The organism is Comamonas sp. CMM03 (genome assembly GCF_019218715.1).
Classification (GTDB): Bacteria; Pseudomonadota; Gammaproteobacteria; order Burkholderiales; family Burkholderiaceae_C; genus Comamonas; species Comamonas terrigena.
This window is the reverse complement of the sequence record NZ_JAHUXB010000002.1, coordinates 504,077-616,243: the sequence shown is the minus strand read 5'-3', so window position 1 is coordinate 616,243 and position 112,167 is coordinate 504,077. Positions and strand designations below refer to the sequence as shown.

Genomic DNA, 112,167 nt, shown 5'->3' with positions numbered 1-112,167 from the left:
CTACGGTTCCATGGAACTGGCGCCGCTGACCGGCATGGCCGATGCCATCGTCGACCTGGTGTCCACCGGCAACACCCTCAAGGCCAATGACCTGGTCGAGGTCGAGCCCATCATGGACATCAGCTCGCGCCTGGTGGTCAACCAGGCGTCGCTCAAGCTCAAGCAGGCCCCGCTGCGCCACATCATCGATGCGTTCGCCCAGGCCGTTGCGGCCAAGAACAACTGATTTTCTCCACTGGTAAATACTATGGAATTCGTAGCTGCTCCCGTCCGTCTATCAACCGCAGATGCCCAGTTTGAGCATGATTTCGCTGCGCGTCTGCATTGGTCGGCGGACACGGACGCCGCCATCGAACAGCGTGTGGCCGACATCCTGGCCGATGTGCAAAAGCGCGGCGATGCCGCCGTGCTGGAGTACACCGCCCGCTTTGACGGCCTGAGCGCCGACTCCATGGCCGCGCTGGAGCTGACCAAGGAAGAACTCAAGGCCGCTTTCGACAGCCTGCCTGCAGACCAGTGCGAAGCACTGGAATCCGCCGCACGCCGTGTGCGCAGCTACCACGAGGCACAGAAGAAGGCCAATGGCGAAAGCTGGAGCTACCGTGACGAAGACGGTACCCTGCTGGGCCAGAAGGTCACGCCGCTGGACCGCGTGGGCATTTACGTACCCGGCGGCAAGGCGGCGTATCCCAGCAGCGTGCTGATGAATGCCATTCCGGCCCAGGTGGCGGGGGTGGAAGACATCATCATGGTGGTGCCCACGCCGCAAGGCGCCAAGAATCCGCTGGTGCTGGCCGCCGCCTATGTGGCCGGTGTGCACCGCGCCTTCACCGTGGGCGGTGCGCAGGCCGTGGCCGCCTTGGCTTACGGTACGGCCACCATCCCCAAGGTGGACAAGATCACCGGCCCCGGCAACGCCTATGTGGCCAGTGCCAAGAAGCGGGTCTTCGGTCTGGTGGGCATCGACATGATTGCCGGCCCCAGCGAAATTCTGGTGCTGGCCGACGGCACGACACCGCCCGCCTGGGTGGCAATGGACCTGTTCAGCCAGGCCGAGCACGATGAGCTGGCCCAGTCCATCCTGCTGTGCCCGGATGCGGCCTATATTGATGCCGTCCAGGCCGAGATCGATCGCCTGCTGCCCGAGATGCCCCGCAAGGCCATCATCGCCAAGAGCCTGAGCGACCGTGGCGCGCTGATCCTGACCAAGGACATGGAAGAGGCCTGTGCCATCAGCAACCGCATTGCGCCGGAGCACCTGGAAGTCTCCAGCCGGGATCCGCACCGCTGGGAGCCGCTGCTCAAGCACGCCGGTGCCATCTTCCTGGGTGCGTACACCTCGGAAAGCCTGGGGGACTACTGCGCGGGCCCCAACCACGTGCTGCCCACCAGCGGTACTGCGCGTTTCAGCTCGCCGCTGGGGGTGTACGACTTCCAGAAGCGCAGCAGCCTGATCGAGGTCAGCGAAGCCGGTGCCCAGATTCTGGGCAAGACCGCCGCCGTGCTGGCCTATGGCGAGGGCCTGCAAGGCCATGCCCGTGCGGCCGAAATGCGTCTGAAATAAAGCGGCACCGGACGCGTGTGCAAGCCGTGGCGGGTCCACGGCTTTTTTCTGCACGCGTTGCTGCGGCGGCTGCCACATACGGGCCGCACCCGGGCCGCACCGGGGTGCGGTGCATCCAGATTCCAACCACCAGGGAGTGTGAACATGAACCCCACCACCACATCCGGGCTGCGGCGCTGCTGGCAGACCCTGTGTGCCCTGCTGCTGGCCGCCGGTCTGGCGGCGTGCGGCGCCCCGCAGTCCAGTCCCGATCCGCTTGCCGCCGTGGCCCAGCGTGGTCCCCAGGTGGAATCCACCTTGGGCACCCAGTGGGGGGAGGGGCGGGAGTCCGTGACCTACGATGTGGAAGCCACGCGTTTGCATCCCGAACATGCACAGGCGCTGTCGCAACTGCGCTATTCCGATGAAGCCAGCATCCGCCGTGCCCTGGGCGGCAGTGCCGACCGGCAGCTGAATGTGCTGCTGGCCGACGGTGCGGTGGAGTGGTCCTTGCTGGATGGGCAAGGCCAGGCGCTGCCGGTGTACAGCCAGCGCGGCAGCAGCAGCTACCAGCTGGCGGGCCGCCATGGCGAGCGCTATATGCTGGTGTTCACCAACCGCAGCAGCCGCAACTACGAGGTGGTGGCCACGGTAGACGGCCTGGACGTGCTGTCCGGCCAGGCGGGCAGCCTGCAGAACGCCGGCTACCTCCTGCGCGCGGGCCAGACCCTGCACATCGAGGGCTTTCGCAAGAACAGCCGCGAGGTGGCGGCCTTCCGCTTTGCCACCAAGGACCGGGCGTATGCGGCCCACACGGCTGACGGGGATGCGCGCAACATCGGCGTGATCGGTGCGGCACTGTTCGAGGTGCAACTGGCCGGCAACCCGGTGGCGCAGCCGCCCCGCAGCGGCGCTGGTGCGCCAGCACCCCAGGCTTTCCCCGGCGACGCTGGCCGCGGTGGCTACGCGCAACCACCGCAGTACCGCTAAGGCAAGCCTCGGGTGCCGGCGCCACCCGGTTGCCGGGGTGGCTTATGCCGGGGTATGGCTGCCCTGGGGCAGCAGCACCCAGCGCACCAGGGCCGGCGCATTGCCTTGCGCACCCAGGTACAGCCGGGCAGGGCCGGGGCAGTACAGGCGCTGGCCGGCTTCGGCAAACTTATCCTTTAGCAGGTCCTGTTGCGTGAGCCACAGGCGGCCCTGCTGGCATTCCAGTACCGCCATCCGGCCTTTCGGGACGAGCACCGCCTGCACCGTGCCGGCTGCGTCCAGGGACAGTGGCTTCCAGGGGGGCGGTGGTGTGCCAAGTTCGGCTCTCAACCGGCCCTCTGCACCGTGTGCGGATGCCATGGTGGAAGCGTGTGGGAGCGTATGGGGGGAGGGGTGGATCGCATACATGGCCTCACTGTCGGGCAATGCGGCGGGCGGCAACAGCGGCAGTCCGGTGTGAACCGAACCGGTACAGCCGCAGGGCCTCGGGCTTCTGTGCTGTATGGCTGGCAGGGTATCTGTACTGAAGGCAATAGGCCGGGGTAGTACAGAATGCCGGCATGGATTCCGTTGCCTCTCTTCCTCTGTATCTGCAGATTGCCGAACCCCTGGCCCAGTGCATACGCCAGGGCACCCTGGCGCGCGGCGACAAGCTGCCTTCGGTGCGGGCGCTGGCCCGCCAGCATGGCGTGGCACAGACCACGGTGGTGCAGGCATTTCACTGGCTGGAAGATGCGCAGCTGATCACGGCCCGCCCGCGCTCGGGCTTCTATGTGGCGGCGCGCCCGGCACAGCTGCCGGAGCCCAGCACGGTCCAGCCCCTGCGCCGGCCTCGCGCGCTGTCCAAGGACTGGCTGGGTCAGCGCGTGCTGGGGCGCAAGCAGCCCGAAGGCATGCTGTCGTTCAGCAGCGGCACACCGGGGCCGGACTTGCTGCATACCGACCGCGTGCGCCGGGCCGTCACGCGTGCCGTGCAGCAGCACCGCCATCTGCTGTCCACCTACCCGGATGCCAGTGGCCATGAAGACGCACGCCGCGCCCTGGCCCGCTATGCGGTGGGCCTGGGGTGCAGCCTGGACCCGGAGCGCATCGTCATCACCGGGGGCTGCATGGACAGCGTGGCTCTGTGCCTGCGTGCGGTGACCCAGCCGGGCGATGTGGTGGCGCTGGAGTCTCCCACGCATTTTTCGTTTCTGGAGGTGCTGCAGGCGCTGCAACTCAAGGCCCTGGAGATTCCCACGCATCCACGCCATGGCCTGTCGGTGGATGCACTGCAACTGGCGCTCGATACCCAGCCGGTCAAGGCCCTGCTGCTGGTGCCCACCCTCAGCAATCCGCTGGGCTGCTGCATGCCGCAGGCCGAGCGCAAACGCCTGGTGCAACTGGCGGCGCAGCATGGGCTGCCCGTGATCGAAGACGCCATCTATGCCGACCTGGCCGAGGGCGATGCCATGCGCCGCACGCTCAAATCCTATGACAGCAGCGGCCAGGTGATGCTGTGCCATTCCTTTTCCAAGACGCTGGCGCCGGGTCTGCGTCTGGGCTGGCTGGAGGCCGGCCGCTGGACGGCGCAGGTGCGCCACATCAAGGAAATGCAGGCCGGAGGACAGTCTGCCGTGCTGGAGCTGGCGCTGGCCGATCTGATCACCCAGACCGGCCACCATGCCGCCATGCGCCAGTTGCGCGCAGCCATTGCGGTGCGGGTGGACCAGGCGCGGCAGGTGATTGCCGGGCATTTTCCTGCGGGGACCCGCGTCAGCGATCCGCCCGGCGGGCTGCTGCTGTGGCTGGAGCTGCCGCAGGGCGTGGGGGCCGTGCAGCTGCACGAAGCCTGTCTGGCCGAGCAGATCCTGATCCCGCCCGGACGGTTGTTCGGTGCGGCTGGGCGCTTTCCGCAGGGGGTGCGCATCGGCCTGGGAGGGGACTGGACCGCACAGCATCTGGATGCCTTGCGGCGGGTGGGCGAGATGGCCCAGCAGCTGCTGCGCAGAGCGGCTACTGTGTGACACGGATCTGGTGTGGCACGAATTTCGTGTGGCACGAATTTCGTGTACGATAGACGGCATGAAGAACCTCACCATCACCGTTGACGACAGCGTGCTCGAATGGGCGCGGGTGGAAGCGGCCCGGCGCGGCACCAGCGTCTCGCGCATGGTGGGAGACTTCATGGCCGAGATGATGCAGCGCGAGGACGCGTACGAACGGGCCTACCTGGCCTGGCGCACGGACGAGCGCAGCTGGCAGGCCGGTCCGGCAGCGGTGGCTGCAGCCAGCGCCCAGGTGCGCCGCGCCAGTGCCCGGCGCGCCGGTGATCCCCAAGACCTGAATTCCGGAGCGGCGGCATGAACCCGGTGTTTGTCGATACCTCGGTGCTGATTGCCGCCGAAGACGTGGCCGGCGGCCCGTTGTACGCGGCCACGCTGGCCTGGCTGGACGTGCTGTGGCGCACGCGCAGCGGTCGTACCGGCAACCAGGCCCTGGTCGAGTTCTACGACCAGGTCACCACCGCCGCCGTGCCGCTGCCCCAGGGCGATGCGCGTGCCGCCATCCGCCGCTACCAGACCTGGACGCCATGGAAGACCGATGCGGCCACGCTGGAAACGGCCTGGGCCGTGCAGGCCCGCCACCAGCTGGATTTCGGCGATTGCCTGGCCGTGGCCTGTGCCCAGCACAGCGGCTGCAGCCAGATGCTGAGCCTGCACCTGCCCCATGGTGCCGAATTTGGCGGCGTGACCGTGGTGCACCCGCTGCGGCAACCCGCTCCCGGATTGGAAGGAGCCTGAGCGCCCACACCATTGCAGCCGTGCAATGCAGGCCAACGCAGGCATCCCGTGGAAAGACGACCATGACCCCACCAGACAACCAAACCCGCGCCCTGCAGCGCATCCGTGCCGATGTGCGTGCCATGTCGGCCTACCATGTCCAGCCCGCCCAAGGCCTGCTGAAGATGGACACCATGGAGAACCCCTACCGTCTGCCAGCCGCGCTGCAGCAGCAACTGGGGGCGCACCTGGGCAGCCTGGAAATCAACCGCTATCCCGGCGAGCGCCTGGAGGTGCTCAAGCAGATGCTGGCCGACTACGCCGGTGCCCCGGCCGGAACGGCGGTGCTGCTGGGCAATGGCTCGGATGAAATCATCACCTTGCTGGCGCTGGCCACGGCCCAGCCGAGCGAAGGTGGTCGCGCCACCATGCTGGCGCCCATGCCCGGCTTTGTGATGTACCCCCTGAGTGCCAAGCTGCAAGGGCTGGACTTTGTCGGCGTGGACCTGACGGCAGACTTTGACCTGGATGTGCCCGCCATGCTGCAGGCCATTGCCGCCCACCGGCCCGCCATCACCTATATCGCCTACCCCAACAACCCGACGGCCACACTGTGGGCCGAGGACAAGGTCCAGGCCGTCATCGACGCGGTGGCCGCTGTGGGCGGTCTGGTGGTGATGGACGAGGCCTACCAGCCTTTTGCCAGCCGCAGCTGGATCACGCGCATGCAGGCCGATCCGGCCCGCAATGCCCATGTGCTGCTGATGCGCACGCTCAGCAAGTTCGGTCTGGCCGGCGCGCGCCTGGGCTATCTGATCGGCCCGTCCGCCCTGGTGAACGAGATCGACAAGGTGCGCCCGCCTTACAACATCAGCGTACTCAACTGCGAAACGGCGATTTTTGCGTTGCAGCATGAATCGCTGTATGCCGAACAGGCGGCGGCCATCCGCGCCGAACGCCAGCCGCTGATCGATGCCCTGGCGGCGTTGCCCGGCGTAGCCACGGTCTGGCCGTCCGAAGCGAATATGGTGCTGCTGCGGGTGCGCGATGCCGCCCACGCCCAGGCCCAGATGAAGGCGCGGGGCGTGCTGGTGAAGAATGTCTCGGCCATGCACCCGCTGCTGGCCAACTGCCTGCGCCTGACCGTAGGCACCGCCCAAGAAAATGCCCAGATGCTGGCTGCCCTGAAGGAATCACTATGAGCAACGCACTCGTCCCTTCCACCGTGTCCGACGATGGCACCGCCCGCATTGCGGAAGTGCAACGCAATACCGCCGAAACCCGCGTGCATGTGCGCGTCGATCTGGACGGCACGGGCAAGGCCAGCCTGCATTCCGGCATCGGCTTTCTGGACCACATGCTAGACCAGATTGCGCGCCACGCGCTGGTCGATCTGCACATCGAATGCGAAGGCGATCTGCACATCGACGGCCACCACACGGTGGAAGACATCGGCATCACCCTGGGCCAGGCCTTTGCCAAGGCCATTGGCGACAAGAAAGGCATCCGCCGCTACGGCCACGCCTATGTGCCGCTGGATGAAGCCTTGAGCCGCGTGGTGATCGACTTCTCCGGCCGTCCCGGCCTGCACATGGACTGCAAGTTCACCGCCGGCAGCATCGGCCAGCTCGATACCCAGCTGGTGTTCGAGTTTTTCCAGGGCTTTGTGAACCACGCCGGTGTCACACTGCACATCGACAATCTCAAGGGCTTCAATGCCCACCACCAGTGCGAGACCATCTTCAAGGCCTTCGCCCGGGCGCTGCGCTTTGCGCTGGAACGCGATCCGCGCATGGCCGGGGTGATTCCCTCCACCAAGGGATCGCTGTAAAAATGGGCGCTGCCCGTGCGCACCGTGTGCGCCATGGGAAGAAAGAGTATTTTGAAAACTGAGCTGCAAGCGCACAAGCTGCTATGAATGCTTTGAACAACACCGTGGCCGTGGTCGATTACGGCATGGGCAATCTGCGTTCCGTCTCGCAGGCGGTCATGGCCGCTGCGGCGGATTCCGCCGTGCGCGTGGTGGTCACCCAGGATCCGGCCGAAGTGCGCGCGGCCAGCCGCGTCGTGCTACCCGGCCAGGGCGCCATGCGCGATTGCATGGCAGCGCTGCGCGATTCGGGCATGGAGCAGGCCGTGCGCGAAGCCGCCGCCAGCAAACCGCTGTTCGGTGTGTGCGTGGGCATGCAGATGCTGCTGGACCACAGCGAAGAGGGGGACACCCCGGGTCTGGGCCTGATTGCCGGCACCGTGCAGCGCTTTGCGCTGGAAGGCCGCACCCAGGCCGACGGCAGCCGCTTCAAGGTGCCGCAGATGGGCTGGAACCAGGTCCAGCCCCAGGCCCCCGGAGGCCAGCGCCACCCCGTCTGGGGCGATACGCCCGACGGCGCCTACTTCTATTTTGTGCACAGTTTCTATGCCCGGCCGGCACAGGCGGCGCATTGCGCATCGTTGACCGACTACGGTGGGCTTTTCGCATCGGCCGTGGCCCGCGATAATATTTTCGCCACCCAGTTCCATCCGGAAAAGAGCGCCGACCAGGGCCTGGCCCTGTACCGCAACTTCCTGGCCTGGAAGCCCTGAGGCATTTTTCGTTCCACCCCTGTCGGACCGCTTTTTGAGGCGGACCATTTTTTTCACCGCACACCATCATGCTGCTCATTCCTGCCATCGACCTCAAGGACGGCCACTGCGTACGCCTCATCCAGGGTGATATGGACCAATCCACCACGTTCGGGGAAGACCCCGCCGCCATGGCCGCCAAATGGCTGGAAGCGGGCGCGCGCCGTCTGCACCTGGTGGATTTGAACGGCGCGTTCGCGGGCCAGCCCAAGAACCTGGGGGCCATCAAGAGCATCCTGAAAGAGGTGAACGGTGAGATCCCGGTGCAGCTGGGCGGCGGTATCCGCGATCTGGACACCATCGAGCGCTACATCGATCTGGGCATCGAGTACCTGATCATCGGCACGGCGGCCGTGAAGAACCCCGGCTTCCTGCAGGACGCCTGCACCGCCTTTGCGGGCCACATCATCGTGGGCCTGGACGCCAAGGACGGCAAGGTCGCCATCGACGGCTGGAGCAAGCTGACCGGCCAGGATGTAATCTCGACGGCCAAGCGCTTCGAAGACTGGGGTGTGGAGTCCATCATCTACACCGACATCGGCCGGGACGGCATGCTGACCGGCATCAATGTGGATGCCACCGTCAAGCTGGCCCAGGCATTGAAGATTCCCGTCATCGCCTCCGGCGGTCTGGCCGGCATGGCCGACATCGAAGCCCTGTGCGCGGTCCAGAAGGAAGGTGTCGAAGGCGTGATCTGCGGCCGTGCCATTTATACCGGGGACCTGGACTTTGCCGCCGGGCAGGACCGTGCCGACGAACTGACCGACGCCCAGGACGCCTGAGCGCCATGAGCGAGTTCCCGCGTGCCGAGCGCATGGTGTGGCGCGGGCTGGCCTGCACGCGCCTGGGCTTGCCCAACGGTGACAGTGCCGTGGTCTCGGACTTCGGCGCCCAGGTGCTGTCCTGGGAGGCGCAAGGGCAGGAGCGCCTGTTCCTCAGCCCGCGTGCCGTGCTGGACGGCAGTGCCCCCATCCGCGGCGGTATTCCGGTGTGTTTTCCCCAGTTCAACCAGCGTGGCCCCTTGCCCAAGCATGGCCTGGTGCGGCGGACCCCCTGGCACTACCTGGGCGCCGAAGTGCAAGAGGGATCTATCTCTGCCAGCTGGTGCTGGGACGCGGAGCCATCGCTGCACGCAGATTTTCCGCACGGCCTGCGTGCCGTGCTGCAGGTACAGCTGACGCCCGCCGGTCTGCGGGTGCAGCTGCAGGCTACCAATACCGGCTCCACGGCGTTGGCTTTCACCGGTGCATTGCACAGCTATCTGGCCGTGCACGACGCCGAGACGGCGCGGCTGCAAGGGCTGGAGGGCCAGGCGTTCTGGGATGCCGCACGCGGCTTTGTACCTGCGGTGCAGGCCGGCAGCGTGGTGCTGGGTGAAGAGGTGGACCGGGTCTATGCGCGCAGCCGCGCGGCATTGCAGCTGCATGGCCGGCACGGGGTGCTGGACATTGCCCAGGATGGTGCCTGGCCCGAAACCGTGGTCTGGAATCCCGGTCCGGCGCTGTGTGCCCAGCTCGGGGACATGGCGGCAGACAGCTGGCGCCAGATGCTGTGTGTCGAAGCGGCCTTGGTCAACCAGCCGCAGGCGCTGGCACCGGGTGCCAGCTGGCAGGCCAGCCAGCATTTCCAGGTGAGATAGGGCGCGGCGGCGGTATGTCCGCTGTCCGCCGGGGCGCGGTGGCGGCGGCGGCGGCGTCGCACGGTCCCGGCCGAGCGCATTGGCAGGCTTTGCCGGGGCAGGCTAGGCTTGCGCGCCAAGCGCCAGAACACGCTGCCTGATGGAGGCGCACAGGCCCCTGTCTGGTGGGTTATTGCTTCTGCATGCCCTGCAGACGGTTCTTCGATGCCACCCACCGGGCAGAACTGTCCTTCGAGTCGGCTGCGTCGATCTCGGCGTCCATGCAGGCGATCAGCTCCGCTTGCACACGCTCCCACTGTGCGGCATCCACCAGCTGAAAGGCGCTGTCCACGAAATTGGCCTGCAGCCGTCTGGCCAGAGACAGCTTGCGGACGATGTTGATCGTGAAGGGCGGACACAGCAGGCATTCCAGGAACAGCGACCAGGCATTTTTCGTGCTGACGCCAAGGGGCTTCTGGTGTCGGTACAGCAGCATGCCGGCCCCAATGGGGATCAGGTAGATCAGGGCCAGGCAGGCCAGCAATGCGGGATCGCTGCGAAAGAAACAGTAGGTGATGGGAGTGATGACGAACAGGGCCAGTGCCATGCCGTAGGCTGGCAGGCCAAACCATCCATACAGTGATTTTTCTTTCTGCCACTCCACCGAGGCGGCTTGCGACAGGCTTTCCGGCTGCCAGTGCAGCCTGAAAACAGGGCGGTGGGGGAGAAGCAAATTGGGGATGAAAAGCCTTTTGCGCAGCAAAACCAATCCTTTGAGATTGGTTTGGGCGCTCCAGTTTTTCCAGGAGGGTGTGATCACGCCCTCGTTGGAAAATAGCAAGACACTGGAATCATAGATATAAAAAAGCACAGCCAGGATGAGCAACTGTGCCTCCAGGGGAACCAGGTTCATTGCTTCTTCTTGAAGATGCTCGCAATGCCTGCCAAGGCCGCAATGACCGCCGCGACAATCACTTTCCAGAAAGCGGCGGCAGCGCCTGCAATCGCTGCCCAGAAACCTTTCTTGGTGGCCACGGCGGCGGCGCCACCCAGAATCAAACCTGTGAGTCCATATCCGGCCACCTTGTCACCTGGCAAGAACTCGGCATAGGTTTTGCCCGGGTTGTAGGAAAAACCAGCCAGTGCCTGCTTGAAGCTGGTGATGTTCTGGTCCAGCATATCGTGGTCCGCGACCAGAATGGCATTCATGAAGCCTTCCCGACCCAGAATCCGGCTGGTGTAATTGACATTCTTCTGTCCGGAATCTGAATGCAGCTGTATGCCCCATTCCAGCTGTTTGGTCTTTTCATCGTAATGCGGCGGGATGACCCAGCCATCGGTATAGATGGCTTCCATCTTGAGACTTTTTCGTGCCTCGTTACTGGAAACATCTCCTTCTTTAATGGCCTTCATCAGAGCGTCGGAGTCAATCTTGTCATCGTCCGTGATGTATCCCGTTTCCGCAAATTCGAGAATGGCAAACCAGTCCAGGTTGTCGGGGGCAAGGGTGTAATTGTTGTCGTGCGGGGGATTGCCGTTGAGTTCCAGGAATTTACGGGTGTTGGCTGCATCCAGGAATGCATGATTTTTCGGGATCTCAATCGACGCATTGCTGCCGATGCTTGCCTTGGACGGCCCATGTTGCCATTGCAAATTGACAATTTCCTGGTATCTTTTCTCGGCCTCGGTGGGTTGCGGGGCTGGACCTTGGGCGAATACCAGAGTTGGAAGCAGCCAGAGAAGCAGCAAAAAACTTTTCATGATACGGAAAGCCTTGTTGTGTTTGGAGTGAATGTGCGGCTTGAAAAAGCCTTTGCAGTTTCCTGCAAAGGCATGAGGTTTTGCAACTGTTGATTCACCAGCCTGTCGGCTCAAAAAGCACACTTGGGGAGAGCGGCTTGCTGGAAAAGCGTTTTGCGGCTTATTGCAGCATGAAGGTCTTATATTCCAGCCGCCCGATTTCGCGGGACAGCAGGTGCAAGCCGGTACACAGCGTGATCAGCATGGCGCCCGCAAAGCCGTAGCCGTAGAAGGCTGCCCCCAACTCCAGCGACAGCGCCGTGAGCAGAATGTTCAGCACCAGCAGCTCCACGCAGAGCCAGACCACGATGCGGCGTTCATCCAGGTAGAAAAACACGTTCAGCACGGCCATCAGCCCCACCTGCAGCGCAGCCCCCACCACCTGCACATGCAGCAGGGGCAGGTAGAGCTCGGAAATGCCCAGCAGGCGCAAGACTACCGGTCCGGCGACAAAGGTCACCAGCACGGCCAGGGTCTGGATCTTGGCGATTTCGCCCAGGCCGCTCTGGATGGCATAGGCCATTTCGTCGCGCATGGTGTCGATTTCTTCCAGGGAGCCACCCTGGCGCACGGCCGTGAAGAATTTGTCGTAGTACTCCACAAAGTCGGTCTCGATACGGACCAGGAACACGGCCATGCCGGGGATGATGGAGAGGTAGGACAGGAACACCGGAATGTCGTAGATCAGTGACGCGCGCAGCCCGCCAATGATCACCTGGGAGGTGTCGGGATAGGCCCAGAACATCAGCTTGTCAGCCCAGATGCCCAGGTTGTAGAGAAAGCCGGTCAGCACCAGGGTGCCGTACAGCGATTTCGGCTGCAGAAAATCAAAGGCAATCAGGCGGCGGTGGGGATTGAACTCCCTGAGTACCAGCACCCACATGCCGCAAAACAGCAGCAGATGCCCGATCACAAAGCTGCCCAGCAGACCTTCCAGGCCGTAATAGCGCAGCACCAGGGAGATCAGCACAATCAGCGTGTAGCTCACCGCAAACAGCACGGTGATGGCCTTGTAGCGTTTCATGCCTGACAGCAGCACCGTCAGAATCCAGATGCCGCACAGCAAGGCGAATCCCGACAGCATCAGCATGCGGTAGAGCATGCTTTGCCCGGACAGCAGCGTGAAGCAGGCCACTATCCCGATGAAGCTTGCACTGCCCAGCACCAGCAGCAGCAGGCCATGGAGATTGGGCAGCACCATTTCCGCGCGCTTCTCGAACAGGCGGTCGGAGATGAAGCGGGTGAAGGCCAGCTGGGCCAGCCCGGTCCAGATCAGACTGAACGCCACCAGGTAGGTGACGGACGTCTGGAACTGGGTCACCAGAAATGGCGGAGCGACCAGGCCCACGCTGAGCAGACCCATCAGCAGGATGCCGACGATGGAGAACACCCAGGGGCCGGAGCCGATCACGCTGGCATAGGCGTAGGTCTGCACCAGACTGAGCAGGGTGTTCTTGCGCAGCAGGCGGCGCAGTTCAAAACCGATACCGGCCATCAGCGTGCCTCCTTCCGGGATGCCAGGGCATCCTCATAGATCTTGCGGTAGCTGTCGAACATGCGGGTGTCGGTGTAGAACCGTTCCACGCGGGCGACAGCGCTTCGACTGGCCGCTTGCCAGGCGGCGGTGTCGGTGAGCAGTTCCAGCATGGCATCGGCCAGGCTCCGCGGGGAGGCGATGCCGACGACACGCCCGCTGGGGCCCAGGGCCTTGTCTTCGCCATCCAGCCCTTCCACCAGTTGGCGGCAGGACCCCACATCGGTGGTGACCACCGGAATGCCGGCGGCATAGGCCTCCAGTACCACCAGTGGCAATGCTTCGCTGATGGAGGAAAGCACCAGGATGCCGGCCTGGGGCAGGATGTCTGCGGTCTTCTGGAAGCCCAGGAACTTCACCTGTTGCTGCAGGCCCAGGCTTTCGGCCAGATCGCGGCATTCCTGGGCATAGAGTTCGTCCTCGTCTGCAGGTCCGACGATCCAGGCCTGGGCCTCCGGGTACTGGTTGACGACGCGGCGCATGGCACGGATCAGGGTCTTGATGTCCTTGATGGGCACGACCCGTCCCAGCAGGCAGATCACAGGCGGGACGGGGGCGCCTTCCGGCCGCCGGCCGGCGGAAAACTGGGCAATGCGAATGCCGTTGGGAATGTTGAGCGTGCGTTCCTCGGGGGCGCCATCGTGGATCTGGCGCTGCCGGTTGGTCTCGTACAGCGCGACGATGGGGTTGGCCGCTGCGTAGCAATAGCGCCCCATCCACTCAAACAGGCTGATCCACATCTTGCGGAAGTGGGAGACTTCGCTGGCGTTGCGCTGGAAGATGTTGCGGTTGTCGCGGATCCAGTCGCTCTTGAGCAGGTCGATCTGCCGTTCCTTGGTGTAGATGCCGTGCTCGGACAGCACGAAAGGAATGCCGCGGGTGTCATGGACCAGGGCGCCCAGAAAACCGGCATAGCCTGTGGAGGCACTGTGCACCATGCGAACCGGCAGCATGGACCGGGCCACCCGCGCCATGATCCACAGGGGCTGGAACATGATGCGCACGGTCCAGAAATAGTCCACGAACGAGGGGTCGGTGCAATAGTCTTCGTAGCTCTTGCGGATCAGCTCCCATGCGCCTTCGCTGTAGAGAAAATCATCCAGCGGGATCTGTCCGCCAGGCATGATTTCCTTGGTGACCGTGCGGATGGCGTCGACGACCTCTTCCGTGGAGGCCATGCCGGTGGCGTGGCGGCCGAGTGCATCGATCAGCACCTGGGCCTTGGCAAAGGCCTGGGAGTGGCCCGGGCGAGCGGATGGAATGAAATCTGCCTGGAGGTGCTCGTAGAGATAGTGCTCTTCGATGTGCACCACGTTCGAAGGCAGCTGGTAGCGCAGGCCCGCATAGTCATCGGCGCGGCTGCCGATGAAGATCAGCGCAAAACGGTATTGCGGATAGGCCTGGATCATCTGGTGAATCCAGCCGGACACGCCGCCGCTGATATAGGGGTAGGTGCCCTCGAGCAGGAGCGCAATGTCGGCCTCTGTGGCTTTGGGCAACGTCATCGGTTCAGCTCCAGTAATCAATCACGGGCCGCAGCTTGGGCAGGGCGTTGTGCTGCGCGATGCCCTGCATCATGGAGCGCACCTGCACGAAATCACGCTGTGCGTAGCGGATCTGCGCCTGGTAGGGAATGACCTGGGTCGCCGGCATGCCCAGCTCCAGAGCCCTGGCATAGCACTGCTCGGCTTCCTGCTGGCGATCCATGGCGTGCAGCAGACGGCCGCGGCGCAGCACCAGCGGCGGTTCGTCGGGCTGCTGGCGCAGCACCATGTCGCAGTAGCGCAGCGACTCCTGTACGGCGAAGTCGTGCATATCGTCCGAGGCCAGCTCCTGGTAAAGCAGTTCCCAGTACAGATCGGAAAGGCGGTGCGCCGCCACCAGTCCCCGGTGGGAAAGCGCGGCAGGCCCAGAGGCTTCTTCCTTGAGGACCTGCAGCTCTTCGTGGATGGCCCGGGAGAGCTTTTGCTCCATGCGGTCCAGCATGCCGTAGGCCAGCAGGCGCAGGTCGTCGCTGGGGTCGTCCAGTACATCGCGCAGCAAGGGGGAGGCAATCCGCCCCTTGACATGGCTGAGCGTGACCAAGGCCTTGAAGCGCAGCTTGGTGGGGGCCTCGCGGTTGGACAGCAGCGACCGGATGCCCGAGGTCTGTGCGGTGCCTGGCAGATGCTGGTGCTGGTCGAAATCGGGCAGCACCACGGACGAGAAGTCCTCCGTCGGATCACGCGAGGGGTAGACACGGACGGTCATCACCGCCAGGAAGGCCAGCACAAAGCCCAGGACAGGAATGACAAAGCAGAAGCACGCGATCAGGCCGACGACGGCCCAGCGGGGCTGGGTATGCTTGCCCAGCAGCAGCGGCAGCATGCTGAAAGCCAGCACGGCGGAGGCCAGGGCATGCAGTGCGAGGTAGCCCCAGAGTGCCGAATCCGAGCTTTGGGTCAGAAAGCCGGAGACCGTCCAGCTGGAGATCTCCAGCAGCAGTGCGACGAAAGCCAGTTTGAAGTTAGCCATGGCGCAGGCCTTCAATGCGTTGCAGCAGCTCCTGCGGGGTGTGCTGCTCCAGCAGGAGCACATGCGGAAAGATGCCTGCTTCCATCAAGGAAATGTGCTGCTTGCTGCTGAGCGCCCATTGTTCCAGTCGCTGCAGAAAACCTTCGGCAGTGGCCGTGGTGCCCAAGGGCATCAGGATGGCGACCACCTGTTTGCCCGCCTGCGGCTTCGTCAGCCAGACTTCGTCCAGCATGCGCTTCATGCGCACCACCTGCTGGGGCACGTTGCGTGCGATGGCTTCCTGGGAGAACTCCAGGGCCAGCACCACGCTGCTGATGCCGGAGGATTGCTGCATGTGGGACAGGCGCTGCAGTTCCATGGCAAAGCTGTCGGGGCAGTCCGGGAACTGCGTGAGCACGGGCTTGGTCAGTTCGTGGGCGGACAGACCATCGGTGTAGTAGCTCAGCAGCAGGTTGATCACCTGCAGGTTCTCGGTCTGCAGCGCGAAGAACGGCATCTCCCTGACCACTAGCAGGGCGTAGAGATCGCCCTGCAGATCCAGCAGCGGCGCGGCCACCAGGTAGCGGCTGGTCTGGCCTTCGGCGGTGGATTCCACCACATGGCAGAGCCTGCGCATTTCCAGCGCCTGGCGCACCAGGGCATCCTGCGTGTCCACGCTGTCCGGGCTTCCGATGTGCGCAATGGCATGGGGTTGCAGCTGCTCGTCGGTCACCGCATGCAGGCTGGCATCGGTGATCTGGCAGTACTGGGACAGCAGTTGCAGCAGCCTCTGGGTGGCATCGGCGGAGTCCGCGCTGGCATGCAGTTTCAGCAAGGCGTCGCGCATGGACATGGGGCGCCCGATCAGCTCCTGCTCCAGCCGGTCATGCGAGAGGCGCAGCAGGTAATACTGCCGCACCAGATGCTCCAGGCGCTGGTCCAGGTAGTGCTGTACCGATTCCGCGCGGCGGGTCTTGGCGCGCCATTGGCTGGCCACTTCACCCACCACCATGATGGTGATCAGCCCTCCCAGGAAGTACAGCTGGGGAAAGTCTTGCCACTGGCCTCGGTGAAAGTAGAACCAGGCGGCCAGCAGGATGGTGGAGGAGCCCAGCCCGGCCAGGGCACCATAGCGCAGGGCGATGATGATGGGGGCCAGCCAGGACCACGGGAACTCGGTGTTGACCCACAGCGGGTTGTCGGGGGAGAACCACAGGCCCAGCAGCAGAAACAGCAGGGGGAGGATCACCACTTCACCGATCAGCACGCTGGTGCGCGTGCTGGGCAAAGCCAACTTGCCCAGGGGCGAGTTGGGGACCAAAGACGCCTGCAAAGGCCCTGGCTCCATTGACTGTCGGCGCGGCTCCATACTGGTGCTCCCTGGTTGCATGCGGGTTGTGCGGTGAGGAGGGTTAACGTACGTTGCCCAGACCGGAATCCAGCAGGCCGCGGATGAGCTTCTGGCCTACCGCAGACAGCGCTTCGCGGCTCCAGCCACTTTTCCCGCCGGCGCCGGTCCACAAGGTGGCGCCGGTTTTGACATCGATGATGCGCAGGGTCACGCCCGCGGCAGGCTCGCCATCGACCCCGACCTTGTAGCGCCACTCGTCGACGGCACCGGTCAGCGCATAGGCCACGCCCTGATCCCGTGCCCAGCCCAGGCCGCTGTCGGCGCTGGCACCGCCGGGCACGCCAAACAGCGGGTCCTGCTGGGCGGGGCCGGCATAGCGTTTGACCTCTCCCACGCCCCGGGCATGCAGCAGGGCGGCCGCAATGGCTTCTGCACGCTGTCCTGCCATGGGCGTCTCGGTGTGGTTCTCAAATGGCAGCACGGCCCAGCTTGCCTGGCGTTGCAGCGCCGGCGTGGAGCCTCGGTCGGTGGTGGAGCAGCCGGCCAGGGCACTGGCCAGTGCAATACCTGCCAGGGTGGTGGCTGCAAGTGAGCGATGTGGGCGTGCGGTCATGGAAGTTCCCCTCGTGTGATGGCGTGGTGTCAGAAATGCCGGCGGTAGCTGACCTGCAGCTCACGCGTATGGCCGGTTGTCAAAGGACTGGACTTGGAAAAATTGAAGCCGACGCTGAGATGGTCCTGGCCCAGTACGCTGCCGGCCAGACCCACACTCAGGCCATAACCGGAGCCTTCGCGGCTGTGGCGTGTCAATGCCAGGCTGGCGAAGGGCCGGACGGCCCGGGTGTACTCTTCCATGAAGCGTTGATTGGTCGAGATCACCACGCCGTAGTACTGGAAGCTTTGCGGCAGCAGGTAGTTGGCTGGAATGGATGCAGGGGAGTCCGGCAGATAGCGCAGGATGTTCAGCTGGCGGCCTGACAGGCTCTGCAGATTGCGTTCGCTGAAATTGAAGTTGGACCAGAAGGCTCCGACATCCACACTGGGCGTTCCCCCGCGCAATGCATGCATGTACTGCAGTGTGGTGGTGTGGCCGCGGCCGATGTCGGCGCCCGTTTGCAGGTGGTAGCGGTCGCGGAAATGCTCCAGGCTGACGGTGTCCAGGCGTGTGGGCTGGTAGGTCAGCCCCACACCCAGGCGGTCTTTCATGCCGCCCAGTCGCATGGCCGTGGTTTCTTCGGTCGGCAGCTGGCGGCCCGCCTCCAGGCGCAGGCGCAGGCGGTTGTCGATGCGCTGCTCCCACTGCAGCTGCAGTGGGTTGTAGGTGTCCAGACTCTCTCTGCGGCCGGCACGGAAGCTGGCCGAGCTGTTGCCGTTCTTCCAGCGCAGGTAGGCATCGATGCCGCGTTCGTCGTCCACAGCAGCCAGCTGGGAGCGGTCCCGGATGCTGCGCTGTGTGCGGCTGGCATCCAGTTCCACGGACCAGCGTGGGTTGAGGGCCCAGTGCAGGCGCGCCGTGGTCTGCTCTTCGGACAGTTCGTTGAGGCGCCGGCTGGCGTGCTGGATGCCGGCGTGGTCGCTGAAGGACAGCAAGGTATCCACCAGTTGCTGGTTCAGCTGGTCGTCATCGGGCTGGAAGGTCTGGGCTTCGAAGGCATCGCTCTGGGCGCGGCGCGTATCGCCCACCAGCACGGCGGCATTGATACGGTCATAGCGTGGGAGTGCGTCTTCATGCCGCTCCAGCAACTGGCCTGCCAGGGCCCGGTCGTCATTGGCCAGCGCCGTGGTGATCTCGGCCCACAATGGCAGATTGGCCGAGCGCTGCCGGCTGTAGCGTTCCCACAGGTGGGCACGCACCGCCTGGTACTCACCGGCTTCCTGGTACCAGCTGATGAGGGTTTCCGTCGCCGCCTCGGACAACTGGGTTTTTCCTTGGGGGTCCAGGCGCAGGATTTCGCGCATGGCTGCCGTTCCGGTATCCCCGGGGCGCTGGGTCATGATGAGCCGATTGCGCGCCATGCGCCGCACGGCATCGTCCCCCGTGGCCTGCAGCCATTGCACCAGCTCGGCACGCTGGGACGTGCCAGGACGTGGGCGGGATGCCCATTCTTTTTCCAGAAGCTGGCGGCGCAGGCGCCAGGCCTGGTCCGCCTGCTGGTTCTGCTCCAGGGCATCGGCATAGCCCATCAGCCACAGGAAGTCATTGGCACGTTCCTGGACATGGGGCTGGAGGTACTGCGTAATGGCCACCTGCGGCAGCGACAGGGCCTGGTAGGCCGACGCCAGGGCATCGTGCATCGACGGATCGTGCTTCCATTGCGCTTCATGCGTGGCTAGCAGCTGTTTCAGCGTATCCGTGTCGTTGCTGTCGATCGCCAGCCACAGCAGCGACTGGCGCAGGTCGACCGAATCGGGGAAGGCTTTCAGACCGGCCTGGTAGATGGCGCGCGCTTGCTCAGGCCGTTGCATGCCCTGGTAGTAGTGGCCCAACAGGCTGAAATACAGCGGGTCGCTGCGCAGCTGCTGCACCGTGGCCGGCTCCAGACCGGAGGACAGCGAGTTCACCAGGGGCGTGGCGGCCGCCCAATCCTGCTGCTGTCCGTACAGCATCAGGGCCTGCACGAAGTGGCGCGGCGCATGGTGCTTGTCCCAGGCCGTGCGCGACAGCGCCGCAGCTTCACGCATCTGGCCTTGCTGGCGCAGCAGGTCAATGAGGGCGTCGTAGTCTTCGGGGGTAGACGTCGGGTTGCGCAGCAGGCTCTGGTAGGCCGTTGTCGCCTCGCCGGTGGCGTTCTGGCGGCTGGCCAGTTCGGCGTACAGGCGCAGAAAGTCTGCCGCAGCCTCGGGGTCTGATGGCAACGGGCCCGATGCACCGCGCAACCACGCTAGCCCCTTGGCGCCTTGGCCCAGCCGCAAGGCCAGCACCGCGGCTTTCATGGCCCGCGCATGCGTGATGGTCTGGGGTTGCTGAAACAGGCTTTCCCACTGGCGCAGGGATTTTTCATCTTCGCCGGTGTGCTCGTACATGCTGGCCAGCGCTTCGCTTTGCTCGGGCGTGCGCTGTGGCAGGCGCTGGAGCAGGGCGATGGCTTGCTCCGGCTGGCCAATGCGCTCGTAGTTGCTGACCATTTCCGCAATCAGGCGCTTGTCGCCCGGTGCGCGGCGCAGCTGGTACTGCAGTCCATCGGCCAGGGCCTGGTACTCCAGCAGGCCGGGCGCCAGGCGCAGCACCTGCTGCCAGGCGGCATCCTCGTTGGTTTGCTTGGCGATGATGTGCCACTGCGTCAGGGCTTCCTGCGGGCGGTTGCTCCACTCCGCGACCTGCGCCAGGCGGCGGCGCCATGTGATGTTGCTGGGCGCCTGCTGCACCGCGGCTTTGGCCACGAGCAAGGCATCTTCCAGGTTGCGATTTTCCAGGAAGACGGTGTAGCCCAGCTCATAGGTCTTGTCATCGAACGCCAGTTTCGGCGCAGGCCGGTCTGCTGTGGCCCGAAACGCCGGGTGGCGCGCCGGCCCTTCGTCATCCCAGAAAACCTGCTGCGGCAGCAGCTGTGCCGGCGTGTGCGGTGCCCACTGTGCAGACCGTTCTGCCGGGTAGAGCTGTTCCAGCAGGGTGAGCTGCAGCAGCATCTTGGCGTAGCGCTGGGCCACCTCCGGGCGGCCTGCGGCACGCGCAATATCGATCAGCTGGCGCAGCACGGCGGGATCTGCGGTGTACGCCGCCAGCTCTTTCTCTGCCAGCGCCAATGCCTGTGCCGTGTGGTTGCCCGATTGCAGGACGGCCACAGCACCTTGCAGATAGATCTTTTTCTGCGCCTCGGTATTGGTGCCGGCCTGGCTGGCCTCCAGATACCAGCGGGATGCCACGTCATACAGGCCGTTGCCGAGTGCGGCCTTGGCGGCAATTTCCAGCACCTGTGGGGCATCGTTGGCGGATGCGCGCTGGAGCAGGATGTCAAAGCTGCGCCGGGCCAGATCGGCGTCCTGCATGGCCAAGGCAGCCTGCCCGGTGTAAAGCAGCTGGGCTTCGTCCAGCGCACCGAGCGGCAGCAGCTGTTGTTTGCGCACGGCATCCAGGCGTTGCGCTTCGCGTTGCGGTGTCTTGGCCGCTGTCTGCTGGAACTGGAGGTAGCTGGCTTCCCAGTCTTTCCACGCATCCTGTTGCGCCTGCTGCAGCGCTGTGGGTGGCGTGGTTTGGACTGCCAGTTGCTGTTGGCTTTTCTCTTTTTCGATGCGCTGCAGCAAGGCTTGCAGTTGCGCATTGTCCGGTTCGCTGCGCAGGAGATTGCGCAGATAGGACTCCGTCAGTTCAACGTTTCCGTGGGTGGCCTGCAGCCGCTGCTCCAGGTCATCGCGGGGATAGAGGACCCACAAGGCGCTGCCCACCAACCCTGCCAGCAGCAGGATCAGCCAGATGGGCGCGACTTTGGGTCGCTCAACGGCGGGCGCATTGCGCTTGGATGAGTGCTGCTGCATGTGACAGTCGGAAGCGTTGAACGGAAGTGCCGGCCATGGGGGTGACGGACGACGGAGTGGCTACGCGGTCATTGATGCGCACCTGGCATGTACGCGGCAGCACCAGGCTGAAATCCAGCGGTGCATGGCCCTCGAGGCGGAACTGCACCTGATCGCGTTGTGCATTCCACTCGGTGAGGCGGGCATTGGCTTCCGAGAGGGCGATGGGTGCGGACGGCGCATCCGCAGCGGTGCGCAGCAGGGCGGAGCTGCCGGTCAGGTGCACATAGGTGTTGGCGTCGGCGGCCTTGCTGCCGGCAATGCCTTCGCTGTGCGCCAGATCCAGGGCGCCCCAGGATTGGGGGATGCGCACGGTGCGCAGATCGCCGCGGCCGCGGATGCGCCAGCCCTCCCCATCACGCGCCAGTGCCATGGCATAGAAATCGTGCACCTTGCGGATGTACTCCGAAGCGAACACCGGGTGCAAGGGCTGCTTCAAGGCCCAGCCATACACCTGATGCAGCGCGGTCAGACTGGCTGGCTTGCTGGCGGAATAGGTGTGGTAGTAAATGTCCACCGCCTTGAGCCGGCGCGGTGTTTCCGTCATGGAGAAGGTTTCGATGACACGCTCGAAGCCGTAGAACGGACCCCGCCAGAGGTTGGTGTAGAGGTTCTCGTTGGTGATGGGGGCGTAGACCTGCAGATTGCCTTTCTTGAAGATGCCGTGGCTGCGGACGGCCGTCAGCGATGCGCGGCTGCGGGTGATGAAGGTGTCCCCGCCGTTCATGTTCAGCAGACCGTTCTTGGCAACGATCTCCAGCGCATCGGCGCCAGGGGAGGTATCGCCTGACCACAGCAGGATGTTGACGGGCTTGCCTCCGGCCAGACGGTCGCGGATGTACTGCACCGAGCCCACGATTTCGCGTTGTAGGTTGATCTCGTAGCCGGGAATCCCCAGATTGATCGCGGCTTCGTGGTTGTGCTCGAACAAGCCATGGCGCACCGAGGGGTCCCAGAGATAGGGGTGCGAGTAGGTGTGGCTGGCAATTTCCACGTGGGGCAGCGCGAAGATGCGTTTGGCGATGCCCTCCAGCTGCGCGCTGAACTGGGGGTAGATACCCTGTGGCGACACTTCCGCCTCGATGACGGAGACGGTGTGCGGGATGCGGTACTTCTGCAGGATGTCGGTCAGCAGCCAGTCGGCCGCAAAACGGTTGCCCGGCATTTCCGCCTTGGAGGGAAATGCGTCGCCATCGATGTGGGCGAAAAGCAGGCGGCGTCCGTTTTCGGTGGTGACATCGGGCACCGGCAAGGGTGTCAGGCGCAGTGCCTGTTGCAGAAAGGCAAAGGGATCCAGGGCCCAGCGTGAGTCCTCCGTGCCGGGCACATCCTGTATGACGTAGGGGGTGTGCATGAACCCGCCCCATGCCGTGATGGCTCCGGCCGTGTAGCTTTGCCCCTTGCTGTCCTTGAGTGTCAGCAGCGCGCGCGCATTGGCGGCGGAGGGGGCGAGCAGCACGTCCTGGGGGGTGCGGTCGGCCGGGAAGTCGCGGATTTCAAAGCCGACCATGGCATCTTGCTGCGAGATCTGCAGCAATCCTGTGGACGCTTCCTTGGTCTGCAGGCCCAGCAGCCGGCTCCAGGTGGGCGTGAGGTCGAAACCGAACTGTCCCAAGGCGGCCCAGGGTAGTTGCTGCTGAACGACCTGGTACAGCCAGCGCTGCAGGGCGGGCTGGGACGCGCTGGCCACATCACCGCCCAGCCAGGTCACCACGCCGGCGTAGCGGTCTCCATACAGATTGGGCGGCAGCGGCTGGCGGACATCGAAGTATTCCGAGATGTAGCCCAGATAGTTGGTGGGCATGTCCAGGAAGCGGTGCACATCGGAATAGTTGGGTGCGGGGTACTCGTCGCTGCTATAGAGGACGGCAATGCGGCGTGGCACAAACTCCACACTCCCGATACCAATGGTGTTCAGTTGCTGGTCCGTGACCCAGGGGGTGAATCCCAGGGCCTTGATCTGGCGGGCGGTTTCACGCGTCTTGGCGCGGTCCTGGGGGGGCACGTAGTCAATCACCAGCACGGGGATACCCAGCTGATCCCGCGTGTTCTGCAATTGCTGCAGCAGCCATTCGCGGTCTTTGGCACTGACCGGGGCGTACTGCTTGCTTTGGGCATTCCAGCCCTGGAACAGAGATTCCGCCGCCACCATCTGCACCTTGTCGCTGACACGGGGCAGCACGTCAAAGCCGCGGTTCAGGATCAGCTGGATGCCAGGAAAGCGGCGGTGGAGTTCTTCCAGCACGGCGACCACGCCGTCTTGCTGCTGCTGTTCATCGAAGCGGGCCGCCAGACGGTAGGAGTCCAGGGTGTCCAGAAAGAAGCCCCGAAAGCCCCGTTCCCACAACGGGGCGATCACCTGTTCGGCAAAGAAACGGGGCCATTCCGGCTGGCTCTGGTCCACCAGCACCGAATCCCAGTCGGCGTTGCGGCCCAGGCGCCACTGCGCCGGGATGCGCTGGAAGTAGCTGCGGGTGGGGTGGACTTCGGTCAGGGCCGCATAGGCGTAGAGCTGGCTGTCCGGGCTGCGGTAGGTGGAGGGGTTGTAGCCATGGTCGGCATCCACCACCACGATGTCGAATACCTTCAGGTCCTCCAGCGGGGCCTGTGCACCGTAGTGCAGTGCCACGGATGGCGCGGCCTTGGGAGGGGCGGAAGGAGCGGGAAAAGCGGCTGCTGCCAGGCTCATGCTCAGTGCCATCACGCAGGATCGAACCAAGTTCAACACGTAAGCCACCTCCCCAGGTTTATAGATTTTCGCTATTAATTTCTCACTCTGATTGCCTGTCGATCGCTGTGCGTCGGACAAGGCTGTTACATGCGCGCAATCGGCCTTGTCTTCCGTTATGGTTGATTGAAGCTGTGCAACTTGAAAAGTGCAATCGTTGGGCGACGTACGTACATCTGAGTAGGGGGGATAGCTGTGATTCTCATTACTGGTGGCGCTGGATTCATTGGCTCACACACCTGCGTAGCGCTCGCAGCCTGCAGTGAGCCATTTCTGATCCTGGATCATTTCGGCAACAGCCGACGGTCGGTACTGGAACGCATGGGGCGCATCACCGGAATGGTTCCGCCATGCATCGAAGGCGATATCCGCGATGCCGGATTGCTGCGGCGGATCTTTGCGCAGTACCCGATCACCGAGGTGATCCACTTCGCGGCGCTCAAGTCGGTCGGAGAGTCGGTGCGCGAGGCCCTGCGCTATTACGACAACAATATCGCTGGCACCGTGACCCTGCTGCAGGCCATGCGCGCGGCGAATGTCCGCAGCATGGTGTTCTCCTCGTCGGCCACGGTGTATGGTGACCCCGCCTCGCTGCCCATCCGCGAGGACTTTCCGCTGTCCGCCACCAACCCCTATGGCCAGACCAAGCTGATGATGGAACAGGTGCTGGCCGATACGTCCGCCTCCGAACCCGGGCAGTGGCGCATTGCGCGGTTGCGCTACTTCAACCCCGTCGGGGCGCATGAAAGCGGCCTGATTGGCGAAGACCCGCAGGATGTACCCAACAACCTGATGCCTTATGTGGCCCAGGTGGCGGCCGGTCAGCGCCCTTGCCTGAGCGTGTTCGGCAACGACTACCCCACGCCCGATGGCACGGGGACGCGCGACTACATCCATGTGATGGACCTGGCGGCAGGCCATGTGGCGGCCTTGCGCTATCTGCGCCAGAACATGGGACTGCTGACCGTGAACCTGGGCACCGGCCGTCCGGTGTCGGTACTGGAGATGGTGCGCAGCTTTGAAAAAGCCAGCGGCCGCCCCGTGCCCTATGCCGTGGTGGCGCGCCGCCCGGGCGATGTGGCGCAGTGCTGGGCCGACCCCGGCCTGGCCGAGCGGCTGCTGGGCTGGAAGGCCGAGCTGGATGTCGATCGCATGTGTGCCGATGCCTGGCGTTGGCAGAACGGCATGGCACGCAGCTTGCTGGAAGAAAGTGCCCTGGCGGCGCACTGAGCGCCGGCTGCGGCAGAGGGGTGGCGGATCGCGTGGGTTGCAGCGCCCTGCCTGGGCGCGGGAAAGCATGACCAGCCCGATGGGCGGCGGTACGCGTGGTATCTTGTGGCCCTTTTCCAACTCGCCATACGCTTTTCAGTTCCTATGCTCGCCAAACGCATCATCCCCTGCCTGGACGTGACCGGTGGTCGTGTCGTCAAAGGCGTCAATTTTCAGGAGTTGCGGGATGCCGGCGATCCGGTGGAAATCGCGGCGCGCTACAACGCCCAGGGCGCGGACGAGCTGACGTTTCTGGACATCACCGCCACCAGCGACGGGCGTGATCTGATCCTGCCCATCATCGAGGCCGTGGCTTCCCAGGTGTTCATTCCCTTGACGGTGGGGGGCGGTGTGCGCACGGTGGACGATGTGCGTCGCCTGCTCAACGCCGGCGCGGACAAGACCAGCTTCAATTCCGCCGCCATTGCGAACCCCGCCACCATCAATGCCTGCAGCGACAAATATGGCGCGCAGTGCATTGTCGTGGCGATCGATGCCAAGCGCCGTACGCCCGAGGACGAGCAGCGCATCGGCCCCGGCGGCACGGCCATGGGCCCCGGCTGGGATGTGTACAGCCATGGTGGCCGCAAGAACGTGGGCCTGGATGTGGTGCGCTGGGCGGCGGAAATGGCGCAGCGCGGCGCCGGCGAGATTTTGCTGACCAGCATGGACAAGGACGGCACCAAGAGCGGTTTCGATCTGCAGCTGACCCGTGCCGTGGCCGACGCTGTGGGCGTGCCGGTCATCGCCTCGGGCGGGGTGGGCAATTTGGACCACTTGGCCGACGGCGTGCAGCAGGGCGGCGCCGATGCGGTGCTGGCCGCCAGCATCTTCCACTACGGTGAGTACACGGTGCAGCAGGCCAAGGAGCGCATGCGCGAACGCGGCATTCCGGTGCGTCTGTAAAAGATTTTCAACATGCGGGGCTGCGGGTGCTTGTGCCGCGCAGCCCTCGGGTTTTGTATCCAAAATGGCAGCCAGGGCGCACCGGCTGCCATGCCATCAGGGAACTGCCAATGAACTGGCTTGATGAAGTGAAGTGGGACGACCAAGGCCTGGTGCCTGTGATCGCCCAGGAAAAAGGCTCGGGCGATGTACTCATGTTCGCCTGGATGAACCGCGAAGCACTGCAAAAGACGGCCGAACTGGGCCGTGCGGTCTACTTCAGCCGCTCGCGCGGCAAGCTGTGGTTCAAGGGCGAAGAGTCCGGCCATGTGCAGACCGTGCACGAGATGCGCATCGACTGCGACAACGATGTGGTGCTGCTGCAGGTCACCCAGCTGGGGCATGAACCCGGCATCGCGTGCCACACCGGCCGCCACAGCTGTTTTTTCAGCATTTACAAGGACGGGGTCTGGGTTGCCAGCGATCCGGTCTTGAAAGACCCCGAATCCATCTACAAGTGAAGTGCACCATGTCTGAATCCTCTCCCAGCGCATCGGTGGAAGGCGGCCTGGCCCGTCTGGCCGCCGTGATCGAAAGCCGCAAGGTCGCCAACGGCGGCGACCCCGAGAAAAGTTATGTCGCCCGCCTGCTGCACAAGGGCCCGGATGCTTTTCTGAAGAAGATTGGCGAAGAGGCCACCGAAGTGGTGATGGCCGCCAAGGATGTGGACCATGGCGGCGACAAAGGCAAAATCCTCTACGAGGTTGCGGATTTGTGGTTCCACTCCATGATTGCGCTGTCGCACTATGGGTTGACCCCTGCCGACGTGGTGGCCGAGCTGGAACGCCGTGAAGGCACCAGTGGTCTGGAAGAAAAAGCATTGCGCAAAGCCAAGGAAAGGGCCGCGCAGGAAGGAGCTGCCGAGTGAACAACGACATCGTCGACGTCCACGCCGTGGACCAGGCCACCCTGGATGGGCTGAAGGCCTGGGGCTGGGTCAGTTACGTGCTGCACCTGATCGTGGCGGTCACCGCCGTGCTGCCGGGCACACAGGCCTCGGTGGCGCTGCTGATCGTGGCGCTGGTCATCGACCTGGTCAAACGCTCGGCCGCCAAAGGCACCTGGCACGAATCGCACTTTGAATGGCGCATCCGCAGCGTGATCTGGAGCGGGGTGCTGTATGTGCTCACCGCCCCGCTGTGGCTGTTGTTCCTGATCCCTGGCTGGATTGCCTGGGCGCTGATCTCGCTGTGGTTTCTCTACCGCATCGTGCGCGGCATGCTGGCCATGAGCCGGCAAGAACCCTTGCCTGCCTGATTCTTTCTTTTTCAGCACTGCTATACCGCCCATGGCCGCACGCCAAGCCAGCGCTCCCACCTGTCTGAACCTGGCCTTGCAGGGTGGTGGCTCCCATGGGGCTTTCACCTGGGGGGTGCTGGATGCCCTGCTGGAGGACGGCGGTTTTGGCTTTCCCGGTGTCAGCGGCACCAGCGCCGGTGCCATGAATGCGGCGGCCCTGGTCAACGGGTTTGCCAGTGCGGCACTGGAATTCCCGGACGACGCCGAACGCCGCCATACCGAGGGCTGCGCCCGTGCCCGCGAGAGCCTGAAGGCCTTGTGGGACGGGGTTGGCACCATGGGCAGCCTGATGTGGGGCGTGCCGGCGGCCCACCAGGCGCTGATGGGCATGATGACCCAGTGGCTGTCGCCCTACCAGACCAACCCGCTGGACTTCAACCCGCTGCGCAGCCAGCTGGAGCGGGTGGTGGATTTCGCGGCGCTGCAGAGCGCCGCCGGCCTGAAAGGCGTGCCCCAGGCCTTTGTCTGTGCCACCAATGTGCGCACCGGCCGGGGCAAGATCTTCAAAGGCGCGGAAATCACTGCCGATGCGGTGATGGCATCGGCCTGCCTGCCGCAGATGTTCCGTGCGGTGGAAATCGACGGCGAGCATTACTGGGACGGCGGCTATTCCGGCAACCCGGCGCTGTACCCGCTGATCTACGACACGCAATGCAGCGACATGCTGCTGGTGCAGATCAATCCCATCGAGCATGCCGAGCTGCCCAATACCGCCGCCGAAATCATGGAACGCATGAACGAAGTCACGTTCAACGCCGGCCTGCTGGGGGAGCTGCGCGCGATTGATTTCGTGCGCCGCCTGCTGGCCGAAGGCCGGCTGGACGCCAGCCGCTACAAGAGCGTGCTGCTGCACCGCATCGATGGCGGCGCGGCGCTGGCGGAATTCGGTGCGGCCAGCAAGATGCGCGCCGACAGCAGCTTTTTGCGCAAGCTGTTTGCGCTGGGCCGTGCCGAGGGTGAACGCTGGATCACCGCCCACCGCGACGATGTGGGTGTGCGCCAGACGCTGCAGATCGTCGACAATCCCTGAGTTTGTGAACCCTTGCCCGAGCCAACCGGCCGGGCGCCTTGCCTGAGCCATGACCGCTACCCACCACGACCACGATCCGAATTGCATCTTCTGCAAGATCATTGCGGGGCAGATTCCCTCGCGCAAGGTGTACGAGGATGACGATATCTTCGCTTTCCACGACATCCAGCCCTGGGCCCCGGTGCACTTCCTGCTCGTGCCCAAGAAACACATTGTCTCCATGGCCCATCTGACCGCCGAAGACGCACCGCTGATGGGCAAGCTCATGGCCCTGGTGCCCCGGCTGGCCCAGGAACAGGGCTGTAACCCCTATCCGGAAGGCGGCTTCCGCGTGGTGATCAACACGGGTGCCGAAGGGGGGCAGGAAGTGCACCACCTGCATGTGCATGTGATCGGCGGCCCCCGCCCCTGGAAAAAGGGCTGAGGCCTCGTTTGATCTGACCCCTATTACTGGCCGCAGCCATACCCCTTATGCCGCGATAGCCCTAAGGCTTGGTCGAGCAATGAGGCATGGCGGGCCGTCTACAATGAAACGCATTCGTTAGGAGAATATTCATGGGCTCGTTATCCCTTTGGCACTGGCTGATCGTGCTGCTCATCGTGGTTTTGGTGTTCGGCACCAAGAAGCTCAAGAACATTGGCAACGACCTGGGCGGTGCCGTCAAGGGCTTCAAGGATGGCATGAAGGAGGGCGGTGTCGGCCCGGCGGCGGACGCCGGCAAGACCGAGGCCCCTGCAGGCCAGGTCACAGCCACCACCACGGCCGACAAGGCCACCATCGACGTCGAAGCCAAGCAAAAGAGCTGAGCGGCGTGAAGGTGTGCGCACATGATTGATATCGGCCTGTCGAAAATGGCGTTGATCGGCGCGGTGGCCCTGGTGGTCATCGGCCCCGAGAAACTGCCGCGCGTGGCCCGCACCGTGGGCACGCTGCTGGGCAAGGCACAGCGTTATGTGTCGGACGTCAAGGCCGAGGTCAACCGCTCCATGGAGCTCGATGAGCTGCGCAAGATGAAGGAGACGGTGGAAACCGCCGCACGCGACGTGGAAAAGTCGGTGCACGAAACCTCCTCCAGCCTGGAAAAGGACTGGCGCGAGGCCACCGACTTCGATGGTGACAGCGGCAGCGACAGCCCGGGCACCGCCTATGACAGCTACAGCACCGTCACCCCGGTGTACAAGCACCCGGGCAAGAACTTCCGCCTCAAGCGGGGGGCCGTGCCCCAGTGGTACAAGGCCCGCTCCGGCGTGCGCACCAAGGTGCAGTCGGGGGCGGCGCGTGTGGCGCGGTTCCGGCCGAAGCGCTTTCACTGACACAGCGCAGGCATTGCCTGCAGGGCCGGCAACCCCCTAGGTGGTGACCGGCCCGTTTTCGTTTCAGGGCATCCGGCCTGCATGGCAGGCGATGTCCGGTACATTTCCCCCACCATGTCCGAAAAACCTTCCCGCGAAGACGAAATGGCCGGCACCGAGCAGCCCTTTGTGCAGCACCTGATGGAGCTGCGCGACCGGCTGCTGTACTGCATCTACGGCATTGCCCTGGCGGTCGCGGTCCTGGCCATCTGGCCCGGCCCCAACGGGCTGATCGATTTCATCGCACACCCCATCAAGATGCACATGCCGCCCGACGCGAAGCTGATCGCGGTGGGCGTGTTCTCGCCGTTCTTTGTGCCGCTGAAGGTGCTGATGATGGTGGCCGTGCTGGCCGTGCTGCCCTGGATCATGTACCAGCTGTGGGCCTTCGTCGCCCCAGGCCTGTACAGCCATGAAAAGAAGTTTGCCCTGCCGCTGATCATCTTCGGCAGCTTCCTGGCTTATGTGGGCATCGCCTTTGTGCAGTTCTTCGTGCTGGACAAGATGTTCGCCTTCATCCAGGGTTTCACGCCCGAGAGCGTGGCTGCGACACCGGACATTGCCTCCTACGTCGAAGCCATTCTGTCGCTGTACCTGGCGTTCGGTCTGGCTTTCCAGGTGCCCATCGTGGTGATGCTGCTGGTGCGCTTTGGCGTGGTGGACATCGACAAGCTCAAGAGCTTCCGCGGCTACTTCATCGTGCTGTCCTTCGTGATTGCCGCCGTTGTCACGCCGCCGGACGTGATTTCGCAACTGGCGCTGGCCATCCCGATGTGCGTCCTGTACGAGGTGGGCATCATCGGCGCGCGCTGGTTCAAGAAGACTGCGCCCCTTTCCGAGTCCGAGGAAGAAGGCAAGACCTCGGTGGACAGCCACAGCTGATCCCCGGTGCGGCAGGCCGCGCCCGCTGCCATGTTCCTCAAGCCCGGTGCAGACCGATCTGCCCGGGCTTTTTTGTGCCCGGTGACCGTGTGCAAAAGGCCGGGCCGCACTGCAGCCGTCCTCATGCGGGCCCGTTGAGTGGGGGCACGGGGTGGAGGAGACCGGAGTGGACGCTGCTGCTTGCAGACCGGGGTTGGCGCCATGGACGGTGCGCGCACTGACTGTGTGCTGCAGCAGAGGGGCTGTGGGGGGGCTCCGGTGCGGCACCGGCACAAAAAAGCCCGGCCAAGGCCGGGCGGATGGGGTGCGATGGGGCTGCTGGCGTACTGCCAGCGGGCACCTCAACGCCGGTTCACCTGTTGCGGCGGGCTGGGGCGCACGCCCGGAGTGATCTGCAAGGTGGTGCTGCCGTCGGCGCGCTGCACGATGAAAGGCGCCGCCGTGCCGGGCGGCAGCGCGGCGACATTGGTCATCAGCTCGGCCACATTGCGCACCGGCTTGCCGGCCACTTCGGTGATCACATCGCCGGGGCGCATGCCGCCCTGGGCAGCCGGGCCGTTGTGCAGCACGCCGGTGATGATGATGCCCTGCCCGGCCTTCACCCCGAAGGTCTCGGCAAGTTCCGGCGACAGCTCGTTGGGCTCCACGCCAATCCAGCCGCGCGTGACCTTGCCTTCCTTGACGATGCCGTCCAGCACCAGCTTGGCGGTCGAGACGGGGATGGCAAAGCCGATGCCCAGGCTGCCGCCGGAGCGCGAATAGATGGCCGTGTTGATGCCCAGCAGATTGCCGTTGATGTCCACCAGGGCCCCGCCGGAGTTACCGGGGTTGATGGCAGCATCGGTCTGGATGAAGTTCTCGAAGGTGTTGATGCCCAGCTGGTTGCGGCCCAGCGCACTGACGATACCGCTGGTCACGGTCTGGCCCACGCCGAAGGGGTTGCCGATCGCCAGCACGGTGTCACCCACAGCAGCCTGGTCGGAGTTGCCCAGCACGATGACGGGCAGCTTGTCCAGCTCCACTTTCAGCACGGCCAAATCGGTATCGGGGTCGGTGCCGATGATGCGGGCCTTGGCGCGGCGGCTGTCGGAGAGCGTGACTTCGATCTCGTCCGCACCGGACACCACGTGGTTGTTGGTCAGGATGTAGCCATCGGGGCTGATGATCACGCCGCTGCCCAGGCCCGCCTGCTCCTGCGTGCCGGCCTGGTCACCGAAGAAGAACTGGAACCAGGGGTCGTTGGCGCGCGGGTTGGGGATGGACTTGCTGGTGTTGATGCTGACCACCGCCGGCATGGCCTGCTTGGCTGCGGCGCTCAGGCTGCCGGGGACGGGTTCGGGGCGCGGCTCGGACGGGGCTTCGAGCAGGGAGATGCCGGCGCGGCTGACGGTGGCGCCGCTGCGCAGCCAGCTGGGTTGCAGCGTGGCCACAATGAAATAGGCCGCCAGCAGCACGGTGACCGCTTGCGAGAACAAAAGCCAGTAACGCTTCATACAGAGGTGTTCAGAGGATGGAGGGGGGCGCCGATGCCGCCCAGAAACCTGAGCGTACGTCGATTTGCGCCAGGCCGCAGCGATTGTGCGTCATCGCGGCTCGGAATGGCTGACTTCGCCGTCCGTGGAGGTGCGGGGTTAATGTCGGCAGGGCGTCAGTTACATAGTGTTAACCCTAGAATATTTCCTCGACTGCGCCACGCCGCGTTCACTTTCCGCCCCGCACACCCGCGAGGCGGGGAGATGGTTCAAGCCTCCCCATCCAGAAGTCTTGCAGAACGGTCCGCCACCGCATGTTCACCCCTGCCGTGGCACCCACCGCGCTGTCTGGCCGAATAGATTTCTGGAAAGACGCTCCTATGAGTAAGACTGCCAATGCACGCGCCCACCAAGTGGCGGGCGGTGCGCACCACCGTCCTCTGAACCGAGAGGACTACAAGACACTGAGCCTGTCCGCCCTGGGCGGCACGCTGGAGTTCTACGACTTTGTCGTGTTTGTGTTCTTCGCGAACGTCATCGGCACGCTGTTCTTCCCGGCCGAGTTGCCGGACTGGATGCGCCAGCTGCAGACGCTGGGCATTTTTGCGGCCGGTTACCTGGCCCGTCCCCTGGGCGGCATCATCATTGCCCACTATGGCGACAAGATCGGCCGCAAGAAGATGTTCACGCTGTCCATCTTCCTGATGGCCGTGCCCACCCTGGTCATCGGTCTGCTGCCGACCTACGCCTCCATCGGCATTGCCGCGCCACTGCTGCTGCTGCTGATGCGCGTGCTGCAAGGCGCTGCCATCGGCGGTGAAATGCCCGGCGCCTGGGTGTTCGTGGCCGAGCATTCGCCCGCCAAGAACTACGGCCTGGCCATTGGCACGCTGACCTCCGGCATCACCGGCGGCATTTTCCTGGGCTCCATCTTTGCGGTGTGGCTCAACAGCACCTACAGCCAGGAAGAGATCCACGACTGGGCCTGGCGTCTGCCGTTCATCCTGGGCGGTGTGTTTGGTCTGGTGTCGGTCTATCTGCGCAAGTTCCTGCAGGAAACCCCGCTGTTCCAGGACATGCAAAAGCGCAAGGCAGCCGATGCCGAGCTGCCCATCAAGACCATCCTGCGTGACCACCGTGAAGCCTGCTGGCTGGTGGCCCTGATGACCTGGGTGCTGTCCACGGCCATCGTGGTGGTGATTCTGTTCACCCCCGCCTATCTGCAGAAGGTGTTCCACATCCTGCCGGCCGATGCCATGAAGGCCAACGCGGTGGCCACGGTCACGCTGACCATCGGCTGCGTGTTCTGGGGCTGGCTGAGCGACAAGATCGGTACCCGCTGGACCATGGTGCTGGGCTGGGGCGGCATGACCGTGACGACCTACCTGTTCTACCTGAACCTGCCCGGCCAGGACACGCTGGTGCTGCGCTATGCGCTGGTGGGCTTCTTCGTGGGCTCCATTTCGCTGCTGCCGGTGGTGGGCGTGCGAGCCTTCCCGGTCGCGGTGCGCTTCACCGGCCTGTCCTTTGCCTACAACATGGCATACGCCGTGTTTGGCGGCCTGACCCCGATGCTGGTGTCCGTCTGGCAGCAGGTCGACATCATGGCCCCCGCCCACTACGTGGCCGCCATGGGCGTGCTGGGTGCGGCCCTCGGCTTCTGGAAGCTGGCCTGCTATGGCTGGCAGCCCAAGGTGGCCAAGGCCTGAGTCCGTTTTTCCTCTCCAAGGTCAGGGCAGCTGCGGCTGCCCTTTTTTGTGCCTGCGATGTGCCTGTGAAGTGCTTGTGAATTGAGGGGCCGGGTGCCGGCAGGCACGGCGGCATGGGCACAATCGGGCCCATGATCCTGCGACACGACCTTCTGGCCCAGTTTGACGGCCTGCTGCAACCCGAACGCTTCAAGGACTACGGGCCCAACGGCCTGCAGGTGGAGGGCAAGGCCGAGATCCGCCGCATCGTCAGCGGCGTGACGGCCAGCCGCGCGCTGATTGAAGCCGCCATTGCCGACGGCGCCGATGCCATCTTCGTGCACCACGGTCTGTTCTGGCGCGGCATGGATGGGCGCATCACCGGCTGGATGAAGGAGCGGATTCGCCTGCTGCTGGCCCACGACATCAATCTGCTGGCCTACCACCTGCCCTTGGACGCGCACCCCACGCTGGGCAACAACGCCCAGCTGGGCCTGCGACTGGGTCTGCAGCACGACGCCACCTTTGGGGACCAGAATCTGGGCATGGTGGGTGGTGGCAGCTTTGCCAACGCGGCAGCGCTGGCCGCCCAGGTACAGCAGACGCTGGGCCGCACGGTGACCTGCGTCAGCGGGGCGGAGGCGGCTCCCATCCGCCGCGTGGCCTGGTGCACGGGCGGAGCGCAGGGCTTTTTCGAGGGGGCGATCGCCGCAGGAGCGGATGCCTTCATCACCGGCGAAATCTCCGAACCCCAGGCGCACCTGGCACGCGAGACCGGCACCACCTTCATTGCGGCGGGCCACCACGCCACCGAGCGCTATGGCGCTCCGGCGGTGGCCGCCCATGTGGCGCAGCAGCTGGGGCTTGAGCACCGTTTTATCGACATCGACAACCCGGCGTGACCTGGCATCGGCTGGCGCGGTCCCCTCAGCTTCGCCTGCACGGCACGCTGCCCGCGCCATGCCCCGACGGGCTGGGTAGCCCGCAGCGCCCGTGTCGGCCGCAGCCATGGCCGGGCCGGTTGATGTAAAACCAGGAGCTGGACATGCTGATCCGGTCTGCATGTTCGGCCTATTTGGATCCATACACCATGTCAGCATCCCGCATGCCACTGCCCGTGGCCATCACCCAGGGCGATTCGGCCGGTATCGGCCCGGAAATCATTGCCAAAGCCTTCCGCGACCATGGCCCGCTGTTGCGCGGCTGCTTTGTGGCCGGGGATGTGGACACCGTCCGTCGCGGTGCCCAGGCGGTGCGGCGTGGGGGTGAAACCTACTTGCCGGTTGCCGCCATTGGCGCTCCAGCCCAGGCGTGGGATGTGCCGCCGCGCTGTATTCCAGTGCTGCAACTGCCCGATATGCCTGCCGCCGCGCCCTGGGGGCAGGTCAGCCGGGCGGCCGGCGAAGCCGCCGCACGCAGTGTGCAGTGGGCAGCGCGGGCGGCCCTGGCGGGTGAGGTGGCGGCACTGGTGACCGCGCCTTTGCACAAGGAAGCGCTGGCGCTGGCCGGCGTGGACTTTCCTGGCCACACCGAGCTACTGCAGGCCGAAGCGGCGCGCCATGCGGGCGTGCCCATCGCCCAGATGCCGGTGCGCATGATGCTGGCCAACGACCAGCTGCGCACCGTGCTGGTGAGCATCCATGTGTCCTTGCGCGAGGCACTGGATGCGGTGACCCAGCCCCATATCCTGCAGACCCTGCGCATCACCCATGCCGCGCTGAGCCGCAGCCTGGGGCGTGCACCGCGCATCGCCGTGGCCGGACTGAATCCGCATGCGGGGGAGGGCGGTCTGTTCGGGCGCGAGGAAATCGAGGTGATTGCACCCGCCGTGGCCCAGGCGCAGACCGAGGGAATGCAGGTCTGGGGACCGATTTCCCCCGATACCGTCTTCATGCGGGCCCGTAACACCCCGCAGCGTGCTGGGGAATTCGACGTGGTGTTGGCGATGTACCACGACCAGGGTTTGATCCCTGTCAAATATCTTGGTGTAGAGGAAGGGGTCAACGTGACCCTGGGACTGCCCCTGGTGCGCACCAGTCCGGACCATGGAACGGCGTTCGATATTGCCGGTCGGGGCATCGCCGATGCCTCCAGCATGGTGGAGGCGGTGCGGGTCGCCAAGCGCCTCGCCGGCCTGCCGGTGGACTGAGGTCGAGGAGCCTCTCTTCATGCGTTTGCACCAACTTGGTGCTGCGCAGAATCCGGCGGAAGCCGGCAGCAAAAAGCCCCGCCAAGCGGGGCTTTTTGCTGGGTGCGCAGGCGCTTCAACGCTGCGGATTGCGCAGGCTGTCGCGGATTTCGCGCAGCAGCACCACGTCTTCCGGCGTGGGGGCCGGCGCCGCGGGTGCGGTCGGTGCTTCGCGCTTCAAGCGGTTGATTTGCTTGACCATGATGAAGATGATGAAGGCCAGAATCAGGAAGTTCACGGCCACCGTGATGAAGTTGCCATAGGCAAAAACGGGCACCCCGGCCTTGCGCAAAGCGTCCAGCGTGCGGGGGATGCCATCGGGCACGGTCCCCAGGATGACGAACAGGTTGGAGAAGTCCAGTTTGCCGAAAATCAGGCCCACGACGGGCATGATCAGGTCGTTCACGACGGAGTCCACGATCTTGCCGAAGGCCCCGCCGATGATCACGCCGACGGCCAGATCCATCACGTTGCCCTTGATCGCGAACTCGCGAAATTCTTGCATCATTGCCATGGCTGACAGCTCCATAAAACGGGTTGAAATTGGGGGCAAGTATGGGGGTGAACACTGGTTTTCCATGTCGGACAGGCACTGGAATAACCCTAATCGCTCCGCTACAATTTTTCGATTGACCCCAATCTAGCGATGTTCATCGAGGATTCCCATGAGTGAAACTCCAGTCGACTCCAGCAAACGGACGTGGATCATCACGTCCGCTTGTGCCGGTGCGGTGGGCGGCGTGGCCGCTGCCGTGCCTTTCGTGAGTACGTTCCAGCCTTCCGAGAAGGCGAAGGCGGCCGGTGCTGCCGTGGAGGTGGACATTTCCACCCTGAATCCTGGTGAAAAGATCACCGTGGAATGGCGCGGCAAGCCGGTGTGGATCATCAAGCGCACTCCCGAGCAGCTCAAGGAGCTGCCCGAGCAGGATCCGCTGCTGGCCGATCCCCAGTCGCTGCGCCACCCCGACCAGTTCACCCCGGTCTATGCCCGCAACGAAGGCCGCTCCATCAAGCCCGAAGTGCTGGTGGTCGTCGGCATCTGTACCCACCTGGGCTGCTCGCCCACGGACAAGTTCGTGGCCGGTCCCCAGCCTTCGCTGCCTCCCGACTGGAAGGGCGGCTTCCTGTGTCCCTGCCACGGTTCGACCTTCGACATGGCGGGCCGCGTGTTCAAGAACAAGCCCGCTCCAGACAACCTGGAAGTGCCGCCCCACATGTACCTGTCGGAGACCAAGCTCCTGATCGGTGAAGACAAGAAGGCTTGAGGGAGTCGACATGGCCCACGAATTCAAAGAAATCGATCCCAATGCGTCCACGGGCGCCAAGGTGACCAACTGGTTCGAGAACCGTTTTCCCACGGCGTTCTCGGCCTACAAGGTGCACATGTCGGAGTACTACGCTCCGAAGAATTTCAACTTCTGGTACATCTTCGGCTCGCTGGCGCTGCTGGTGCTGGTGATCCAGATCGTCACCGGCATCTTCCTGGTGATGCACTACAAGCCGGATGCCGAAAAGGCATTCGCTTCGGTGGAATACATCATGCGTGATGTGCCCTGGGGCTGGCTGATCCGCTACATGCACTCGACGGGGGCGTCGGCCTTCTTTGTGGTGGTGTATCTGCACATGTTCCGTGGTCTTCTGTACGGTTCTTACCGCAAGCCGCGCGAACTGGTCTGGATCTTCGGTTGCGCCATTTTCCTGGCGCTGATGGCCGAAGCCTTCATGGGCTACCTGCTGCCCTGGGGCCAGATGTCCTACTGGGGCGCCCAGGTGATCGTGAACCTGTTTGCCGCGATTCCCTTTGTCGGTCCCGATCTGGCCATCCTGATCCGCGGCGACTATGTGGTGGGTGATGCCACGCTGAACCGCTTCTTCAGCTTCCACGTGATCGCCGTGCCCCTGGTGCTGCTGGGTCTGGTGGTGGCGCACTTGCTGGCGCTGCACGATGTGGGCTCCAACAACCCCGACGGTGTGGAAATCAAGGCCCCCAGCGCCCCCAAGGACGCACAGGGCCACCCGCTGGACGGCATTCCCTTCCACCCCTACTACACGGTGCACGACATCTTCGGCGTGGCAGTGTTCCTGTTCCTGTTCTCGGCCGTGGTGTTCTTCGCCCCCGAGTTCGGCGGCTACTTCCTGGAATACAACAACTTCATTCCGGCTGACCCGCTGAAGACGCCCAACCACATTGCCCCGGTCTGGTACTTCACGCCCTTCTACTCGATGCTGCGTGCGATCACTTCCGAGATGATGTATGTGCTGGTCGCCTGCGTGGTGCTGGCTGCGCTGTTCACCTTCGTGAAGACCAAGCTGCCCGGCATTGCCAAGGCCATCGTGGGTGGTGCTGCCGTGGTGGCCGTGGCCCTGATGCTCTCCATCGACGCCAAGTTCTGGGGTGTGGTGGTGATGGGCGGCGCCGTGATCATCCTGTTCGCACTGCCCTGGCTTGACTGCAGCCCGGTCAAGTCGATCCGCTACCGTCCGAGCTGGCACAAGTACCTGTACGCCGTGTTTGTCGTGGTGTTCGTGGTGCTGGCCTACCTGGGCGTGCAACCTCCGTCGCCGATCGGCGAACGGGTGTCGCAAGTCGGAACCCTGTTTTACTTCGGTTTCTTCTTCCTGATGCCCTGGTGGAGCCAGATCGGCACGCCCAAGCCCGTGCCCGATCGCGTGACTTTCAAGCCCCACTGAGCCTAGGAGAGAACAACAATGAAAAAACTGATCCTCACGCTGGTAGCCGCTCTGGGCATCGCCACCGGTGCCCAGGCATCGGGTGACCTGCTGGTTCCGCTGGACAAGGCCCCGGTCGACACGACCAACCAGGCCTCGCTGCAAAACGGCGCCAAGCTGTTCGTGAACTACTGCCTGAGCTGCCACTCGGCCGCCTTCATGCGCTACAACCGTCTGCAGGACATCGGTCTGACCGAGCAGCAGATCAAGGACAACCTGCTGTTCACCACCGACAAGGTGGGTGAGACGATGATTTCGGCCATCGATCCCAAGCAGGCCAAGGACTGGTTCGGCGGCAATCCTCCCGACCTGACCGTGATTGCGCGCTCGCGCGCCAGCGGCAACGGCACCGGTGCGGACTACCTCTACACCTTCCTGCGCACCTTCTACAAGGACGAAACCAAGCCCACCGGCTGGAACAATCTGGCCTTCCCCAGCGTGGGCATGCCGCACGTGCTGTGGCAGCTGCAAGGTGAGCGCCGCGCCCTGTTCGAAGAGCAGGAAGTGCATGGTCAAAAGACCCATGTGTTCAAGGGCTGGGAGGAGTTGACTCCGGGCACCATGACGCAGGTACAGTACGATCAGGCAGTTGGCGACTTGGTGAACTACCTGCAATGGATGGGCGAACCAGCGCAAAATACCCGCATCCGCCTGGGTGTGGGCGTGCTGATCTTCCTGGGGCTGTTCATCTTCATTGCCTGGAGACTGAATGCCGCGTTCTGGAAAGATGTCAAGTAAGTAGTCGGTCTGCAGCCGCTTTCAGCCCCGGTTGAAAGCGGTTCGGTCTTTGTGGAGTGGGCGCTGTAGAGCGTCCCACTCTTTTTGATTTTTAGGAGCTTCCACCATGATGGTGCTTTATTCGGGAACTACGTGCCCTTATTCCCACCGTTGCCGCTTTGTGCTGTTCGAGAAGGGCATGGACTTCGAGATCCGCGACGTGGATCTGTACAACAAGCCCGAAGAGATCAGCGTGATGAACCCGTACGGCCAGGTGCCCATCCTGGTGGAACGTGACCTGATCCTGTACGAATCGAACATCATCAACGAATACATTGATGAGCGCTTCCCCCATCCCCAGCTGATGCCTGGCGACCCGGTGGACCGCGCCCGCGTGCGCCTGTTCCTGCTGAACTTCGAAAAAGAGCTGTTCGTGCACGTGAACACGCTGGAAGAGCGCAATGCCAAGGGCAACGAAAAGGCCATCGAGAAGGCCCGTGCCCACATCCGCGACCGCCTGACGCAGCTGGCCCCCGTGTTCCTGAAGAACAAGTACATGCTGGGTGAAGGCTTCTCCATGCTGGACGTGGCCATTGCACCGCTGCTGTGGCGTCTGGACTACTATGGCATCGAGCTGAGCAAGAATGCTGCGCCGCTGCTGAAGTATGCCGAGCGCATCTTCTCGCGCCCTGCCTACATCGAAGCGCTGACGCCTTCCGAAAAGGTCATGCGCAAGTAAGACCTGCCGGCCCTGTTCCCCTGAAATCTGATCCACCGCTTGCTGCCATGAATGCCCAGGACTCCACGTCGACCCGCCCCTATCTGATCCGGGCCATTTACGAGTGGTGCACCGACAACGGCTTCACGCCGTATCTGGCCGTGCGTGTGGACAAGACGGTACAGGTGCCGCGCGAGTACGTGAACGACGGCGAGATCGTGCTCAACGTCAGCTACGACGCCACCAGCGGTCTGCAGATGGGCAATGAATTCATTGAATTCAAGGCCCGTTTCGGCGGCAAGCCGCGCGAGATCATGGTGCCGGTGGAGCGCGTGCTGGCGATCTACGCCCGCGAAAGCGGCCAGGGCATGTCCTTCCCCGTGGTGGACGGGGCCGTGCTCGACGCCCAAGGCGACGCGGAGTCCGTGGTGGATGCCGTGGACGACAGCGTCGAGGCCAATGCGTCCGACCGGGTGGTGCAACTGGTGCCTACGGACACCGCTGCGGCGCCCTTGGCCGCCGTGCCGCGCGCGGAGGATGATGACGGCGACAAGCCGCGCCCGCCTTCGGGTGGGGGCCGTCCTTCGCTGAAATTGGTGAAGTGACAGAAAACATGCAGGACTGCCCCTGGGGCCGATCATTCCTGCATTAGAATTAGCGGTTTGCCGGTTTAGCTCAGTTGGTAGAGCACCCGCCTTGTAAGCGGTAGGTCGTCAGTTCGAATCCGACAACCGGCACCATCTCTTTTTGCTGCATGCGCTGGCATGCGGCCCGTGTCCTGAATTTTGTCCTGCACACCGCTTGCAGTGGCAGATCGCCGGTTTAGCTCAGTTGGTAGAGCACCCGCCTTGTAAGCGGTAGGTCGTCAGTTCGAATCCGACAACCGGCACCATCTCCTCCCCCTCCTTTTTTGTGCCGCCCGCGCGTTTCAGCGCGCTTCCCATTCCTGGGTGCTGCGCACCTTCAGGCGGATGTGCTGCACATCCCAGCCTTTGACACGCAGGTGCGCCTCCATGCCCGGCAGCAGGTAGCGCAGCTTGCTGGCGGCTGCGTTGTTGCGCACCAGCAGGCACCAGGTGCTGCCTTCGATGGGGCCTGCTTCCAGGCAATTGCGCAGGGTGGGAGGCACCAGCGGCAGGATGGAGCGCAGGCGCTCCTTGGAGTCCTGGGTCAATGCCACCAGCTGGGCCAGGGTGGGGGATTCGCGCGCGGCCTGCTCCACGGAGACGGCATGGTGGCGGCGGGTGATGGGGCTGTGGGACATGAAAAATACCGGGCTGGCTAGCACAGGATTATGCGGGGCACTGCTGCTGCGACAAGGGCTGTGGTGCGGCGGCATTTCCCCCAGGGTGGCAGACAGTTAGAATCAATTTTTGGCTTGCACTGCTTCCCGGCTCTTGCAGGAAGCAGCGCCAGTCCCCATCTGCAGTTTCATCTTAGGGATTCTGACCCGCCGCAGGGCCTGTAGGGCTGTGCTGGTTGGGTCTGTTCGCATGGCCACCAACTTCCTCACCAAACTATTCGGCAGCCGCAACGACCGGCTTCTCAAGCAATACCGCAAGACGGTGGCTCGCATCAATGCGATGGAGCCTGAGTTCGAAAAGCTCGGCGACGAAGCTTTGCGTGCCAAGACCGATGAGTTCCGTGGCCGTCTGGCGCAGGGTGAAACGCTGGACCAGATCCTGCCCGAAGCCTTTGCGGTGGTGCGTGAAGCCTCCAAGCGCGTCATGAAGATGCGCCACTTCGATGTGCAGATGATCGGCGGCATGGCGCTGCATGACGGCAAGATCGCCGAAATGCGCACCGGTGAAGGCAAGACACTGACTTCCACCCTGCCTGTGTACCTGAACGCACTGTCCGGCAACGGTGTGCACGTGGTGACCGTCAACGACTACCTGGCCAGCCGCGATGCGGCCACCATGGGCCGGCTGTACCACTTCCTGGGCATGGCCGTGGGCGTGAACCTGCCCAATGCGCCGCGCGACGAAAAACAGCAGGCCTATCTGGCCGATGTGACCTACGGCACCAACAACGAATTCGGTTTCGACTACCTGCGCGACAACATGGTGTACGACGCGGCCGATCGCGTGCAGCGCAGCCTGAGCTACGCCATCGTCGACGAGGTGGACTCCATCCTGATCGACGAAGCGCGCACGCCGCTGATCATCTCGGGCCAGGCAGACGACAACACGGCCATGTACCTGGCCATCAACCAGCTGGTGCCCCAGCTGGTGCGCCAGGAAGGCGAAGAAGATCCCCGCACCGGCGAAGGCGTGACCAAGCCCGGCGATTTCACCCTGGACGAGAAGAGCCACCAGGTCTTCCTGACCGAGCAGGGCCATGAAGTGGCCGAGCGCATTCTGGCCAATGCCGGCCTGTTCCCGGAAGGCGCTTCGCTGTATGACCCTTCGCACATTGCGCTGGTGCACCACCTGTACGCCGCGCTGCGTGCCCACCACATCTACCACCGTGACCAGCACTATGTGGTGCAGAACGGTGAAGTGGTCATCGTCGACGAGTTCACCGGGCGTCTGATGTCCGGCCGCCGCTGGAGCGACGGCCTGCACCAGGCGGTCGAAGCCAAGGAAGGCGTGTCCATCCAGGCCGAGAACCAGACCATGGCCTCGATCACCTTCCAGAACTATTTCCGCCTCTACGGCAAGCTGTCCGGCATGACCGGTACGGCCGACACCGAGGCCTACGAGTTCCAGTCCATCTATGGTCTGGAAACCGTGGTGATCCCGCCCAACAAGCCCAGCAAGCGCGAAGACCAGCTGGACCGCGTCTACAAGACCACCAAGGAAAAGTACGACGCCGCGATTGCCGACATCCGTGAATGCCATGAGCGCGGTCAGCCGGTGCTGGTGGGCACCACCTCGATCGAGAATTCCGAAATCATCGACCAGCTGCTGCAGCAGGCCGGCCTGCCGCACCAGGTGCTGAACGCCAAGCAGCACGCCAAGGAAGCCGACATCATTGCCCAGGCCGGTCGTGAAGGCATGATCACCATTGCCACCAACATGGCCGGTCGCGGTACCGACATCGTGCTGGGCGGCAACATTGAAAAGGAAGTCCAGGCCATCGAAACCGATGACAGCCTGGATGCCGGCACCAAGCAATCCCGGATTGCGGCGCTGCGTGCGCAGTGGAACGCCGACCACGAGAAGGTGCTGGCCCTGGGCGGCCTGCGCATCATCGCCACCGAGCGCCATGAATCCCGCCGTATCGACAACCAGCTGCGTGGCCGTTCGGGCCGCCAGGGCGACCCCGGTTCCTCGCGTTTCTACCTGAGCCTGGACGATTCGCTGATGCGCATCTTTGCGGGTGACCGCGTGCGCGCCATCATGGACCGCCTGAAGATGCCCGAGGGCGAAGCCATCGAAGCCGGCATCGTCACCCGTTCCATCGAATCGGCCCAGCGCAAGGTGGAAGCCCGCAACTTCGACATGCGCAAGCAACTGCTCGAATACGACGATGTCGCCAACGATCAGCGCAAGGTCATCTACCAGCAGCGCAACGAGATCCTGGACGCCACCGAGCTGGAATCCATGATCACCGCCATGCGCGAGGACTGCATCAGCGATGTGGTGCGCCAGTACGTGCCGGCCGAGTCGATGGAAGAGCAGTGGGATGTGCCCGGGCTCGAAAAGGCCCTGGCCCAGGACTGGCAGGTCGAGGTGGATCTGGTCGAATGGCTCAAGACCAACGACCACGCCACCGACGAAGAGATCCTGGAACGCGCCGTGGCCGCTGCCAATGCGGTCTACCAGGCCAAGGTGGATCTGGTGGGTTCCGAGCAGTTCATGAACTTCCAGCGCGCCGTGCTGCTGCAAAGCTTCGACACCAACTGGCGCGACCATCTGGCAGCGCTGGATTACCTGCGCCAGGGCATCCACCTGCGCGGCTATGCCCAGAAGCAGCCCAAGCAGGAATACAAGCGCGAAGCGTTCGAGCTGTTCCGCCAGCTGATCGACCAGGTCAAGAACGAAGTCACCCGCGTGCTGCTGACCGTGCGTATCCAGCAGCCCGAAGCGCTGCAGGAAGCGGCGGCCGGTATCGAACACCGCGCCGAGCATGTGCAAGGCCTGCAATACGCCAGCGCCGATGGCGACAAGAGCGATGCGCCCGAGGCCTTCCAGCTGCCCGAAGGTGCGCGCGTGGGACGCAACGATCCCTGCCCCTGCGGCAGCGGTGAAAAGTTCAAGAACTGCCACGGCAAGCTGTCCTGATGGACGCACCGGCATGAACCTCTGACAACACGGGCTGCGGCCCGTGTTGTGCTTTGTACGTAGGCCTGCGTAACGTGGAGGCCCTGTGATCGGCCGATAATCGGCCCCTGTTTTTAATTTCTGTAGGAAGCCCTGCAATGCCCGTGAATCTCCCCGCTCCCGTTGCCGCAGACCTGCACCCGGTCGCAGGCGTGCGCATTGGCGTCACCGAAGCCGGTGTGCGCAAAGCCAACCGCAAAGACCTGACCGTGTTCCTGCTGGACGAAGGCACCACGGTGGCCGGCGTGTTCACGCAAAACCGCTTCTGCGCCGCACCCGTGCAAGTGGGCCGCGAGCACCTGCAGGCCGGCAAGGGCATCCGCGCCATGGTGATCAACACCGGCAATGCCAACGCCGGCACCGGCGCGGCCGGCCTGGCCAATGCCCGCGCCACCTGCGCGGCTCTGGGCAAGGAACTGGGTCTGGCCCCCGAGCAGATCCTGCCGTTCTCGACCGGCGTGATCATGGAAGAGCTGCCGGTGGACCGCATCGTGGCCGGTCTGCCCCAGGCGATTGCTGCGGCCCGGGCCGACAACTGGGCCACGGCAGCCGAAGGCATCATGACCACCGACACCCAGCCCAAGGCCTACAGCCGCCAGCTGCAGGTCGGCGGCAAGACCGTCACCGTGACCGGCATCAGCAAGGGCGCGGGCATGATCCGTCCCAATATGGCCACCATGCTGGGCTTTGTCGCCACCGATGCGGCCATTGACCCGGCGCTGCTGCAGGGCCTGGTCAAGGAGCTGGCCGATGGTTCGTTCAACCGCGTGACGATCGACGGTGACACCTCCACCAATGACAGCTTTGTGTTGATGGCCACCCACCAGGCCGGCCATGCGCCCATCGCCAGCTGGGATGGGGTCGAGGCCCAGGCCCTGAAGGCCGCGCTGTTGGATGTGGCCCGCCTGCTGGCCCAGGCCATCGTGCGCGACGGCGAAGGTGCCACCAAGTTCATCACCGTGCAGATCGATGGTGGCAAGACCGAAGAAGAATGCCGTCTGGCCGCCTACGCCATCGCCCATTCGCCCCTGGTCAAGACCGCGTTCTTTGCCTCCGACCCCAACCTGGGCCGCATTCTGGCGGCTGTGGGCTACGCCGGCATCACCGACCTGGACCAGACCGCGATCGATCTGTTCCTGGACGATGTGCATGTGGTGGTCAACGGTGGTCGCAACCCGTCCTACCAGGAAGCCGACGGCCAGCGCGTGATGAAGCAGCAGGAAATCACCGTGCGCGTGGTGCTGGGCCGTGGCAATGCCAGCCAGACCGTGTGGACCTGTGACTTCAGCCACGAGTACGTGACCATCAACGCCGACTACCGTTCCTGAGCCCGCGGGGCTGGCGGTTCGCGCCAGGCAGGCGCCGAAGCTGCGCGAACCGCTGCTGCCAGCATCCGCCTTGGCAGGCCGTGCGGCATGTGCTGGAGCCCCCTCAACACTACCATTCCCGGAGACCGACCCTGCCATGACCGATTCCACCCTGTCTGCCTTGAGTCCGCTGGAGCGCCTGGTGGCCCGTGCCGAGCAACTGATGCAGCGCATCGAAACCGTGCTGCCCCAGCCGCTGCAGGCGCCGGTCAGCTGGGACGATGCCATTGCCTGGCGTTACCGCAAGCGCGCCAACGGCTGCGGCGTGCTGGAGCCGGTGCGCCATGTGGGGGCCATGCAGCTGTCCGATCTGCAGAATGTGGACGTGCAAAAAGACAAGATTGCCCGCAACACCGAGCAATTTGTGCAGGGCCGTACGGCCAACAACGTGCTGCTGACCGGCGCACGCGGGACGGGCAAGTCGTCGCTCATCCGCGCCTGCCTGCACGCGTACGCGCCCCAGGGCCTGCGCCTGATCGAAGTGGACAAGGCCGATCTGACCGACCTGCCCGACATCGTGGACGTGGTCGCCGGCCGGCCCGAGAAGTTTGTCATCTACTGTGACGACCTGAGCTTCGAGGAAGGCGAGCCCGGCTACAAGGCCATGAAGTCCATCCTGGATGGTTCGGTCAGTGCCGCCACCCCGAATGTGCTGGTCTATGCCACCAGCAACCGCCGCCATCTGCTGCCCGAGTACATGACCGACAACCTGGCCCAGTCCAAGGGCGAGAACGGCGAGATCCACCCCGGCGAAGTGGTGGAAGAGAAGATTTCGCTGTCCGAGCGCTTTGGCCTGTGGGTCAGCTTCTACCCCTTCAGCCAGGATGAATACCTGCGCGTGGTGGCGCAGTGGCTGTCGGCCCTGGGTGTGTCGGCCGAGGAGATCGAGGCCTCCCGGCCCGAAGCCCTGGTCTGGGCGCTGGAGCGCGGCTCGCGCAGCGGCCGCGTGGCCCACCAGTTCGCACGGGACTGGGCCGGGCGTGCGCAGCGCGCCGTGGAAGGCCGCCAGCGCATTGCCGATGTGGACGGCCTGAGCGAAGAAGCCGAAACCGATTGAAGCCCGGCGGCCTGGGGCCGCCGTGAGAGGAAATACTGTTGTGACCGATACCCCTGCCGTTCGTACCCACACCGAAGTCGCCGTGGGCGTGCTGATCCGCGAAAGCGATGGTGCGTTGCTGATCACCAGCCGCCCCGTCGGCAAGCCGCGGGCGGGCTGGTGGGAGTTTCCGGGCGGCAAGCTCGAAGCCGGTGAGACGGTGGAGCAGGCCCTGCGCCGCGAACTGCAGGAGGAGCTGGGCATCACTATTACCAACTGCATCCCCTGGAAGGTGACGGAGCACGACTATTCCCACGCCCTGGTGCGCCTGCACTGGTGCAAGGTCACGCAGTGGGACGGTGTGTTCGAGATGCGCGAAGGCCAGCAGATGGCCTGGCAGCAGCTGCCGTTGACGGTGCGTCCGGTGCTGGAGGGTTCCTACCCGGTGCTGGAGTGGCTGAGCGCCGAGCGCGGTCTGCCGTTTGATGGGGCGCTGTATGCCCAGGATGCCGCTGCCGCAGAAAAATAAATGCCAGCCTGTGCGCCGCTGCACGGGCGCTAGAGACGCTGCCCGCGTGGCATGCCATGCTCCACCTTGGGCACTGAAAAAATCTTTGCAGGCGGCCTCTGCGGCGCCGGTCTGTGGACAAGTCCGCAGCAGCTGCCGCAGTCCGCAGGCGGTCGTGCGCAAGCTGCGTCGTGCGGGAACTCAAGCAGGGGAACCCGGGCATTGCAGGCCGCTGCCTGTGTGCAGCGGGGCGTTCACCCGGCGGATTCAGTCTTCGAAGCGCGGGTCGCCGTACTGTGCGTCCTGTGGCGGGGTCTGGACGGGAACGCGGAATTCCTCGTTGCCCCAGGCGCCCAGGTCGATCATCTTGCAGCGTTCGCTGCAGAAGGGGCGAAAGCGGTTGCTGCGCGCGAACAGCGTAGCGTGGCCGCAGGTGGGGCAGTTGACCACCGGTGCGTCCGGGTTGGAAGAGGGTGGGGAAGAAGGGTCGGCAGGTGTCGTCATAGGGCGGCTAGCCTAGCGCAAAGCCTGCTCAGGCACAGAGCGTGAGCTCAAAAGCCGCCTCTTCCGTGGTGGACTGCAGCTTGCCGTCCTCGTCGGGCCGCATCAGCCGCACCGACACCATCAGGCGGTTGCCGCTGATTTCGGGCACCAGATTCAGTGCCGGGTCGATGCGCAGGCGCAGCAGATGGTAGCTGCGGCCGGCGGGCAGGTACTGCTGGAAATGGCCGTTGGTGGCCGCCACTTTCTGCGGTGTGCCGGTATCGCGCAGCAGGCCCAGCACCAGAAACAGCGCATCCGACAGCGGCTGGAAGCAGGCCGACCAGCGCTGCAGATCGGCGCGGCGGCGTTCGCTGGGCTGGTGTTTCCAGGTGTGGTAGGCCGGCAGGTCGAAGCCGCAGGTACCGCCGGGAATGCCCATGCGGCTGCGCACGGCCATCAGCCAGTCGTTTTCGGTCAGTGTCTGGCCGGTTCTGCCGGCCTGGCTGTTGAGGGCGGTGAAGGCGGCATCCAGCCGGCCGATGATGTGGTCCAGCATCTCTTCGGCAATCGATGGATTACCGCGGTAGCTGTCCAGCTGGCCCTTGTGGCGCTCCAGATCCTTGAGCACATCGGCCTTCAGATCGGCCCGGGCGGCCACATCCATCAGCTCGAACAGGGTGGCCAGCGCGTAGTGGTGGTCCAGCGCGGTGTCTCGTTCCAGCAGTTCACCGAGACGGCGAAACAACTGCTCCAGGCGCAGATAGGTTCTCAGCCGTTCGTTGAAGGGATATTCGTAAAGGATCACGCTGGCGGCTTCCGGGGAGGCTTATCCAATCTGGGGACACATTGCGGAAATCGTGCAAAGGCAGAACGCGCTTCGATCTGATCTTCAGACTTTATAGCATCATAGCTGGAAGAAGTCAGCAATTTGATGCGCATGATCCCGCAATTGATCCAGCGTAATGCCGTCGTTGTAGATCACCCAGTCGGCTGCGGCGCGGCGTTGGGACCGTGTGGCCTGGGTGGCGATGATGGCCTCCACGGCGCTGCGCTCCAGCCCGCTGCGCTGCATCACGCGCGCAATCTGGGTCTCGGTGGCGCAATCCACCACCACGATCTGGTCCAGGCGGGCGGGCCAGCGGGATGATTCCACCAGCAGCGGAATATCGAACACCAGCAGCGGGGCTCCGGCCGCGATGGCAGCCTGGGCATGCGCCTCGGTGGTGCTGCCCACCAGGGGGTGGATGATGGCTTCCAGCTGGTGGCGGGCATCGGCATGCTGGAACACCAGGGCGCGCATGGCCGCCCGGTTCAGACTGCCGTCGGCTTCGATCACCTCGCTGCCAAAGCGTTCGCGGATCAGCGGCATGGCCGCGCCGCCAGCGGCGGTCAGACTGCGGGAGATGGCATCGGCATCCAGCAGGGCCGCGCCCCGTGCCGCCAACATCTGGCCCACGGTGCTTTTGCCGCTGCCGATACCGCCTGTCAGACCCAGGCGCAAAGGGTGTCGGTGCATCACATTCCTGCCAAAGCAAACAGGCTGCGCAGCACCGTGTCGGAACCGAACACCATGGCGGCGAAGCCGGCCCCTGCCAAAAAGGGACCAAAGGGAATGTAACCGCCTTCCCGCAGCCGCTGGAACAGCAGCATGGGGAGGGCCACCAGCACGCTGCTCAGCGAGGCGATCAGCAGTAGCGGCACCAGTGCCTGCCAGCCCAACCAGGCGCCCAGCGCCGCAAACAGCTTGAAGTCGCCGTAGCCCATGCCCTCCTTGCCGGTGAGCAGCTTGCAGCCCCAGTACACCAGCCACAGCGACAGATAGCCGGCCGCGGCACCAAACACCGCATCCGGCAGTGCCACGCTGGTCCATGCCAGGGCACTGGCCAGCACGCCGGCCCACACCAGGGGCAGGGTGATGCTGTCGGGCAGCAGCTCGGTGTCCCAGTCGATCATTGCCAGGGTCAGCAGCGCGGCGCTGAAGCCGCACCAGGCCAGCCCCGTGGGGCTGAACCCCCAGCGTGCGGTGCAAAAGGCAAACCCTGCGGCCGTGGCCAGCTCCACCAGCGGATAGCGCAGGCTGATCCGGGTATGGCAGCTGCGGCAGCGTCCCCGCAAGACCAGGTAGCTGAGCACGGGAATGCGGTCGTGCCAGGCGATGGACTGGCTGCAGTGCGGGCAGTGGGAGCGCGGGCGGGTCAGGGTGAGCGGCGCTGTGGCGGCTGCGTCAGCCCCCATGGCGCCGCAATGGCAGTGGGTCTGGTGGTGCGCGGCGCATTCCGCGGCGAAGTCCTGGTCCATCATGCGCGGCAGCCGGTGGATGACGGTGGTCAGAAAGCTGCCGACCAGCAGGCCGAGCAGGGCGGCCCCACAGGCTTCGAGCCCCCAGACCAGTTCCATCACGCGCCCTGTCCCAGTGGAAATGTCGGTCGAGACAGGGGGGCGGGAAGGCTGTCCATGAGCAAAGGCAGGTTGGTCAATGTCCTGGGCTGCAGGCGATGGAGCATGCATGGGCTGCGTCGCCTTGCAGGTGCAGTGCCGAAGGTGCGGGGCTGTGGGTCAGCGAGCGGTCGATGGGGTGGAGTCACCCTGCTGCGCAAACCAGCTGCCATCTGCACGCATGCCCGCCCGGAAGGTCCGGGCGATTCCATGGGAGGGGTGTGCAGCAGCGGGTCAGGCATGTAACGGTGTGGCGGATGGACGGTGGAGGACTTCCATCATCCGTGATCCCACACAGGCTGCATAGACACAAAAGCCCGCTTTCGCAGGCTTGTGGTGGCAGAAAATGGATGGTCGGGGTGAGAGGATTCGAACCTCCGGCCTCTACGTCCCGAACGTAGCGCTCTACCAGGCTAAGCTACACCCCGACTTTTTCCGGCCTGCGTTGCAAGCGGAAGCTGAAATTCTAAACCCAAATCAGGTGCGGCGCAGCAAAAGCTGCGAGGCCAGCTGGCGCATGGCATCGGTGTGCGTGTTGGCGGGCAGGCTGTCCAGTGCCTGCATGGCGCGCAGGGCTTCGTTGTGGGCGGCCTGGCGGGTGGCGTCCAGCGCGCCGGTGCTGCGCACAATGGCCAGGATTTCAGGCAGCTTGTCGGTGGAGCCCTGTTCGATGGCTTCACGGATCACGGCGGCCTGTTCGGCCGTGCCGCGCTGCATGGCAATGATGAGCGGCAGCGTGCATTTGCCTTCGCGCAGGTCATCGCCCAGGTTCTTGCCCATTTCGGCGGCATCGCCGTCATAGTCCAGCACATCGTCAATGATCTGGAAGGCGGTGCCCAGGGCCTGGCCGTAGGTGACGCTGGCGGCTTCCTGCTCGGGGCTGGCGCCGGCGAGGATGGCGGCAATCTGGGTGCTGGCTTCGAACAGCTTGGCGGTCTTGGAGCGGATCACATGCAGATAGCCGGCTTCGCTCAGCGACGCGTCGTGGGTGTTGATCAGCTGCTGCACTTCGCCTTCGGCAATGATGTTGGTCGCATCCGACAGCACCTGCAGGATGCGCATATTGCCGGCTGCCACCATCATCTGGAAGGAGCGGGTGTGCAGAAAGTCGCCCACCAGCACGCTGGCGGGGTTGCCGAAGTTCTCGTTGGCCGTGGGGCGGCCGCGGCGCAGGGTGGACTCGTCCACCACGTCGTCGTGCAGCAGGGTGGCGGTGTGGATCAGTTCCACCACGGCCGCCAGCTCGAAGCGGCGGGCATCTTCGCAACCCAGGGAACGGGCCACCATCAGCAGCAACGCAGGGCGCAGGCGTTTGCCACCTGCAGCAATGATGTACTGGGAGATCTGGCCGATCAGCGGAACACTGGTGGTCAGGCACCGCGCAATGACGCCGTCAACTTCGCGCATGTCATCGGCGATGAGGGCCAGCGGGTTGGTGTTGGAATGAACTGTAGTCAAGATATGCCGCCTTCGAGAGGCTGGATTATAGGAAAGCTGCAGCGGCCCTAGGGTGCTCACTCGGACGCGTTGTTCAGGCCTTGCACACAAATCTGGAAGGGGTGGTACAATCGCCGGCTCCATGGAAATTAGTCCATGGGTGATTCCCCTTTGAAAGAGGTTTACATGTACGCGGTCATAAAAACCGGTGGCAAGCAATATCGCGTTGCTGCTGGCGAAAAAATCAAAGTAGAACAGATTGCTGCGGACGTAGGCCAGGAAATCGTGATCGACCAGGTTCTGGCAGTCGGCAACGGCGCTGAACTGAAGGTTGGCACGCCCCTGGTGTCCGGCGCAACTGTGAAGGCAACTGTGGTTGCTCACGGCAAGCACGACAAGGTGCGCATCTTCAAGCTGCGTCGTCGTAAGCACTACGCCAAGTCCCAAGGCCATCGCCAGCAGTTCACCGAACTGCAAATCGTGGCGGTTGCTGCTTAATTCTGAAGGAGCTCAGTCATGGCACAGAAAAAAGGCGGCGGCTCTACGCGCAACGGACGTGATTCCAAGCCAAAAATGCTGGGTGTGAAGGCCTTTGGTGGTCAGCTGATCAGCGCTGGTTCCATCATCGTGCGTCAACGTGGCACCAAGTTCCACCCCGGCACCAATGTCGGCGTGGGCAAGGACCACACCCTGTTTGCTCTGGTCGAAGGCAATGTGGTTTTTGAAACCAAGGGCGCCTTGTCCAAGCACACGGTCAGCGTGACTCCCGTCTAAGCAGACGGTCTTCACCAGACCCTGGCAAAGCCCCGCACAGTCGGGGCTTTGCTGTTTATTCCGGGCGAAAGCCCTGCCATACCCGGCGCGGTGCGTCAGACGGTATGCTTGCCCGGTGCCGGATGCGCCGGTTATTTCAGTGGAACGGGATCCCCCATGAAGTTCGTCGATGAAGCTTTTATTGACATTGCCGCAGGCGATGGCGGCAATGGCTGCGTGTCGTTCCGGCACGAAAAGTACAAGGAATTCGGCGGTCCGGACGGGGGCGACGGCGGCCGTGGCGGCCATGTGTTCGCCGTGGCCGATCCGGCCCTGAACACCCTGGTGGACTATCGCTATTCGCGCCGCCATGAAGCCAAGCGCGGTCAGCACGGCATGGGCTCCGACATGTTCGGCGCGGCCGGCGATGACATCACCCTGAACATGCCGGTGGGCACCATCATCACCGACGCCGAGACCGGCGAAGTGCTATTCGAGCTGCTCGAAGCCGGCCAGAAGATCACCATTGCCAAGGGCGGCGATGGCGGCTTCGGCAATCTGCGCTTCAAGAGCGCCATCAACCGCGCCCCGCGCCAGAAGACGCCGGGCTGGCCCGGCGAGCGCCGCAACCTGAAGCTGGAGCTGAAGGTGCTGGCCGACGTGGGCCTGCTGGGCATGCCCAATGCGGGCAAGTCGACGTTCATTGCGGCCGTCTCCAACGCCCGCCCCAAGATTGCCGATTACCCCTTCACCACCTTGCACCCCAACCTGGGTGTGGTGCGCGTGGGCCCGGAGCAGAGCTTTGTGATCGCCGATATTCCCGGCCTGATCGAAGGTGCGTCCGAGGGCGCCGGCCTGGGGCATCTGTTCCTGCGCCACCTGCAGCGCACCCGCCTGCTGCTGCACGTGGTGGACATGGCTCCGTTCGACGAGGGCGTGGACCCTGTCGCCCAGGCCAAGGCCATTGTGGAAGAGCTGCGCAAGTACGATGAAGGCCTGCACAGCAAGCCACGCTGGCTGGTGCTGAACAAGCTGGACATGGTGCCGGTCGAAGAGCGTGCGGCCCTGGTCAAGGACTTTGTCAAGCGCTTCAAGTGGAAGGGCCCGGTGTTCGAAATCTCGGCGCTGACCCGCGAAGGCTGCGAGCCGCTGATCAAGACCATCTACCAGCATGTGCGTGCGCAGCAGCTGGCCGAGCTGGCACCGGATCCCAAGGACATCGATCCCCGCTTCGCCGATGCCGATGACAGCGGACTCGATCTGAGCAACGACCCCCGTTTCGCCCCCCGCGATGCGGACTGAGCTGCACGGCTAGAACCAACAGCGCTCATGGGCGCTGTTTTGCTTTCCATTCAATCGCTGTTGGCGCGCCTACAGAGTGCGCCAGGGGCCACAAACGCTGATATTTCATGGCTTCCAATGTGCTGCGCGATGCCCACCGCATCGTGGTCAAGGTCGGTTCGAGTCTGGTCACCAACGAGGGCCGCGGCCTCGACGAGGCGGCCATCGAAGAGTGGTCGCGCCAGCTGGCCAGCCTGGTGCATGGCGAGGACGGCAGCAAGCGCGAAGTCATCATGGTCTCCAGCGGCGCCGTGGCCGAAGGCATGAAGCGCCTGGGCTGGGCCACCCGTCCCAAGGAACTCCATGAGCTGCAGGCCGCTGCAGCGGTGGGCCAGATGGGCCTGGTGCAGATGTACGAGACCAAGCTGCGTGAGCAGAATGTGGGCAGTGCCCAGGTGCTGCTGACCCATGCGGACCTGGCCGACCGCGAGCGCTACCTGAACGCCCGCGTCACGCTGCTGACCTTGCTGCAGCTGGGCGTGGTGCCGGTGATCAACGAAAACGACACCGTCGTCAACGACGAAATCAAGTTCGGCGACAACGATACCCTGGGCGCCCTGGTGGCGAACCTGGTGGAAGCCGATGCGCTGGTGATCCTGACCGACCAGAAGGGCCTGTACACCGCCGATCCGCGCAGCAACCCCGATGCCCAGTTTGTGCACGAGGCCCAGGCCGGGGACCTGGCGCTGGAGGCCATGGCCGGCGGCGCGGGCTCCAGCATCGGCAAGGGCGGCATGCTGACCAAGATTCTGGCGGCCAAGCGGGCCGCTGGCTCGGGCGCGTCCACCGTGATTGCCTGGGGGCGCGAGCAGGATGTGCTGCTGCGCCTGACGCGCGGCGAAGCCATCGGCACGCTGCTGGTGGCGCCCACGCACAAGAACCAGGCGCGCAAGCAGTGGATGATGGACCATCTGCAGCTGCGTGGTGCCGTGACGGTGGACGAAGGTGCGGCCCGTGTGCTGCGCGCCGAAGGCAAGAGCCTGCTGCCCATCGGCATGACGGCGGTGGAAGGGGATTTCTCGCGTGGTGAAGTGATTGCCGTGCGCGACCCGCAGGGCCAGGAGTTGGCCCGTGGCCTGGCCAACTACGCCAGCTCCGAAGCGCGGCTGCTGTGCCGCCATGCTTCCAGCGAGATCGAGCGCCTGCTGGGCTATACGGCCGAGCCGGAAATGGTGCACCGCGACAACATGGTGCTGACGGCGCACTGAAGCGCACCGGGGCGCGCTACAGGCCGTGCGGCGGCCATGCAAAAAGGAGTGGCATGCCACTCCTTTTTTGATGGGGATCAGACCGGCTGCGGATGCCGCTCAGGACTTGGGGGTCTGGGGATCCGGATCGAAACTGGCGCCGGGGGGCAGTTCCAGCCCCGGGTTCAGCAGCAGGCCGGTGCGCTGCGGAGGAATCAGGGGATCGGGCTCACCGGCCAGCGGAGCGCCATCGCGTCCCCGCATGCCGCTGCGCAGATAGCGGTTGCGCTGTTCATGGCGGGGCAGAAAGCGGGCCAGTTCCGTCAGGGCCAGTTCGTACACCCCGCGTTTGAACTCCACCACCACATCCAGCGGCACCCAGTAATCGTTCCAGCGCCAGGCATCAAACTCGGGGTGGTCGGTGGCACGCAGGTTCAAATCCCAGTCGTGTCCGGTCAGCTGCAGCAAATACCAGATCTGCTTTTGCCCCTTGTAATGGCCCCGCGCGTCACGGCGTATGTAACGGTCTGGCACCTCGTAGCGCAACCAATCCCGGGTGCGGGCCACCACGCGAACGTGGTTGGGCTTCAGCCCCACTTCTTCATGCAGTTCCCGGAACATGGCCTGTTCGGGCGTTTCGCCCCGATCAATGCCGCCTTGTGGGAATTGCCAGCTGTGGGTGCGGATGCGTTTTCCCCAGAACACCTGGTTCTTGTGGTTGAGCAGGATGATGCCGACGTTCGGGCGAAATCCGTCCCGGTCAAGCATAATCGAACCCCAATTTTGTCTATTGCGGCCATTATGCACGGTGCTCTGCACCCGGCAAGGTCGCCGACCCGATATTCCGTTTTCCTGCCCATGAAAGCTTCCCAATTTCTCATCTCCACCCTGAAAGAAGCTCCGGCCGACGCCGAAGTGGTCAGCCACAAGCTCATGACGCGGGCTGGCATGATCAAAAAGCTGGGTGCAGGCGTCTACAACTACATGCCCATGGGCCTGCGCGTGATCCGCAAGGTCGAAGCCATCGTGCGCGAGGAAATGAACCGCGCCGGCGCTATCGAGGTGACCATGCCCGTGGTCCAGCCTGCCGAGCTGTGGCAGGAGACCGGCCGTTTCGAGAAGATGGGCCCCGAGCTGCTGCGCATCAAGGACCGCCATGAGCGCGACTTCGTGATCCAGCCCACGTCCGAGGAAGTGGTGACCGACATCGCCCGTCAGGAGTTCAAGAGCTACAAGCAGCTGCCCAAGAACCTCTACCAGATCCAGACCAAGTTCCGCGACGAGCGCCGTCCGCGTTTTGGCCTGATGCGTGGCCGCGAGTTCATCATGAAGGACGCCTATTCCTTCGACAAGGACCGCGACACCGCCCAGATCAGCTACCAGACCATGCGCGAAGCCTACAAGCGCATCTTCGACCGCTTTGGCCTGCAGTACCGCGCGGTGCGGGCAGACTCGGGCGCCATCGGTGGCGATCTGAGCGAAGAATTCCAGGTAATTGCCTCCACGGGTGAAGACGCCATCGTCTACTGCCCACAGAGCGACTACGCCGCCAATATTGAAAAGGCCGAAAGTCTGGCCCCCACCCAGGCCCGCCCTGCGGCTGGCCAGGCCATGGCCAAGGTGGCCACGCCCGGCAACAGCACCTGCGAATCCGTGGCCGCCCAGCTGGGCCTGCCGCTGGCGCAGACCGTCAAGTCGCTGGTGCTGGCCACCGACGAACTGGACGACAAGGGCCTGATCGCCAAGACCCAGGTCTGGCTGCTGCTGCTGCGCGGCGACCATGAGATGAACGAGATCAAGGTCGGCAAGGTGGACGGTCTGGCCGGTTTCCGCTTTGCCTCGGTGCCCGAGATCGAAGACCACTTCGGCTGCAAGCCCGGCTACCTGGGCCCCATCAACCTGAAGAAGCCCGTGAACCTGGTGGTGGACCGCGATGTGGCCGTGATGGCTGACTGGGTCTGCGGTGCCAATGAGGAAGACTTCCACATCACCGGCGTGAACTTCGGCCGTGATCTGCCCGAGCCCGCCCTGGTGGCGGACCTGCGCAATGTGGTAGCGGGCGATCCATCGCCTGATGGCGCCGGGGCACTGGCGATCGAGCGCGGCATCGAGATCGGCCACGTGTTCTACCTGGGCACCAAGTACTCCCAGGCAATGAATGCGACCTTCCTGGGCGACAACGGCAAGCCCCAGCACTTTGAAATGGGCTGCTACGGCATTGGCGTGACCCGTCTGCCGGCCGCGGCCATCGAGCAGAACCACGACGAGCGCGGCATTATCTGGCCCGACGCGATTGCACCCTTCACCGTGGTGGTCTGCCCCATCGGCATGGGCCGCAGCGAAGCCGTGAAAACCGCCGCCGAGCAGCTCTACAGCGAACTGCTGGCGCTGGGCGTGGACGTGATCCTGGACGACCGTGACGAGCGCCCCGGCGCCATGCTGGCCGACTGGGAACTGATCGGCGTGCCCCACCGCGTGGTGCTGGGTGACCGCGGCCTGAAGGACGGCGTGGTCGAGTACCAGCACCGCCGCGATACCGGAGCCACCAAGATCGCTGCAGGCGACATCCTGTCGGACCTGAAGGCCCGTCTGGGCCTGAACTGAGCTCTCACGCCAGCGCGATGACCAAGAAGGCAGCCACGAGGCTGCCTTTTTTCATTGTGGGGCAGGCAGCGGCTGTCCGAAGCGGGAGCTTGTCCTCTGTGCTCAGGGGCTGCAAGCGCCATAAAAAAGACTGCCGGGGCAGTCTTTTTTTGCGGGGCACGCAGGCCAGGGGCTCAGGGCACGCTGGGGGTCGGGTTTTCGCGCCCGGCCGCCGGCTGCTGTGGCGACTGGAGGGGGGGATGCGCCACGCCGGTGTGCAGCGGCGGGGGCAGCTCGGGCGCTGGCGGGGCGGGGGGCAACGGGGTCTTGCCGTCGTCCGACAGGCGCGAGACCAGCACCTGGTCGATGCGGTAGCTGTCCACATCGATCACCTCGAACTTGTAGCCCCCCCAGTTCACGCTGTCGGTGCGGCGCGGTACGCGGCGCAGCATCACCATCAGAAAGCCGGCCAGGGTCTCGTACTCTTCTTCGTGGGGCATCTCTTCCAGGTTCAGCGCCCGCAGCACGTCGTCGATGGGTGTGACCCCGTCGATCAGCCAGGAGTGTGCGTCGCGGCGCACGATCTGCTGTTCGTCGTCATCGGGGGTTACCAGGTCGCCCATGACCGTGCTCATCACGTCGTTCAGCGTGACCACACCCACCACCAGGCTGTACTCGTTCAGGATGATGGCAAAGTCTTCGTGCACCTGCTGGAACTGGTCCAGCACCTCGGCCAGTGTCAGCCGGTCCGGCACGATCAGTGCCTTGTGCACCAGGGGACTGCCGTCCTTGAGCGAGATGGGCTGGTTGTTCAGCGCGCGCTGGAACAGGTCCTTGGCATCCACATATCCCACCACATGGTCGATATCGCCATCGCATACCGGGTAGGTGGAGTAGGGCTCCTCGGCAATGCGGGCGCGGATCACCGGGTCTGGGTCGTCGCGCAGAAAGTAGGCGATGCGGTCGCGCTGCGTCATGGCCGACGACACGGTGCGCGAATCCAGCTCGAACACATTGGCGATGACCTGCTGCTCGCGCCGGGCCAGTACGCCGGCTCGGGCACCGGCTTCGGTCATGGCCAGAATGTCGTCCGAGGTGATTTTTTCGTCGCGCTTGTCCGGCAGGCCAAACAGCCGGAACAACGCATCGGTGATGCGGCTGTAGAACCAGACGATGGGCTTGAACAGGGTGATGCACAGCTGCATGGGGCGCAGCACGCGCACCAGCAGGTATTCCGGCTCGGTCATGCTCAGGCGCCGTGGCAGCAGGTCGGCGAACAGAATGAACAGCGAGGTGATGACGAAGAAGGACAGCACCGAGCCCGCGCTGTGCGCCGAACCCGCCGGCAGCCACCAGGCCAGCAGCTCGGCAAAGCCGGCGCTGAACGTGCCTTCCCCCACGATACCGCCCAGGATGGCGATGGCGTTCTGACCCACCTGCACCACGGTGAAGTAGTCACCGGGCTGCTCCTGCATCTTCATCGCCTTTTCTGCGCGGGGGTCGCCTTCGTCGGCCATCTGGCGCAGGCGCAGACGGCGGGAAGCGGCCAGGGAAATTTCGGCCACCGCCACGAAGGCACTGGCGGCAATCAGCAGGGCAATGATGAGCAGGCTTTGGGTCAAGGTCATAGGTCAGTGGGGTGGCTGGTGACTGCCTAGCGTCACCATTGTGCATGCCTCCTTCGCATGCAGGCAAAGGGGATTCCGTGCCGCTGCCCTGCGGCCGGAAACGAAAAACCGCCCAGGAGGGCGGTTTCGGACAAAGCAGGGGCCATGCCAGCCAGACTGGTCATCGGGGTCGGCATTGGTCCCAGCAGGTGCATGGTGTGCGCGGCTTCAGGCCTGGCCGTCCAGCAGTTGCTTGAGCTCACCGGACTCGTACATCTCCATCATGATGTCCGAACCGCCGATGAATTCACCCTTCACATACAGCTGGGGGATGGTGGGCCAGTTGCTGTAGTCCTTGATGCCCTGGCGGATTTCCTGGTCTTCCAGCACGTTCACGGTGGAAATCGCCTTGGGCTCCACGCCGCAGGCCTTCAGGATCTGAATGGCACGGCCGGAGAAGCCGCACATGGGGAAGCTCGCGCTGCCCTTCATGAACAGCAGGATGTCGTTGTTCTTGACCAGTTGGTCGATGCGTTGTTGAACGTCGCTCATGGGGTGCTCCTTGTAGGGGATCTGCAGGCGCATTGCTCTGCAGCATTGCCGCTGATTATTTCACTGTCTGGCCATCGCCGGGTGCGCACGGTATTTGCCCGCCCGTGCAACGGGCAATCCCGGCCAGATCCTGGCGGCTGTGCACCAGGGTGAATCCGGCGGTTTTCAGCAGTTGCTGCACAGCCTCCGACTGGTCCCAGCCGTGCTCGATCAGCAGCCAGCCGCCGGGCACCAGGTGGGCCGGGGCCTGGGCGCAGATGGCGCGGATGTCATCCAGCCCGTCGGCACCACTGGTCAGGGCTTGGCGTGGCTCGTGCTGCAGCGCGGGCATGTGGGGGTCGTCCTCGCGGATATAGGGCGGGTTGGTGACGATGGCATCAAACCGGCCTTCCACCTGCTCCAGCCATGACGAATGCAGCACACGCACCGGCAGCTTCAGCTGAGCGGCATTGGCGCGTGCCACGGCCAGGGCATCTTGGCTGTAGTCCACCGCGGTGACCTGGGCGTCGGGGCGCTGGTGCTGGATGGCCAGCGCGATGGCGCCGCTGCCTGTACCCAGGTCCGCCACTTGCGGGGCGGACAGCGGTTGCAGCACTTCCAGGGCCCATTCCACCAGGGTTTCGGTGTCGGGGCGGGGGTCCAGCACGCGGGCATCCACCTGCAGCGGCAGGCCGAAAAATTCCTTGCGGCCGGTCAGATAGGCCACGGGCTCGCCGTTCAGGCGGCGTGCCAGCAACTGTTCCCACAGGGCAGCCTGCGCGGGGGACAGGATGTCGCTGTCGTGCGCCAGCAACCAGGCGCGGCCGGCATCCGGCCGGCCCACACAGTGCAGCAAAATCAATTGCGCATCGATGCGGGCCAGACCGCGCTGGGCCGCGTGTTGCAGGGCCTGGGCCAGGGTGGGGGCGTTCATGGTGGTGACAGTCTGTCCGGTTGCGTGGCCCGGTGGCGGGCGGAAACGTTGGGGGACGTGGCGGAGCGCACGCACCGCGTGTGCCTGCAGAGGTCCAGGCGTCAGCCGTTGACTTCCAGCTCGGCCAGCAGCTCCGCCTCGCGGGCATGCTGCAGCGCGTCCAGCACGTCGCCCAGATCGCCTTCCATCACCGCCAGCAGCTTGTACAGCGTCAGGTTGATGCGGTGGTCCGTCAGGCGGCCCTGGGGAAAGTTGTAGGTCCGGATACGGTCCGAGCGGTCGCCCGAGCCGATCAGGCCCTTGCGCAGCGCGGCCTCCTTGGCGGCACGCTCGCTGCGCTCCTTTTCCTGGATGCGCGCCTGCAGCACCTGCAGGGCCTTGGCCTTGTTGCTGTGCTGGCTGCGGCCGTCCTGGCATTCGGCCACGATGCCGGTGGGCAAGTGCACCACGCGCACGGCCGAATCGGTCTTGTTGATGTGCTGGCCGCCGGCGCCGCTGGCGCGGAAGGTGTCGATGCGCAGATCGGCCGGGTTCAGGGTGATGGCCTGGTGCTCGTCCGGCTCCGGCATCACGGCCACGGTGCAGGCGCTGGTGTGGATGCGGCCCTGGGTTTCGGTGGCGGGCACGCGCTGCACGCGGTGGCCGCCGGATTCAAAGCGCAGACGGCCGTAGACGTTGTCGCCGTCCACGCGCAGCACCACTTCCTTGTAGCCGCCGATTTCGTTCTCGTTGGCGCTCATCACTTCTACCTTCCAGCCCACATTGGTGGCATGGCGGGTGTACATGCGGGCCAGGTCGCCGGCAAACAGCGCGGATTCGTCGCCGCCGGTGCCGGCGCGGATTTCCACAAACGCAGGGCGGGCGTCGTCCGGGTCCTTGGGCAGCAGCAGGCGTTGCAGTTCGTCCTCCAGCTGCACCAGCGCGGCTTCGCCGGCGCTGATTTCGTCCTGTGCCATCTCGGCCATGTCGGGGTCTGCCAGCATCTCGCGTGCGGCGGCGATGTCGGCCTCGGTCTGCAGGTAGCGCTGGTAGCGGCCGGCCACGGCTGTCACGTCGGCGTGTTCGCGCGAGATGCTGCGGTACTTCTGCATGTCGCCCATGATGTCTTCACGGGAAAGCAGAAAGTCCAGTTCTTCCAGGCGCTGGGCAAAGCGCTCCAGCTGGTTGCGCAAAAAAGGCTTCATGGCGGGGCAGGGGGCGGATGGGTGCTATCCGAAGGATAGCTGCTCACGCAGATGGATATGGCGTGAGAGGGCGATCTGGCTGCAGCACGCCGAGCGCGGCCGCAGCCTGGCAGGGGGTCTGCGCTAACGGTCGCTGCGGCGGTCGCGCAGGAACAGGCGGGAGACGGTGGCGGCGGTCTGGGCGCGCTCTTCCGCATCGCCCTGGTGCAGGGCTGCCATGGTGCCGTGCATCATCTTCTGGGTCAGGCCGCGGGACAGGGCTTCGAGCACGGTGTCCATGTCTTCCCCCTTGGCCAGGAGCTTTCTGGCACGGGCGATTTCCAGGGCGCGCCATTCGTCGGCCTGGGCGTTGATCTGCTGGATCAACGGCACCACACCGCCCAGGGAACGCTGGTCCATCCACTGCACGAAATTCAGCACGCCGGCATCGATGATGGCTTCGGCCTGGGCCACGGTGGCCTGGCGGCTGGCCTGGGCGGTCTTCACCACGCTGGCCAGGTCGTCGACGGTGTACAGGTACACGTCGCGCAGGTCCTTGATTTCGGGCTCGATGTCGCGTGGCACGGCCAGGTCGACCATGAAGATCGGGCGGTGCTTGCGTTTCTTCAGCGCACGTTCCACGGCGCCCAGGCCGATGATCGGCAGGCTGGAGGCGGTGCAGCTGATGATGGCGTCATATTCGTGCAGGTGGTCCGGAATGTCGGCCAGGCGCATCACGCTGGCGCCCAGGCGGCACGCCAGCTTTTCGCCGCGCTCCAGGGTGCGGTTGGCGATGGTGATCTGCTGCGGGTTGCGCGCCGCAAAGTGGGTGCTGGCCAGCTCGATCATCTCGCCCGCGCCCACGAACAGGATGCGGATCTTGGAGAGGTCTTCAAACAGCTGGCCGGCCAGGCGCACGGCGGCGGCGGCCATCGAAATGCTGTGCTCGCCGATTTCGGTGGAGCTGCGCACTTCCTTGGCCACGGCAAAGCTGCGCTGGAACAGCTGGTTCAGGGTGGTGCCCAGGGCGCCCGCATCTTCGGCGGCGCGCACGGCGTTCTTCATCTGGCCCAGGATCTGGGTTTCACCCAGCACCATGGAATCCAGACCCGAGGCCACACGGAAGGCATGGCGTGCGACCGAGCCGCTTTCCAGCAGATAGGAATGCTGGCGCAGCACGTCGGGGGTGACACCGCCGGACTGGGCCAGCCAGCCCAGCGTGTGGTCCAGCGCGGGGGCGTCGGCGGCGCAGTAGATCTCGGTGCGGTTGCAGGTGGAGATGATGGCCGTTTCCACCTCGGGGTGGCGGGTGGCACTGGTCAGCGACTGGCGCAGACCGGTCAATGTCGGTGCAATCTGGTCGAGTGCGAACGCAAACCGGCCCCGTAGATCCAACGGTGCCGTGTGATGGTTGATGCCGAGAGCCCAGACTGCCATAGACCATGATTATAAAATTCAGCGGCCTTTTGCGTTGACCCACAACGCAAAGACTTGATCTGTGTCATTTTCATGCCTGCCCTGACCTTCCTCAACCACCTGCTCAATTTTCTGGCACCGGCCGTTTTTCTGGCGGTGCTGCTGGGCGTGGGAGGGCGGATCTTCTGGCGTTCGGCCACGCCCCTGGTGAACCTGTGGGAGCAGATGTTGCTCAACGCCGTCCTCGGCGCAGCGGTGCTGGGCCTGTGTTTGGCGCTATCGGGCCGTGACGGCAAGCTGGCCACCTACGCACTGCTGGTGCTGGCCATGGGCAGCTGCCAGTGGCTGCTGCTGCGCGGCTGGAAAGCCTAGCGTGGGCGGCGAAGGCGGTGGACAACCGCTCTGGAGCGGGCCGGCTGCCCGCCCCATATATCTGCTGACCTCAGGGGTATAGCACCGCGCGGGCGGGGATCTGGGGTGTTGGGGTTGCTACATAAAAAGCGCTTTTAGGGCAACTCGGCGGCGGTCCCGAGTGGCTGCGCCGCACGGTCCAGGGCCGCCTGCTCCAGCACCCAGTGGCGGAAATCCTGCAGTTCGGCGCTGGCGGGGCGCTGGGCCGGACGGCAGAGAAAGTAGCCGCGCTCGATGCGGAAGGCCCGTTGCACCGGCACCACAATGCGCCCGCTCGCCAGGTCCTCCTCGATCAGGCAGCGCTGCACCACGGCCACGCCCATGCCGGCAATCACGGCCTGCACCAGCAGCGTCACCTGTTCGAAGTCGGCCACCGGCGCGGGACACAGGTCCTCGCAGCCCATCTTGCTGAACCAGCGGGCCCAGTTGTCGGGGTAGTTGGTATGGGCCAGCAGCGGGCGGGCCATCAGGTCTTCGGGCCTGCGGATGGCCTGTGCGCCTTCCACGTCCTGGGGGCGGCAGATGGGCACCAGGTCCTGGCCCACCAGGTAGTCGGCGGCCAACTGGTCCGGCCACGGGTCGGCGCCGATGCGCACCCAGGCATCGGTCTGCGGATCGGTCAGCGGGTCGTCGCGGCGGTAGGGGGCAAAGCTCAGCACCGTGCCGGGATGGCGGGCGGTGAAGTCCGGCAGGCGCGGAATCAGCCAGTGGCTGAACAAGGTGGGCGGCACCGACAGGCGCAGCTGGCGCCCGCTGCGGCGGCGGCGCATGGCCGCGGTGGCGGATTCGATGGTGAAGATGGCCGGGCCGATGGCGTCCAGATACTGCCGGCCGGCAGTGCTCAGCACGCTGCGGCGTCCCTGGCGTTCGAACAGGGCAAAGCCCAGATGCTCTTCCAGCCGGGCGATGGCGCGGCTGATGGCGCCCTGGGTGACGCTCAGCTGCTCGGCCGCCAGCGTGTAGCTGCCCAGGCGCGCTGCCTGGGCAAAGGCATGGAGTTCGGACAGGGAAGGGGACTGGATGCGCATGGGGCAGGAAGGCGGAAGGATGTGGAGGGACGCCGTCCCTGCAAGCAGCTTTTGCGCCAATTATGAGCATTGGTCATGCATGCGTGCCTTTTTGTCCCTTTTCGCCGAGCACGACGCAGCCAAGAATGGCCGCATTCACAACAATCCCCCGATCCTTGAGGAGAAGCACCCCCATGCAACTGCGCCGTACCTTGCTGGCTTCCGTGGCCGCTGCCGCCGCCCTGAGCGCCCTGGCGCCTGCCGTCTTCGCGGCCGACGCCGTCTACCCCAGCCGCCCGATCAAGCTGATCGTGCCGTTTGGCGCTGGCGGTTCCACCGACATGGTGGCCCGGCTGCTGGCCGAGAAGATGGGCCCCATCCTGGGCCAGGCCGTGGTGATCGAGAACAAGGGCGGCGCCGGCGGCTCGATTGGTGCGTCGGAAATCGCCAAGTCCGCACCGGACGGCTACACCATCGGCATGGCGACGGTGTCCACCCATGGTGCCAATCCGGCCATCATGACCAAGCTGCCGTATGACGCGAAGAAGGACTTTGCCCCCATCACCAATGTGATGAGCGTGCCCAGCGTGTTCGTGGTCCACCCCAGCGTGCCGGCCAAGACCATGAAGGAGTTCATTGCCCTGGCCAAGGCCCATCCCGGCAAGTACACCTTCGCCTCGCCCGGCACCGGCTCGCTGGGCCACGCCAACATCGAGAACTTCATGAATCTGGCGGGCATCGAGCTGCTGCACATTCCCTACAAGGGCGCGGGCCAGGCCCTGACCGATGCGCTGGGCGGCCAGGTCAACGCCATGACGGACAACCTGCCGTCTTCGCTGTCCAACATCCAGGCCGGCAAGCTGCGTCCGCTGGCCGTGCTGGCCTTCAAGCGTGCCGAGGTGCTGCCGGATGTGCCGACCTACACCGAGCTGGGCTATGCACAGATGGGCGACGGCGGCTGGTTCGGTCTGGTGGCCCCGGCCGGCACGCCCAAGGCCGTGATCGCCAAGCTCAATGCGGCAGCGCACAAGGCGATGCAGGACCCCGCCTACCTGGCCAAGCAAAAGGAAATCTCCGGTGAAGGCATGGCCAACACGCCGGAACAATTTGCCAAGCAGATCGACACCGCCATTGCCCGCTACACCGCCGTGGCCCAGCGCGCCAACATCAAAATCAACTGATGACTGCGACTGCTGCCTTGCCTGATTTCCTGCAACCCCTGCCATTGCAGCCGGTGGTGGTGCGCCCGCCCCAGGGCGCGGTGCTGCCGCTGGTGTGCGATTCGCCGCACAGCGGCACCGCCTACCCGGCCGACTTCGGCGTGGCGGTGCCCCTGGCGCTGCTGCGCCGCGGGGAAGACACCCATGTGCACCGCCTGTGGGAGGCCCTGCCCGACTACGGCGCCACGCTGATCGAAGCCACGTTTCCGCGCACCTACATCGACCCCAACCGCGCGGAAGGGGACATCAACCCCGCCATGCTGGACGGGGAGTGGCCCGTGGCGCTGCAGCCCGGTCCCAAGACGCTGCAGGGCCTGGGCCTGGTGTGGGAGCGCATCAGCCAGGCCGGCCAGTCCACCCCGGTGTACGACCGCAAGCTGAGCGTGGCCGAGGTGCAGCAGCGCATCGAGCGCTACTGGCGCCCCTACCATGCGGCGGTGAGCCAGGCCATCCGCTGGAGCGTGGACCGCTTTGGCGGTGTGTGGCACATCAATCTGCACTCCATGCCCAGCGATGTCTACCAGCGCCTGGGTACGCCGGACAAGCAATTGGCGGATTTTGTGCTGGGCGACCGGGACGGCACCACCTGCGCGCCGGAGTTCATCCACCTGATTGGTGACACGCTGCAGGCCCAGGGTTACAGCGTGGCCTACAACGAACCCTACAAGGGCGTGGCGCTGCTGGCCGACATCGGCCAGCCCCATCTGCAGCGCCACAGCATGCAGATCGAGATCAACCGCCCGCTCTACATGGACGAGGCCACGCGCGAACCCAACGCCGGCTTCGAGCCGCTGCGCCAGAACCTGCAAAAAGTGATGGCCGTAGTGAGCGACTACGTGCGCCAGCAGTTGCCCTTACGTGGCTGATGGCCCTGCCTGGGGCCACGGCGGTGGGGATGCCGCTGTCGCCCAGGCAGCTTGCACAGGCTGACAGCTGGGGTTGCCCCCGTCTGTCTGCACGGCCCCCGTTTCTACAATCGCGCCAACGGCCCCGGCAGGGGCCGGATTTGCGTGGGCTGTTCGCACCGGCCTGCGCAGTCCTTGCATTGCCAAAAAAACGGGAGACAACACCATGCAAAAAATCGTGCGCACCGGCCTTGCCCTGGCGGCCGGCGCTTTGCTGTCCGTGGCCCAGACCCAAGTTCTGGCCCAGACTTTCCCCAGCAAGCCCATCCGTGTGGTGGTGGGCTTTCCCGCCGGCGGCCCGCTGGACCAGCATGCCCGCCTGCTGAGCGACAAGCTGCAGGCCGTGCTGGGCCAGCCCATCGTGATGGACTACAAGCCCGGTGCCGGCGGTACCGTGGGCGCGCAGGACGTGATGAAGGCCCCGGCCGACGGTCACACCCTGATGGTGGCCAACACCGGCGTGATGGCCATCAACCCAGCGCTCTACCCCAAGCTGCCCTATGGCACGCTGAAGGATTTCACCCCCATTGCCCGCACCGCCATGCAGCCGCTGGCGCTGCTGGTCAACAACCAGGTGCCGAGCAAGACGCTGCCGGAATTCATTGCCTACGCCAAGTCCCATCCGGGCAAGGTCAACTACGGCTCGGCCGGCAACGGTGGCATCAGCCACCTGGTGCCCGAGATGTTCAAGATCGCCACCGGCACGCACATGGTGCATATCCCCTACCGCGGCAGCGCCCCGGCGTTTGCCGACCTGATGGGCGGCCAAGTGCAGTTCATGGCCGAAAGCATCCCCCAGGCCGCCAACTACCACAAGCAGGGCAAGGTGCGCGCCCTGGCGGTGACCAGCAAGACCCGCAACCCCGCACTGCCCGATACGCCCACGGCCATCGAAAGCGGCCTGAAGGGCTTCGAGGTGGTGGGGTTCTACGGTTTCCTGGCCCCGGCCGGCACGCCCAAGGAGGTGGTGGCCAAGCTGAGCGACGCCTTCCAGCAGGTGATGAACAACACCGATGTGCGCGAGCGCATGGTGACCCAGGGGGCCGACCCTGCCTTCCTGGGCGCGGACGATTTCGCCAAGTTCCTGGGCGGCGAGCTGCCACGCTGGGCAGCGGCGGTGAAGGCCTCCGGCACCAAGATGGATTGACCGCCAGGGTCCTTGCCTCTTCGCCGCTTCGCCTGTGCTCCGGTGTGGCGTGGGCGCGGGGAGGGCGGCGTCCATGCCAAGGCCTGCGCACAGGAGGCACCGCCATCTAGAAAAAAAGCCCGGGACTGCCGGGCTTTGTGGCCACGGTGCTTTGCTTACAGCTGGCTGTGGGTCTGCGCCGGGCTGAACAGGTCCACGCGGTCGGTGATGATGCCGTCCGTGCCCAGGTCGATCAGGCGCTGGGCGGCCCATTCGTCGTTCACCGTGTAGCTGCTGCAGCGCAGGCCGGCGCCGTGCACCTTGGCCACCAGCTCGGGGGTCCACAGGGCGTGGTTGAGCACCATGGCGCTGCAGTCCAGATCCAGGGCGGTCTGCAGCTCGGCATCGCCGCTGCCATCGGCCAGTTGGTCCACCAGCAGGCCGCGCGGAATGTGGGGGGAGATTTCCCGGGCGCCGCGCAGCGAGTCCGGCTTGAACGAGGTGAACAGCGGCGGCACTTCCGCCTGGGGCCAGATGCGGTTCATCAGCACACCGCAGGCGCGGCCCGTTTCCAGCTCCTGGCCGGGCGTGGGCTTGATTTCCACATTCAGGTGCAGGTGGTTGGCCAGGCACCAGCGGGCCAGGGCCTCCAGAGTGGGCAGCGCTTCGCCCGCATAGGCGCGCGAATGCCAGCTGCCGGCATCCAGCTCGGCGATCTGGCCCATGGTCAGTTCGCCACCGATGCCGTGGCCGTTGGTGGTGCGCTCCAGCGTGGCGTCGTGCATCAGGAACAGCACGCCGTCGCTGCTGAGCTTGGCATCGCATTCGAAGAAGCGGTAGCCGTGCAGCGCGCCCAGGCGGAAGGCGCTCAGGGTGTTTTCCGGAGCCAGCTTGCCGGCGCCGCGGTGGGCCACCCAACGGGGGTAGGGCCAGGGTTTCAATGCAGTAGTCATAGTCTTGCCAGTGCGAACGTGACAAGAGCACCACAAGCTGGGCCTGGGGTGCTCTTCTTTCAGGATTCAGTGAACCGGGGGGCGGGCTTTATGCGCGCTTTCCCGTTTCGGCGTTGAACCAGTGCAGCCGGTCTTCGCGGGCCGAGATGCGGGCCGTTTCGCCGGGCTTGGGGAAGGGCTTGCCTTCTTCGATGCGGACGGTGACGTCCTCATCGCCCACTTTGCCGTACAGCAGGCGCTCGGCACCCAGCAGTTCCACGGTGTGCACCTTGAATTCCACGCCGCCGGTTTCGACCAGGTCGATGTGTTCGGGGCGGATGCCCAGGATCAGGCCGGGCTTGCCATTGGGCGAGTGCTTCAGCAGGTTCATGGGGGGCGAACCGATGAAGCCGGCCACGAAGGTGGAGGCCGGGGTGTGGTAGACCTCTTCGGGCGTGCCGAACTGCTCCACATGGCCGCCGTTCATCACCACCATGCGCTGGGCCAGGGTCATGGCCTCGACCTGGTCGTGGGTCACGAACAGGCTGGTGATGCCCAGCTCGGCGTGCAGCTTCTGGATTTCCAGGCGGGTCTGGCCGCGCAGCTTGGCGTCCAGATTGGACAGGGGTTCGTCAAACAGGAACACCTGGGGCTGGCGCACGATGGCACGGCCCATGGCCACACGCTGGCGCTGGCCGCCGGACAGCTGGCGGGGCTTGCGGTCCAGCAGGTGGCTCAGTTCCAGAATCTTGGCGGCCTTGTCCACGCGGCGCTTGATCTCGTCTTCCGGCACCTTGGCGAGCTTCAGGCCGTAGGCCATGTTCTCGTAGTTGCTCATGTGCGGGTACAGCGCGTAGTTCTGGAACACCATGGCGATGTTGCGCTTGGCGGGTTCCAGGTCATTGACCTTCTTGTCGCCGATGACCAGATCGCCATCGGTGATTTCTTCCAGGCCGGCAATCATGCGCAGCAGCGTGGACTTGCCGCAGCCCGAAGGGCCGACCAGCACGACGAATTCGCCGTCCTTGATCTCGACGTTGATGCCGTGGATGACGGGCACGGCAGTCTTGCCGATGCCGTAGCGCTTGACGATGTTCTTGAGGGAAATGGAAGCCATAACAGTCGTATTTCGTTCAATGGGTCACAAGGTGGTGGGTACAGCCAACAGGGTCAGGATTGGTCGAGATTTACTTCTCGGTATCCACCAGGCCTTTGACAAACCACTTTTGCATCAGGATCACCACGGCCGTGGGCGGCAGCATGGCCAGGATGGCGGTGGCCATCACGATATTCCAGTCCACGGCGGCTTCGCCACCGGCCAGCATGCGCTTGATACCGATCACCACGGGGTACATGTCTTCCGAGGTGGTCATCAGCAGCGGCCACAGGTACTGGTTCCAGCCATAGATGAACTGGATCACGAACAGTGCGGCAATCGAGGTCTTGGACAAGGGCACCAGGATGTCCTTGAAAAAGCGCATGGCGCCGGCGCCGTCGATGCGGGCGGCTTCCACCAGCTCGTCCGGCACCGTCAGGAAGAACTGGCGGAACAGGAAGGTGGCGGTGGCCGAGGCGATCAGCGGCAGGGTCAGACCGGCATAGCTGTTGAGCAGGCCCAGCTCGGCCACGACCTTGTAGGTCGGCAGGATACGCACTTCCACCGGCAGCATCAGCGTCAGGAAGATGGCCCAGAAGCAGACCATCTTGAAGGGGAAGCGGAAGTAGACGATGGCGAAGGCCGACAGCAGCGAGATGGCGATCTTGCCCACGGTGATGATGATGGCCACCCAGAAGGAGACCCACATCATGTGCACGACGTTGGTGTTGGAGCCCAGCTTGCCGGAGCCCAGCAGGGCTTCGCGGTAGTTTTCCCACATGTGGGCGCCGGGCAGCAGCGGCATGGGCGACTGGACGATGGCTTCCGCGGTGTGGGTGGAGGCAATCAGGGCCAGGTACAGCGGGAAGGCCACGATGGCCACGCCGAGGATCAGCACGGCATGGGACAGGATATTCAGCCAGGGGTTGCGATCAACCATGATCAGTACTGCACTTTCTTCTCAACATAGCGGAACTGAACCACAGTCAGCACGACAACGATCAGCATCAGGATCACGGACTGGGCTGCCGAGCCGCCCAGGTCCAGTGCCTTGAAGCCGTCCTGGTAGACCTTGTAGACCAGGATGGAGGTGGACTGGCCGGGGCCGCCCTGGGTGGCTGCGTCGATGATGCCGAAGGTGTCAAAGAACGCGTAGACGATGTTGATCACCAGCAGGAAGAAGGTGGTGGGCGACAGCAGCGGCAGCTGGATGTTCCAGAAGCGGCGCCAGGGGCCGGCACCATCGATGGAAGCGGCTTCGATCAGCGCCTTGGGAATGGACTGCAGGCCTGCCAGGAAAAACAGGAAGTTGTAGGAGATCTGTTTCCACACCGAGGCGATGACGATCAGGGTCATGGCCTGGCTGTCGTTCATCATGTGGTTCCAGTTCACGCCCAGCTTGCCCAGGTAGTAGGTCACCACGCCGATGGACGGCGAGAACAGGAACACCCACAGCACGCCGGCGATCACCGGGGCCACGGCGTAGGGCACGATCAGCAGGGTCTTGTAGACCATGGCGAAGCGCACGATGCGGTCGGCAAAGATGGCCAGGGCCAGCGACACTGCGATGCCCACGCCAGCCACGAGCACCGAGAACAGGGCCGTGCGGTTGAAGGAATTCAGGTAGGTCGGGTCGGCGAGCAGGTTGCGGAAGTTATCCAGCCCCACCCATTCGGTGCTCATGCCAAAGGCGTCTTCCATCTGGAATGACTGGAGCACTGCCTGGCCCGCAGGCCAGAAAAAGAAGATGCCAATGATGAGCAGCTGGGGTGCGATCAGCAACCAGGGCAACCATTTGGACCGGAAAAGTACGCGTTTTTCCATGGGATTCACAAACTCAAAAGCCGCCGTTGCCCATGAAAGGAACTGCGGGGGGCTGGGGTCGCTGCCTCCACCGCAGCAGGTGGGGAAGCGAGTCGAAACGAAACGAAACGCTTTTTAGCGAATTTGCGCGTATTGTGCCCAGTGAAAAGCCGCTGCGCCAGAGGCTGCAGCGGCTCTACCCCCAAATCGAGGGGAATTACTTATTACTTGTAAGAGCGCTCGAAGCGTGCCAGCAGTTCGTTACCGCGCGACACGATAGCGTCCAGGGCTTGCTGGCCGGTCTTCTTGCCTGCCCACACCTGTTCGAGTTCTTCGTCCTCGATGGTGCGGATCTGCACGTAGTTGCCCAGACGGATGCCGCGCGACTTGTCGGTCACCTTGCGGATCATCTGCGTCACGGCGGTGTCCGTGCCAGGGTTCTTCTGGTAGAAGCCAGACTTGTTGGTCAGGTCATACGCGGCCATGGTCACAGGCAGGTAGCCGGTGCGCTGGTGCGAAGCGGCCTGGACCTTGGTCTGCGACAGGAATTCGAAGAACTTGGCCACGCCCTTGTACTCTTCGGACTTCTTGCCTGCCATCACCCACAGCGATGCGCCACCAATCACGGTGTTCTGGGGCGCGCCCTTCACATCGGGGTAGTAGGGCAGGGGAGCCAGTGCGTAGGCGAACTTGGCGTTCTTGGCCACGTCGCCGTAGAAACCGGACGAGGTCTGGATCATGGCGCATTCACCGGCGGTGAACGAAGCCTGGGCGGTGGAGGCGCGGCCCTTGTACACAAACTCGCCGGCCTTGGCTGCGGCAGCCAGGTTGTCGATGTGCTTGACGTGCAGGGGCGAGTTGATCTTCAGGCGGGCCTTGTGGCCGTTGGCGCTCAGGCCGTTCTGCTCGGTCGCGAATTCGACGTTGTGCCAGGTGGAGAAGGATTCCAGCTGGGTCCAGCCCTGCCATGCCAGGGTCATGGGGCAGCTGTGGCCGCTGGCCTTGAGCTTCTTGGCGGCTTCGAACACTTCAGGCCAGGTGGTGGGGGCCTTGTCGGGGTTCAGGCCGGCCTTCTTGAAGGCGTCCTTGTTGTAATAGAAGATGGTGGTGGAGCTGTTGAACGGGAAGCTCAGCATCTGGCCGTTGGGGGCTGTGTAGTAACCGGCCACAGCGGGGATGTAGGCCTTGGGGTCGAAGGACACGCCGGCATCGGACATCACCTTGCCCACGGGCACGGTGGCGCCCTTGGAAGCCATCATGGTGGCGGTGCCCACTTCGAACACTTGCAGGATGTGGGGGGCATTGCCCGAACGGAACGCGGCAATGGCGGCCGTCATGGACTCGTCATACACGCCCTTGAAGGTCGGGACGATCTTGTATTCCTTCTGGCTTTCGTTGAATTCCTTGGCCAGATCGTTGACCCATTCGTTGTTCACGGCGGTCATCGAGTGCCACCACTGGATCTCGGTGGCGGCGTGGGCGGTGCCGATGGCGGCTGCGGTCATTGCGGCGGACAAAGCCAGGCGCTTGAATTGCATGCAGGAACTCCTTGGATTGCTATGCGGGGAGAGATATGCCAGCCATATTAAAGGGCGAGCATGGCGTTTGTGTGACGGGCACGTGACGGGGTTTCCCCCTGGCGCGGATGCCACATGGCTCCGATTTCATGCAGTTGTCACTAAACGTTGTGGCGCATTCTATGTTCGCTTCTATTCGATGTCGTTCCTGATTTTTCCTATCTGGGGTCTTGAAGCCGTGCGCTGGATCAGAGAATGCAGTGGCGGCGCGGTGGCTTAGGGTGAACCCCGGCAGAAACCGAGGCCCTGGCATAAAATCACGCTCCCCATGGCTAAGGAGCGCCCTTCAGGGTGCCCACCCCCGGTCCACCACATGAATGCACCGATTGCGCAGGCCGCCTTGTTGGGCAAGACGGCTGAACCTGCCCGACTCCGCGAGATTCCCTATAACTACACCTCGTTTTCTGACCGGGAAATCGTGATCCGCCTGCTTGGCGCGCCCGCCTGGAGCGTGCTGGAGCTGTTGCGCAGCGAACGCCAGACCGGCCGTTCTGCCCGCATGCTCTACGAAGTGCTGGGCGACATCTGGGTGGTGCAACGCAACCCTTATCTGCAGGACGACCTGTTCCACAACCCCGACCGCCGCAAGCAGCTGGTGGAGGCGCTGGAACACCGCATGGCCGAGGTGCAAAAGCGCCGCGTCCCCGAGGCCGATGCCCAGCGCGACGCCCTGGTGGGCGAGCTGATCGAGGCGGCCAACAATGCCGTGCGCGAGTTCGACCGGACCTTTGACGAAGCCGAGAAGTTGCGCCAGCGCGTGCGCAAGACGCTGGGCAAGCTGACGCACAAGGACAACATCAAGTTCGATGGCCTGTCGCGCGTCAGCCATGTGACCGATGCCACCGACTGGCGGGTGGAATACCCCTTTGTGGTGCTGACCCCGGATTCCGAAGTGGAGATGGCCGGCCTCGTCAAAGGCTGTATCGACATCGGCCTGACCATCATCCCGCGTGGAGGCGGCACCGGCTACACCGGCGGCGCGATTCCGCTGACCTGGCGCTCGGTGGTGATCAACACCGAAAAGCTTGATGCCATCACCGAAGTCGAGATGGTGCAGCTGCCCGGCGTGAGCCACCCCGTGCCCACGGTGTGGACCGAGGCCGGCGTGGTGACCCAGCGCGTGGCCGATGCGGCCGAGCGTGGCGGCTTTGTGTTCGCCGTGGACCCGACATCGATTGAAGCCTCCTGCATCGGCGGCAACATCGCCATGAATGCCGGCGGCAAGAAAGCCGTGCTGTGGGGCACGGCCCTGGACAACCTGGCCAGCTGGCGCATGGTGACACCCGATGCGCAGTGGCTGGAAGTGACCCGCGTGGACCACAACCTGGGCAAGATCCACGACGCCGAGATGGCCAGCTTCGAGCTGAAGTACTTCGAGGCGGACGGCAAGACCCCGGTGCGCAGCGAACGCCTGGACATCCCCGGCCACAAGTTCCGCAAGGAAGGCCTGGGCAAGGATGTGACGGACAAGTTCCTCTCCGGCCTGCCCGGGGTGCAGAAGGAAGGCACGGACGGCCTGATCACCAGCGCCCGCTGGGTGGTGCATCGCATGCCGGCCCATACGCGCACGGTGTGCATGGAGTTCTTCGGCAACGCCAAGGATGCCGTGCCCTCGATCGTCGAGATCAAGGACTACATGTTCGCCGAGCAAAAGCGCAGTGGCGTGCTGCTGGCCGGCCTGGAGCATCTGGACGACCGCTACCTGCGTGCCGTGGGCTATGCCACCAAGAGCAAGAAGGGTGATGGCCATCTGCCCAAGATGGTGCTGATCGGCGACATCGTGGGCGACGACGCCGACGAAGTGGCGCGCGTGACCAGCGAAGTGGTGCGCATTGCCAATTCGCGCAACGGCGAAGGCTTCATCGCCATCAGTGCCGAGGCGCGCAAGAAGTTCTGGCTGGACCGCAAGCGCACCGCGGCCATCAGCCGCCACACCAACGCCTTCAAGATCAATGAGGACGTGGTGATCCCGCTGCCGCGCATGGCCGAGTACACCGACGGCATCGAGCGCATCAATATCGAACTCTCGCTGCGCAACAAGATCAAGCTGTGCGATGCGCTGCTGGCCTTCCTGCAGCAGGGCAATCTGCCGCTGGGCAAGCAGGACGACGCCGGCGACATTCCCACGGCCGAGCTGCTGGAAGACCGCGTGCTCCAGGCCGTGGAGCTGGTGCAGGAAGTGCGTGCCCTGTGGGCCGGCTGGCTGCGCGACGTGGCCGCCCTGTTCCCGCAGTTGCAGGACCACACGCTGCGCTCCAGCTGGAAGACGCAGATCAAGGCCCCGCTGGCGCAGATCTTCAACGGCGAAGCCTTCAAGCCCTTGCTGGACGAGGCAGCGCAGGTCCACCAGCGCGTGCTCAAGGGCCGGGTGTGGGTGGCGCTGCACATGCACGCCGGTGACGGCAATGTGCACACCAACATCCCGGTCAACTCCGACGACTACGAGATGCTGCAGACCGCCCACGAAGCCGTGGCGCGCATCATGCAGCTGGCCCGCAGCCTGGATGGCGTGATTTCGGGTGAACACGGCATCGGCATCACCAAGCTGGAATTCCTGAGCGACGAGGAGCTGCAGCCTTTTGCCGACTACAAGCAGCGCGTGGACCCGGAAGGCCGTTTCAACCGCGGCAAGCTGATCCGCGAGAAGAGCGGCCTGGTGCCCGCCCGCTCGCCGCGCGAAGCGCTGATGTATGCCGACCTGACCAATGCCTACACGCCATCGTTTGGCCTGATGGGGCACGAGTCGCTGATCATGCAGCAAAGCGACATCGGCGCCATTGCCGACTCGGTCAAGGACTGCCTGCGTTGCGGCAAGTGCAAGCCGGTGTGCAACACGCACGTGCCGGGCGCCAATCTGCTGTATTCGCCGCGCAACAAGATTCTGGCCACCTCGCTGTTGGTGGAAGCCTTCCTGTACGAGGAACAGACGCGCCGCGGCGTGTCCATCAAGCACTGGCAGGAGTTCGAGGATGTGGCCGACCACTGCACCGTCTGCCACAAGTGCTTCACGCCCTGCCCGGTCAAGATCGACTTCGGCGACGTGACCATGAACATGCGCAATCTGCTGCGCAAGATGGGTAAGAAGAGCTTCAATCCGGGCAACAAGATGGCCATGGCCATGCTCAATGCCACGAATCCCGACACCATCAAGCTGCTGCGCAAGGGCATGGTGGGCGTGGGCTTCAAGGCGCAGCGCATTGCGTCCGACCTGCTGCATGCGGTGGCCAAGCCGCAGCTCAAGCACCCGCCGGCTTCGGTGGGCAAGCCTGCGCTCAAGGAGCAGGTGATCCACTTCGTGAACAAGAAGCTGCCCGGCGGTCTGCCCAACAAGACGGCCCGCGCGCTGCTGGACATCGAAGACAAGGAGTACGTGCCCATCATCCGCAATCCGCAGACCACCAGTGCGGACACGGAAGCGGTGTTCTACTTCCCCGGCTGCGGCTCGGAGCGCCTGTTCAGCCAGGTGGGCCTGGCCACGCAGGCCATGCTGTGGCACTCCGGCGTGCAGACCGTGATGCCTCCCGGCTATCTGTGCTGTGGCTACCCGCAGCGCGGCAGCGGCCAGTACGACGTGGCAGACAAGATGATCACCGACAACCGGGTGCAGTTCCACCGTGTGGCCAACACGCTGAACTACCTGGATATCAAGACGGTGGTGGTGTCCTGCGGGACCTGCTATGACCAGCTGCAGGGCTACCATTTCGACAAGATCTTCCCGGGCTGCCGCATCATCGACATCCACGAGTTCCTGCTGGAAAAGGGCATCACCTTGCCACAAGGCCAGGGCGGCTACCTCTACCACGACCCCTGCCACAGCCCCATGAAGCTGCAGGACCCGATGAAGACCGTGAAGGCCCTGGTGGGTGACGGCGTGATCAAGAGCGACCGCTGCTGCGGCGAATCCGGCACGCTGGCGGTGTCGCGTCCCGATATCTCCACCCAGATCCGTTTCCGCAAGGAACAGGAAATCCTGAAGGGCGAGGCCGAGTTGCGCGCCAACGGCGCGGTGGGCGAGAAGGAGAACGTGAAGATCCTGACCAGCTGCCCCGCCTGCCTGCAAGGGCTGAGCCGTTACGGCAATGACCTGAAGGATGGCCTGCTGGAAGCCGACTACATCGTGATCGAGATGGCCAAGCAGATCCTGGGCGAGAACTGGCTGCCCGAGTACGTGGCCCGCGCCAACAACGGCGGCATCGAACGGGTGCTGCTGTGAGCACCGCCGTGGCCTCCACCGCACCAGCCGGCTGCCCCTTGTGCGACGGCCTGGGTGGCGCGCTGGTCTGGCAAGGGCGCAACGCCCGCGTGATCCGTGCGCAGGAAGAGGGCTTTCCCGCCTTCTACCGCGTGGTGTGGACGGCGCATGCGGCCGAGTTCACCGACCTGAGCGCCGCCGAGCGCGCCGAGTGCATGGAACTGGTGGCCGCGGTGGAGCGCGTGCTGCGCGACCGGCTGTCGCCCGACAAGGTCAATCTGGCCGCCTTGGGCAATATGGTGGCCCATCTGCACTGGCACGTGATTGCGCGCTGGCGCTGGGACAGCCACTTTCCTGGTTCCGTCTGGGCCGCGGTGCAGCGCCCGCGCGATCCGGCACGCGAGGCCGAGGTGCAGGCCCAGCTCGACGCCACGGACCGCGCGATCGCCGCGGCACTGGATGCGCGGACGTGAACACAACAGCAGCTGCATGTGCACCAGCAGCGCAGGTTTTAGATAGGTAATTGCCATGGCTGACATGCCTCTTCCCCAGTCCATCACCCTGCACGGCGCCTCGCGCGTGCTGGAGCTGGGCTATGCCGACGGCGCCGTGCACCGTCTGCCGTTTGAACTGCTGCGCGTGTATTCGCCTTCGGCCGAAGTGCAGGGCCACGGCCCGGGCCAGGAAGTGCTGCAGACCGGCAAGCGCGATGTGACCATCGTCAACCTGGAGCCCGTGGGCAATTACGCGCTCAAGCCCTTCTTCAGCGACGGCCACGAAAGCGGCCTGTACACCTGGACCTATCTGTACGAGATGGGCATCAAGCAGGAGGCGCTGTGGGCCGACTATCTGGCGCGCCTGGCGGCGGCTGGTGTGGACCGTGACACGCCCATGCCCGGCAAGGCCAGCGGCGGCAGCTGCGGCACGGGCGGCGGTTGCGGCAGCAGCAGTAGCGCCGAGGCCCCGGCCGCCAGCGGTGGCGGCTGCGGCAGCGGTTCCTGCGGCTGCGGCGCCTGATCCCGCGCAACCCCCTTCGTGGCGACGGCAGGAGCTTGGACCCCGTACAGCAGTCCAATTCTCTGCGGTGCTATAGTTAAAGTAGCTTGCGCTGCATGTGGCGCAAGCGTTTATCGCCCCTTTGGCTTGAAGTGATGCCCTGTTGCACTACGGGGTTGTCGCTGTACGAGCCGCCCGGGGCTGCTTACATTCCTGTCCTATGAGCAGCACACATTTTGGTTTCGAGACCGTTGACGAGAAAGACAAGGCCAGCCGCGTGCGCGGCGTGTTTGACTCGGTCGCGTCCAAGTACGACATCATGAATGACTTGATGTCCGGCGGTCTGCACCGTGCCTGGAAGGCCTACACCGTGATGGTGGCCAACCTCAAGGAAGGGGACCAGGTGCTGGACATCGCCGGGGGGACCGGCGATCTGTCGATGGCGTTTTCCAAGAAGGTCGGCAACAGCGGCCGCGTGGTGCACACCGACATCAACGAAGCCATGCTGCGCACGGGCCGCAACCGTCTGGTGGACAAGGGCATCATCCTGCCCACCTTGGTGTGCGATGCCGAAAAGCTGCCGTTCCCCGACGCGCACTTCGATCTGGTGAGCGTGGCCTTCGGCCTGCGCAACATGACGCACAAGGACGCTGCGCTCAAGGAAATGAACCGCGTGCTCAAGCCTGGCGGCAAGCTGCTGGTGCTGGAGTTCTCCAAGGTGGCCAAGCCGCTGGAGAAGTCCTATGACTTGTACTCATTCAAGGTGCTGCCCTTCCTGGGTAAGCTGGTGGCGGGCGATGACTCCAGCTACCGCTATCTGGCGGAGTCCATCCGCATGCACCCGGGGCAGGAAGCGCTCAAGACCCTGATGCAGGACGCGGGTTTCGGGCATGTGGACTATCACAACATGACGGGCGGCATCGTGGCCCTGCATGTGGGTATCAAGTGCTGACGCTGAAAGGACAGGTACCTATGCAGTACGGATTTTCAAAAGGTTTTGGTTAGTTCGGAATTTTTTCCCATTATTAGGAGAGCAAAGCAATGATGAAGGTGTGGGCAGTGGTTTTGGTCGCAGCGTTGGCTGTGGTGCATCCCTCCGTGGAAGCCAAACGCATGGGCGGTGGCGGTTCCATGGGCAAGCAGTCGAGCAATGTGACGCAGCGTGAAGCTGCGCCCCGTGCACCCCAGCAAGCACCGGCCCAGCAACAGGCCGCAACCCCCAAGCCCGCTACCCCGGCCGCCACGCCGGCAGCGCCTGCCAAGAAGCCCTGGGGCGCCATGCTGGGCGGCCTGGCCGCAGGTCTGGGCCTGGCCTGGCTGGCCCATTCGCTGGGTTTTGGTGAAGCCTTCGCCAACATGCTGATGTTCGGTCTGCTGGCACTGGCCGTGATGGTGGTGATCGGCATGGTCATGCGTGCCCGCAGCAAGCCCAAGGCCGCCGCCAGCGCTGCAGCATCGCCTTTCGCCTTCCAGGGCGCGGGGGCCCCGGTCCCGGAGGCCGTGGTGCAGCCGCGTGACTACAACCCGAAGAATGTGGGCAATGACGCATCGGCCCGCCCCTGGGAGCAGGACCATGTGCCGGCCACCGGCGGCAGCATGATCGGCTCCGGCCTGGCAGCGTCGGCACCGAACTGGAGCGTGCCGGCCGACTTTGATGCCGCAGGCTTCCTGGAAGCCGCCAAGCGCAACTTCGTGACCCTGCAGGCCGCCTGGGACCGTGGCGATGTCGCCACGCTGCGTTCCATGATGACCGACGAGATGCTGTCCGAGATCAAGAGCCAGCTGCAAGAGCGTGAAGCCCAGAGCGGCGGCGTGCTCAACCAGACCGATGTGGTGATGATCGAAGCCCAGTTGCTGGGCATTGAAGACCTGGGCCATGCCTACATGGCCAGTGTGGAGTTCTCGGGCATGATCCGTGAAGATGCCTCCGCAGGCCCCAGCCCCTTCCGCGAAGTCTGGAATATGACCAAGCCGAAGAGCAATTCCAGCGGCTGGCTGGTGGCGGGATTGCAGGCACTGCAATAAAAATCTTTCCACTTCAGGAATAATCGGGGGACTATGGCAACACAGTCCCCTTTTTCTTTTCTCAACGGCCTGGTCGAACGCGTGGTGGAAACCGTGCAGCCGCCCCAGTGGCTGGTGCACGAAACCCAGCAGCGCGTCGTGCTCTTCCTCAACCATGTGCTGATGCAGGAGAAAGCGGCCATGGAGCGCCTGGTGCGCCAGAAAGGGCGTGTGGCCCGGGTGCAGTGGCGCAATTTCAATATGGCGCTGCTGATCACGCCGGCCGGCCTGTTCAATCTGGCCCCCGAAGGCGCCACTCCCGACCTGCTGCTGGAAATTGCCGACAGCAACCCGCTGGTGCTGGCCAAGACGGCCCTGCGCGGCGACAAGCCCGCCATCCGCATCGAGGGTGATGTGCAGCTGGCGGCCGACATCCACTGGCTGGTCGACAACGTCGAGTGGGATGTGGAAGAAGATCTGGCACGCATCATCGGTGACACGCCGGCCCACATGATCGGCAGCGCGGCCCGCAAGCTGGCTCAGGGGCTGCGCCAGTTCGTCGGTGCTCGCATGGCCAAGGCCGATGAGGCCACCACACCTGCCCCCGGCGCACAGAACAACCTGCCGGTGGCCGACGCCGAGCCGCGCCAGCCGCAATGAGCAAGTTCCTGCGGGGCGCCACCATCCTCTGGGTGGCCTTGCGCTATGGGCTGGATGAGCTGGTGCTCTCTGGCTTCGAGCATCCCTGGCTGCGCGGCCTGCGCCGCGTGCTGACACTGGGCCGCAAGCTGGACGCGCCGCGCGGCGTGCGCCTGCGCGAGGCGCTGGAATCGCTGGGCCCGATTTTTGTGAAGTTCGGCCAGGTGCTGTCCACACGCAGCGACCTGATGCCGCCCGATGTGGCAGAAGAGCTGGCCAAGCTGCAGGACCGCGTGCCGCCGTTCGATCCCCAGATTGCGGTGGACACCATCGAGAAATCGTTTCGCAAGCCCCTGGACCAGGTGTTCCTGAGCTTCGAGCGCGTGCCCGTGGCCAGTGCCTCGATCGCCCAGGTGCACTTCGCCACCGTGGTGGACCGGGATGGCAAGGAGCGCGAAGTGGCTGTCAAGGTGCTGCGCCCCGGCATGAAGCGCGTGATCGACAAGGATCTGGCGCTGATGCACATGATGGCCAGCTGGGTGGAGCGGCTTTCTGCCGATGGCAAGCGCCTCAAGCCCCGCCAGGTGGTGGCCGAGTTCGACAACTACCTGCACGACGAGCTGGACCTGATCCGCGAAGCCTCCAATGCAGCGCAGCTGCGCCGCAACATGGACGGCCTGGATCTGGTGCTGATTCCCGAGGTGTACTGGGATTTCTGCCGCCCCGACGTGATGGTGATGGAGCGCATGAAGGGCGTTCCCATCAACCAGATCGAGCGTCTGCGTGAAGCCGGGGTGGACATCCCCAAGCTGGCGCGCGACGGAGTCACCATTTTCTTCACCCAGGTGTTCCGCGACGGCTTTTTCCACGCCGACATGCACCCTGGCAACATCATGGTCAGCCTGGAGTCCGAGACCTTCGGGCGCTATATCTCGCTGGACTTCGGCATCGTCGGCACGCTGACCGAGTACGACAAGGAGTATCTGGCGCAGAACTTCACGGCCTTCTTCCGGCGTGACTACAAGCGCGTGGCCGAGCTGCACATCGAAAGCGGCTGGGTGCCGCCCACTACCCGGGTGGACGAGCTTGAAGCCGCCATCCGCGCCGTGTGCGAACCGTACTTCGACCGTCCGCTGGCCGAGATTTCGCTGGGCATGGTGCTGATGCGTCTGTTCCAGACCTCGCGCCGCTTCCAGGTGGAAATCCAGCCGCAGCTGGTGCTGCTGCAAAAGACCCTGCTCAACATCGAGGGCCTGGGCCGCCAGCTGGACCCGAATCTGGACCTGTGGAGCACGGCCAAGCCCTTCCTGGAAAAGTGGATGCTGGACCAGATGGGGCCGCAACGTCTGTGGCGCGAACTGAAGGCCGAGGCCCCCCGCTATGCCAAGCTGCTGCCCGAGCTGCCCCGTCTGGTACAGCAGTTCCTGCAGCAGGACCGCCACGGCAGCCAGCAGGCCATGCGGGAGCTGCTGGCCGAACAGAAGCGCACCAACCGATTGCTGCAGATGATTCTGTACGGGGGCGTGGGCTTTGTGCTGGGCCTGGTGGTGGTGCGCATCTTGCTAGTGACGCACTTCATTTTCTGAATCTACAAAAACAACTTTCAACGGGAGAACCAGCGTGCTGCTCTTCATGGTGATTGCTTACCTGTTCGTCACCATCGGCATCGGCCTGTGGGCGGCCAGGCGGGTGAAAAACACGGCCGACTTCGCGATTGCCGGCCGGCATTTGCCGATGTACATGATCATCACCACCACGTTTGCCACGTGGTTCGGTTCGGAGATCGTGCTGGGCGTGCCGGCCAAGTTCATCGAAGGCGGCCTCCATGCCGTGGTGGAAGACCCGTTTGGCGCGGGCATGTGCCTGATCCTGGTGGGCCTGTTCTTTGCCGGCAAGCTCTACCGCATGACGCTGCTGACCATCAGCGACTACTACCGGGGCCGTTTCGGTCGCGGCATCGAAGTGGTCTGCTCGCTGATCATCATGCTCAGCTACCTGGGCTGGGTCTCGGCCCAGGTCACAGCGCTGGGCCTGGTGTTCAATCTGCTGTCCGGTGACCTGATCAGCGTGCCCTGGGGCATGGCGATCGGCGTGCTCTCCATTCTGGTCTACACCCTCTGGGGTGGCATGTGGTCGGTGGCCGTGACGGACTTCATCCAGATGATCATTCTGGTGCTGGGTCTGGTGGTGCTGGCCTTTTTTGCGGCCGACATGGCCGGCGGTGCGGACAAGGTGATCGATCTGGCCACCAGCCGCGATCTGTTCAAGTTCTGGCCCGAGCCCAGCTGGCACGAAATCCTGTTCTTCTTCGGCGCGGCCATTACCATGATGCTGGGCTCCATTCCGCAGCAGGACGTGTTCCAGCGCGTGATGTCGGCCAACAGCGAAAAGGCGGCCGTGCGTGGCACCGTGATCGGTGGCACCGCCTACATCTTCTTCGCCTTTGTGCCCATGTTTCTGGTGGCCAGTGCGCTGCTGATCATGCCGGAAGAGGCCACGGCCCTGCTGGGAGACGATCCGCAGAAGGTGCTGCCCACGCTGGTGATGGACAAGATGCCCGTGGTCATGCAGGTGCTGTTCTTCGGTGCGCTGCTGTCGGCCATCAAGTCCTGCGCATCGGCCACCTTGCTGGCCCCCAGCGTGACCTTCACCGAAAACATCTGGCGCCAGTTCCGCCCGATGACCAGCGACCGCGAAAACTTGCTCACCATGCGCATCAGCGTGCTGGTGTTCGCCGCCTGCGTGCTGACCTATTCCATCCTGATGGAAGGCACGCCCATCTACGAACTGGTGTCCAGCGCCTACCAGGTGCCGCTGGTGGGGGCTTTTGTGCCGCTGGTGTTTGGTCTGTACTGGAAGCGGGCCAGCACCCAGGGCGCCATTGCCGCGGTGACGCTGGGCATTGGCGTGTGGCTGTTGTTCATGGTGGTGCCGGGCTGGGCGGACGTATTCCCGCAGCAGCTGGCAGGCCTGCTGGCGGCCATGACCGGCATGGTGACGGGTTCGCTGCTGCCGCAGTGGATCACCAACCGCCGTGATGAAGTGGTGCACTACACCTCGGACACGCCGGTTGTCGGGGTCTGAGTTCCTGTCTTGTTGCGGGCCCCGCCGCCGGGTTTGGCAACGGGCGCCCGATGGGGATTGAGCCTTGCCGGGCTTCGCCAAGTCTGGCTGCCTATAATGAAGGGTTTTGCGAAATCCTTTTTTCCTCCCTCTGCGCTATGCCGATCTATGCATATAAGTGTGGCTCCTGTGGCCACGCCAAAGACGTTCTGCAGAAAATGTCGGATGCGCCGCTGACGGCCTGTCCGGCCTGCGGTGCCGAGGCCTTTTCCAAGCAGCTGACGGCCCCGGGCTTCCAGCTCAAGGGCTCGGGCTGGTATGCCACCGACTTCAAGGGCGGCTCGACCTCCCAGGCGGCGGCTGCGCCTGCCTGCGACAGCGGTGGCAGTGCCTGCGCGGCCGCGGGCTGCCCATCTGCTTCGGCCGAGGTGTAAGCCGCCCTATGTCAGCACTGCGCAAATGGCTCTTCACCGGTCTGCTGGTCATCGTGCCCGGCGTCATCACCGCCTGGGTGTTGAACTGGATCATCAGCACGCTGGACCAGACCCTGCAGATCCTGCCGGAGCACTGGCAACCCGACAAGCTGCTGGGCATGCACATCCCGGGTTTCGGGGTGCTGCTGACCTTGCTGATCCTGCTGCTGGTGGGCGGTGTGGCCAGCAATTTCGTAGGCCGCAAGTTGGTGAGCTGGGGCGATGCCATCATTTCCCGCATCCCGGTGGTACGCTCCATCTACTCCAGCGTCAAGCAGGTGTCGGATACGGTGTTCTCCGACAGCGGCAACGCGTTTCGCACCGCCGTGCTGGTGCAATGGCCGCGCGAAGGCGTGTGGACGGTGGCTTTCATCACCGGCCAGCCATCGGGCGAAGTGGCCAGCTACCTGCGCGATGAATATGTGAGCGTGTTCGTTCCGACCACGCCCAATCCCACGGGCGGCTACTTTGTGCTGATGCGCAAGAGCGATTGCGTGGAGCTGGAGATGAGCGTGGACACCGCGCTCAAGTACATCGTTTCGATGGGTGTCGTGGCTCCACCGCCGCTGCCGGTGCCCGACGAGCCCAACTGATAAACAACCCAAACAGCGCGCCCCACGAGGGCGCAGGAAGATAAACCGATGGCCATGCGCTCTGAATATTGCGGTCTTGTGACCGAGGCCCTGATGGGCCAAACCGTGACCCTGTGCGGCTGGGTGAATCGCCGCCGTGACCACGGTGGTGTGATCTTCATCGACCTGCGCGACCGCGAAGGTTATGTGCAGGTAGTGTGCGACCCGGACCGCGCTGAGATGTTCAAGACCGCCGAAGGCGTGCGCAACGAATTCTGCGTGCAGGTCAAGGGCCTGGTGCGTGCACGTCCTGCAGGCACGACCAATGACAAGCTCAAGAGCGGCCAGATCGAAGTGCTGTGCCACGAACTGAACGTGCTGAACGCTTCGGTGACGCCTCCCTTCCAGCTGGACGACGACAACCTGTCCGAAACCGTGCGCCTGACCAACCGCGTGCTGGACCTGCGCCGCCCGGTGATGCAGCGCAACATGATGCTGCGCTACAAGACCGCCATCCAGGTGCGCAACTTCCTGGACAAGCAAGGCTTCATCGACATCGAAACCCCGATGCTGGGCAAGTCCACCCCCGAAGGCGCCCGTGACTATCTGGTGCCTTCGCGCGTGCACGACGGCGAATTCTTCGCGCTGCCCCAGTCGCCCCAGCTGTACAAGCAGATGCTGATGGTGGCCGGCTACGACCGCTACTACCAGATCACCAAGTGCTTCCGCGACGAAGACCTGCGCGCGGACCGCCAGCCTGAATTCACGCAGATCGACTGCGAAACTTCGTTCCTGAACGAAGAAGAAATCCGTGCCATCTTCCAGACGATGATCAAGGAAGTCTTCCAGACCCAACTGAACGTGGATCTGGGCGAATTCCCCATCATGACTTACCAGGATGCGGCCTTCCGCTTCGGTTCGGACAAGCCCGACCTGCGCGTCAAGCTCGAATTCACCGAGCTGACCGACTGCATGGGCGATGTGGACTTCAAGGTCTTCTCCACCCCTGCGACCACCAAGGGTGGCCGTGTGGTGGCCCTGCGCGTGCCCGGCGGCGCTGCGATCTCGCGTGGCGAAATCGACGGCTACACCGAGTTCGTCAAGATCTATGGCGCCAAGGGCCTGGCCTGGATCAAGGTCAACGAAGTGGCCAAGGGCCGTGACGGCCTGCAGTCGCCCATCGTCAAGAACCTGCACGATGCAGCGATCGCCGAAATCCTGAAGCGCACTGGCGCACAGGATGGTGACCTGCTGTTCTTCGGTGCAGACAAGGAAAAGATCGTCAACGACTCCATCGGTGCGCTGCGCCTGAAGGTCGGTCACAGCGAATTCGGCAAGAAGAACGGCCTGTTCGAAGACAAGTGGGCACCGCTGTGGGTGGTGGACTTCCCCATGTTCGAATACGACGAAGAGAACGACCGCTGGGCCGCCGTGCACCACCCGTTCACTTCGCCCAAGGACGGTCATGAAGACCTGATGGACACCGATCCCGGCAAGTGCATCGCCAAGGCCTACGACATGGTGCTGAACGGCTGGGAACTGGGCGGTGGCTCGGTGCGTATCCACCGCGCCGACGTGCAGGCCAAGGTGTTTGCGGCACTGAACATCACGCCGGAAGACCAGCGTGCCAAGTTCGGCTACCTGCTGGATGCGCTGCAATACGGCGCACCTCCCCACGGTGGCTTGGCCTTCGGTCTGGACCGCCTGATCACGCTGATGACCGGCTCGGATTCCATCCGTGACGTGATCGCCTTCCCCAAGACCCAGCGTGCACAGGACCTGCTGACCCAGGCGCCTTCGCCGGTGGACGAGAAGCAGCTGCGCGAGCTGCACATCAAGCTGCGCAACGTGGCGGTGACCACCACCACGGCCGAGTAAGCCATGGCCTGATCCAGCGGTGGTGCTGCGGCGCTAGCCGCTGGCGAGCGACCCCTGCTAACGCCACCCAGCCTCCCGGCCGGGTGGCGTTTTTCATGGCCGTCGCTCCAAGGCATGAGAGCAGGGCGGGCATCCGTTATGGCTGAAAAATGCTGTGCTGCAGCATGGTCGTGGGGCGGCTCCAGCGGCTTTTCCGCGCAGGACACAGGTTTTGACCTTTTTCGGCCCGGCTGCGGCGCTACCATGGGGTGATGGCATCCATGGTTTCCTGCGCACCGGCGTCCGCCGCTGTCCCTGTGGCAACGGTCCCGGCCCCGGATAGCGCTTTCAAAATTCCGGAATCGGTGCTGGTCATCATCTACCGTGCAGATGGCCAGGTGCTGCTGCTGCGCCGCACCCAGGCGGCGCCCGAGGGGCAGCCCTTCTGGCAAGGGGTGACCGGCAGCAAGGACTTCGAAGGGGAAGACTGGCAGGCCACCGCAGTGCGCGAGGTGGCCGAGGAAACCGGCATCGATGCCCGGGCCCCCGGCTGCGTGCTGCAGGACTGGGCCTTGCAGAACACCTACACCATTTACCCGCACTGGCTGCACCGCTACGCCCCGGGTGTATGGTTGAACACGGAGCGGGTGTTCGGCCTGCGCGTGCCGATGGGCACCCGCGTGGTCTTGAATCCGCGCGAGCACACCGCATTTGCATGGCATGACTGGCGCGAAGCGGCCGACCGCTGCTATTCGCCCTCTAATGCCGAGGCCATTCTCCATTTGCCTGCCTATCTCACCGCATGACTGTTGAGTCCACCCCTTCCCCAGAGAAGATCACCGCGTCCGGCATCGTGCTGCCGCCCGAGACCGGTTTGCTGCGCGTGGCCACCTACAACATCCACAAGGGTGTGCAGGGCCTGGGGCCGACGCGGCGCCTGGAGATCCACAACCTGGGCCATGCGGTGGAACAGTTGGATGCCGACATCGTCTGCCTGCAGGAAGTGCGCAGGATGAACCGCAAGGAGGCGGCCTATTTCGACCGCTGGCCGGAAGTGGGCCAGGCCGAGTTTCTGGCCCCCGAAGGCTATGAGTCCGTCTACCGCACCAATGCCTATACCAAGGACGGCGAGCACGGCAACGCGCTGCTGACGCGCTGGCCGGTCAAGGGCCACAACCACCTCGATATCTCGGACCACCGCTTCGAGCAGCGCGGCCTGCTGCATGTGGAGGTGGAAGTGCGTGGCCGCTCGGTGCACGCCATCGTGGTGCACCTGGGCCTGATCCCCGGCAGCCGCGTGCGCCAGATCCATGCGCTGCAGCAGTTTATCGAGCACGAAGTGCCGCCCGGCGCGCCGCTGGTGGTGGCGGGCGACTTCAACGACTGGGGCAACCACATCAAGCGCATGCTGGCCAGCTTCGGTCTGTACGAATTTGAGGGTGAAGACCTGAGGGCGCTGACCTATCCCTCGCGCCTGCCGCTGGCCCAGCTGGACCATGTGTATGTGCGCGGCCTCACGCCCACCGGGCTGATGGTGCCCCAGGGCCGTATCTGGTGGCGCATGTCCGACCACCTGCCGCTGATCGCCGAATTCCGGCTGTAATGGGGCTGTGCGGGCGGACACGCTGCGCATCGCCATGGGCGACGGCTGTCGCATCGGTATTGGAGTGCTATCTAAAACGTAGCTATCTGTGCGCTCGCAGACTGCGTGATATGCCCATTTCCTTGTTGTGACTGTGCCCGGGAATCGCTGGTAACATGCTTGGCATGTTTAGTGATCTGGCTGCCAACCCCATGAATCCTGCGAACCCGGACGAGGGTACACCCGTCTCCGTGAAGATCCGTGAACGGATCACGGCAGCCCGCAAGCGCTTCAACGCCAATGACAACATTGCCGAATTCATCGAGCCCGGTGAGCTGGAAAAGCTGCTGGACGAGGTGGAAACAAAGATGCAGGGTGTGCTCGACAGCATGGTGATCGACACCGCCAACGACCACAACACCCGCACCACCGCGCGCCGTGTGGCCAAGATGTACCTGAACGAGGTCTTCAAGGGCCGCTATGTGCAGGCCCCGGCCATCACTGAATTCCCCAATGCCGAGCACCTGAACGAGCTGATGATCGTCGGCCCCATCACCGTGCGCAGCGCCTGTAGCCACCACCTGTGCCCGGTGATCGGCAAGATCTGGATCGGGGTACTGCCCAATGAACACACGAATGTGATCGGCCTGTCCAAATACGCCCGTCTGGTGGACTGGGTGATGGGCCGCCCGCAGATCCAGGAAGAGGCCGTGGTACAGCTGGCCGACCTGATCATGGAAAAAACCCAGCCCGATGGCCTGGCCATCGTGATGGAGGCATCGCATTTCTGCATGTCCTGGCGCGGTGTGCGCGAGATGGACAGCAAGATGCTGAACTCGGTGATGCGCGGCGCCTTCCTGAAGGACGCCAACCTGCGCCGCGAATTCCTGTCGCTGATTCCAGGGAGGAACTGATCCATGTTGGTGCGCCTGCTCTATGCCAGCCGCGCGGTCGATACCTCGCCCGCGGCCATCGAAGCCATTCTTTCCCAGTCGCGCGAGCACAACCCCTGCAATGGCCTGACCGGCGTGCTGTGCTACGGAGGCGGTGTGTTTCTGCAGGCCATCGAGGGCGGACGCAGCGCCGTCAGCCACCTGTTCGGTACGCTGATGCACGACGCACGCCACAAGGATGTGGAGCTGCTGCAGTTCCAGGAAATCGACGAACGCCGCTTTGGCGGCTGGACCATGGGCGTGGTCAACCTGAACAAGCTCAACCATTCCATCTTGCTCAAGTACTCCGAGAAGGCCGAGCTTGACCCCTATGCTGTCTCCGGCCAGGTGTCGTTTGCGCTGCTGGAGGAACTGATGGCCACCGCATCCATCATCGGCCGGGCATGAAGCCGCATCGCTGACTTCACATCGCTCCAGCCCTTGCGGCTGGAACCAGGGGCCTTTCGGCCCCTTTGCTTTTCTGCTTTCGCTTTCGTTTTTTCTTGGCTTTTCTCGGGTCCAGTCGTTGTTATGAGTTTGCAGGCATTTGCGCTGATCATTGTGGCTGGTCTGATCCACGCGGGGTGGAACGTGGCGGCCAAGAAGGCGGGGGGCGACTCCCGCTTTGCCTTTTTCACCTCCATCATCATGATGGTCATCTGGGCACCGTTGGGCTGGTGGGTGGGGCGTGATGTGGTGCCCGGCTGGGGCAGGGCCGAATGGGCGGTGGTGGTCATCAGCGGCCTGCTGCACGTGGCCTACTACGTGACGCTGCTGCGCGGCTACCGGCATGCGGACCTGACCGTGGTCTACCCGCTGGCACGCGGCAGCGGGCCGCTGTTGAGCTCCATGGTGGCGATTGCCTTTCTGGGCGAGCACATCTCGACGCTGGGCGCGGCCGGTATTGCCGGCGTGGTGCTGGGGGTGTTCTTCATCGCCGGCGGTCCGGCGCTGCTGCGCCCGCGCAGCGACCCCGAAGCCCGGTTGCGCCTGCGCCGCGGCCTGCTGTATGGCGTGCTGACCGGCGTGTTTATTGCCAGCTACACCGTGGTGGACGGCTATGGCGTGCGCCTGCTGCTGATGTCGCCCATCCTGATCGACTACATGGGCAACTTTGTGCGTGTCTTCCTGCTGGCGCCGGTGGTGCTGCGCGATCTGCCGGAAGCGCGTCGCCTGTGGGCACAGCAATGGCGCTGGGCCGCCTTGGTGGCCCTGGTCAGCCCCGTGGCCTATGTGCTGGTGCTGTATGCCATGCAGACCGCGCCCATGTCCCACGTGGCGCCGGCGCGCGAAGTGTCCATGCTGTTTGCGGCGCTGATCGGCGGCCATCTGCTGGGCGAAGGCGACCGGGCCGTGCGTATCTTCGGGGCGGTGCTGATCGCCCTGGGCGTGACGGCCCTGGGACTGGGGTGAGGAACTTTGCAGCCCGGAAAGCTTCCGATGAAGAAGAAACCACCCGTCGCCATGTTCTCGTGAGTAAGACCATGCCGTATCCAACCCCCTCTGTTGCGCGCAGCCCGGTGCGCCACCGCCGCTGGCAGGCATGGTTGGCGCTGCCCGTGCTGGGTGCACTGCTGTGGGCGGCCGCCACCCAGGCCGCACCGGCGCCCTGGTACTGGTGGGTCAGCAAGCTGGACGGCCAGCGCGTCTGTGCGCAGCACATGCCGGCCAGTGGCTGGGAGCGGGCCGAAGGCCCGTTCACCCAGGCAGGCTGCCAGACGCAGCAGCCGCGTGCCTTGCTGGGTGGGCCAGGGCGCTGACGCCAGGGGCCCAGCGTCGCGTCACCCGCGCGCAAGCCGCCAACGGGGCGCCCGGCGTACCATGCGGGATGGACCGGCCGCAGGAGGCCGGAATTCCGCGTTGCCCACAGTTGCCCATGCCTTCCCTGGAATCCCTGACCGCGTTTTTTGGCGTTGCCGTGCTGCTGGCCCTGAGTCCTGGCCCGGACAATGTGTTTGTGCTGCTGCAGTCGGCCCAGAAGGGCTGGCGTGCCGGCCTGGCCGTGGTGCTGGGGCTGTGCGGGGGAATTCTGGTGCACACCACGGCCGTGGCCCTGGGCCTGGCGGCGGTGTTTGCCGCATCGGCCGCGGCGTTCACGGCGCTCAAATGGTGCGGTGCCGCTTACCTGGCCTATCTGGCCTGGGGTGCGTTGCGGGCGCCCTCCAGCGTCAGCGACGGTCCGGTGCTGCAGGCCCGCGACCAGCGCCTGCCAGTGCGCGAGGCCGTGCGCATGGTGGGCCGGGGCCTGGTGATGAACCTGACCAACCCCAAGGTGCTGATCTTCTTCCTGGCATTTCTGCCCCAGTTTGCCGACCCGGGCCGTGGCCCTGTGGCTCCGCAGATTGCCGCGTTTGGCGCGGTGTTCATGGCCGCCACTTTGATGGTGTTCGGTGCCATCGCCTGCTTCAGCGGCGTGTTCGGCACGGTGCTGCAGCGCTCGGTACGTGCCCAGTGGTGGCTGAACCGCCTGGCAGGCGTGGTCTTTTTGGGCATGGCCGTGCGCCTGGCCACGGTGCAGCGCTGAACCTGGCCTGGGCGGCGCGTGGTCAGTGCGGCAGGCCACGGCCGCTGAATGCCGTGCTTACACCGCTGCTGGCACAGGGATGGGATCTGCTGCGATCGCAGTGGTCTGCGGCGCAGCCTGGGCCATATCGCGCTGCAGTGCGGCCGGTGCCGAAGGATAGGGCGGCAGCGGGGCGCGCAGCTGCTCGAACGCGCGGGCCATCTGCAGCACGCCCAGGTCGTCAAAGCGCGGGCCGGTAATTTGCAGCCCGATGGGCAGGCCCTGGGCCGACTGCGCGCAAGGCACGGAAATGGACGGCTGCTCCGACATATTGAAAGGCACGGTGAAGGCAATGTGCTCCAGCGGGCGCAGCGGGTCGTTGGTGGGCGAGGCCAGCTGCGCATCGAATGCGGTGATGGGGGCCACTGGCGAAAGCACATAGTCGAACGCCGCACAGGCCTGCACCGTGGCCTGGCGTGTGCGGAAGAACTGGTGCTGGGCGGCAAACAGCGCTGCAGCGGTCAGCCCGTCGGCGCTGTCGGCCCACTGGCGGATGAAGGGCAGCACCTTGCCTTGCTGCGCCGCGGGCAGGGCCTGTAGATCCATGTGGGAGCGCATGCGCCAGAAATGGTCCATGCCGTCCAGCATGTCGCGGGTCAGAAACGGTGCCATGGGCTCGACGATGGCTCCGGCCTTTTCCAGCAGCGTGGCCGCGTGTTCGATGGCCTGGCGCACTTCGGGCGCCACCGGCAGGCCGCAGCCCGCATCCAGCAGCAGGCCAAAACGCAGGCCGCGCAGGCGTTCCAGCCCGGTATCCACCTGTTCCCAGGCGATGAACTGTGGCGGCAGCGCCATGCAGTCGCGTGCATCTGGCTGGGCCAGCACCATCATCATCAGGGCGGCGTCTTCCACGCTGCGTGTCATGGGGCCGGCACAGCGGCCGGTGTAGGGTGGGTCGATGGGAATGCGGCCCAGGCTGGGCTTGAAGCCCACGATGCCGCACCAGCTGGCCGGCAGGCGGATGGAGCCGCCGATGTCGGTGCCCACATGCAGCGGGCCGTAGCCAGCGGCCGCCGCGGCGCCGGCGCCGGCGCTGCTGCCGCCGGGGCCTTTGGACAGGTCCCAGGGATTGCGCGCCGTGGCGTGGAAGCTCGACAGCCCGGAAGACAGCATGCCAAAGTCCGGCATGGTGGTTTTGCTCCACAGCAGCGCACCGGCTTCGCGCAGGCGGGCCGCGGGTGGGGCATCGGTTGCGGCAGGCACCAGGGCGGTGGCGGCCGTGCCCAGCGGCGTGGGGTCGCCGGCAGTGGCAATGTTGTCCTTGATGGTGGCCGGCACGCCGTCCAGCCAGCCCTGCGGCGCACGCTGCTGCCAGCGGGCTTCGCTGGCGCGGGCCTGTTCCAGCGCGGCTTCGGGGCGCAGCAGGTAGGTGGCGTGCAGCTGGGGCTCCCAGCGTGCGGCCTGGTCCAGCACCGCCTGCATGACTTCGACCGGGGACAGCTGGCGTGCCATATAGGCCCGCAGCAGCTGGGTGGCGCCCAGGGTGTGCAATTCGCTCATATCCCTCCTTTGCGGCCCCGCAGGGCGTTCAGAAATCAGATACCAGGAAAACGCGGCCGGCACAGGGTGCTGGCTGGGGCGGCGGCCGGTGCCGCCCTTCAGGAAATCAGGCCCAGGACAGTGCGGCCAGATCGTTCACAAAGATCGGCATGTCCTTCCACAGCCCGCGCAGCCCCTTGCTGGCCACGGTGACCCACTGCGGCTGGTAGAGGAAGGCGTGCACGCTGTCCTCGGCCAGCAGGCGCTGCGCCTCGCCCAGCAGGCGGGCACGGTCGGCCGGGCGCGGGGTGTTCTTGATCTTGTCGTAGAGCTGGTTGAACTGCTCGGACTTGTAGCCCCAGTAGTAGTCAGGCTTGGCGAAGTTGCCCAGATCGAATGGCTCGACATGGGAGATCAAGGTCAGGTCGTAGTTCTTGTTGGTGTAGGTGCCCGACAGCCACTGCGCCCATTCCACGTTCTGCAGCTTGAGCTTGATGCCCACCTTGGCCAGTTCGGCGGCAATGATCTCGCCGCCCTGGCGCGCATAGGGCGCGGGTGGCAAGGTCATGGTCAGCTCCAGCGGCAGCTTGACACCGGCTTCCGCCAGCAGCTTCTTGGCCTTGTCCACGTCATGCGGATTGATGCCGGTGGTGTCCACATATCCAAAGGCGCCGGGCACATAGTGGCTGCCGATGGGCACGCCATAGCCTTCGGCAGCGCCTTCGATCACGGTCTTGCGGTCGATGGCAGCAGCAATCGCGCGGCGCACACGGGCATCGTCCAGCGGCTTGCGCGCGTTGTTGATGGCCACAATGGTCTTGGCCCGCGAGCCGCTGACCAGCACCTGGAAGCGGGCGTTGTTCTTGAACTGCGGCACGCTGCGGGGCGTAGCGCGGGGGAAGGCGTCCACATCCCCGGCCATCAGTGCGGCCACCTGGGCGGCGGCGTCGGGAATGAAGCGGAAGGTGGCGCGGTGGATGCGGATCTTGGCGGCATCGCGGTACTGCGGCCAGGCCACCAGGGTGACCGAGGCGCCCTTGTTCCACATGCCCAGTTTGTAGGGGCCGGTGCCCACCGGCTTGGTGGTGTTGGTGGCGGCGCTTTTGGGCTCGACGATGATGGCCGTGGCCTGGCCCAGCACGAACAGGAAGTCGGGATCGATCTCCTGGGTGAGGATGACCAGCTGGTGCTCATCGACCACGTTGACCTTCATGCTGGCGAAGGTGCGCTTGTCCTTGTTGGTGCTCTTGTCCGAAGCGGCGCGCTCGAACGAGAACTTCACCGCCTGGGCGTTGAAGGGCTCGCCGTTCTGGAATTTCACGCCCTTGCGCAGGCGGAAGGTGTAGGTCTTGAGGTCGGGCGAGACTTCCCAGCTTTCGGCCAGCATGGGGGACACGCTGCCGTCGCTGTTGATCTTGGTGAGCGTCTCGAAGATGTTGTAGTGCACGATCTCCGCCACCGACGAGGCGGCGCTGGCCGTGGGGTCCAGCATGGGCGGCTCCAGCGTCAGTGCCAGGGTGACGCTGTCCTTCTTGCCCTGTGCCAGCCCGGTCAGCGGGTGCAGCAGGGGCACGGAAGCGAGTGCACCCGTGGTCAGAAGGTGGCGGCGGTTGATCATGGGGAAGGTCTCCGGTCGGATCTTGTTGTGGTGGTTGAATCAGGCTGCACAGCGTGCGCAGCGCACTCCGCTTTGTACACCACCCGGGGGTGCTGCCGTGTCGCCCTATGCGGCACTGGAGTTGGCGGCGCGGGCTTGGCGGCGCGCGCGCGCGCGGCCGGGGGCAATCGTGGGCGAGGCCTGCACCAGCTGGCGCGTATAGGGGTGCTGTGGGGCGGTGAACAGCTGCTCGGGCTTGCCGCGTTCCACGATGCGGCCCTGGTGCAGGACCACCACGTCCTGGCACAGCTGCTGCACCACGGCCAGGTCGTGGCTGATCAGCAGAAAGGTGACGCCATGGTGCTGCTGCAGGTCCTGCATCAGGTTCAGCACCTGGGCCTGCACGGACACATCCAGCGCGCTGACCGGCTCATCGGCCACGATCAGCTGCGGCCGGGTGATCAGCGCCCGGGCTATGGCAATGCGCTGGCGCTGGCCGCCGGAAAACTCGTGCGGGTATTTGTCCAGATCGCTGTCGCGCAGGCCCACCTGGGCCAGGACCTCGGCCACACGCAGGCGGCGCTGTGCAGCGGTGCTCGGCTCCAGCGCTTCCAGGGGCTCGGCGACGATGCGGGCGATGGTCTGGCGCGGGTCCAGCGATCCATAGGGGTCCTGGAACACGATCTGGAAGTGGCGCCGCAGGGCCCGCAGCTCGGACGCGGTCAGCGCGTTCAGGTCCTGCCCCAGCATGCGGATGGTGCCGGCGCTGGGCCGGTCCAGCGCCATGACCAGGCGGGCCAGCGTGGACTTGCCCGATCCCGATTCGCCCACCACGCCCAGACTGCGGCCGGCGTGGATCTGCAGGCTGATGTCCTGCAGCGCGGCCACGGTTTCGGGCGCGCGCCACAGCTGGCGGCGCGGCAGCTGGTAGCTGCGCTGCAGATGCTCCACCTGCAGCAGCGGGGCGATGGCCGTGCTGGTGTCCGTGGTGGCCGTGGTCGCGGTATTCATGCGGCACTCCCTGCGACCATGCCGGAAGGGGGCAGCGCTGCCATGGCCTCGGGCCGCAGGCAGCGTGCCCAGTGCCGGTCGCTGCCGTCCTGGGGCACGGGCACGGGGCGCTGGCTGCGGCACTGCGGCTGGGTATAGCTGCAGCGGCCGCTGAAGGCACAGCCGGGCGGCAGATCGGCCAGCTCCGGCACGGTGCCGGCAATGGTCTGCAAGGGGGGCATGCGGCCATCGGGCAGGCGGGCGGCTCCCAGCTGCGGGCGTGCGGCCAACAGGCCCCGGGTATAGGGGTGGGCCATGTGCCGGAACAGGGTCTCGGTGGGGCCGCTTTCCACCACGGAGCCGCCGTACATGACCAGCATCTGGTCCACGTTCTGGGAGATCACGCCCAGGTCGTGGGAGATCAGGATCAGGCCCATGCCGCGCTCGTCCACCAGATCGGCAATCAGATCCAGGATCTGCTGCTGCACGGTCACGTCCAGCGCGGTGGTGGGTTCGTCGGCAATCAGCACATCGGGCTGGCAGGCCAGGGCCATGGCAATCATGATGCGCTGGCGCTGGCCGCCGGAAAACTGGTGGGGGTAATCGCCCAGGCGCCGTGCGGCCTGCGGAATGCCCACGCGTTCCAGCAGGGACAGGGCCTCGGCCTGGGCGCTGCGTGCACCCAGGCCCTGGTGGCGGCGCAGCGGCTCGGCCACCTGGCGACCAATCGGGTGTACCGGGTTCAGGGCCGTCATCGGCTCCTGGAAAATCATGGCCATGCGGTTGCCGCGCAACTGGCTCCAGCCGGCCTCGTTCAGGTCCAGCAGGGACTGGCCGTGCAGGCGCACGCTGCCGTCGGTGCTGGCGTTGTCGGGCAGCAGTCCCATCAGTGCCAGTGCGGTGAGCGACTTGCCGCAGCCCGATTCGCCGATCAGGCCCAGCGTGCCGCCTCGCTCCAGCGCGAACGAGAGATCGCGCACGGCGCTCACCTGCCCGCGGTGGGTGTGCAGAGTGACGCAGAGGTGATCGACTTCCAGCAGCGGCATGGTGTTCCTTCAGCGGCGGCGCAGGCGCGGGTCTAGCAGGTCACGCAGACCGTCGCCCAGCAGATTCAGGCCCAGCACCGACAGCGCAATCGCCACGCCGGGGAACACGGCCAGCATCGGGGCCTGGAACATCAGGGTCTGCGCTTCGCTGAGCATGCGGCCCCAGGACGGCATGGGCGGCTGCGTGCCCAGCCCCAGATAGGACAGGGCGGCTTCGGCCAGGATGGCAATGGCGAACTGGATGGTGGCCTGCACCACCAGCACCGACAGGATGTTGGGCAGCACATGCTGGCGGGTGATCTGCCAGCGGTTCTTGCCGCAGGCACGGGCAGCCAGCACATATTCACGGGCCCACACGGCATTGGCCGAAGCGCGGGTGATGCGCGCGAACGTGGGAATGTTGAAGATGCCGATGGCGATGATGGAGTTGACAATGCCCGCGCCGAACACGGCCGTCAGCATGATGGCCGACAGGATGGCGGGAAAGGCAAAGGTGAAGTCCGACAGCCGCATGATGGCTTCTTCCGTCCAGCCGCGGCGGGCCGAGGCCAGCAGGCCCAGCAGCGTGCCGATGGTCAGGCCGATGCCCACGGCGATCACGCCTACCCAGATGGAATTGCGCGCACCCACCAGCAGCAGCGAAGCCACGTCGCGGCCGTAGGCATCCGTGCCCAGCCAGTGCCGGGCGTCGGGCGCCTGCAGCTTGGTGTCCAGGTCCATGGCATACGGATCCCAGGGCGTCCAGACAAAGGACAACAGGGCGCAGGCGATCAGCAGGGCGGTCAGCGTCGCTCCTGCCACAAAGCTGGGGTGGCGGGGCGCGCGCTGCCAGAAGCCGGGGGAGGCCGTGGCGGCCGATACGGTGGCCGATACGGTGGCCGGGGCGGTGGTTTGGGCAGGGTGGGGTGCCACGGGGGGCACTGCCGTGGGCTCAGACATCGCTCGCCTCCACACGGGGGTCGATCACGGCGTACAGCAGGTCCACCACAAAATTCACTACGATCACCATGGCGGCCAGCAGCATCACGCAGTTGCGCACCACGATCAGGTCACGGTTGGCAATGGACTGGAAGATCAGCCGGCCCAGGCCGGGCAGGTAGAACACGTTTTCCACCACGATGGTGCCGGCCAGCAGATTGGCGAATTGCAGGCCCATCACGGTGATGACGGGAATCATGGCATTGCGCAGCACATGGCCCCAGAGCACGGCACGCTGGCTCAAGCCCTTGGCGCGGGCGGTGCGCACAAAGTCTTCACGCAGCACTTCCAGCACGGCCGAGCGGGTGATGCGCGCCAGGATGGCGGCCTGCACCACGGCCAGGGCCACGGCAGGCAGGATCAGCGCCTGCAGGGCGGGCCACCAGCCGCCGCCGACCTCCTCGGTCCAGCCGGGAAAGCCGCCGGCGGAAAACCACTGCAGCTTCACCGAAAACAGCAGGATCAGCAGGATGGCGAACCAGAAGTTGGGGATGGCGATGCCGATCTGCGCCAGGCCCATGGTGCCCACATCGCCCAGCTTGTTGTGGTGCGATGCGGCATAGACGCCGGCCAGCAGGGCCAGCACGGTGGTCAGCAGCATGGCCATCACCGCCAGGGGGATGGTGACGGACAGGCGCTCCAGCACCAGCTCCAGCACGGGCGTGCCGTAGGTGTAGCTGTCGCCCATCTGGCCCTGGAACAGGCCGGTGATCCAGTCGGTGTAGCGCTGCCAGGCGGGCTGGTTCAGGCCCAGCTGCTCGGCCATGGCCTGCACGGCTTCAGGGTCGGCGTCCGGGCCCAGCAGCACCTGGGCCACGTTGCCGGGCAGGATTTCCAGCACACCGAACACCACCACGGACGCACCCAGCAGGGTGGCGACCAGGGTCAGCAGTCGTTTGGCAAGGAAAATGCTCATAAAGCAATAGCGTGTGGTGCGCGCCGGGTGTGCGTGAGGGGCCAAGCTTAACGGGAAATCTTCGTTCCCGGTGGCAACTCGGCTGCAGGGGCTTGCCCGCACACCGGTCAGGTGCTTGGCGGACACCGATAATAGGCGCCATGTGCCCTATTTGTGTGTTGTTCCCGGGAGTGAAGCTATGGCGCTGATGATCACGGACGAGTGCATCAACTGCGATGTGTGCGAACCCGAGTGCCCCAACGATGCCATTTACATGGGCGAGCACATCTATGAGATCCACCCGCACAAGTGCACCGAGTGCGTGGGGCACTTTGACGAGCCCCAGTGCATGCAGGTCTGCCCGGTGTCGTGCATTCCGGTGAACCCGGAGCATGTGGAAAGCCGGGAGACGCTGATGCAGAAATACCTGCGGCTGCAAGCGGAGGCCGGGTCGGCCGCGCATTGACCACGGCAGGGGCCCTGGCGGGGCGGGAGCTGCTGGCAAGGGGTTGAGTACCCCGCAAACCCACGAACGAACGGCCCATGCCCACGCCAACACCGCGCGTGGGATGTTTTTCTCAGGACTCGGCGGTGGCTGCCGGCGGAGCCTTGCGTTCCGGCTTGGGGCGCGGCGCCTTGATGGTGTGGATCTGCAGCGTGGCCTTGTCCATGTCGCCGGCCACCAGCTGGGGCCAGGATTTCAGGCTGTGGTCAATGCTGTCGTGGATCAGGTGCCACTGGTCCTGTGGCGGCTTCTTGAGCACCCAGCTGGAGACTTCCCCCTTGTGGCCCGGGTGGCCGATGCCCACGCGCAGGCGCCAGTACTGGTCGCTGCCCAGCTGGGCATGGATGTCGCGCAGGCCGTTGTGGCCGCCGTGGCTGCCGCCCTTTTTGAGTTTGACGATGCCGGGCGTGAAGTCCAGCTCATCGTGCACGACCAGGATTTCCTCGGGCTGGATCTTGAAAAAGCGTGCCAGCGCGCCCACTGACTTGCCCGACAGGTTCATGAAGGTCTGGGGTTGCAGCAGCCATACGGTCTGCCCCTGGACATTGGCACGGGCCATCAGGCCCCAGTAGCTGCGCTCGGGGTTGAGCTGCACTTTCAGCTCGCGTGCCAGCCCGTCGATCCACCAGAAGCCGGCGTTGTGGCGGGTGTCTTCGTATTCCGGGCCTGGATTGCCCAGGCCCACAAACAGTTTGATCATGGCGGTGATTATCCCGGTGGGGCTGCGGCCCTGCAGGGCGGCCCCCAAAAACAAATGGCCCACGCAGGGTGGGCCATGTGAGGGCATGGCCCTGGCGGGCCATGCAGTGCCAGGCACAAGAATTACTTCTTGCCCTTCTTGGCAGGAGCAGCAGGAGCGGCGGCAGCGGCGGCACCGGCTTCAGGAGCGACTTCAGGCAGCTTGATGGAGATCAGGGCTGGGTTCTTGTTGGAACCGCGCACCACAGCCTTCACGCCGTTAGGCAGCTTGACGGATTGCAGACCCACCACCGACTTGGAAGTCAGGGCGCTCAGGTCCACGTTGATGAACTCGGGCAGAGCGGAAGGCATGCACACCACGTCCAGTTCATGGATCAGCTGGGTCACGGTGCAGCTTTCGCCCTTGACGGCGGGAGACTCTTCCAGGCCGGTCAGGTGCACGGGCACCTTCAGGTGCACCTTGGTGGTTGCGTCCACGCGTTGGAAGTCCACGTGGAGCACCAGGGGCTTGTAGGGGTGGAATTGCACGTCGCGCAGAACGACCTTGGTTTCCTTGCCGTCCACATCCAGGTCCAGGATCGAAGAATGGAACACTTCCTTCTTCAGAGCGTGGAACAGGTTGTTGTGGTTCAGCTCGATCAGTTGGGCTTCAGCAGCGCCACCGTAGATGATGCCGGGGGTGTTGCCCGAATTACGCAGGCGGCGGCTCGCACCCGTACCTTGCAAAGCGCGCGAAGTTGCGGCGAATTTCATAATGAACTCCAGAGGGGGCGGACCGCGACCAGTCTCGCCCTGTTAATAAAAAGATGGGGCAGCACCTGCTGTCCCTGTCTTTGCGGTGCCCCGGAACACACCGCAGCCTCCGCGAGGGAGGCTGTGGGGTTTCGGACTTGAAAGGGGCTTAGTCCTGGAACAGGCTGCTCACCGAGTCACCCGAGGAGATGCGCTGAATGGTTTCAGCGAACAGGGGGGCGACGGAGAGTTGACGGATCTTGGTGCAGGCCTGGGCGTTGGCGTTCAACGGGATGGTGTTGGTCACCACCACTTCGTCCAGTGCTTCGCCTTCGGAGATGCGCTGGATGGCCGGGCCCGAGAAAATGGGGTGCGTGCAATAGGCATACACCTTCTTGGCGCCACGCTGCTTGAGCACTTCGGCCGCCTTCACCAACGTACCGGCGGTGTCGATCATGTCATCCATGATCACGCAGTTGCGGCCTTCGATGTCACCGATGACGTGCATCACTTCGGACACATTGGCCTTGGGACGGCGCTTGTCGATGATGGCCAGGTCGCAACCCAGTTGCTTGGCCAGCGCACGGGCACGCACCACACCGCCCACGTCGGGCGAGACCACGATCAGATCATCGTAGTTCTTCTGGCGCAGATCGCCCAGCAGCACCGGCGAGGCGTAGATGTTGTCCACGGGGATGTCGAAGAAGCCCTGGATTTGGTCAGCGTGCAGGTCCATGGTCAGCACGCGCGACACGCCAGCAGCCTGCAGCATATTGGCAACCACCTTGGCGGTGATGGCCACACGGGTGGAGCGCACGCGGCGGTCCTGGCGGGCATAACCGAAATAGGGGATGACAGCGCAGATGCTCTCGGCGGAAGCACGCTTGAGTGCGTCCACCATCACCAGCAACTCCATCAGGTTGTCATTGGTGGGGGCGCAGGTCGGCTGCACGACGAAAACGTCACGGGTGCGAACGTTTTCCTTGATTTCGACAGTGACTTCACCGTCGGAGAAACGACCAACGTCGGCAGCGCCCAGAGTCGTGCCGAGATGCTGAGCGATCTCCGTTGCCATGGCAATGTTGGCATTGCCGGTGAAGACCTTGAATTGAGAGTGATTGGAGTGCATGTGCGTCCCAGTTATTGGGGTTACCTGTACGCAAAGAAATCTGGCAGGGGAAGAAGGATTCGAACCTTCGCATGCCGGAATCAAAATCCGGTGCCTTAACCAACTTGGCGACTCCCCTACACTGGTCTGCTGCTGTTGCAGCAAACCGGTAGTTCTTTAATCTGCTACCCACTCTTTCAGTGGATGGCGCGGCAGATTCTCGCAAATTCGGATTGTCCAGCTGCATTGCTCTGCAATTGGAAAATCCGCTTGCTTTATTTGCGCAAACACTGCACTTCCTGAGCCCGTCATTCTAGCCTGTAAACCGAGCGATTCGAGCCAATTTCTGACTTTTTTCACATCGGGGCACAAAGCCTCTGCGACAGGCTGCAAGTCGTTGTGACCAAAGTCAAAGTGATTTGCAGCAAAGTCTTCGATTGTAGCATTGTTTGTATCGCGCTGCAGCAGAGGCGAGGTGAAAATCCCCTTGGTGTCCAAACCGGCGGCCGGCTTGACCACGACAAAGCGGGCGGCAGGCAGAGGATGGGCGGGCGCCAGCGGGGTGATGTGCTCACCGATGCCTTGCACCCAGGCATTGTCTCCGCCAATGAAGAACGGGACATCGGCGCCCAGTTGCAGGCCGATGCGCGCCAGGGCGGCGCGGTTCAGCCCCAGATTCCACAGGCGGTTGAGCGCGATCAGGGTGCTGGCGGCGTCGGACGAGCCGCCGCCCATGCCGGCCTGTGACGGGATGTGCTTGTCCAGCGCGATGCGGGCGCCTTGTGTGCAGCCCGTGGCCGCTTGCAACGCCCGTGCGGCACGCACGATCAGGTCGTCCGCTGGCAGCGCCGGGGCATCGGCGTTCAGATCCTGGCGCGTGACGGCGCCGTCACTGGTTTTTTCAAAATGCAGCCGGTCCTGCCAGTCGATGAGCATGAAGACCGATTGCAGCAGGTGGTAGCCGTCGGCCCTGCGTCCGATGATGTGCAGAAACAGGTTGAGCTTGGCCGGTGCGGGCACGTCGTAGAGCGAGTGCATGGGAATCCGAGAGTAGGAAAAAGGATGGGTGAGGCCGTGCGGTCTCAGCGGTCCAGGATTAGGCGCAGGCTGGCGGCCGGTGTGGGGCTGTGGCGTGTGGCAGCAATGCGGCCATCGGCATAGCGCTCCAGGTCCACGCTCCAGCCGTCGGCTGCCTGGTTCTGGCCCTGCAGCCAGGCAAACAGGGCGGGCACGGGAATGTGGGTGCCCAGGGTGTCGCGCACCAGTTCATCCAGCGATGCGGAGGTGCGCTGTGTCTGGCCCTGCTGCAGCAAGGCGCTGCCGGGTTGCCAGCTGATCAGGGCCACGCTGGAGCCCAGCGGGGTGAACAGCTGCAGGCTGCCGGCCTGGGGCGAGCCGCGCAGCTCGAACGAGGCGCTGAAGGACTGCGGGCCGTTGCTGTTCAGCACCGAGTCGTCCTGCAGCTGCAAGGCCATGCGGCCACTCCAGAACTGGCTGCCGGCATCCGCCGTGCTGCGCGGCGGCGTGCTGCAACCCACCAGCCAGGCGGTGGCGCCGAGGCCCGCCGCCAACAGCAGCCTGCGGGAAACCGCTTGCGTCACGGACGCACTCCCAGGCGCTTGAGGGTGGCCCGCAGCGTGTCATTCTGCGGATCGCGTGCCAGCGCCTGCTGCCAGATGGTGCGGGCACGGGTCTTGTCACCCAGTTGCCACAGCACTTCGCCCAGGTGGGCGGCGATGTCCACATCGTTGCGCAAGCCATAGGCTTTTTCCAGGATCGCCAGCGCTTCGGTCTTGCGGCCTTGCTGGAATTCCACCCACCCCAGGCTGTCCAGGATGAAGGGGTCATTCGGCGCCAGGTCTAGCGCCTTCTGGATCAGGGTCTTGGCTTCATCCAGGCGGATGCCGCGTTCCGCGAGGGAGTAGCCCAGCGCGTTGTAGGCATGGTGGTGGGTGGGCTGGCGTTCGATGACGCCGCGCAGCAGCGCTTCGGCGGTGTCGTACTTGCCGGCCTTGTCGGCCAGGATAGCCGTGTCATAGGCGATGTCGTTGTCTTCCGGCGACTGGTCCAGCAGGGTGCGCTGCAGCAGGTAGGCCTCTTGCGGCGCACCGGCATCGCGCAGCAGCTGGATTTCGGCGCGGCGCTTGAGCTTTTCCTGGGCGGGCGAGCGCGTGGGCACGGCGCGGATCAGCGCACGTGCCTGGGGCAGCTGGCCCTGGCGCGCCAGGATGGTGGCGCGCAGGCTTTGCACATTCAGGATGGCATGGCCGTCCTCGATCTTGTCCAGCCACTGGCTGGCGGCCTTGTCATTGCGCTGCTGCAGCGCGATGCTGGCGTGCATCAGATAGGCCTGGGTCAGCACGGCCTGGCGGGTGCTGTCGTCGGGCACTTTCTCGGCCAGCGGGATGAACTGGTCCAGCGAACGCTGGGCCGCTTCCGGTTCGCCGTTCTGGAATTGCAGGCCGGCCAGGGCCAGCCAGGCATCGGCAAACTCGGGATTTTCGTTGGTAATGATCTCCAGCTGCTCCCGTGCCTGGGCATTGCGTTCATAGCCCATCAGCACCCGGGCGTAGGCCATGCGGATGGTGGCGGAAGGCGAATGCTTCAGATAGCCCTGCACCAGCGGCTCGGCTTCGGGCATGTCGGCTTCCATCAGCTCCAGGGCCAGCAGGGCGGCGGCGCCGTTGTCCGGGGCCATGGCGTGCGACTTGCGCGCGGCGTCCAGTGCCAGTTCCTTTTGCCCGGCGACGATGCGCAGGTGGCCGACCGTGGCCCAGGCGGCCGGTCCGGTGTCGGGCTTGCGCAGTTCCTTGGCCAGTGCCTGCTCCACCACGGCTGCGGCCAGGGACTTGTCCGAAACCCGGCTGTACAGCTGGGCAATGGCCAGAAAGGAGGCCGGTTTGGAGGCTGCCGGGGTGAAGGCGATTTCCTGCTGCAGCGGCTGCAGGCTTTCGGAGACACGGTTCAGCGCCAGCAGCAGTTGCAGCACATAGCGGTTGGCGTCGCGTGACTGGGGGAAGGCGTGTTTCCATTCCTGCGCGGCCGACAGTGCACGGTCACCGGAGCGCGACTGCAGGCCCAGCTCGGTGGCGCGGCGGTACAGCTGTTCGCTGCCTGACTGGCGCGCCGCTTCCAGCATCAGGGCCATGGCATTGACCATGTCGCCCTGGCCTGCGGCCATTTCGCCCACCAGAATTTCGTAGAACAGCTCGGCCGACAGCTCTTCGGCACTGGTTTCGGGCTGGGCTGCGGAGGGGGCGGCGGCTGCCTTGGGCGTCGCTGGCCGGCCCTGGGCAAGCACGGCGTGCGACCCCAGAAGCAAGGCAAGGGCGAGGGGCAAGTGCAGAGGGCGGAAGTGAAGCTGCATCGACCCATAATAATCCAAGCCAACACCCCTTTGTCTCTATCTGCCCATGCCTGAATTGCCCGAGGTTGAAGTCACACGCCGCAGCTTTCGCGATGCCATCGTCGGGGCGCGGGTTCAGAGCGTGCGCATGGGCAAGCCTTTGCGCTGGCCTTTGGGCGTGGAACCCCAGGCATTGGCGGGGCGCGTGGTGCAGGAGGTGCGCCGCCGCGGCAAGTATCTGTTGGTGGATCTGGACGCCGGCATGCTGCTGCTGCACCTGGGCATGTCGGGCAGCCTGCGTTTTGCGCCAGAGCAGGGGGCTGCCGGCGTGCACGACCACTTTGACATGCAGACCGACCACGGCATGCTGCGGCTGCACGACCCACGCCGCTTTGGCGCCGTGGTGCATGTGACCGGCGAGGAAGACCCGCTGGCGCACAAGCTGCTGGATGGCCTGGGCATGGAGCCGCTGGACCCGGCGTCCTTCCGCCTCGAGCGCTTTGCCGCCGGGCTGCAGTCCAGCCGCACGCCGATCAAGCAGTTGCTGCTTGGGGGCAAACTGGTGGTGGGGGTGGGCAATATCTATGCTTCAGAAGTGCTGTTTCTGGCGCGCATTGACCCCCAGTTGCCGGCCAGGGACGTTGGTCCGCGCAAGGTGCGGCGCCTGTTTGACGGCATCCGCGAGGTGCTGGCACTGGCCGTGGCCCAGGGGGGAACGACCTTGCGGGACTTTTCCAGTGCCGACGGCATGCCGGGCCACTTTCAGCTGCAGGCCAAGGTCTATGGGCGCGACGGCCAGCCTTGCGTGGGCTGCGGCCGGCCGATCCGCATGCTGCGCCAGGGCCAGCGCAGCACCTACTTCTGCGCACACTGCCAGAAGTAGCCAACAGCAGGCAGCCGGTAGCAAAGCGGCCCGAATGGGCCAATTGCAGCAGCCGTGCAGCGCTTGCCGCACAATGGCTGCCGCTGCCAGCGCAGTGCCGGAAGTCTGGAGTCTGCCGGGGCAGGGTATTCCGCTCCACAGCAGATTGGAAACGCGGTGCTGCGCAGCTGGAGCCATGAATAACGGCAATGCAGCAGGGCACGGTTCTGGTGCCGGAACGCTGCTTGCCCACACACCTACATTCCCACGCGTGACCACTTCTTCTTTGTCCCTTGCCTCCGCCGTGGTGCAGTGGCAGGCCAGCCATGGCCGCAACCACCTTCCCTGGCAGCAGACCCGCGATCCCTACCGCGTGTGGCTGTCCGAAATCATGCTGCAGCAGACCCAGGTCACCACGGTGCTGGGCTACTACGAGCGGTTCTTGCAGCAGTTTCCCGATGTGGCCAGCCTGGCTGCGGCGCATGAGGATGCGGTGCTGGCGCTGTGGAGCGGCCTGGGTTACTACAGCCGGGCGCGCAATCTGCACAAATGTGCCCAGGCCGTGGTGCGTGACTTCGGTGGCCAGTTTCCGCGCACTGCGGTGCAGCTGGCCACGCTGCCGGGCATAGGCCGGTCGACGGCCGCTGCCATTTCCGGTTTTTGCTTTGGGGAACGGGCCGCCATTCTGGATGCCAACGTCAAGCGCGTGCTGACCCGGGTACTGGCGTTTGGCGACGATCTGTCGGTGGCCCGGAACGAGAAAACCCTGTGGGCCCTGGCCGAAGACCTGCTGCCCACCGGCGACCTGCAGGTTCAGATGCCGCGCTATACCCAGGGCCTGATGGACCTGGGTGCCACCGTCTGCCTGCCGCGCAGCCCCAACTGCCTGATCTGCCCTGTGCAGACGCTGTGCAAGGCCGCTGCCCAGGGCAATCCGCAGGACTATCCGGTCAAGACGCGCAAGACCAAGCGCAGCACGCAGGCCTGGTGGTTGCTGGTGTTGCGGGACGCCGCAGGCCACACCTGGCTGCAGCGCCGCCCGTCCAGCGGCATCTGGGCCGGCCTGTATGCCCAGCCCGCATGGGAAGCTGCCGTGGATGGGGTGGATGCGGCCATCGCCGGGCTGGGGGCTGTGCAGTCCCGCCAGGATCTGCCGGCCGTGCTGCATGTGCTGACCCACCGCGATCTGTTCCTGCATCCGGTGGTGGTACAGCTGGCAGGGGATCGCCCTGCGGTGGCTGGTGACTGGGCTGCGGGCGGCGCGTGGTTCAGCCCGGAGGCATGGCCCGGTCTGGGGTTGCCGGCGCCGGTGCGGCGCTTGCTGGAAAGCCTGGAATAAGCCGGAGCGGTGTACGGTGGGTGGCGTGCACGCCGCTGCACGCGACCTGCTGTACCCATTCTCAGTGGCGGCGCTGGTCCATTTCGCGGTGGCGGCGCAGGGTGGTCCACTGGCCCAGGTAATGGTTGGCCAGTTGCTCCACCAGATAGACCGAGCGGTGCTGGCCGCCGGTGCAGCCAATGGCCACCGTCACATAGCTGCGGTGGTTCTGGTTCAGCATATCCAGCCAGTGGTCCAGAAACTGGATGATGTGGGCCTGCATGCGCTGCACATCGGGTGACTGGCGCAGGTAGTCCATCACGGGCTGGTCCATGCCGGTCAGGGGGCGCAGCTCCTGCTCATAGTAGGGGTTGGGCAGCATGCGGACGTCAAACACATAGTCGGCATCCACCGGCAGGCCGTGCTTGAAGCCAAAGGACTGGAACACCAGCGTCATCTGCCCCGGCGGGACCGAAATCAGGCTCTTCACATAGCTTTGCAGCTGGGCGGAGCGCAGATTGCTGGTGTCGATCACGTGCGCGCTCTCGCGCAGCGGGCCCAGCAGTTCGCGTTCGTCCTCGATGGTTTGCACCAGGGCCAGGCGTGCGCCGTCCGTGTCCTGGCGCGAGAGCGGGTGGCGGCGGCGGGTTTCGGAAAAGCGGCGCACCAGCGTGCCGGTGGAGGCGTCCAGAAAGATGGAATGCACCACGGCACCACGCGCCTTGAGGGCGGTCAGTTGCTCGGGCAGCAGCGGCAGGCCCTTGGGACTGCGCGCGTCCATGGCCACGGCCACCTTGTGCCCATAGCGGCTGGGCTCCAGCTGGGTCAGCGGGCCCAGCAGCTCGGGCGGGAGGTTGTCCACGCAGTAATAGCCCGCATCTTCCAGTGCGTGCAGGGCAACGGACTTTCCGGAGCCGGACATGCCGGTGATGAGTACAACTTCCAGGGCCATAGCGCGATACGTCTCCTTACAGCGCTCCACTATAGGCGATCAGCCCACATGGGCCTGGGCCAGCATTTCCCGGGCATGTGCCAGCGTGGTGTCGGACAGGCGCTCGCCCCCCAGCATGCGGGCCACTTCCTGGACCCGGGCCTGCTGCTGCACGGGGGTGACCGAGCTGGTGGTGGCGCTCTTGTCGCGCCGCTTGCTGACCACATAGTGCTGGTCGGCGCAGGCGGCGACCTGGGGCAGGTGGGTGACGGCCAACACCTGGCGGTCGCGGCCCAGGGCGCGCATCAGCTTGCCCACGGTCTCGGCCACGGCGCCGCCTACGCCGGAGTCCACCTCGTCAAAAATCAGGGTGCCGGCCTGGCCCAGCTGGCTGGTGGTGACGGCAATCGCCAGCGACAGCCGGGAAAGCTCGCCGCCCGAAGCCACTTTGCCAATCGGGCGCGGTGTGGCGCCCGGGTGACCGGCCACCAGAAACTGCACGCCATCCAGGCCGCTGGGTGTGGGTTCTTCCAGCTTGTCCAGCTGCACGGCGAATTTGCCGCCCTGCATGCCCAGGCCCTGCATGGCCTGGGTGATGGCGCGCGAGAGCTTGGGCGCGGCCTTGGCGCGCTGCAGCGACAGGGCGCGTGCGGCGGCCTGGTAGGCCTCGTGTGCCTGCTGTTCCAGCTGGCGCAGCCGGCCCACATCGACCACGGCATCCAGCTGGCGCAGTTCGTCGCGCCAGGATTGCAGCAGACCGGGCAGCTCTTGCGGCGTGCGCTTGTAGCGGCGGGCCAGCTGCATCCACAGCGTCAGGCGGCTGTCCAGTTCTGCCAGGCGTTCGGGGTCCAGCTCGGTGCGGCGCAGATAGCTGTGCAGGCTGTGGCGGGCATCGTTGACCTGGGCCAGGCTGGAGGCCAGCACATCCGCAATCGCCAGGAATTCGGGCTCCAGGTGTTCCTGGTGCTGGAGCGTGCTGTGGGCGCGGGTCAAGGGGCTGGTGATGCCTGTTTCATCGTCTTCCAGCAGATGCAGTGTGCCCAGGGCGGTTTCCAGCAGGCTCTGAGCGTGGGACAGGCGGGTGTGCTGGGTGTTCAGCTCTTCCCATTCATCGGTGCCGGGGCTGAGTTTGTCCAGCTCGCCAATCTGCCACTGCAGGCGTTCACGTTCGCGCTGCAGCGTGTCCTGGGCGGCCAGGGCATGTTCCAGGTTCTTGTGCGCGGCACGCCAGGCGGTCCAGTGGGCGCGCAGCGATTGGGTGTCCACGCCGGCGTAGGCGTCCAGCAGCTCGCGCACGGCTTCGGGCCGGGTCAGGCTTTGCCAGGCGTGCTGGCCGTGGATGTCCAGCAGCGCATCGCCCAGGTGGCGCAACTGGGTGGCTGTGGCCGGTGCGCCATTGATCCAGGCGCGGCTGCGGCCCTGGGCATCGATCACACGGCGCAGCAGCAGGCTGTCTTCCTGGGCAAAGCCGCCTTCGTCCAGCCACTGGGACAGGTGGGGCGGGCAGTCGAATTCGGCGGTGATGTCGGCCTGGGGCGTGCCTTCGCGCACCACGCCGACATCGGCACGGCTGCCCAGCACCAGCTGCAGAGCGTCGATCAGAATGGATTTGCCGGCGCCGGTTTCGCCCGTCAGCACCGTGAAGCCGGCGTGGAGGTCCAGGTCCAGCGCCTGCACGATGACAAAGTCGCGCAGTGCAATGCGTTTGAGGGCCATGGCTCAGGTGCCCCCTTCGTTCCAGCCCAGTTTCTTGCGCAGCGTGGCGTAGTAGTTCCAGCCCAGGGGATGCAGAAAACGGATGCCATGGAGCGCACGGCGCACATAGATGCGGTCTCCGTGGCGCAGCGAGGCCAGCGACTGCATATCGAAATTGGCGCTGATGTCGCGCCCGCCCACCACTTCGATCATGACTTCGCCCTGGTCGGGCAGCACGATGGGGCGGTTGGACAGGGTGTGGGGGGCAATGGGGGCCATCACCCAGGCGCCCACGGACGGGTGCAGCAGCGGACCGCCCACCGACAGCGCATAGGCGGTCGAGCCGGTAGGTGTGGCCACGATCAGGCCGTCGGCACGTTGGTTGGAGACGAAACGGCCATCCACCTCCACCCGCAACTCCACCATGCCCGAGGTGCTGCCCCGGTTGACCACCACATCGTTCATGGCCAGGGCCTCGAACACGCATTCATCGCCCCGCATCACGCGGGCTTCGATCAGCGGGCGGCTGTCTTCTTCGTAGCAGCCTTCCAGCATGGCTTGCAGCGTGGGCTGGAAGTTCTCATCCAGCGGGATGTCGGTGACAAAGCCCAGGCGCCCTTGGTTGATGCCGATCAGCGGCGTGCCGTAGCGTGACAGGTGGCGGCTGACGCCCAGCATGGTGCCGTCGCCGCCCATGACCAGGGCCAGATCGCAGGCTTGCCCCAGGGCGTCCACATCCAGACTGCGGTACTGTGCGGGCAGACCCATGTGCAAGGCGGTCTCGGCTTCCACAATCACTTCACAGCCCTGGGTGGTCAGAAAAGCTGCAATATCTTCCAGGGCCTGGCGCGGGCTGTCCTGGGGAAGGCCCGTGGGGGAAGCGACACGGTACTTTCCGATCAGGGCTACATGGCGAAACTTGGACGTCATAAGGGAAATTACATCATTAAAATCGTTCCATGCTCGATGATCGTTCCAAGTTGTTGTTGAAAGCGCTGGTCGAGCGCTACATTGCCGACGGCCAGCCTGTGGGGTCGCGCACGTTGTCGCGCGCCTCCGGCCTGGAACTGTCGCCGGCCACCATCCGCAATGTGATGGCGGATCTGGAGGAACTGGGCCTGATCGTCAGCCCCCACACCTCCGCAGGCCGCGTGCCCACCGCCAAGGGCTACCGGCTGTTTGTGGACACCATGCTGACCGTGAGCCGCGACATGCTGCCTGCGCAGGAACTGGTGCCCGAACAACCGCAGAAGGTGATTGCGAACGCCGCCAACATGCTGTCCAGCCTGTCGCAGTTTGTCGGCGTGGTGATGGCGCCGCGGCGCAGCTCGGTGTTCAAGCACATCGAGTTCGTGAAGCTGTCCGAGCGGCGGGTGCTGGTCATCATCGTGTCGCCGGAAGGCGATGTGCAGAACCGCGTCATCTTCACCGACCATGATTTCTCCGGCTCGCAACTGCTGGAAGCATCCAACTTCCTGAACGCGCACTACGCCGGTCTGGCCATCGAGCAGGTGCGCGAGCGCATGCAGTCCGAAGTGGAGCGCCTGCGCACCGAAGTGGCCAATCTGATGCAGGCGGCGGTCAATGTCAGCGCCGAGGCCATGAACCCCCAGCCCCAGGAGCAGGTCATCATCTCGGGCGAGCGCAATCTGCTGTCGGTGAGCGACTTCTCCAGCGACATGGGCAATCTGCGCAAGGCGTTCGACCTGTTCGAGCAAAAGACCCAGATCCTGCGGCTGCTC

The 112,167-nt window shown here is 64.6% G+C and carries 109 protein-coding genes and 4 tRNA genes (2 of these 113 only partly in view); 66 read left to right on the top strand and 47 right to left on the bottom strand.

The window, feature by feature from the left end; genetic code table 11:
* From hisG to KW830_RS09705, 3 genes are all read left to right on the top strand, one after another.
* Nucleotides 1–226 carry the end of an ATP phosphoribosyltransferase gene (hisG, locus tag KW830_RS09715; protein ID WP_066540386.1) on the top strand. Its footprint begins 437 nt before the window's first position, so only the last 226 of its 663 coding nucleotides appear in the window; its start codon lies off the left edge, out of view; its stop codon occupies nt 224–226.
* Nucleotides 227–247: 21 nt separating this feature from the next.
* Entirely contained in the window at nt 248–1,564 is a 1,317-nt protein-coding gene (hisD, locus tag KW830_RS09710) for a histidinol dehydrogenase (RefSeq protein WP_218332992.1), read from the top strand.
* A 144-nt stretch (nt 1,565–1,708) separates the two neighbouring features.
* On the top strand, nt 1,709–2,533 hold the full coding sequence (locus KW830_RS09705; protein ID WP_218332984.1) for a hypothetical protein: 825 nt from the start codon (nt 1,709–1,711) through the stop codon (nt 2,531–2,533).
* 42 nt (nt 2,534–2,575) lie between these two features.
* Here KW830_RS09705 and KW830_RS09700 read toward each other — a convergent pair whose 3' ends face one another.
* Nucleotides 2,576–2,893, bottom strand: coding sequence for a DUF2917 domain-containing protein (locus KW830_RS09700; RefSeq protein ID WP_172591856.1), 318 nt, complete (start codon nt 2,891–2,893; stop codon nt 2,576–2,578).
* A gap of 200 nt (nt 2,894–3,093) precedes the next feature.
* On the opposite strand from KW830_RS09700, the gene KW830_RS09695 reads away from it, so the two are divergent.
* The 8 genes from KW830_RS09695 (at nt 3,094) to KW830_RS09665 (ending at nt 9,556) form a co-directional block, all read left to right on the top strand.
* Complete coding sequence (locus KW830_RS09695) at nt 3,094–4,539, top strand: PLP-dependent aminotransferase family protein (protein WP_218332982.1); 1,446 nt, start codon at nt 3,094–3,096, stop codon at nt 4,537–4,539.
* A 58-nt stretch (nt 4,540–4,597) separates the two neighbouring features.
* Nucleotides 4,598–4,879, top strand: a complete 282-nt coding sequence (locus tag KW830_RS21320) for a DUF6364 family protein (protein WP_066540400.1) — start codon at nt 4,598–4,600, stop codon at nt 4,877–4,879.
* Entirely contained in the window at nt 4,876–5,316 is a 441-nt protein-coding gene (locus KW830_RS21315) for a PIN domain-containing protein (protein WP_066540402.1), read from the top strand. The genes KW830_RS21320 and KW830_RS21315 overlap by 4 nt, the downstream gene beginning before the upstream one ends.
* Before the next feature lie 62 nt (nt 5,317–5,378).
* Complete coding sequence (hisC, locus tag KW830_RS09685) at nt 5,379–6,497, top strand: histidinol-phosphate transaminase (protein WP_066540405.1); 1,119 nt, start codon at nt 5,379–5,381, stop codon at nt 6,495–6,497.
* Entirely contained in the window at nt 6,494–7,126 is a 633-nt protein-coding gene (gene hisB / locus KW830_RS09680; protein ID WP_066540408.1) for an imidazoleglycerol-phosphate dehydratase HisB, read from the top strand. Before hisC ends, hisB begins: the two co-directional genes overlap by 4 nt.
* Before the next feature lie 83 nt (nt 7,127–7,209).
* Nucleotides 7,210–7,878 (top strand): imidazole glycerol phosphate synthase subunit HisH, encoded by a 669-nt coding sequence (gene hisH / locus KW830_RS09675; RefSeq protein ID WP_066540411.1) that lies wholly within the window; start codon nt 7,210–7,212, stop codon nt 7,876–7,878.
* 68 nt (nt 7,879–7,946) lie between these two features.
* Nucleotides 7,947–8,699, top strand: coding sequence for a 1-(5-phosphoribosyl)-5-[(5-phosphoribosylamino)methylideneamino]imidazole-4-carboxamide isomerase (hisA, locus tag KW830_RS09670; protein ID WP_218332974.1), 753 nt, complete (start codon nt 7,947–7,949; stop codon nt 8,697–8,699).
* Between the two features lie 5 nt (nt 8,700–8,704).
* Entirely contained in the window at nt 8,705–9,556 is an 852-nt protein-coding gene (locus KW830_RS09665) for a D-hexose-6-phosphate mutarotase (RefSeq protein WP_218332972.1), read from the top strand.
* Nucleotides 9,557–9,725: 169 nt separating this feature from the next.
* Here KW830_RS09665 and KW830_RS09660 read toward each other — a convergent pair whose 3' ends face one another.
* The 9 genes from KW830_RS09660 to KW830_RS09620 form a co-directional block, all read right to left on the bottom strand.
* Nucleotides 9,726–10,448: a hypothetical protein gene (locus KW830_RS09660; protein WP_218332970.1), complete on the bottom strand. Its 723-nt coding sequence runs from the start codon at nt 10,446–10,448 to the stop codon at nt 9,726–9,728.
* On the bottom strand, nt 10,445–11,410 hold the full coding sequence (locus KW830_RS09655) for a DUF2167 domain-containing protein (RefSeq protein WP_218332968.1): 966 nt from the start codon (nt 11,408–11,410) through the stop codon (nt 10,445–10,447). Before KW830_RS09655 ends, KW830_RS09660 begins: the two co-directional genes overlap by 4 nt.
* A gap of 46 nt (nt 11,411–11,456) precedes the next feature.
* Nucleotides 11,457–12,830: an exopolysaccharide Pel transporter PelG gene (gene pelG, locus KW830_RS09650; RefSeq protein WP_218332967.1), complete on the bottom strand. Its 1,374-nt coding sequence runs from the start codon at nt 12,828–12,830 to the stop codon at nt 11,457–11,459.
* Entirely contained in the window at nt 12,830–14,374 is a 1,545-nt protein-coding gene (gene pelF / locus KW830_RS09645) for a GT4 family glycosyltransferase PelF (protein ID WP_218332966.1), read from the bottom strand. Before pelF ends, pelG begins: the two co-directional genes overlap by 1 nt.
* A 4-nt stretch (nt 14,375–14,378) precedes the next feature.
* Nucleotides 14,379–15,383 (bottom strand): hypothetical protein, encoded by a 1,005-nt coding sequence (locus KW830_RS09640; RefSeq protein ID WP_218332965.1) that lies wholly within the window; start codon nt 15,381–15,383, stop codon nt 14,379–14,381.
* Complete coding sequence (locus tag KW830_RS09635) at nt 15,376–16,695, bottom strand: PelD GGDEF domain-containing protein (RefSeq protein ID WP_218332964.1); 1,320 nt, start codon at nt 16,693–16,695, stop codon at nt 15,376–15,378. The genes KW830_RS09640 and KW830_RS09635 overlap by 8 nt, the downstream gene beginning before the upstream one ends.
* Nucleotides 16,696–16,774: 79 nt before the next feature.
* The gene (locus tag KW830_RS09630) at nt 16,775–17,326 is read right to left on the bottom strand and encodes a penicillin-binding protein activator LpoB (protein ID WP_218332963.1); all 552 of its coding nucleotides are present in this window, start codon (nt 17,324–17,326) and stop codon (nt 16,775–16,777) included.
* Between the two features lie 29 nt (nt 17,327–17,355).
* The gene (locus KW830_RS09625) at nt 17,356–21,186 is read right to left on the bottom strand and encodes a tetratricopeptide repeat protein (RefSeq protein WP_218332962.1); all 3,831 of its coding nucleotides are present in this window, start codon (nt 21,184–21,186) and stop codon (nt 17,356–17,358) included.
* Entirely contained in the window at nt 21,146–23,914 is a 2,769-nt protein-coding gene (locus tag KW830_RS09620; protein ID WP_255578252.1) for a bifunctional glycoside hydrolase 114/ polysaccharide deacetylase family protein, read from the bottom strand. Before KW830_RS09620 ends, KW830_RS09625 begins: the two co-directional genes overlap by 41 nt.
* 234 nt (nt 23,915–24,148) lie before the next feature.
* Between KW830_RS09620 and galE the strand changes: the two genes are divergently transcribed.
* The 10 genes from galE (at nt 24,149) to tatC (ending at nt 30,731) form a co-directional block, all read left to right on the top strand.
* Nucleotides 24,149–25,183, top strand: coding sequence for a UDP-glucose 4-epimerase GalE (gene galE / locus KW830_RS09615; RefSeq protein WP_066540446.1), 1,035 nt, complete (start codon nt 24,149–24,151; stop codon nt 25,181–25,183).
* A gap of 144 nt (nt 25,184–25,327) precedes the next feature.
* Nucleotides 25,328–26,128, top strand: coding sequence for an imidazole glycerol phosphate synthase subunit HisF (hisF, locus tag KW830_RS09610; RefSeq protein ID WP_218332960.1), 801 nt, complete (start codon nt 25,328–25,330; stop codon nt 26,126–26,128).
* A gap of 110 nt (nt 26,129–26,238) precedes the next feature.
* Nucleotides 26,239–26,628, top strand: coding sequence for a phosphoribosyl-AMP cyclohydrolase (gene hisI / locus KW830_RS09605; protein WP_066540456.1), 390 nt, complete (start codon nt 26,239–26,241; stop codon nt 26,626–26,628).
* 8 nt (nt 26,629–26,636) lie between these two features.
* Entirely contained in the window at nt 26,637–27,035 is a 399-nt protein-coding gene (locus tag KW830_RS09600) for a phosphoribosyl-ATP diphosphatase (protein ID WP_066540855.1), read from the top strand.
* Complete coding sequence (locus KW830_RS09595; protein WP_192334732.1) at nt 27,032–27,424, top strand: hypothetical protein; 393 nt, start codon at nt 27,032–27,034, stop codon at nt 27,422–27,424. Before KW830_RS09600 ends, KW830_RS09595 begins: the two co-directional genes overlap by 4 nt.
* A 31-nt stretch (nt 27,425–27,455) precedes the next feature.
* The gene (locus tag KW830_RS09590) at nt 27,456–28,496 is read left to right on the top strand and encodes a patatin-like phospholipase family protein (RefSeq protein WP_218332959.1); all 1,041 of its coding nucleotides are present in this window, start codon (nt 27,456–27,458) and stop codon (nt 28,494–28,496) included.
* 49 nt (nt 28,497–28,545) lie between these two features.
* A complete protein-coding gene (locus KW830_RS09585) occupies nt 28,546–28,920 on the top strand; it encodes a histidine triad nucleotide-binding protein (RefSeq protein WP_066540465.1) in 375 nt (124 codons plus the stop codon).
* A gap of 131 nt (nt 28,921–29,051) precedes the next feature.
* Nucleotides 29,052–29,303 carry a Sec-independent protein translocase subunit TatA gene (gene tatA / locus KW830_RS09580; protein ID WP_066540467.1) on the top strand — a complete coding sequence of 84 codons (252 nt, stop codon included), beginning with the start codon at nt 29,052–29,054 and terminating at the stop codon, nt 29,301–29,303.
* Between the two features lie 21 nt (nt 29,304–29,324).
* Nucleotides 29,325–29,810 (top strand): Sec-independent protein translocase protein TatB, encoded by a 486-nt coding sequence (tatB, locus tag KW830_RS09575; RefSeq protein ID WP_066540470.1) that lies wholly within the window; start codon nt 29,325–29,327, stop codon nt 29,808–29,810.
* A 114-nt stretch (nt 29,811–29,924) separates the two neighbouring features.
* Nucleotides 29,925–30,731, top strand: coding sequence for a twin-arginine translocase subunit TatC (gene tatC, locus KW830_RS09570; protein ID WP_066540857.1), 807 nt, complete (start codon nt 29,925–29,927; stop codon nt 30,729–30,731).
* Nucleotides 30,732–31,072: 341 nt separating this feature from the next.
* Here the strand turns inward: tatC and KW830_RS09565 are convergent, their stop codons facing one another.
* Complete coding sequence (locus tag KW830_RS09565) at nt 31,073–32,224, bottom strand: trypsin-like peptidase domain-containing protein (protein WP_192334730.1); 1,152 nt, start codon at nt 32,222–32,224, stop codon at nt 31,073–31,075.
* Between the two features lie 359 nt (nt 32,225–32,583).
* On the opposite strand from KW830_RS09565, the gene KW830_RS09560 reads away from it, so the two are divergent.
* From KW830_RS09560 to pdxA, 3 genes are all read left to right on the top strand, one after another.
* Nucleotides 32,584–33,912, top strand: a complete 1,329-nt coding sequence (locus KW830_RS09560; RefSeq protein WP_218332958.1) for an MFS transporter — start codon at nt 32,584–32,586, stop codon at nt 33,910–33,912.
* A 131-nt stretch (nt 33,913–34,043) separates the two neighbouring features.
* The gene (locus KW830_RS09555) at nt 34,044–34,793 is read left to right on the top strand and encodes a Nif3-like dinuclear metal center hexameric protein (protein ID WP_066540860.1); all 750 of its coding nucleotides are present in this window, start codon (nt 34,044–34,046) and stop codon (nt 34,791–34,793) included.
* Between the two features lie 188 nt (nt 34,794–34,981).
* Nucleotides 34,982–36,040, top strand: coding sequence for a 4-hydroxythreonine-4-phosphate dehydrogenase PdxA (pdxA, locus tag KW830_RS09550; RefSeq protein ID WP_066540474.1), 1,059 nt, complete (start codon nt 34,982–34,984; stop codon nt 36,038–36,040).
* 115 nt (nt 36,041–36,155) lie between these two features.
* Here pdxA and mscL read toward each other — a convergent pair whose 3' ends face one another.
* On the bottom strand, nt 36,156–36,593 hold the full coding sequence (gene mscL / locus KW830_RS09545; protein ID WP_218332957.1) for a large conductance mechanosensitive channel protein MscL: 438 nt from the start codon (nt 36,591–36,593) through the stop codon (nt 36,156–36,158).
* A 151-nt stretch (nt 36,594–36,744) separates the two neighbouring features.
* Here mscL and petA point away from each other — a divergent pair, with 151 nt between their 5' ends.
* From petA to KW830_RS09510, 7 genes are all read left to right on the top strand, one after another.
* Nucleotides 36,745–37,344, top strand: a complete 600-nt coding sequence (gene petA, locus KW830_RS09540) for a ubiquinol-cytochrome c reductase iron-sulfur subunit (RefSeq protein ID WP_066540484.1) — start codon at nt 36,745–36,747, stop codon at nt 37,342–37,344.
* A 10-nt stretch (nt 37,345–37,354) separates the two neighbouring features.
* Nucleotides 37,355–38,770, top strand: a complete 1,416-nt coding sequence (locus tag KW830_RS09535) for a cytochrome bc complex cytochrome b subunit (RefSeq protein ID WP_066540486.1) — start codon at nt 37,355–37,357, stop codon at nt 38,768–38,770.
* Between the two features lie 18 nt (nt 38,771–38,788).
* The gene (locus tag KW830_RS09530; RefSeq protein WP_066540488.1) at nt 38,789–39,547 is read left to right on the top strand and encodes a cytochrome c1; all 759 of its coding nucleotides are present in this window, start codon (nt 38,789–38,791) and stop codon (nt 39,545–39,547) included.
* 106 nt (nt 39,548–39,653) lie between these two features.
* Nucleotides 39,654–40,265, top strand: a complete 612-nt coding sequence (locus KW830_RS09525) for a glutathione S-transferase N-terminal domain-containing protein (RefSeq protein ID WP_066540495.1) — start codon at nt 39,654–39,656, stop codon at nt 40,263–40,265.
* 47 nt (nt 40,266–40,312) lie between these two features.
* Nucleotides 40,313–40,849 carry a ClpXP protease specificity-enhancing factor gene (locus KW830_RS09520; protein ID WP_066540497.1) on the top strand — a complete coding sequence of 179 codons (537 nt, stop codon included), beginning with the start codon at nt 40,313–40,315 and terminating at the stop codon, nt 40,847–40,849.
* Nucleotides 40,850–40,908: 59 nt separating this feature from the next.
* Nucleotides 40,909–40,984 (top strand) — tRNA-Thr (locus tag KW830_RS09515).
* A 76-nt stretch (nt 40,985–41,060) separates the two neighbouring features.
* Nucleotides 41,061–41,136: transfer RNA gene (locus KW830_RS09510), tRNA-Thr, on the top strand.
* Nucleotides 41,137–41,172: 36 nt separating this feature from the next.
* Here the strand turns inward: KW830_RS09510 and KW830_RS09505 are convergent.
* The gene (locus KW830_RS09505) at nt 41,173–41,508 is read right to left on the bottom strand and encodes a hypothetical protein (protein WP_083520580.1); all 336 of its coding nucleotides are present in this window, start codon (nt 41,506–41,508) and stop codon (nt 41,173–41,175) included.
* 229 nt (nt 41,509–41,737) lie between these two features.
* Here KW830_RS09505 and secA point away from each other — a divergent pair, with 229 nt between their 5' ends.
* The 4 genes from secA to KW830_RS09485 all read left to right on the top strand — a co-directional run bounded on the left by secA (nt 41,738) and on the right by KW830_RS09485 (nt 47,444).
* On the top strand, nt 41,738–44,473 hold the full coding sequence (gene secA, locus KW830_RS09500; RefSeq protein WP_218332956.1) for a preprotein translocase subunit SecA: 2,736 nt from the start codon (nt 41,738–41,740) through the stop codon (nt 44,471–44,473).
* A 137-nt stretch (nt 44,474–44,610) separates the two neighbouring features.
* On the top strand, nt 44,611–45,840 hold the full coding sequence (gene argJ / locus KW830_RS09495; protein ID WP_066540509.1) for a bifunctional glutamate N-acetyltransferase/amino-acid acetyltransferase ArgJ: 1,230 nt from the start codon (nt 44,611–44,613) through the stop codon (nt 45,838–45,840).
* Between the two features lie 136 nt (nt 45,841–45,976).
* Nucleotides 45,977–46,936, top strand: coding sequence for an ATP-binding protein (locus tag KW830_RS09490; RefSeq protein ID WP_218332955.1), 960 nt, complete (start codon nt 45,977–45,979; stop codon nt 46,934–46,936).
* Nucleotides 46,937–46,976: 40 nt separating this feature from the next.
* Complete coding sequence (locus tag KW830_RS09485; RefSeq protein ID WP_279998094.1) at nt 46,977–47,444, top strand: NUDIX domain-containing protein; 468 nt, start codon at nt 46,977–46,979, stop codon at nt 47,442–47,444.
* A gap of 246 nt (nt 47,445–47,690) precedes the next feature.
* Here the strand turns inward: KW830_RS09485 and KW830_RS09480 are convergent, their stop codons facing one another.
* The 6 genes from KW830_RS09480 to KW830_RS09455 all read right to left on the bottom strand — a co-directional run bounded on the left by KW830_RS09480 (nt 47,691) and on the right by KW830_RS09455 (nt 51,749).
* Nucleotides 47,691–47,927, bottom strand: coding sequence for a DNA gyrase inhibitor YacG (locus KW830_RS09480; RefSeq protein WP_218332954.1), 237 nt, complete (start codon nt 47,925–47,927; stop codon nt 47,691–47,693).
* Between the two features lie 28 nt (nt 47,928–47,955).
* Nucleotides 47,956–48,711: a cell division protein ZapD gene (gene zapD, locus KW830_RS09475; RefSeq protein WP_066540520.1), complete on the bottom strand. Its 756-nt coding sequence runs from the start codon at nt 48,709–48,711 to the stop codon at nt 47,956–47,958.
* Between the two features lie 99 nt (nt 48,712–48,810).
* A complete protein-coding gene (gene coaE / locus KW830_RS09470; RefSeq protein WP_218332953.1) occupies nt 48,811–49,422 on the bottom strand; it encodes a dephospho-CoA kinase in 612 nt (203 codons plus the stop codon).
* Nucleotides 49,422–50,303, bottom strand: a complete 882-nt coding sequence (locus tag KW830_RS09465; RefSeq protein ID WP_218332949.1) for an A24 family peptidase — start codon at nt 50,301–50,303, stop codon at nt 49,422–49,424. The genes coaE and KW830_RS09465 overlap by 1 nt, the downstream gene beginning before the upstream one ends.
* A 390-nt stretch (nt 50,304–50,693) precedes the next feature.
* Nucleotides 50,694–50,770 (bottom strand) — tRNA-Pro (locus KW830_RS09460).
* A gap of 49 nt (nt 50,771–50,819) precedes the next feature.
* Nucleotides 50,820–51,749 (bottom strand): polyprenyl synthetase family protein, encoded by a 930-nt coding sequence (locus tag KW830_RS09455; RefSeq protein WP_218333165.1) that lies wholly within the window; start codon nt 51,747–51,749, stop codon nt 50,820–50,822.
* 216 nt (nt 51,750–51,965) lie between these two features.
* Between KW830_RS09455 and rplU the strand changes: the two genes are divergently transcribed.
* The 4 genes from rplU (at nt 51,966) to proB (ending at nt 55,081) form a co-directional block, all read left to right on the top strand.
* The gene (gene rplU, locus KW830_RS09450; protein ID WP_066540532.1) at nt 51,966–52,277 is read left to right on the top strand and encodes a 50S ribosomal protein L21; all 312 of its coding nucleotides are present in this window, start codon (nt 51,966–51,968) and stop codon (nt 52,275–52,277) included.
* An 18-nt stretch (nt 52,278–52,295) separates the two neighbouring features.
* Complete coding sequence (gene rpmA, locus KW830_RS09445; RefSeq protein WP_066540535.1) at nt 52,296–52,553, top strand: 50S ribosomal protein L27; 258 nt, start codon at nt 52,296–52,298, stop codon at nt 52,551–52,553.
* Nucleotides 52,554–52,709: 156 nt separating this feature from the next.
* A complete protein-coding gene (cgtA, locus tag KW830_RS09440) occupies nt 52,710–53,834 on the top strand; it encodes an Obg family GTPase CgtA (RefSeq protein WP_066540538.1) in 1,125 nt (374 codons plus the stop codon).
* Between the two features lie 107 nt (nt 53,835–53,941).
* Nucleotides 53,942–55,081 carry a glutamate 5-kinase gene (proB, locus tag KW830_RS09435; RefSeq protein WP_066540540.1) on the top strand — a complete coding sequence of 380 codons (1,140 nt, stop codon included), beginning with the start codon at nt 53,942–53,944 and terminating at the stop codon, nt 55,079–55,081.
* Between the two features lie 99 nt (nt 55,082–55,180).
* Here proB and KW830_RS09430 read toward each other — a convergent pair whose 3' ends face one another.
* Nucleotides 55,181–55,828, bottom strand: a complete 648-nt coding sequence (locus tag KW830_RS09430) for an RNA pyrophosphohydrolase (RefSeq protein ID WP_066540542.1) — start codon at nt 55,826–55,828, stop codon at nt 55,181–55,183.
* A gap of 90 nt (nt 55,829–55,918) precedes the next feature.
* On the opposite strand from KW830_RS09430, the gene KW830_RS09425 reads away from it, so the two are divergent.
* Nucleotides 55,919–57,664 (top strand): proline--tRNA ligase, encoded by a 1,746-nt coding sequence (locus KW830_RS09425; protein WP_218332944.1) that lies wholly within the window; start codon nt 55,919–55,921, stop codon nt 57,662–57,664.
* A gap of 173 nt (nt 57,665–57,837) precedes the next feature.
* On the opposite strand, the gene KW830_RS09420 is transcribed toward KW830_RS09425, so the two are convergent.
* The 5 genes from KW830_RS09420 to hemA all read right to left on the bottom strand — a co-directional run bounded on the left by KW830_RS09420 (nt 57,838) and on the right by hemA (nt 63,315).
* Entirely contained in the window at nt 57,838–59,271 is a 1,434-nt protein-coding gene (locus KW830_RS09420) for a hemolysin family protein (RefSeq protein ID WP_218332943.1), read from the bottom strand.
* Between the two features lie 207 nt (nt 59,272–59,478).
* Nucleotides 59,479–59,802, bottom strand: a complete 324-nt coding sequence (gene grxD / locus KW830_RS09415) for a Grx4 family monothiol glutaredoxin (protein ID WP_066540866.1) — start codon at nt 59,800–59,802, stop codon at nt 59,479–59,481.
* Nucleotides 59,803–59,857: 55 nt separating this feature from the next.
* Nucleotides 59,858–60,715, bottom strand: a complete 858-nt coding sequence (prmC, locus tag KW830_RS09410) for a peptide chain release factor N(5)-glutamine methyltransferase (protein WP_218332942.1) — start codon at nt 60,713–60,715, stop codon at nt 59,858–59,860.
* A gap of 101 nt (nt 60,716–60,816) precedes the next feature.
* Nucleotides 60,817–61,899 carry a peptide chain release factor 1 gene (gene prfA / locus KW830_RS09405; RefSeq protein ID WP_218332940.1) on the bottom strand — a complete coding sequence of 361 codons (1,083 nt, stop codon included), beginning with the start codon at nt 61,897–61,899 and terminating at the stop codon, nt 60,817–60,819.
* Between the two features lie 123 nt (nt 61,900–62,022).
* Nucleotides 62,023–63,315 carry a glutamyl-tRNA reductase gene (gene hemA, locus KW830_RS09400; RefSeq protein WP_218332938.1) on the bottom strand — a complete coding sequence of 431 codons (1,293 nt, stop codon included), beginning with the start codon at nt 63,313–63,315 and terminating at the stop codon, nt 62,023–62,025.
* Nucleotides 63,316–63,387: 72 nt separating this feature from the next.
* Here hemA and KW830_RS09395 point away from each other — a divergent pair, with 72 nt between their 5' ends.
* Nucleotides 63,388–63,666, top strand: coding sequence for a hypothetical protein (locus tag KW830_RS09395; RefSeq protein WP_066540868.1), 279 nt, complete (start codon nt 63,388–63,390; stop codon nt 63,664–63,666).
* A gap of 134 nt (nt 63,667–63,800) precedes the next feature.
* Here the strand turns inward: KW830_RS09395 and KW830_RS09390 are convergent, their stop codons facing one another.
* Nucleotides 63,801–64,733, bottom strand: coding sequence for a LysR substrate-binding domain-containing protein (locus tag KW830_RS09390; RefSeq protein ID WP_066540551.1), 933 nt, complete (start codon nt 64,731–64,733; stop codon nt 63,801–63,803).
* A 173-nt stretch (nt 64,734–64,906) separates the two neighbouring features.
* Between KW830_RS09390 and KW830_RS09385 the strand changes: the two genes are divergently transcribed.
* The 3 genes from KW830_RS09385 to KW830_RS09375 all read left to right on the top strand — a co-directional run bounded on the left by KW830_RS09385 (nt 64,907) and on the right by KW830_RS09375 (nt 67,984).
* Nucleotides 64,907–65,893 (top strand): tripartite tricarboxylate transporter substrate binding protein BugE, encoded by a 987-nt coding sequence (locus KW830_RS09385; RefSeq protein WP_066540553.1) that lies wholly within the window; start codon nt 64,907–64,909, stop codon nt 65,891–65,893.
* Nucleotides 65,893–66,798 carry an N-formylglutamate amidohydrolase gene (locus tag KW830_RS09380; protein WP_218332937.1) on the top strand — a complete coding sequence of 302 codons (906 nt, stop codon included), beginning with the start codon at nt 65,893–65,895 and terminating at the stop codon, nt 66,796–66,798. Before KW830_RS09385 ends, KW830_RS09380 begins: the two co-directional genes overlap by 1 nt.
* A 205-nt stretch (nt 66,799–67,003) precedes the next feature.
* The gene (locus tag KW830_RS09375) at nt 67,004–67,984 is read left to right on the top strand and encodes a tripartite tricarboxylate transporter substrate binding protein (protein ID WP_066540559.1); all 981 of its coding nucleotides are present in this window, start codon (nt 67,004–67,006) and stop codon (nt 67,982–67,984) included.
* A 155-nt stretch (nt 67,985–68,139) separates the two neighbouring features.
* Here KW830_RS09375 and ugpQ read toward each other — a convergent pair whose 3' ends face one another.
* The 5 genes from ugpQ to ugpB form a co-directional block, all read right to left on the bottom strand.
* The gene (gene ugpQ, locus KW830_RS09370) at nt 68,140–68,916 is read right to left on the bottom strand and encodes a glycerophosphodiester phosphodiesterase (RefSeq protein ID WP_066540561.1); all 777 of its coding nucleotides are present in this window, start codon (nt 68,914–68,916) and stop codon (nt 68,140–68,142) included.
* 88 nt (nt 68,917–69,004) lie between these two features.
* Nucleotides 69,005–70,012 (bottom strand): sn-glycerol-3-phosphate import ATP-binding protein UgpC, encoded by a 1,008-nt coding sequence (locus KW830_RS09365; RefSeq protein WP_066540567.1) that lies wholly within the window; start codon nt 70,010–70,012, stop codon nt 69,005–69,007.
* Nucleotides 70,013–70,082: 70 nt separating this feature from the next.
* Nucleotides 70,083–70,931 carry a sn-glycerol-3-phosphate ABC transporter permease UgpE gene (gene ugpE, locus KW830_RS09360; RefSeq protein WP_066540570.1) on the bottom strand — a complete coding sequence of 283 codons (849 nt, stop codon included), beginning with the start codon at nt 70,929–70,931 and terminating at the stop codon, nt 70,083–70,085.
* Between the two features lie 2 nt (nt 70,932–70,933).
* The gene (gene ugpA / locus KW830_RS09355; protein WP_066540573.1) at nt 70,934–71,815 is read right to left on the bottom strand and encodes a sn-glycerol-3-phosphate ABC transporter permease UgpA; all 882 of its coding nucleotides are present in this window, start codon (nt 71,813–71,815) and stop codon (nt 70,934–70,936) included.
* Between the two features lie 203 nt (nt 71,816–72,018).
* Nucleotides 72,019–73,332, bottom strand: a complete 1,314-nt coding sequence (gene ugpB / locus KW830_RS09350) for a sn-glycerol-3-phosphate ABC transporter substrate-binding protein UgpB (RefSeq protein WP_066540576.1) — start codon at nt 73,330–73,332, stop codon at nt 72,019–72,021.
* Nucleotides 73,333–73,684: 352 nt separating this feature from the next.
* Between ugpB and KW830_RS09345 the strand changes: the two genes are divergently transcribed.
* The 18 genes from KW830_RS09345 (at nt 73,685) to KW830_RS09260 (ending at nt 92,205) form a co-directional block, all read left to right on the top strand.
* The gene (locus KW830_RS09345; RefSeq protein WP_218332936.1) at nt 73,685–77,584 is read left to right on the top strand and encodes an FAD/FMN-binding oxidoreductase; all 3,900 of its coding nucleotides are present in this window, start codon (nt 73,685–73,687) and stop codon (nt 77,582–77,584) included.
* Complete coding sequence (locus tag KW830_RS09340; RefSeq protein ID WP_370626107.1) at nt 77,581–78,036, top strand: HIT family protein; 456 nt, start codon at nt 77,581–77,583, stop codon at nt 78,034–78,036. Before KW830_RS09345 ends, KW830_RS09340 begins: the two co-directional genes overlap by 4 nt.
* Nucleotides 78,037–78,091: 55 nt before the next feature.
* Nucleotides 78,092–78,580, top strand: a complete 489-nt coding sequence (locus tag KW830_RS09335) for a gamma-butyrobetaine hydroxylase-like domain-containing protein (protein WP_218332933.1) — start codon at nt 78,092–78,094, stop codon at nt 78,578–78,580.
* Between the two features lie 199 nt (nt 78,581–78,779).
* Entirely contained in the window at nt 78,780–79,511 is a 732-nt protein-coding gene (ubiE, locus tag KW830_RS09330) for a bifunctional demethylmenaquinone methyltransferase/2-methoxy-6-polyprenyl-1,4-benzoquinol methylase UbiE (protein ID WP_066540580.1), read from the top strand.
* Between the two features lie 89 nt (nt 79,512–79,600).
* Nucleotides 79,601–80,584: a Tim44 domain-containing protein gene (locus tag KW830_RS09325; RefSeq protein WP_066540583.1), complete on the top strand. Its 984-nt coding sequence runs from the start codon at nt 79,601–79,603 to the stop codon at nt 80,582–80,584.
* A gap of 33 nt (nt 80,585–80,617) precedes the next feature.
* On the top strand, nt 80,618–81,223 hold the full coding sequence (locus KW830_RS09320; RefSeq protein ID WP_066540586.1) for an SCP2 domain-containing protein: 606 nt from the start codon (nt 80,618–80,620) through the stop codon (nt 81,221–81,223).
* Nucleotides 81,220–82,788 carry a ubiquinone biosynthesis regulatory protein kinase UbiB gene (ubiB, locus tag KW830_RS09315; RefSeq protein ID WP_218332932.1) on the top strand — a complete coding sequence of 523 codons (1,569 nt, stop codon included), beginning with the start codon at nt 81,220–81,222 and terminating at the stop codon, nt 82,786–82,788. The genes KW830_RS09320 and ubiB overlap by 4 nt, the downstream gene beginning before the upstream one ends.
* Before the next feature lie 34 nt (nt 82,789–82,822).
* Nucleotides 82,823–84,286, top strand: coding sequence for a sodium:solute symporter family protein (locus KW830_RS09310; RefSeq protein ID WP_066540597.1), 1,464 nt, complete (start codon nt 82,823–82,825; stop codon nt 84,284–84,286).
* A gap of 137 nt (nt 84,287–84,423) precedes the next feature.
* Complete coding sequence (locus KW830_RS09305; protein WP_066540603.1) at nt 84,424–84,699, top strand: FmdB family zinc ribbon protein; 276 nt, start codon at nt 84,424–84,426, stop codon at nt 84,697–84,699.
* Between the two features lie 8 nt (nt 84,700–84,707).
* Nucleotides 84,708–85,331, top strand: a complete 624-nt coding sequence (locus tag KW830_RS09300; RefSeq protein WP_066540605.1) for a DUF502 domain-containing protein — start codon at nt 84,708–84,710, stop codon at nt 85,329–85,331.
* Nucleotides 85,332–85,379: 48 nt separating this feature from the next.
* On the top strand, nt 85,380–87,188 hold the full coding sequence (gene aspS / locus KW830_RS09295) for an aspartate--tRNA ligase (RefSeq protein WP_066540609.1): 1,809 nt from the start codon (nt 85,380–85,382) through the stop codon (nt 87,186–87,188).
* A gap of 260 nt (nt 87,189–87,448) precedes the next feature.
* Nucleotides 87,449–87,973 (top strand): dihydroneopterin triphosphate diphosphatase, encoded by a 525-nt coding sequence (gene nudB / locus KW830_RS09290; RefSeq protein WP_083520595.1) that lies wholly within the window; start codon nt 87,449–87,451, stop codon nt 87,971–87,973.
* Nucleotides 87,970–88,770 carry an endonuclease/exonuclease/phosphatase family protein gene (locus tag KW830_RS09285; RefSeq protein WP_218332927.1) on the top strand — a complete coding sequence of 267 codons (801 nt, stop codon included), beginning with the start codon at nt 87,970–87,972 and terminating at the stop codon, nt 88,768–88,770. The genes nudB and KW830_RS09285 overlap by 4 nt, the downstream gene beginning before the upstream one ends.
* Before the next feature lie 164 nt (nt 88,771–88,934).
* Nucleotides 88,935–89,663: a GTP cyclohydrolase I gene (gene folE / locus KW830_RS09280; protein WP_066540614.1), complete on the top strand. Its 729-nt coding sequence runs from the start codon at nt 88,935–88,937 to the stop codon at nt 89,661–89,663.
* Between the two features lie 3 nt (nt 89,664–89,666).
* Nucleotides 89,667–90,089 carry a BLUF domain-containing protein gene (locus tag KW830_RS09275; protein ID WP_066540617.1) on the top strand — a complete coding sequence of 141 codons (423 nt, stop codon included), beginning with the start codon at nt 89,667–89,669 and terminating at the stop codon, nt 90,087–90,089.
* A gap of 123 nt (nt 90,090–90,212) precedes the next feature.
* On the top strand, nt 90,213–91,094 hold the full coding sequence (locus KW830_RS09270) for an EamA family transporter (protein ID WP_066540621.1): 882 nt from the start codon (nt 90,213–90,215) through the stop codon (nt 91,092–91,094).
* Between the two features lie 71 nt (nt 91,095–91,165).
* The gene (locus KW830_RS09265; RefSeq protein WP_370626106.1) at nt 91,166–91,441 is read left to right on the top strand and encodes a hypothetical protein; all 276 of its coding nucleotides are present in this window, start codon (nt 91,166–91,168) and stop codon (nt 91,439–91,441) included.
* A 116-nt stretch (nt 91,442–91,557) separates the two neighbouring features.
* On the top strand, nt 91,558–92,205 hold the full coding sequence (locus KW830_RS09260) for a LysE family translocator (protein ID WP_218332926.1): 648 nt from the start codon (nt 91,558–91,560) through the stop codon (nt 92,203–92,205).
* Nucleotides 92,206–92,262: 57 nt separating this feature from the next.
* Here KW830_RS09260 and KW830_RS09255 read toward each other — a convergent pair whose 3' ends face one another.
* From KW830_RS09255 to KW830_RS09230, 6 genes are all read right to left on the bottom strand, one after another.
* A complete protein-coding gene (locus KW830_RS09255) occupies nt 92,263–93,744 on the bottom strand; it encodes an amidase (protein WP_218332925.1) in 1,482 nt (493 codons plus the stop codon).
* Between the two features lie 106 nt (nt 93,745–93,850).
* A complete protein-coding gene (locus tag KW830_RS09250) occupies nt 93,851–95,341 on the bottom strand; it encodes an ABC transporter substrate-binding protein (RefSeq protein ID WP_218332924.1) in 1,491 nt (496 codons plus the stop codon).
* Between the two features lie 105 nt (nt 95,342–95,446).
* The gene (locus KW830_RS09245) at nt 95,447–96,331 is read right to left on the bottom strand and encodes an ATP-binding cassette domain-containing protein (RefSeq protein ID WP_218332923.1); all 885 of its coding nucleotides are present in this window, start codon (nt 96,329–96,331) and stop codon (nt 95,447–95,449) included.
* A complete protein-coding gene (locus KW830_RS09240; RefSeq protein ID WP_218332922.1) occupies nt 96,328–97,356 on the bottom strand; it encodes an ABC transporter ATP-binding protein in 1,029 nt (342 codons plus the stop codon). Before KW830_RS09240 ends, KW830_RS09245 begins: the two co-directional genes overlap by 4 nt.
* A gap of 9 nt (nt 97,357–97,365) precedes the next feature.
* A complete protein-coding gene (locus KW830_RS09235; RefSeq protein WP_218332920.1) occupies nt 97,366–98,295 on the bottom strand; it encodes an ABC transporter permease in 930 nt (309 codons plus the stop codon).
* Nucleotides 98,288–99,250 (bottom strand): ABC transporter permease, encoded by a 963-nt coding sequence (locus KW830_RS09230; RefSeq protein ID WP_066540632.1) that lies wholly within the window; start codon nt 99,248–99,250, stop codon nt 98,288–98,290. The genes KW830_RS09235 and KW830_RS09230 overlap by 8 nt, the downstream gene beginning before the upstream one ends.
* Nucleotides 99,251–99,428: 178 nt before the next feature.
* Here KW830_RS09230 and KW830_RS09225 point away from each other — a divergent pair, with 178 nt between their 5' ends.
* Complete coding sequence (locus KW830_RS09225) at nt 99,429–99,695, top strand: YfhL family 4Fe-4S dicluster ferredoxin (RefSeq protein ID WP_066540635.1); 267 nt, start codon at nt 99,429–99,431, stop codon at nt 99,693–99,695.
* 112 nt (nt 99,696–99,807) lie between these two features.
* Here KW830_RS09225 and pth read toward each other — a convergent pair whose 3' ends face one another.
* The 7 genes from pth to KW830_RS09190 form a co-directional block, all read right to left on the bottom strand.
* Nucleotides 99,808–100,434: an aminoacyl-tRNA hydrolase gene (gene pth / locus KW830_RS09220; protein ID WP_218332919.1), complete on the bottom strand. Its 627-nt coding sequence runs from the start codon at nt 100,432–100,434 to the stop codon at nt 99,808–99,810.
* A gap of 122 nt (nt 100,435–100,556) precedes the next feature.
* Entirely contained in the window at nt 100,557–101,186 is a 630-nt protein-coding gene (locus KW830_RS09215; RefSeq protein ID WP_066540637.1) for a 50S ribosomal protein L25/general stress protein Ctc, read from the bottom strand.
* Between the two features lie 148 nt (nt 101,187–101,334).
* Nucleotides 101,335–102,294 carry a ribose-phosphate pyrophosphokinase gene (locus KW830_RS09210; protein WP_066540638.1) on the bottom strand — a complete coding sequence of 320 codons (960 nt, stop codon included), beginning with the start codon at nt 102,292–102,294 and terminating at the stop codon, nt 101,335–101,337.
* A 41-nt stretch (nt 102,295–102,335) separates the two neighbouring features.
* Nucleotides 102,336–102,412 (bottom strand) — tRNA-Gln (locus KW830_RS09205).
* 38 nt (nt 102,413–102,450) lie between these two features.
* Nucleotides 102,451–103,311 (bottom strand): 4-(cytidine 5'-diphospho)-2-C-methyl-D-erythritol kinase, encoded by an 861-nt coding sequence (gene ispE / locus KW830_RS09200; protein WP_218332918.1) that lies wholly within the window; start codon nt 103,309–103,311, stop codon nt 102,451–102,453.
* A 44-nt stretch (nt 103,312–103,355) separates the two neighbouring features.
* On the bottom strand, nt 103,356–103,874 hold the full coding sequence (locus KW830_RS09195) for a lipoprotein insertase outer membrane protein LolB (protein WP_066540643.1): 519 nt from the start codon (nt 103,872–103,874) through the stop codon (nt 103,356–103,358).
* The gene (locus KW830_RS09190; protein WP_225608832.1) at nt 103,871–105,613 is read right to left on the bottom strand and encodes a tetratricopeptide repeat protein; all 1,743 of its coding nucleotides are present in this window, start codon (nt 105,611–105,613) and stop codon (nt 103,871–103,873) included. The genes KW830_RS09195 and KW830_RS09190 overlap by 4 nt, the downstream gene beginning before the upstream one ends.
* Before the next feature lie 73 nt (nt 105,614–105,686).
* Between KW830_RS09190 and mutM the strand changes: the two genes are divergently transcribed.
* Both mutM and mutY read left to right on the top strand, forming a co-directional pair.
* On the top strand, nt 105,687–106,502 hold the full coding sequence (gene mutM, locus KW830_RS09185) for a bifunctional DNA-formamidopyrimidine glycosylase/DNA-(apurinic or apyrimidinic site) lyase (RefSeq protein ID WP_218332916.1): 816 nt from the start codon (nt 105,687–105,689) through the stop codon (nt 106,500–106,502).
* Nucleotides 106,503–106,752: 250 nt separating this feature from the next.
* Nucleotides 106,753–107,820 (top strand): A/G-specific adenine glycosylase, encoded by a 1,068-nt coding sequence (gene mutY, locus KW830_RS09180; protein WP_066540652.1) that lies wholly within the window; start codon nt 106,753–106,755, stop codon nt 107,818–107,820.
* Between the two features lie 61 nt (nt 107,821–107,881).
* On the opposite strand, the gene rapZ is transcribed toward mutY, so the two are convergent.
* From rapZ to KW830_RS09165, 3 genes are read right to left on the bottom strand one after another with little or no spacing between them, the layout of a single operon-like run.
* A complete protein-coding gene (gene rapZ / locus KW830_RS09175) occupies nt 107,882–108,751 on the bottom strand; it encodes an RNase adapter RapZ (protein ID WP_066540654.1) in 870 nt (289 codons plus the stop codon).
* Between the two features lie 39 nt (nt 108,752–108,790).
* Nucleotides 108,791–110,446, bottom strand: coding sequence for a DNA repair protein RecN (recN, locus tag KW830_RS09170; protein ID WP_066540656.1), 1,656 nt, complete (start codon nt 110,444–110,446; stop codon nt 108,791–108,793).
* Between the two features lie 3 nt (nt 110,447–110,449).
* Nucleotides 110,450–111,355: an NAD kinase gene (locus KW830_RS09165; protein ID WP_066540658.1), complete on the bottom strand. Its 906-nt coding sequence runs from the start codon at nt 111,353–111,355 to the stop codon at nt 110,450–110,452.
* 29 nt (nt 111,356–111,384) lie between these two features.
* Here KW830_RS09165 and hrcA point away from each other — a divergent pair, with 29 nt between their 5' ends.
* On the top strand, nt 111,385–112,167 hold the 5' portion of the coding sequence (gene hrcA / locus KW830_RS09160; protein ID WP_066540660.1) for a heat-inducible transcriptional repressor HrcA. It continues 225 nt past the right edge of the window; the window shows 783 of its 1,008 coding nt (coding positions 1–783); its start codon is at nt 111,385–111,387; its stop codon lies off the right edge, out of view.

Bases quoted from the DNA above. Each gene is read 5' to 3' on its own strand.
- pelG (WP_218332967.1), bottom strand. From the start codon at position 12,830: ATGGCCGGTATCGGTTTTGAACTGCGCCGCCTGCTGCGCAAGAACACC.
- KW830_RS09395 (WP_066540868.1), top strand. From the start codon at position 63,388: ATGCCTGCCCTGACCTTCCTCAACCACCTGCTCAATTTTCTGGCACCG.
- tatB (WP_066540470.1), top strand. From the start codon at position 29,325: ATGATTGATATCGGCCTGTCGAAAATGGCGTTGATCGGCGCGGTGGCC.
- KW830_RS09275 (WP_066540617.1), top strand. From the start codon at position 89,667: ATGTTGGTGCGCCTGCTCTATGCCAGCCGCGCGGTCGATACCTCGCCC.
- KW830_RS09465 (WP_218332949.1), bottom strand. From the start codon at position 50,303: ATGGAACTGGTCTGGGGGCTCGAAGCCTGTGGGGCCGCCCTGCTCGGC.
- KW830_RS21320 (WP_066540400.1), top strand. From the start codon at position 4,598: ATGAAGAACCTCACCATCACCGTTGACGACAGCGTGCTCGAATGGGCG.
- aspS (WP_066540609.1), top strand. From the start codon at position 85,380: ATGGCCATGCGCTCTGAATATTGCGGTCTTGTGACCGAGGCCCTGATG.
- ugpQ (WP_066540561.1), bottom strand. From the start codon at position 68,916: ATGACTACTGCATTGAAACCCTGGCCCTACCCCCGTTGGGTGGCCCAC.
- KW830_RS09525 (WP_066540495.1), top strand. From the start codon at position 39,654: ATGATGGTGCTTTATTCGGGAACTACGTGCCCTTATTCCCACCGTTGC.
- KW830_RS09260 (WP_218332926.1), top strand. From the start codon at position 91,558: ATGCCTTCCCTGGAATCCCTGACCGCGTTTTTTGGCGTTGCCGTGCTG.
- KW830_RS09565 (WP_192334730.1), bottom strand. From the start codon at position 32,224: ATGAAGCGTTACTGGCTTTTGTTCTCGCAAGCGGTCACCGTGCTGCTG.
- KW830_RS09480 (WP_218332954.1), bottom strand. From the start codon at position 47,927: ATGACGACACCTGCCGACCCTTCTTCCCCACCCTCTTCCAACCCGGAC.
- hisF (WP_218332960.1), top strand. From the start codon at position 25,328: ATGCTCGCCAAACGCATCATCCCCTGCCTGGACGTGACCGGTGGTCGT.
- cgtA (WP_066540538.1), top strand. From the start codon at position 52,710: ATGAAGTTCGTCGATGAAGCTTTTATTGACATTGCCGCAGGCGATGGC.
- KW830_RS09420 (WP_218332943.1), bottom strand. From the start codon at position 59,271: ATGACCTTGACCCAAAGCCTGCTCATCATTGCCCTGCTGATTGCCGCC.
- ispE (WP_218332918.1), bottom strand. From the start codon at position 103,311: ATGCACTCGCTCTACGACGTGCCCGCACCGGCCAAGCTCAACCTGTTT.
- KW830_RS09380 (WP_218332937.1), top strand. From the start codon at position 65,893: ATGACTGCGACTGCTGCCTTGCCTGATTTCCTGCAACCCCTGCCATTG.
- coaE (WP_218332953.1), bottom strand. From the start codon at position 49,422: ATGCACCGACACCCTTTGCGCCTGGGTCTGACAGGCGGTATCGGCAGC.
- KW830_RS09620 (WP_255578252.1), bottom strand. From the start codon at position 23,914: ATGAGCCTGGCAGCAGCCGCTTTTCCCGCTCCTTCCGCCCCTCCCAAG.
- KW830_RS09230 (WP_066540632.1), bottom strand. From the start codon at position 99,250: ATGAGCATTTTCCTTGCCAAACGACTGCTGACCCTGGTCGCCACCCTG.
- proB (WP_066540540.1), top strand. From the start codon at position 53,942: ATGGCTTCCAATGTGCTGCGCGATGCCCACCGCATCGTGGTCAAGGTC.
- folE (WP_066540614.1), top strand. From the start codon at position 88,935: ATGTTTAGTGATCTGGCTGCCAACCCCATGAATCCTGCGAACCCGGAC.
- KW830_RS09345 (WP_218332936.1), top strand. From the start codon at position 73,685: ATGAATGCACCGATTGCGCAGGCCGCCTTGTTGGGCAAGACGGCTGAA.
- KW830_RS09335 (WP_218332933.1), top strand. From the start codon at position 78,092: ATGGCTGACATGCCTCTTCCCCAGTCCATCACCCTGCACGGCGCCTCG.
- KW830_RS21315 (WP_066540402.1), top strand. From the start codon at position 4,876: ATGAACCCGGTGTTTGTCGATACCTCGGTGCTGATTGCCGCCGAAGAC.
- rplU (WP_066540532.1), top strand. From the start codon at position 51,966: ATGTACGCGGTCATAAAAACCGGTGGCAAGCAATATCGCGTTGCTGCT.
- tatC (WP_066540857.1), top strand. From the start codon at position 29,925: ATGTCCGAAAAACCTTCCCGCGAAGACGAAATGGCCGGCACCGAGCAG.
- rapZ (WP_066540654.1), bottom strand. From the start codon at position 108,751: ATGGCCCTGGAAGTTGTACTCATCACCGGCATGTCCGGCTCCGGAAAG.
- KW830_RS09240 (WP_218332922.1), bottom strand. From the start codon at position 97,356: ATGCCGCTGCTGGAAGTCGATCACCTCTGCGTCACTCTGCACACCCAC.
- KW830_RS09285 (WP_218332927.1), top strand. From the start codon at position 87,970: ATGACTGTTGAGTCCACCCCTTCCCCAGAGAAGATCACCGCGTCCGGC.
- rpmA (WP_066540535.1), top strand. From the start codon at position 52,296: ATGGCACAGAAAAAAGGCGGCGGCTCTACGCGCAACGGACGTGATTCC.
- KW830_RS09585 (WP_066540465.1), top strand. From the start codon at position 28,546: ATGACCGCTACCCACCACGACCACGATCCGAATTGCATCTTCTGCAAG.
- hisA (WP_218332974.1), top strand. From the start codon at position 7,947: ATGCTGCTCATTCCTGCCATCGACCTCAAGGACGGCCACTGCGTACGC.
- mutM (WP_218332916.1), top strand. From the start codon at position 105,687: ATGCCTGAATTGCCCGAGGTTGAAGTCACACGCCGCAGCTTTCGCGAT.
- KW830_RS09590 (WP_218332959.1), top strand. From the start codon at position 27,456: ATGGCCGCACGCCAAGCCAGCGCTCCCACCTGTCTGAACCTGGCCTTG.
- KW830_RS09490 (WP_218332955.1), top strand. From the start codon at position 45,977: ATGACCGATTCCACCCTGTCTGCCTTGAGTCCGCTGGAGCGCCTGGTG.
- KW830_RS09430 (WP_066540542.1), bottom strand. From the start codon at position 55,828: ATGCTTGACCGGGACGGATTTCGCCCGAACGTCGGCATCATCCTGCTC.
- ubiB (WP_218332932.1), top strand. From the start codon at position 81,220: ATGAGCAAGTTCCTGCGGGGCGCCACCATCCTCTGGGTGGCCTTGCGC.
- recN (WP_066540656.1), bottom strand. From the start codon at position 110,446: ATGGCCCTCAAACGCATTGCACTGCGCGACTTTGTCATCGTGCAGGCG.
- KW830_RS09300 (WP_066540605.1), top strand. From the start codon at position 84,708: ATGTCAGCACTGCGCAAATGGCTCTTCACCGGTCTGCTGGTCATCGTG.
- KW830_RS09625 (WP_218332962.1), bottom strand. From the start codon at position 21,186: ATGCAGCAGCACTCATCCAAGCGCAATGCGCCCGCCGTTGAGCGACCC.
- KW830_RS09640 (WP_218332965.1), bottom strand. From the start codon at position 15,383: ATGGCTAACTTCAAACTGGCTTTCGTCGCACTGCTGCTGGAGATCTCC.
- KW830_RS09700 (WP_172591856.1), bottom strand. From the start codon at position 2,893: ATGGCATCCGCACACGGTGCAGAGGGCCGGTTGAGAGCCGAACTTGGC.
- KW830_RS09265 (WP_370626106.1), top strand. From the start codon at position 91,166: ATGCCGTATCCAACCCCCTCTGTTGCGCGCAGCCCGGTGCGCCACCGC.
- pth (WP_218332919.1), bottom strand. From the start codon at position 100,434: ATGATCAAACTGTTTGTGGGCCTGGGCAATCCAGGCCCGGAATACGAA.
- ugpB (WP_066540576.1), bottom strand. From the start codon at position 73,332: ATGCAATTCAAGCGCCTGGCTTTGTCCGCCGCAATGACCGCAGCCGCC.
- KW830_RS09255 (WP_218332925.1), bottom strand. From the start codon at position 93,744: ATGAGCGAATTGCACACCCTGGGCGCCACCCAGCTGCTGCGGGCCTAT.
- ubiE (WP_066540580.1), top strand. From the start codon at position 78,780: ATGAGCAGCACACATTTTGGTTTCGAGACCGTTGACGAGAAAGACAAG.
- hisH (WP_066540411.1), top strand. From the start codon at position 7,210: ATGAATGCTTTGAACAACACCGTGGCCGTGGTCGATTACGGCATGGGC.
- prfA (WP_218332940.1), bottom strand. From the start codon at position 61,899: ATGAAGCCTTTTTTGCGCAACCAGCTGGAGCGCTTTGCCCAGCGCCTG.
- KW830_RS09505 (WP_083520580.1), bottom strand. From the start codon at position 41,508: ATGTCCCACAGCCCCATCACCCGCCGCCACCATGCCGTCTCCGTGGAG.
- KW830_RS09245 (WP_218332923.1), bottom strand. From the start codon at position 96,331: ATGAATACCGCGACCACGGCCACCACGGACACCAGCACGGCCATCGCC.
- KW830_RS09270 (WP_066540621.1), top strand. From the start codon at position 90,213: ATGAGTTTGCAGGCATTTGCGCTGATCATTGTGGCTGGTCTGATCCAC.
- argJ (WP_066540509.1), top strand. From the start codon at position 44,611: ATGCCCGTGAATCTCCCCGCTCCCGTTGCCGCAGACCTGCACCCGGTC.
- prmC (WP_218332942.1), bottom strand. From the start codon at position 60,715: ATGAACGCCCCCACCCTGGCCCAGGCCCTGCAACACGCGGCCCAGCGC.
- KW830_RS09250 (WP_218332924.1), bottom strand. From the start codon at position 95,341: ATGATCAACCGCCGCCACCTTCTGACCACGGGTGCACTCGCTTCCGTG.
- KW830_RS09225 (WP_066540635.1), top strand. From the start codon at position 99,429: ATGGCGCTGATGATCACGGACGAGTGCATCAACTGCGATGTGTGCGAA.
- KW830_RS09660 (WP_218332970.1), bottom strand. From the start codon at position 10,448: ATGAACCTGGTTCCCCTGGAGGCACAGTTGCTCATCCTGGCTGTGCTT.
- grxD (WP_066540866.1), bottom strand. From the start codon at position 59,802: ATGAGCGACGTTCAACAACGCATCGACCAACTGGTCAAGAACAACGAC.
- nudB (WP_083520595.1), top strand. From the start codon at position 87,449: ATGGTTTCCTGCGCACCGGCGTCCGCCGCTGTCCCTGTGGCAACGGTC.
- secA (WP_218332956.1), top strand. From the start codon at position 41,738: ATGGCCACCAACTTCCTCACCAAACTATTCGGCAGCCGCAACGACCGG.
- KW830_RS09305 (WP_066540603.1), top strand. From the start codon at position 84,424: ATGCCGATCTATGCATATAAGTGTGGCTCCTGTGGCCACGCCAAAGAC.
- KW830_RS09385 (WP_066540553.1), top strand. From the start codon at position 64,907: ATGCAACTGCGCCGTACCTTGCTGGCTTCCGTGGCCGCTGCCGCCGCC.
- KW830_RS09600 (WP_066540855.1), top strand. From the start codon at position 26,637: ATGTCTGAATCCTCTCCCAGCGCATCGGTGGAAGGCGGCCTGGCCCGT.
- KW830_RS09390 (WP_066540551.1), bottom strand. From the start codon at position 64,733: ATGCGCATCCAGTCCCCTTCCCTGTCCGAACTCCATGCCTTTGCCCAG.
- KW830_RS09425 (WP_218332944.1), top strand. From the start codon at position 55,919: ATGAAAGCTTCCCAATTTCTCATCTCCACCCTGAAAGAAGCTCCGGCC.
- ugpA (WP_066540573.1), bottom strand. From the start codon at position 71,815: ATGGAAAAACGCGTACTTTTCCGGTCCAAATGGTTGCCCTGGTTGCTG.
- KW830_RS09560 (WP_218332958.1), top strand. From the start codon at position 32,584: ATGAGTAAGACTGCCAATGCACGCGCCCACCAAGTGGCGGGCGGTGCG.
- KW830_RS09630 (WP_218332963.1), bottom strand. From the start codon at position 17,326: ATGACCGCACGCCCACATCGCTCACTTGCAGCCACCACCCTGGCAGGT.
- petA (WP_066540484.1), top strand. From the start codon at position 36,745: ATGAGTGAAACTCCAGTCGACTCCAGCAAACGGACGTGGATCATCACG.
- hisB (WP_066540408.1), top strand. From the start codon at position 6,494: ATGAGCAACGCACTCGTCCCTTCCACCGTGTCCGACGATGGCACCGCC.
- KW830_RS09215 (WP_066540637.1), bottom strand. From the start codon at position 101,186: ATGAAATTCGCCGCAACTTCGCGCGCTTTGCAAGGTACGGGTGCGAGC.
- KW830_RS09365 (WP_066540567.1), bottom strand. From the start codon at position 70,012: ATGGCTTCCATTTCCCTCAAGAACATCGTCAAGCGCTACGGCATCGGC.
- KW830_RS09530 (WP_066540488.1), top strand. From the start codon at position 38,789: ATGAAAAAACTGATCCTCACGCTGGTAGCCGCTCTGGGCATCGCCACC.
- KW830_RS09375 (WP_066540559.1), top strand. From the start codon at position 67,004: ATGCAAAAAATCGTGCGCACCGGCCTTGCCCTGGCGGCCGGCGCTTTG.
- KW830_RS09535 (WP_066540486.1), top strand. From the start codon at position 37,355: ATGGCCCACGAATTCAAAGAAATCGATCCCAATGCGTCCACGGGCGCC.
- pelF (WP_218332966.1), bottom strand. From the start codon at position 14,374: ATGACGTTGCCCAAAGCCACAGAGGCCGACATTGCGCTCCTGCTCGAG.
- ugpE (WP_066540570.1), bottom strand. From the start codon at position 70,931: ATGGTTGATCGCAACCCCTGGCTGAATATCCTGTCCCATGCCGTGCTG.
- KW830_RS09320 (WP_066540586.1), top strand. From the start codon at position 80,618: ATGGCAACACAGTCCCCTTTTTCTTTTCTCAACGGCCTGGTCGAACGC.
- mscL (WP_218332957.1), bottom strand. From the start codon at position 36,593: ATGGCAATGATGCAAGAATTTCGCGAGTTCGCGATCAAGGGCAACGTG.
- KW830_RS09555 (WP_066540860.1), top strand. From the start codon at position 34,044: ATGATCCTGCGACACGACCTTCTGGCCCAGTTTGACGGCCTGCTGCAA.
- KW830_RS09455 (WP_218333165.1), bottom strand. From the start codon at position 51,749: ATGCGCGAAGTTGACGGCGTCATTGCGCGGTGCCTGACCACCAGTGTT.
- hisC (WP_066540405.1), top strand. From the start codon at position 5,379: ATGACCCCACCAGACAACCAAACCCGCGCCCTGCAGCGCATCCGTGCC.
- KW830_RS09235 (WP_218332920.1), bottom strand. From the start codon at position 98,295: ATGTCTGAGCCCACGGCAGTGCCCCCCGTGGCACCCCACCCTGCCCAA.
- KW830_RS09705 (WP_218332984.1), top strand. From the start codon at position 1,709: ATGAACCCCACCACCACATCCGGGCTGCGGCGCTGCTGGCAGACCCTG.
- hisI (WP_066540456.1), top strand. From the start codon at position 26,239: ATGAACTGGCTTGATGAAGTGAAGTGGGACGACCAAGGCCTGGTGCCT.
- KW830_RS09520 (WP_066540497.1), top strand. From the start codon at position 40,313: ATGAATGCCCAGGACTCCACGTCGACCCGCCCCTATCTGATCCGGGCC.
- KW830_RS09665 (WP_218332972.1), top strand. From the start codon at position 8,705: ATGAGCGAGTTCCCGCGTGCCGAGCGCATGGTGTGGCGCGGGCTGGCC.
- KW830_RS09325 (WP_066540583.1), top strand. From the start codon at position 79,601: ATGATGAAGGTGTGGGCAGTGGTTTTGGTCGCAGCGTTGGCTGTGGTG.
- hemA (WP_218332938.1), bottom strand. From the start codon at position 63,315: ATGGCAGTCTGGGCTCTCGGCATCAACCATCACACGGCACCGTTGGAT.
- pdxA (WP_066540474.1), top strand. From the start codon at position 34,982: ATGTCAGCATCCCGCATGCCACTGCCCGTGGCCATCACCCAGGGCGAT.
- hisD (WP_218332992.1), top strand. From the start codon at position 248: ATGGAATTCGTAGCTGCTCCCGTCCGTCTATCAACCGCAGATGCCCAG.
- tatA (WP_066540467.1), top strand. From the start codon at position 29,052: ATGGGCTCGTTATCCCTTTGGCACTGGCTGATCGTGCTGCTCATCGTG.
- KW830_RS09165 (WP_066540658.1), bottom strand. From the start codon at position 111,355: ATGACGTCCAAGTTTCGCCATGTAGCCCTGATCGGAAAGTACCGTGTC.
- KW830_RS09210 (WP_066540638.1), bottom strand. From the start codon at position 102,294: ATGCACTCCAATCACTCTCAATTCAAGGTCTTCACCGGCAATGCCAAC.
- KW830_RS09695 (WP_218332982.1), top strand. From the start codon at position 3,094: ATGGATTCCGTTGCCTCTCTTCCTCTGTATCTGCAGATTGCCGAACCC.